This is a genomic window from Deltaproteobacteria bacterium HGW-Deltaproteobacteria-6 (assembly GCA_002840435.1).
In the GTDB taxonomy this organism is placed as follows: Bacteria; Desulfobacterota; Syntrophia; order Syntrophales; family Smithellaceae; genus UBA8904.
In genome coordinates, this window is sequence record PHAT01000001.1 from 695,015 (window position 1) to 809,312 (window position 114,298).

At 47.3% G+C, this 114,298-nt stretch carries 119 protein-coding genes and 2 pseudogenes (1 of these 121 only partly in view); 23 read left to right on the top strand and 98 right to left on the bottom strand.

Annotated features, from left to right (window positions below; genetic code table 11):
* The 3 genes in view from CVU71_03200 to CVU71_03210 are tightly spaced (at most 18 nt apart) and all read right to left on the bottom strand, a layout consistent with a single transcriptional unit that may run on beyond the window.
* Positions 1-728, bottom strand: partial view of a sigma-54-dependent Fis family transcriptional regulator gene (locus CVU71_03200; GenBank protein PKN20800.1) — the 5' portion only. It extends 682 nt beyond the left edge of the window; the window shows 728 of its 1,410 coding nt (coding positions 1-728); its start codon is at positions 726-728; the stop codon falls past the left edge of the window.
* Positions 729-1,964 carry a hypothetical protein gene (locus CVU71_03205; GenBank protein ID PKN20801.1) on the bottom strand — a complete coding sequence of 412 codons (1,236 nt, stop codon included), beginning with the start codon at positions 1,962-1,964 and terminating at the stop codon, positions 729-731.
* 18 nt (positions 1,965-1,982) lie between these two features.
* Positions 1,983-4,733 (bottom strand): hypothetical protein, encoded by a 2,751-nt coding sequence (locus CVU71_03210; GenBank protein ID PKN20802.1) that lies wholly within the window; start codon positions 4,731-4,733, stop codon positions 1,983-1,985.
* Between the two features lie 309 nt (positions 4,734-5,042).
* Here CVU71_03210 and CVU71_03215 point away from each other — a divergent pair, with 309 nt between their 5' ends.
* From CVU71_03215 to CVU71_03225, 3 genes are read left to right on the top strand one after another with little or no spacing between them, the layout of a single operon-like run.
* The gene (locus tag CVU71_03215) at positions 5,043-5,588 is read left to right on the top strand and encodes a hypothetical protein (GenBank protein ID PKN20803.1); all 546 of its coding nucleotides are present in this window, start codon (positions 5,043-5,045) and stop codon (positions 5,586-5,588) included.
* Between the two features lie 12 nt (positions 5,589-5,600).
* Positions 5,601-6,461 (top strand): flagellar motor stator protein MotA, encoded by an 861-nt coding sequence (motA, locus tag CVU71_03220; protein PKN20804.1) that lies wholly within the window; start codon positions 5,601-5,603, stop codon positions 6,459-6,461.
* A 37-nt stretch (positions 6,462-6,498) separates the two neighbouring features.
* Complete coding sequence (locus tag CVU71_03225; GenBank protein ID PKN20805.1) at positions 6,499-7,323, top strand: chemotaxis protein; 825 nt, start codon at positions 6,499-6,501, stop codon at positions 7,321-7,323.
* A 1-nt stretch (position 7,324) separates the two neighbouring features.
* Here the strand turns inward: CVU71_03225 and CVU71_03230 are convergent, their stop codons facing one another.
* The 9 genes from CVU71_03230 to CVU71_03270 are packed head-to-tail and all read right to left on the bottom strand — an operon-like array spanning position 7,325 to position 14,631.
* Entirely contained in the window at positions 7,325-7,786 is a 462-nt protein-coding gene (locus tag CVU71_03230) for a chemotaxis protein CheX (GenBank protein ID PKN21051.1), read from the bottom strand.
* 39 nt (positions 7,787-7,825) lie between these two features.
* Positions 7,826-8,215, bottom strand: coding sequence for a response regulator (locus CVU71_03235; protein PKN20806.1), 390 nt, complete (start codon positions 8,213-8,215; stop codon positions 7,826-7,828).
* A 51-nt stretch (positions 8,216-8,266) separates the two neighbouring features.
* Positions 8,267-10,483 carry a chemotaxis protein CheA gene (locus CVU71_03240; GenBank protein ID PKN20807.1) on the bottom strand — a complete coding sequence of 739 codons (2,217 nt, stop codon included), beginning with the start codon at positions 10,481-10,483 and terminating at the stop codon, positions 8,267-8,269.
* Between the two features lie 2 nt (positions 10,484-10,485).
* Positions 10,486-11,517, bottom strand: a complete 1,032-nt coding sequence (locus tag CVU71_03245) for a chemotaxis response regulator protein-glutamate methylesterase (GenBank protein ID PKN20808.1) — start codon at positions 11,515-11,517, stop codon at positions 10,486-10,488.
* Between the two features lie 59 nt (positions 11,518-11,576).
* Positions 11,577-12,035: a hypothetical protein gene (locus CVU71_03250; GenBank protein PKN20809.1), complete on the bottom strand. Its 459-nt coding sequence runs from the start codon at positions 12,033-12,035 to the stop codon at positions 11,577-11,579.
* Entirely contained in the window at positions 11,986-12,417 is a 432-nt protein-coding gene (locus CVU71_03255; GenBank protein PKN20810.1) for a response regulator, read from the bottom strand. Before CVU71_03255 ends, CVU71_03250 begins: the two co-directional genes overlap by 50 nt.
* Positions 12,418-12,440: 23 nt before the next feature.
* The gene (locus tag CVU71_03260; protein PKN20811.1) at positions 12,441-13,292 is read right to left on the bottom strand and encodes a hypothetical protein; all 852 of its coding nucleotides are present in this window, start codon (positions 13,290-13,292) and stop codon (positions 12,441-12,443) included.
* Positions 13,289-13,771 carry a chemotaxis protein CheD gene (locus CVU71_03265; protein ID PKN20812.1) on the bottom strand — a complete coding sequence of 161 codons (483 nt, stop codon included), beginning with the start codon at positions 13,769-13,771 and terminating at the stop codon, positions 13,289-13,291. The genes CVU71_03260 and CVU71_03265 overlap by 4 nt, the downstream gene beginning before the upstream one ends.
* A gap of 2 nt (positions 13,772-13,773) precedes the next feature.
* A complete protein-coding gene (locus tag CVU71_03270; GenBank protein PKN20813.1) occupies positions 13,774-14,631 on the bottom strand; it encodes a protein-glutamate O-methyltransferase in 858 nt (285 codons plus the stop codon).
* Between the two features lie 429 nt (positions 14,632-15,060).
* Here CVU71_03270 and CVU71_03275 point away from each other — a divergent pair, with 429 nt between their 5' ends.
* On the top strand, positions 15,061-16,452 hold the full coding sequence (locus tag CVU71_03275; GenBank protein ID PKN20814.1) for a DNA-binding response regulator: 1,392 nt from the start codon (positions 15,061-15,063) through the stop codon (positions 16,450-16,452).
* A 99-nt stretch (positions 16,453-16,551) separates the two neighbouring features.
* Here CVU71_03275 and CVU71_03280 read toward each other — a convergent pair whose 3' ends face one another.
* The 12 genes and pseudogenes from CVU71_03280 to CVU71_03335 form a co-directional block, all read right to left on the bottom strand.
* Positions 16,552-17,907 carry a hypothetical protein gene (locus tag CVU71_03280; GenBank protein PKN20815.1) on the bottom strand — a complete coding sequence of 452 codons (1,356 nt, stop codon included), beginning with the start codon at positions 17,905-17,907 and terminating at the stop codon, positions 16,552-16,554.
* Between the two features lie 138 nt (positions 17,908-18,045).
* Positions 18,046-18,891 (bottom strand): alpha/beta hydrolase, encoded by an 846-nt coding sequence (locus CVU71_03285; protein PKN20816.1) that lies wholly within the window; start codon positions 18,889-18,891, stop codon positions 18,046-18,048.
* A gap of 28 nt (positions 18,892-18,919) precedes the next feature.
* The gene (locus CVU71_03290) at positions 18,920-19,690 is read right to left on the bottom strand and encodes a hypothetical protein (protein PKN20817.1); all 771 of its coding nucleotides are present in this window, start codon (positions 19,688-19,690) and stop codon (positions 18,920-18,922) included.
* Entirely contained in the window at positions 19,677-21,710 is a 2,034-nt protein-coding gene (gene fusA / locus CVU71_03295) for an elongation factor G (protein ID PKN20818.1), read from the bottom strand. Before fusA ends, CVU71_03290 begins: the two co-directional genes overlap by 14 nt.
* Positions 21,711-21,717: 7 nt before the next feature.
* Positions 21,718-22,341, bottom strand: coding sequence for a hypothetical protein (locus CVU71_03300; GenBank protein ID PKN20819.1), 624 nt, complete (start codon positions 22,339-22,341; stop codon positions 21,718-21,720).
* A gap of 196 nt (positions 22,342-22,537) precedes the next feature.
* The gene (locus CVU71_03305) at positions 22,538-23,116 is read right to left on the bottom strand and encodes a rubrerythrin family protein (protein ID PKN20820.1); all 579 of its coding nucleotides are present in this window, start codon (positions 23,114-23,116) and stop codon (positions 22,538-22,540) included.
* A 63-nt stretch (positions 23,117-23,179) separates the two neighbouring features.
* Positions 23,180-23,749, bottom strand: a complete 570-nt coding sequence (locus CVU71_03310) for a flavoredoxin (protein PKN20821.1) — start codon at positions 23,747-23,749, stop codon at positions 23,180-23,182.
* A gap of 448 nt (positions 23,750-24,197) precedes the next feature.
* On the bottom strand, positions 24,198-25,250 hold the full coding sequence (locus CVU71_03315) for a hypothetical protein (GenBank protein PKN20822.1): 1,053 nt from the start codon (positions 25,248-25,250) through the stop codon (positions 24,198-24,200).
* Positions 25,251-25,440: 190 nt separating this feature from the next.
* Positions 25,441-25,808 (bottom strand): annotated as a pseudogene (mscL, locus tag CVU71_03320) (large conductance mechanosensitive channel protein MscL).
* A 54-nt stretch (positions 25,809-25,862) separates the two neighbouring features.
* The gene (locus tag CVU71_03325) at positions 25,863-26,357 is read right to left on the bottom strand and encodes a hypothetical protein (GenBank protein ID PKN20823.1); all 495 of its coding nucleotides are present in this window, start codon (positions 26,355-26,357) and stop codon (positions 25,863-25,865) included.
* Complete coding sequence (locus tag CVU71_03330; protein PKN20824.1) at positions 26,330-26,905, bottom strand: phosphohydrolase; 576 nt, start codon at positions 26,903-26,905, stop codon at positions 26,330-26,332. The genes CVU71_03325 and CVU71_03330 overlap by 28 nt, the downstream gene beginning before the upstream one ends.
* A 1-nt stretch (position 26,906) precedes the next feature.
* Positions 26,907-27,128: a hypothetical protein gene (locus CVU71_03335; GenBank protein ID PKN20825.1), complete on the bottom strand. Its 222-nt coding sequence runs from the start codon at positions 27,126-27,128 to the stop codon at positions 26,907-26,909.
* A 146-nt stretch (positions 27,129-27,274) separates the two neighbouring features.
* Between CVU71_03335 and CVU71_03340 the strand changes: the two genes are divergently transcribed.
* From CVU71_03340 to CVU71_03350, 3 genes are all read left to right on the top strand, one after another.
* Positions 27,275-28,144: a DUF1385 domain-containing protein gene (locus tag CVU71_03340; protein PKN20826.1), complete on the top strand. Its 870-nt coding sequence runs from the start codon at positions 27,275-27,277 to the stop codon at positions 28,142-28,144.
* 150 nt (positions 28,145-28,294) lie between these two features.
* On the top strand, positions 28,295-30,013 hold the full coding sequence (locus CVU71_03345) for a hypothetical protein (protein PKN20827.1): 1,719 nt from the start codon (positions 28,295-28,297) through the stop codon (positions 30,011-30,013).
* Between the two features lie 152 nt (positions 30,014-30,165).
* Positions 30,166-31,137, top strand: a complete 972-nt coding sequence (locus CVU71_03350; GenBank protein PKN20828.1) for a tRNA 4-thiouridine(8) synthase ThiI — start codon at positions 30,166-30,168, stop codon at positions 31,135-31,137.
* Here the strand turns inward: CVU71_03350 and CVU71_03355 are convergent.
* Complete coding sequence (locus tag CVU71_03355; GenBank protein ID PKN20829.1) at positions 31,130-32,662, bottom strand: DUF4301 domain-containing protein; 1,533 nt, start codon at positions 32,660-32,662, stop codon at positions 31,130-31,132. The genes CVU71_03350 and CVU71_03355 overlap by 8 nt on opposite strands.
* A gap of 207 nt (positions 32,663-32,869) precedes the next feature.
* Between CVU71_03355 and CVU71_03360 the strand changes: the two genes are divergently transcribed.
* The 5 genes from CVU71_03360 (at position 32,870) to livF (ending at position 37,716) form a co-directional block, all read left to right on the top strand.
* On the top strand, positions 32,870-33,997 hold the full coding sequence (locus tag CVU71_03360) for a branched chain amino acid ABC transporter substrate-binding protein (protein PKN20830.1): 1,128 nt from the start codon (positions 32,870-32,872) through the stop codon (positions 33,995-33,997).
* Positions 33,998-34,086: 89 nt separating this feature from the next.
* Positions 34,087-34,989, top strand: coding sequence for a branched-chain amino acid ABC transporter permease LivH (locus tag CVU71_03365; GenBank protein ID PKN20831.1), 903 nt, complete (start codon positions 34,087-34,089; stop codon positions 34,987-34,989).
* 13 nt (positions 34,990-35,002) lie between these two features.
* Positions 35,003-36,214 (top strand): branched-chain amino acid ABC transporter permease, encoded by a 1,212-nt coding sequence (locus CVU71_03370; protein ID PKN20832.1) that lies wholly within the window; start codon positions 35,003-35,005, stop codon positions 36,212-36,214.
* A gap of 13 nt (positions 36,215-36,227) precedes the next feature.
* Positions 36,228-37,025: an ABC transporter ATP-binding protein gene (locus tag CVU71_03375; protein PKN20833.1), complete on the top strand. Its 798-nt coding sequence runs from the start codon at positions 36,228-36,230 to the stop codon at positions 37,023-37,025.
* Positions 37,009-37,716 (top strand): branched-chain amino acid ABC transporter ATP-binding protein, encoded by a 708-nt coding sequence (gene livF, locus CVU71_03380; GenBank protein ID PKN20834.1) that lies wholly within the window; start codon positions 37,009-37,011, stop codon positions 37,714-37,716. The genes CVU71_03375 and livF overlap by 17 nt, the downstream gene beginning before the upstream one ends.
* Positions 37,717-37,822: 106 nt before the next feature.
* On the opposite strand, the gene CVU71_03385 is transcribed toward livF, so the two are convergent.
* The 4 genes from CVU71_03385 to CVU71_03400 form a co-directional block, all read right to left on the bottom strand.
* Positions 37,823-38,998, bottom strand: a complete 1,176-nt coding sequence (locus CVU71_03385; GenBank protein ID PKN20835.1) for a methionine adenosyltransferase — start codon at positions 38,996-38,998, stop codon at positions 37,823-37,825.
* 218 nt (positions 38,999-39,216) lie between these two features.
* Entirely contained in the window at positions 39,217-40,800 is a 1,584-nt protein-coding gene (locus CVU71_03390; GenBank protein PKN20836.1) for a metal-dependent phosphohydrolase, read from the bottom strand.
* Positions 40,801-40,823: 23 nt separating this feature from the next.
* On the bottom strand, positions 40,824-41,513 hold the full coding sequence (locus CVU71_03395) for an anaerobic ribonucleoside-triphosphate reductase activating protein (protein PKN21052.1): 690 nt from the start codon (positions 41,511-41,513) through the stop codon (positions 40,824-40,826).
* Positions 41,514-41,590: 77 nt separating this feature from the next.
* The gene (locus CVU71_03400; protein ID PKN20837.1) at positions 41,591-43,678 is read right to left on the bottom strand and encodes a ribonucleoside triphosphate reductase; all 2,088 of its coding nucleotides are present in this window, start codon (positions 43,676-43,678) and stop codon (positions 41,591-41,593) included.
* 268 nt (positions 43,679-43,946) lie between these two features.
* Here CVU71_03400 and CVU71_03405 point away from each other — a divergent pair, with 268 nt between their 5' ends.
* Positions 43,947-44,594, top strand: a complete 648-nt coding sequence (locus CVU71_03405) for a hypothetical protein (GenBank protein PKN20838.1) — start codon at positions 43,947-43,949, stop codon at positions 44,592-44,594.
* Between the two features lie 113 nt (positions 44,595-44,707).
* Here CVU71_03405 and CVU71_03410 read toward each other — a convergent pair whose 3' ends face one another.
* From CVU71_03410 to CVU71_03440, 7 genes are all read right to left on the bottom strand, one after another.
* The gene (locus CVU71_03410) at positions 44,708-46,279 is read right to left on the bottom strand and encodes a hypothetical protein (protein ID PKN20839.1); all 1,572 of its coding nucleotides are present in this window, start codon (positions 46,277-46,279) and stop codon (positions 44,708-44,710) included.
* A gap of 2 nt (positions 46,280-46,281) precedes the next feature.
* Positions 46,282-47,004, bottom strand: coding sequence for an acetyltransferase (locus tag CVU71_03415; protein PKN20840.1), 723 nt, complete (start codon positions 47,002-47,004; stop codon positions 46,282-46,284).
* A gap of 94 nt (positions 47,005-47,098) precedes the next feature.
* Positions 47,099-48,124 carry a phenyltransferase domain-containing protein gene (locus CVU71_03420; GenBank protein PKN20841.1) on the bottom strand — a complete coding sequence of 342 codons (1,026 nt, stop codon included), beginning with the start codon at positions 48,122-48,124 and terminating at the stop codon, positions 47,099-47,101.
* A gap of 4 nt (positions 48,125-48,128) precedes the next feature.
* Positions 48,129-48,830, bottom strand: a complete 702-nt coding sequence (locus CVU71_03425) for an SAM-dependent methyltransferase (protein ID PKN20842.1) — start codon at positions 48,828-48,830, stop codon at positions 48,129-48,131.
* The gene (locus CVU71_03430; GenBank protein PKN21053.1) at positions 48,808-50,058 is read right to left on the bottom strand and encodes a glycosyltransferase family 1 protein; all 1,251 of its coding nucleotides are present in this window, start codon (positions 50,056-50,058) and stop codon (positions 48,808-48,810) included. The genes CVU71_03425 and CVU71_03430 overlap by 23 nt, the downstream gene beginning before the upstream one ends.
* An 8-nt stretch (positions 50,059-50,066) precedes the next feature.
* On the bottom strand, positions 50,067-50,717 hold the full coding sequence (locus CVU71_03435) for a PHP domain-containing protein (protein PKN20843.1): 651 nt from the start codon (positions 50,715-50,717) through the stop codon (positions 50,067-50,069).
* A gap of 152 nt (positions 50,718-50,869) precedes the next feature.
* A complete protein-coding gene (locus tag CVU71_03440; GenBank protein PKN20844.1) occupies positions 50,870-51,781 on the bottom strand; it encodes a D-alanyl-D-alanine endopeptidase in 912 nt (303 codons plus the stop codon).
* A 275-nt stretch (positions 51,782-52,056) separates the two neighbouring features.
* On the opposite strand from CVU71_03440, the gene CVU71_03445 reads away from it, so the two are divergent.
* The gene (locus CVU71_03445; protein PKN20845.1) at positions 52,057-52,914 is read left to right on the top strand and encodes a 3-hydroxybutyryl-CoA dehydrogenase; all 858 of its coding nucleotides are present in this window, start codon (positions 52,057-52,059) and stop codon (positions 52,912-52,914) included.
* Positions 52,915-52,969: 55 nt separating this feature from the next.
* Positions 52,970-54,112, top strand: a complete 1,143-nt coding sequence (locus CVU71_03450) for an acyl-CoA dehydrogenase (protein ID PKN20846.1) — start codon at positions 52,970-52,972, stop codon at positions 54,110-54,112.
* Between the two features lie 526 nt (positions 54,113-54,638).
* On the opposite strand, the gene CVU71_03455 is transcribed toward CVU71_03450, so the two are convergent.
* The 10 genes from CVU71_03455 to CVU71_03500 form a co-directional block, all read right to left on the bottom strand.
* Positions 54,639-54,818 carry a hypothetical protein gene (locus CVU71_03455; protein PKN20847.1) on the bottom strand — a complete coding sequence of 60 codons (180 nt, stop codon included), beginning with the start codon at positions 54,816-54,818 and terminating at the stop codon, positions 54,639-54,641.
* Positions 54,819-54,887: 69 nt separating this feature from the next.
* Positions 54,888-55,430, bottom strand: coding sequence for a hypothetical protein (locus CVU71_03460; protein ID PKN20848.1), 543 nt, complete (start codon positions 55,428-55,430; stop codon positions 54,888-54,890).
* Between the two features lie 23 nt (positions 55,431-55,453).
* Positions 55,454-55,633: a hypothetical protein gene (locus tag CVU71_03465; GenBank protein PKN20849.1), complete on the bottom strand. Its 180-nt coding sequence runs from the start codon at positions 55,631-55,633 to the stop codon at positions 55,454-55,456.
* A 167-nt stretch (positions 55,634-55,800) separates the two neighbouring features.
* Positions 55,801-56,727, bottom strand: coding sequence for an exopolyphosphatase (locus CVU71_03470; GenBank protein ID PKN20850.1), 927 nt, complete (start codon positions 56,725-56,727; stop codon positions 55,801-55,803).
* Positions 56,728-56,901: 174 nt separating this feature from the next.
* Positions 56,902-58,041, bottom strand: a complete 1,140-nt coding sequence (locus CVU71_03475; GenBank protein PKN20851.1) for an acyl-CoA dehydrogenase — start codon at positions 58,039-58,041, stop codon at positions 56,902-56,904.
* 11 nt (positions 58,042-58,052) lie between these two features.
* Positions 58,053-58,595: an XRE family transcriptional regulator gene (locus tag CVU71_03480; protein ID PKN20852.1), complete on the bottom strand. Its 543-nt coding sequence runs from the start codon at positions 58,593-58,595 to the stop codon at positions 58,053-58,055.
* 199 nt (positions 58,596-58,794) lie between these two features.
* Entirely contained in the window at positions 58,795-60,183 is a 1,389-nt protein-coding gene (locus CVU71_03485; GenBank protein PKN20853.1) for a hypothetical protein, read from the bottom strand.
* A 50-nt stretch (positions 60,184-60,233) separates the two neighbouring features.
* Entirely contained in the window at positions 60,234-60,941 is a 708-nt protein-coding gene (locus CVU71_03490; protein ID PKN20854.1) for an enoyl-CoA hydratase, read from the bottom strand.
* A 34-nt stretch (positions 60,942-60,975) separates the two neighbouring features.
* A complete protein-coding gene (locus tag CVU71_03495; GenBank protein PKN21054.1) occupies positions 60,976-61,413 on the bottom strand; it encodes a hypothetical protein in 438 nt (145 codons plus the stop codon).
* Between the two features lie 29 nt (positions 61,414-61,442).
* Complete coding sequence (locus tag CVU71_03500; GenBank protein ID PKN20855.1) at positions 61,443-62,066, bottom strand: hypothetical protein; 624 nt, start codon at positions 62,064-62,066, stop codon at positions 61,443-61,445.
* A 261-nt stretch (positions 62,067-62,327) separates the two neighbouring features.
* On the opposite strand from CVU71_03500, the gene CVU71_03505 reads away from it, so the two are divergent.
* A complete protein-coding gene (locus CVU71_03505; GenBank protein ID PKN20856.1) occupies positions 62,328-63,122 on the top strand; it encodes a short-chain dehydrogenase in 795 nt (264 codons plus the stop codon).
* A gap of 103 nt (positions 63,123-63,225) precedes the next feature.
* Here the strand turns inward: CVU71_03505 and CVU71_03510 are convergent, their stop codons facing one another.
* The 4 genes from CVU71_03510 to nifU all read right to left on the bottom strand — a co-directional run bounded on the left by CVU71_03510 (position 63,226) and on the right by nifU (position 66,741).
* Complete coding sequence (locus CVU71_03510; GenBank protein ID PKN20857.1) at positions 63,226-63,495, bottom strand: DNA-binding protein HU; 270 nt, start codon at positions 63,493-63,495, stop codon at positions 63,226-63,228.
* Positions 63,496-63,739: 244 nt separating this feature from the next.
* Positions 63,740-64,726 carry a serine acetyltransferase gene (locus CVU71_03515; protein ID PKN20858.1) on the bottom strand — a complete coding sequence of 329 codons (987 nt, stop codon included), beginning with the start codon at positions 64,724-64,726 and terminating at the stop codon, positions 63,740-63,742.
* A 12-nt stretch (positions 64,727-64,738) separates the two neighbouring features.
* Positions 64,739-65,920, bottom strand: a complete 1,182-nt coding sequence (nifS, locus tag CVU71_03520; GenBank protein PKN20859.1) for a cysteine desulfurase NifS — start codon at positions 65,918-65,920, stop codon at positions 64,739-64,741.
* Positions 65,917-66,741, bottom strand: a complete 825-nt coding sequence (nifU, locus tag CVU71_03525) for a Fe-S cluster assembly protein NifU (GenBank protein ID PKN20860.1) — start codon at positions 66,739-66,741, stop codon at positions 65,917-65,919. Before nifU ends, nifS begins: the two co-directional genes overlap by 4 nt.
* A 267-nt stretch (positions 66,742-67,008) precedes the next feature.
* Between nifU and CVU71_03530 the strand changes: the two genes are divergently transcribed.
* Entirely contained in the window at positions 67,009-67,467 is a 459-nt protein-coding gene (locus CVU71_03530) for a hypothetical protein (protein PKN20861.1), read from the top strand.
* Complete coding sequence (locus CVU71_03535) at positions 67,464-69,317, top strand: long-chain-acyl-CoA synthetase (protein PKN20862.1); 1,854 nt, start codon at positions 67,464-67,466, stop codon at positions 69,315-69,317. The genes CVU71_03530 and CVU71_03535 overlap by 4 nt, the downstream gene beginning before the upstream one ends.
* A gap of 151 nt (positions 69,318-69,468) precedes the next feature.
* Here CVU71_03535 and CVU71_03540 read toward each other — a convergent pair whose 3' ends face one another.
* The 6 genes from CVU71_03540 to CVU71_03565 form a co-directional block, all read right to left on the bottom strand.
* Positions 69,469-70,332, bottom strand: a complete 864-nt coding sequence (locus CVU71_03540; GenBank protein ID PKN20863.1) for a hypothetical protein — start codon at positions 70,330-70,332, stop codon at positions 69,469-69,471.
* 162 nt (positions 70,333-70,494) lie between these two features.
* Entirely contained in the window at positions 70,495-73,500 is a 3,006-nt protein-coding gene (locus tag CVU71_03545) for a hypothetical protein (protein ID PKN20864.1), read from the bottom strand.
* A 63-nt stretch (positions 73,501-73,563) separates the two neighbouring features.
* Positions 73,564-74,067, bottom strand: a complete 504-nt coding sequence (locus tag CVU71_03550) for a hypothetical protein (protein ID PKN20865.1) — start codon at positions 74,065-74,067, stop codon at positions 73,564-73,566.
* Positions 74,068-74,103: 36 nt separating this feature from the next.
* On the bottom strand, positions 74,104-74,925 hold the full coding sequence (locus tag CVU71_03555; GenBank protein PKN20866.1) for a hypothetical protein: 822 nt from the start codon (positions 74,923-74,925) through the stop codon (positions 74,104-74,106).
* 9 nt (positions 74,926-74,934) lie between these two features.
* Positions 74,935-75,483 (bottom strand): hypothetical protein, encoded by a 549-nt coding sequence (locus CVU71_03560; protein PKN20867.1) that lies wholly within the window; start codon positions 75,481-75,483, stop codon positions 74,935-74,937.
* A gap of 137 nt (positions 75,484-75,620) precedes the next feature.
* The gene (locus tag CVU71_03565; GenBank protein ID PKN20868.1) at positions 75,621-78,398 is read right to left on the bottom strand and encodes a hypothetical protein; all 2,778 of its coding nucleotides are present in this window, start codon (positions 78,396-78,398) and stop codon (positions 75,621-75,623) included.
* A gap of 375 nt (positions 78,399-78,773) precedes the next feature.
* Here CVU71_03565 and CVU71_03570 point away from each other — a divergent pair, with 375 nt between their 5' ends.
* Positions 78,774-82,214, top strand: coding sequence for a hypothetical protein (locus CVU71_03570; GenBank protein PKN20869.1), 3,441 nt, complete (start codon positions 78,774-78,776; stop codon positions 82,212-82,214).
* Between the two features lie 143 nt (positions 82,215-82,357).
* Entirely contained in the window at positions 82,358-83,044 is a 687-nt protein-coding gene (locus CVU71_03575) for a hypothetical protein (GenBank protein ID PKN20870.1), read from the top strand.
* Here CVU71_03575 and CVU71_03580 read toward each other — a convergent pair.
* The 41 genes and pseudogenes from CVU71_03580 to CVU71_03780 form a co-directional block, all read right to left on the bottom strand.
* Positions 83,038-83,244 (bottom strand): hypothetical protein, encoded by a 207-nt coding sequence (locus CVU71_03580; GenBank protein PKN20871.1) that lies wholly within the window; start codon positions 83,242-83,244, stop codon positions 83,038-83,040. The genes CVU71_03575 and CVU71_03580 overlap by 7 nt on opposite strands.
* Entirely contained in the window at positions 83,244-83,705 is a 462-nt protein-coding gene (locus tag CVU71_03585; GenBank protein PKN20872.1) for a hypothetical protein, read from the bottom strand. Before CVU71_03585 ends, CVU71_03580 begins: the two co-directional genes overlap by 1 nt.
* Entirely contained in the window at positions 83,702-84,169 is a 468-nt protein-coding gene (locus tag CVU71_03590; protein ID PKN20873.1) for a lysozyme, read from the bottom strand. Before CVU71_03590 ends, CVU71_03585 begins: the two co-directional genes overlap by 4 nt.
* A complete protein-coding gene (locus tag CVU71_03595; GenBank protein PKN20874.1) occupies positions 84,166-84,354 on the bottom strand; it encodes a hypothetical protein in 189 nt (62 codons plus the stop codon). The genes CVU71_03590 and CVU71_03595 overlap by 4 nt, the downstream gene beginning before the upstream one ends.
* Positions 84,351-84,680: a hypothetical protein gene (locus tag CVU71_03600; protein ID PKN20875.1), complete on the bottom strand. Its 330-nt coding sequence runs from the start codon at positions 84,678-84,680 to the stop codon at positions 84,351-84,353. Before CVU71_03600 ends, CVU71_03595 begins: the two co-directional genes overlap by 4 nt.
* A 20-nt stretch (positions 84,681-84,700) precedes the next feature.
* Positions 84,701-85,033: a hypothetical protein gene (locus CVU71_03605; GenBank protein ID PKN20876.1), complete on the bottom strand. Its 333-nt coding sequence runs from the start codon at positions 85,031-85,033 to the stop codon at positions 84,701-84,703.
* 12 nt (positions 85,034-85,045) lie between these two features.
* Positions 85,046-86,065, bottom strand: a complete 1,020-nt coding sequence (locus CVU71_03610; GenBank protein PKN20877.1) for a hypothetical protein — start codon at positions 86,063-86,065, stop codon at positions 85,046-85,048.
* A gap of 4 nt (positions 86,066-86,069) precedes the next feature.
* The gene (locus CVU71_03615; GenBank protein ID PKN20878.1) at positions 86,070-88,025 is read right to left on the bottom strand and encodes a hypothetical protein; all 1,956 of its coding nucleotides are present in this window, start codon (positions 88,023-88,025) and stop codon (positions 86,070-86,072) included.
* Positions 88,026-88,654: 629 nt separating this feature from the next.
* Positions 88,655-89,422 carry a hypothetical protein gene (locus CVU71_03620; protein PKN20879.1) on the bottom strand — a complete coding sequence of 256 codons (768 nt, stop codon included), beginning with the start codon at positions 89,420-89,422 and terminating at the stop codon, positions 88,655-88,657.
* On the bottom strand, positions 89,419-92,856 hold the full coding sequence (locus tag CVU71_03625) for a hypothetical protein (protein ID PKN20880.1): 3,438 nt from the start codon (positions 92,854-92,856) through the stop codon (positions 89,419-89,421). Before CVU71_03625 ends, CVU71_03620 begins: the two co-directional genes overlap by 4 nt.
* A 1-nt stretch (position 92,857) precedes the next feature.
* On the bottom strand, positions 92,858-93,196 hold the full coding sequence (locus tag CVU71_03630; protein ID PKN20881.1) for a hypothetical protein: 339 nt from the start codon (positions 93,194-93,196) through the stop codon (positions 92,858-92,860).
* On the bottom strand, positions 93,186-93,404 hold the full coding sequence (locus CVU71_03635) for a hypothetical protein (GenBank protein PKN20882.1): 219 nt from the start codon (positions 93,402-93,404) through the stop codon (positions 93,186-93,188). The genes CVU71_03630 and CVU71_03635 overlap by 11 nt, the downstream gene beginning before the upstream one ends.
* A gap of 110 nt (positions 93,405-93,514) precedes the next feature.
* Positions 93,515-93,937, bottom strand: coding sequence for a hypothetical protein (locus tag CVU71_03640; protein ID PKN20883.1), 423 nt, complete (start codon positions 93,935-93,937; stop codon positions 93,515-93,517).
* Positions 93,938-93,976: 39 nt separating this feature from the next.
* Complete coding sequence (locus CVU71_03645) at positions 93,977-94,399, bottom strand: hypothetical protein (protein ID PKN20884.1); 423 nt, start codon at positions 94,397-94,399, stop codon at positions 93,977-93,979.
* A gap of 136 nt (positions 94,400-94,535) precedes the next feature.
* Positions 94,536-95,354: a hypothetical protein gene (locus CVU71_03650; GenBank protein ID PKN20885.1), complete on the bottom strand. Its 819-nt coding sequence runs from the start codon at positions 95,352-95,354 to the stop codon at positions 94,536-94,538.
* 5 nt (positions 95,355-95,359) lie between these two features.
* Complete coding sequence (locus CVU71_03655; GenBank protein PKN20886.1) at positions 95,360-95,563, bottom strand: hypothetical protein; 204 nt, start codon at positions 95,561-95,563, stop codon at positions 95,360-95,362.
* Positions 95,564-95,573: 10 nt separating this feature from the next.
* Positions 95,574-95,984, bottom strand: coding sequence for a hypothetical protein (locus CVU71_03660; protein PKN20887.1), 411 nt, complete (start codon positions 95,982-95,984; stop codon positions 95,574-95,576).
* Positions 95,977-96,183, bottom strand: coding sequence for a hypothetical protein (locus CVU71_03665; protein ID PKN20888.1), 207 nt, complete (start codon positions 96,181-96,183; stop codon positions 95,977-95,979). The genes CVU71_03660 and CVU71_03665 overlap by 8 nt, the downstream gene beginning before the upstream one ends.
* Positions 96,184-96,201: 18 nt before the next feature.
* Entirely contained in the window at positions 96,202-96,525 is a 324-nt protein-coding gene (locus tag CVU71_03670) for a head-tail adaptor protein (GenBank protein PKN20889.1), read from the bottom strand.
* A complete protein-coding gene (locus CVU71_03675; GenBank protein PKN20890.1) occupies positions 96,519-96,779 on the bottom strand; it encodes a hypothetical protein in 261 nt (86 codons plus the stop codon). Before CVU71_03675 ends, CVU71_03670 begins: the two co-directional genes overlap by 7 nt.
* Complete coding sequence (locus CVU71_03680; protein ID PKN20891.1) at positions 96,776-97,738, bottom strand: hypothetical protein; 963 nt, start codon at positions 97,736-97,738, stop codon at positions 96,776-96,778. Before CVU71_03680 ends, CVU71_03675 begins: the two co-directional genes overlap by 4 nt.
* The gene (locus CVU71_03685) at positions 97,735-98,103 is read right to left on the bottom strand and encodes a hypothetical protein (GenBank protein ID PKN20892.1); all 369 of its coding nucleotides are present in this window, start codon (positions 98,101-98,103) and stop codon (positions 97,735-97,737) included. Before CVU71_03685 ends, CVU71_03680 begins: the two co-directional genes overlap by 4 nt.
* The gene (locus CVU71_03690) at positions 98,094-99,146 is read right to left on the bottom strand and encodes a hypothetical protein (GenBank protein PKN20893.1); all 1,053 of its coding nucleotides are present in this window, start codon (positions 99,144-99,146) and stop codon (positions 98,094-98,096) included. The genes CVU71_03685 and CVU71_03690 overlap by 10 nt, the downstream gene beginning before the upstream one ends.
* Positions 99,133-99,876, bottom strand: a complete 744-nt coding sequence (locus tag CVU71_03695) for a hypothetical protein (GenBank protein PKN20894.1) — start codon at positions 99,874-99,876, stop codon at positions 99,133-99,135. The genes CVU71_03690 and CVU71_03695 overlap by 14 nt, the downstream gene beginning before the upstream one ends.
* Before the next feature lie 61 nt (positions 99,877-99,937).
* Entirely contained in the window at positions 99,938-100,378 is a 441-nt protein-coding gene (locus CVU71_03700; protein PKN20895.1) for a hypothetical protein, read from the bottom strand.
* 58 nt (positions 100,379-100,436) lie between these two features.
* Complete coding sequence (locus CVU71_03705) at positions 100,437-101,654, bottom strand: phage major capsid protein (GenBank protein ID PKN20896.1); 1,218 nt, start codon at positions 101,652-101,654, stop codon at positions 100,437-100,439.
* Positions 101,655-101,656: 2 nt separating this feature from the next.
* Entirely contained in the window at positions 101,657-102,481 is an 825-nt protein-coding gene (locus tag CVU71_03710; protein PKN20897.1) for a hypothetical protein, read from the bottom strand.
* Positions 102,471-103,709, bottom strand: a complete 1,239-nt coding sequence (locus tag CVU71_03715; protein ID PKN20898.1) for a phage portal protein — start codon at positions 103,707-103,709, stop codon at positions 102,471-102,473. The genes CVU71_03710 and CVU71_03715 overlap by 11 nt, the downstream gene beginning before the upstream one ends.
* A gap of 487 nt (positions 103,710-104,196) precedes the next feature.
* The gene (locus CVU71_03720; protein ID PKN20899.1) at positions 104,197-105,912 is read right to left on the bottom strand and encodes a terminase; all 1,716 of its coding nucleotides are present in this window, start codon (positions 105,910-105,912) and stop codon (positions 104,197-104,199) included.
* A complete protein-coding gene (locus CVU71_03725; GenBank protein PKN20900.1) occupies positions 105,913-106,119 on the bottom strand; it encodes a hypothetical protein in 207 nt (68 codons plus the stop codon).
* A gap of 13 nt (positions 106,120-106,132) precedes the next feature.
* Positions 106,133-106,495 (bottom strand): hypothetical protein, encoded by a 363-nt coding sequence (locus CVU71_03730; GenBank protein PKN20901.1) that lies wholly within the window; start codon positions 106,493-106,495, stop codon positions 106,133-106,135.
* A gap of 209 nt (positions 106,496-106,704) precedes the next feature.
* Entirely contained in the window at positions 106,705-106,998 is a 294-nt protein-coding gene (locus tag CVU71_03735) for an HNH endonuclease (GenBank protein PKN20902.1), read from the bottom strand.
* Positions 106,995-107,318: a hypothetical protein gene (locus CVU71_03740; protein ID PKN21055.1), complete on the bottom strand. Its 324-nt coding sequence runs from the start codon at positions 107,316-107,318 to the stop codon at positions 106,995-106,997. The genes CVU71_03735 and CVU71_03740 overlap by 4 nt, the downstream gene beginning before the upstream one ends.
* 44 nt (positions 107,319-107,362) lie before the next feature.
* On the bottom strand, positions 107,363-108,259 hold the full coding sequence (locus tag CVU71_03745) for a hypothetical protein (GenBank protein PKN20903.1): 897 nt from the start codon (positions 108,257-108,259) through the stop codon (positions 107,363-107,365).
* Positions 108,260-108,838 carry a hypothetical protein gene (locus CVU71_03750; protein ID PKN20904.1) on the bottom strand — a complete coding sequence of 193 codons (579 nt, stop codon included), beginning with the start codon at positions 108,836-108,838 and terminating at the stop codon, positions 108,260-108,262. It lies immediately after the preceding gene.
* Positions 108,835-109,668, bottom strand: a complete 834-nt coding sequence (locus tag CVU71_03755; protein PKN20905.1) for a hypothetical protein — start codon at positions 109,666-109,668, stop codon at positions 108,835-108,837. The genes CVU71_03750 and CVU71_03755 overlap by 4 nt, the downstream gene beginning before the upstream one ends.
* The gene (locus CVU71_03760) at positions 109,665-110,039 is read right to left on the bottom strand and encodes a hypothetical protein (GenBank protein ID PKN20906.1); all 375 of its coding nucleotides are present in this window, start codon (positions 110,037-110,039) and stop codon (positions 109,665-109,667) included. Before CVU71_03760 ends, CVU71_03755 begins: the two co-directional genes overlap by 4 nt.
* Positions 110,036-110,655: pseudogene (locus tag CVU71_03765) on the bottom strand (hypothetical protein). Before CVU71_03765 ends, CVU71_03760 begins: the two are co-directional and overlap by 4 nt.
* Positions 110,652-110,864: a hypothetical protein gene (locus tag CVU71_03770; protein PKN20907.1), complete on the bottom strand. Its 213-nt coding sequence runs from the start codon at positions 110,862-110,864 to the stop codon at positions 110,652-110,654. Before CVU71_03770 ends, CVU71_03765 begins: the two are co-directional and overlap by 4 nt.
* A complete protein-coding gene (locus tag CVU71_03775; GenBank protein ID PKN20908.1) occupies positions 110,861-111,364 on the bottom strand; it encodes an SAM-dependent methyltransferase in 504 nt (167 codons plus the stop codon). Before CVU71_03775 ends, CVU71_03770 begins: the two co-directional genes overlap by 4 nt.
* Before the next feature lie 286 nt (positions 111,365-111,650).
* Positions 111,651-111,911, bottom strand: a complete 261-nt coding sequence (locus tag CVU71_03780; protein PKN20909.1) for a hypothetical protein — start codon at positions 111,909-111,911, stop codon at positions 111,651-111,653.
* A gap of 487 nt (positions 111,912-112,398) precedes the next feature.
* On the opposite strand from CVU71_03780, the gene CVU71_03785 reads away from it, so the two are divergent.
* Complete coding sequence (locus tag CVU71_03785) at positions 112,399-112,632, top strand: hypothetical protein (GenBank protein ID PKN20910.1); 234 nt, start codon at positions 112,399-112,401, stop codon at positions 112,630-112,632.
* A gap of 81 nt (positions 112,633-112,713) precedes the next feature.
* Here CVU71_03785 and CVU71_03790 read toward each other — a convergent pair whose 3' ends face one another.
* The gene (locus tag CVU71_03790) at positions 112,714-112,926 is read right to left on the bottom strand and encodes a hypothetical protein (GenBank protein ID PKN20911.1); all 213 of its coding nucleotides are present in this window, start codon (positions 112,924-112,926) and stop codon (positions 112,714-112,716) included.
* Between the two features lie 55 nt (positions 112,927-112,981).
* On the opposite strand from CVU71_03790, the gene CVU71_03795 reads away from it, so the two are divergent.
* Both CVU71_03795 and CVU71_03800 read left to right on the top strand, forming a co-directional pair.
* Positions 112,982-113,566, top strand: a complete 585-nt coding sequence (locus CVU71_03795) for a hypothetical protein (protein PKN20912.1) — start codon at positions 112,982-112,984, stop codon at positions 113,564-113,566.
* A 129-nt stretch (positions 113,567-113,695) separates the two neighbouring features.
* Positions 113,696-114,130 (top strand): hypothetical protein, encoded by a 435-nt coding sequence (locus CVU71_03800; GenBank protein ID PKN20913.1) that lies wholly within the window; start codon positions 113,696-113,698, stop codon positions 114,128-114,130.
* Positions 114,131-114,298: the final 168 nt, after the last annotated feature.

Below are 114,298 nucleotides of genomic sequence, written 5' to 3' on the forward strand. Positions count from 1 at the left end.
AACAGAAGCGTCCCGCCGTCGGCCAGTTCAAATTTGCCGATTTTTTTTACTGTTGCGCCGGTAAACGCTCCTTTTTCATAACCAAACATCTCGCTTTCCAGAAGCTGGGCGGGGATGGCTGCACAATTTACGGCAACAAAAGGCATCTGCCGGCGATTGCTGTGACGATAGACAAAGCGAGCAAATAGTTCCTTCCCCGTACCGCTTTCCCCCTGGATGAGGACACTGGATTTACTTTTAGCAATACTTTTGAGCATATCCAAAAGTCCCAGAATTTTTGTATCCTGCGTGATAATTTCCTTATGGGGATAAATGTTCCCCTCTGTTTCTTCTTCATTTTTATCCGATTTTAATTGAACATTGGCCGCCAGCACGTTTTTGACGGCAAACTCCAGATCATCAAGTGAAAAAGGCTTCATGATAAACTCGGAAGCGCCCTCTTTCATTGCCTCGACAGCTGTATTGACCGTCCCATATGCCGTAATCAGGATTACGGGTGTCTCCGGTGATATCCTTTTGACTCCTCTCAGCACATCCATACCGCTCATTTTAGGCATGCGCATGTCTGTGACGACACCGGCAAACCGGCCGTTCTTGAATTTGACCAGGGCGTCCGCGCCATTTTCGGCAGTTTCCACTTCATAACCGCAACTGCTCAAAGACTCATAGAGTGCCATTCTCATGGATGAATCATCATCGACAATCAACAATCTTTCCGCATTTGGCATTTAGACATTCTCCATTGCTGTTTCAGCATCCTGCACGGCAGGTAAACTGACATTAACGATCATACCACCTTCGGCCGCATTCTCTACGAATATCGAACCATTGTGCTCACTGATAATGTTGTGAACAATAGCCAGTCCCAGGCCTGAACCGCCTTCTTTTGTGCTGAAGAAAGGATCAAATATTCTGGTAATGTCGCTAGCGGGGATTCCTGGTCCGGCATCTTGAAAAATAATCTCGACAATTTTCTCGCTGGTTTCGAGAAAACTCTTGGGAGCAAGTTTTGTCACAATAATCAATTTCCCGCCATCCGGCATAGCCTGCTGCGCGTTAAGAATGATGTTGAGGAATACTTGTTTGATCATTTCGGCATCGGCAAAAATCAGGATATCGTCCTCCGCCAGATGAACTAAAACCTCAACACCCGCCTGTTCGATGATCTGTTCGGAAAAATCAATAACGTCTTTCAGGATTTGATGCAACCGGATTACTTTCATTTGCGGCGAGGGTCTGCGGGTAAATAAAAGAAGATTGGATATTTTATTATCTACATTCTTCACAGAGGAAATGATCTGCAAAACGCGTTCCCGGTCTTTCGCTTCCGCCAGATTCTTTAAAAGTAAAGAAGCAAATAATTCGATGCTGCCCAGAGGGTTGCGCACTTCATGAGCAATGTTTGCGGCCATTTCACCCATGGCGGCGAATTTTTCGGTTCGTTTCGCCATCTCTTCAAGTTTTTCAATTCGCGTCATATCACGCAGAATAAAGACATTGCCGATTACCGAGCCTGCAGGCGATTTAAAAGGAGAACAGAAGATTTCGAGCGTTCGCCCGTTTATTTTGACTTTATGACCTGATTCTCCCTTGAAATATTCAGACAAATTGATCGTCTGCCAGTCGCTGACAGGCATCGATTCAAATAAAATACTGATATGCCGCCCGCTTACATCCGACTGCCGGACATCCGTAAAAGCTTCGGCACATGAATTAAGCGTCTGAATCCGCCCTTCCAGGTCGGTCACGATTACGCCGTTGATCAGACTTTCCAGAATATTCTGTAAATAATTCTTCGTTTGTTCTTTTTCCTCGATCGTTTTCAAAAGCTCGGCATTCTTATCTTCAAGCTCCTGATTGAGAGACGCGAATCTTTCTTCCAGACGCGCATAAGCTCGTTCCAGTTCAGCGGTTGCTTTATTAAAGCTTTCAAATGTTTTCTGTAGTAAAGATAGATCCTGCATTCTGTTATCCTGTCGCCATCATTTTTTTACGGTATTGCCGTATTTTTCCCACCACTTGGAATCGGCTATATAAAAATCAACCGCCTTTGTCCAGAAACCTTCCGGTCCTGAGGCAACTTTCATTTGTGCGAATATATTTTGCGCCTGATCAGTTTTATTCATTTTTAAGTAGATTTCCCCCATAAGAAATTGTGACCATAACTTTAATTCCTTATCCGTTGTAGAGGCCAGAGCTTTATTGTACATATCAAGCCCGCCTGCCAGATTGTTGCTTTTCAAATACAAATCTCCGATTTCTTTGTAAGTGATCCCCGTGCTGGCCTTTTTCTGTTTTTCCTCGTTCAGATATTTGGCGGCCGTCAGATAATTTTGCAGGGCCTGAGCATTGTCCTTTCGCTCATTAAGCGAACGCGCATAATTGGCATAAATCAGCCCCGGATCGGAAAGTTCATGGCCGGATCGTAAAACGGCAGCATAATTGGCAACAGCCTGATCATATTCCTGTTTGCGATAAGCGATCTCAGCAAGATATTTTTGTATCTCCGTCATCATTTTGCTTTTTTTAACGGATGTTTTTGCAGCCAGTACGTTGAGGTTCTTTTGAGCATCATCATATTTCCCCTGAATGATCAGGCCTTCAGCAATATCCATCGACACCTTATTCCTGATATTTTCATCTCCTGCAACATTCAGATAGCGGGTCAGGATACTCAAATAGTCATCCGTAAAACCGAGTTCTTTCAAGCTGAGCGCTATTTTATTGACTTGAGGGTACTCATCTGCCTGCAAGGCGACAGCGCCGTAAGATTTGAAATAGACATAAGCTACGGCAAGATAATCTTTCCTGGCATAATATTCATCAATAAGCGCGCTCGATGCGGTTTTCAATCCTTGTGCGGCATCGGCAACTTTTTTACTTTGCGGATATTGACGGAGAAAATCGAGATAAACATCAGCCGCCCTTCGCCCCTGTCCTTTTTTAACCAGAGTGGCTGCTTTTTGCAGCATGGCTTCTTCGCCAATATCCCCTGTGGCATTTTTCATGATTAATGTATCATAAGTATCCATCGGATCTCTATAATAATGGATATGATTTAAAAAACGAAATACTTTAATACCCGGCTTCTCAACACCCATGGACGCCATGGCCAGCATACTTTCATTAGCCTCTTTTGTGTCGGGGTATTTTTCAATCACCCGGTCATAAACAGCCAGAGCCGGTGATAATTGGCCGGACTGCCGATAGGCGGAGGCGAGCAGCATCAATACTTCTTTTATTTTTTCATCATTAGGATAAAGATTTGCATAGGCGGAAAATGCATTGATGGCTTCGTCGAAACGTCTTAAGGATATCTTATGAAATCCGTAATCCAGTACGAGTTCTTTAGGCATTGCCGCTATGCTCGGCCATTTTTTCTGTGCTTCGCGAAACCAGACTTCGGCATTTGCGGATTGTTTTGCTTTATAAAAAGAGTGAGCAATTAAATAAAAAGATTTCTTGGCATTCACCCCTCCGCGATATTTCATCAGATAGCGGATCAAAGACTCTGAAGCCTGACTATACTTTCCGTCCGTGTAATAGATTTGACCGATATTAAAATAGGCCTCCGGTGCATAAGGCGAGTCCGGATATTTAGCAATCAGATTTTGATATTGTCTGGTCGCCTCCGGATAGTATTTGATATGCTCATATGTTTTAGCCAACCGGTAATAGGTTAAAGCGTTTTCTTTTCGCGGATCCGGGAAATTTGCAAGCGTGTTCTTATAAAATTCCGCAGCAATCAACATGTTTTCCTTGCTTCCTTCTTTGCCCAGCCAGTAATGGCAATCCGCCATGTGACGCAGGGCCCGTTGCCCCCATTCCTTGCCTGTATCATTGCGTGAAATGAATTCTTTAAACGTGGTCAGGGCCTGATTATATTTCTTTTCTTTCAATTCATCCAGTGCCTTGTTGTACAGAGCCGATTCCGAGCGGGGTTCCATAATATCTTTTTCATCGGGCTCTTTAAAGACCTCATCCTTTGATTTCTCGGCATCCACCAATTTGGGCGGCGGCGGCATTAATTTTTCATTTCCCATGATGAGCGCCTTAAAAGCTTCTTTTTTTTGAGGCGCCGTCTTTTTTGCTTCATCACCAGTCTGTTGACGATTCGAAGCTGCCTTGAAAGTTTCTTTTTTACTGAATTGCTTTTGTTTTGATTCCGGCCGTGCCGTCTCTTGCCCCGTTTCTGCCTTATAATACCCCGCGTCGATGGCTTCCTGTTCAGATCGAAATAATATTCGGTGATATGTTTTGACTTTATTGTAAAAAGGCATGCCCGGCAAATGATAACGTTTGGATGTTTTATTGCCGACAACCACCACAGACGAAGAGGAGGAGCGTGTTCGGTCTGGTTCTTTTAAACGCACCGCTTTTACCGCAGTCTCGGATTTTATCCGGGGGAGGAGATGGATGAAAACCTTGTCTATTTGATTTTTACGTTTCATTTCCTCCGCGGCTGCGGCAGCTTTTTGCCTGGTTTCGTATTTTCCTGAATATACGCGATACCACTTACCACTTCCCGGAACATCGGCTTCACTCACGAATGCAGCAAAGCCTTGTGAACGCAGTTTACTCAGGTCGATTTCTGCCTGGTCAAGTGTTTTGTATGACGCTAAATGAATGGAATATATTGCAGCACTGACCGGACCGGCCCAGATCATGGTCAGGCAACACGATATCATGAATAAAAATATTTCTTTAATAAAAGTGTCTTTCTTACATCCCATTTTCACGTCTCTTCAAAAGAAAAAAACATTTTTTTATTAAGAATAGCAATTTACATACCATAAGATTTCTCCAATGTTTTCTTGCACAAATATTAAAAAAAACAGGAAAGACATCTCCTGATCTGTTATTATTCTGTCAAATAGCCAGCTTTGCAGTCAAGATATTGACACGAGTACCGATATATAACCTGATAGGGCAGAGAATGCCGGCGGAGTTGCTGTATTTACAGGATGTGTAATAATTTTAAATGTGGCACCTGACTTGCATTATTTAACGAAAATTATCACTTTTTTTCCCAGGGAGCAACGATGAGTGACATGAATACGGACCGGGACGGCACTGACGACAAAAGAGAATATTCAAGAGTTGATGCCCATATACCCTTTGAATATAAGCTGATTAAGCTTGAGCAGAGAGACGCGGTCCGTTCTCGATTAGCGGGTGAATCAATTCTTGCGGAGTATAAGTCATTGCCGAATCCTGATGATCAATTAATGGCACAATGGCTTCAATCCATTAATTCCAAGCTTGACGAAATTATCCGCATGATGACTCTTCATCAAGACGGGTTTAACCGTCTGAATATTACGAAAGTAAACATCAGCGGCGGTGGAATGAGCTTTAACACGCATGAATCTTTTGCAACGGGTGATGTTCTGGAAATAAAAGTCCTGCTCGGCATGCAAAAAACGATTGCGCTCTTTTTATATGGTGAAGTTGTGGAAGTTTCCAAACCTCATCCGGACTATAACTTATCCGTCCAATTCATCAATATTGACGATTTCATCCGTGACGAAATTACTCGCTTCGTCTTTGAAACGGAAAGGGAAATCCTGCGGGAAAGAAGGAGGTAAATCCCTTAACTCATGATTCCTATTATCGGTTTTGTCATTGTTACGGTTTGCGTCATTGGCGGCTATCTTCTCGAAGGCGGGAATCTTTCCGTTATTTTTCAGCCTGTTGAACTGATGATTATCGGTGGCGCGGCGCTCGGCGGTTTTTTCGTTGCCTCACCTATGAAAGTGATCAAGGCAACCGGGGCTTCTGTTGCCCGTATTTTCACGAACAAACCTTATGCCAAAAAAGATTATATTGAAGTTCTCCTGATGATCAACGGCATATTTTATAAAATCCGTCAGCAAGGGCTTGTGTCCATCGAATCGGACGTAGATGATCCTGTGCAAAGTCCGCTTTTTTCCCCGTACCCCCAGATTTTAAAAAATCATGCAGTCATCAGTCTGATCACGGACACGCTGCGTACGGTTATGACCACCACTATTGCACCCCATGAACTGGAAGCCCTCATTGATCAGGAATTGGAAGCTTATCACGAAGAAGCCCTGGCTCCCGCTCACAGCGTCGCTACTGTAGCCGACGGTTTGCCGGGACTGGGCATTGTCGCCGCCGTTATGGGGGTTGTTCTCACCATGGGCAAGATCAAGGAGCCGCCCGAAGTCCTGGGGGCCAGCATCGGCGCGGCGCTGGTCGGAACGTTTACCGGCGTTTTGCTGTGTTATGGTTACGTCGGCCCGATGGCGAAAAATATGGAGTTTATCGCCAACGAAGATTTGCAATACCTTAATGTGGTCAAAGTGGCGCTCCTGGCTTTCATCGGCGGCGGCGCTGCGCCGAAAGTAGCTGTGGAATTCGGCCGGCGTGTTATACCGGCTGAGGCAAAACCATCTTTTATTGAAATGGAAGACGCGCTGCGTGCGGCCAAAAAATAAGATTGATATTCATTTTCCAGAGGAAATGATCACCTGAATGGAAGAACGTCATCAGCAAATCATCATTAAGAAGGTAAAGAAGAAACAGGCCGGAGGCGCGCATGGCGGATCCTGGAAAGTCGCCTATGCCGATTTTGTCACAGCCATGATGGCCTTCTTTCTTCTGCTGTGGCTGCTCAGCATGGTTTCCGACGTAAAAAGAGCGGCACTTTCAGAATATTTCCGCCATTACAGTGTATTTCAGGAGAGCGGTTCATCGGCCATAAAAACCAAAGATTCAAACGTAACCGATCCAAGATTTGTAAATGATGTCGGCAACGAATCCCTCAAAGCGCCTTATAGTAACGCCCGCGGAAAAGGTGAAACGGAATTCAGAAAGAAAATCAAAAAAAATGTCACCGTCAATGATGAAGAAATTGTGAAAAAAATTCGCACGTCGATTGATGATAAAATGGCGGGAATCAGAGACCAAATCCTTGTGGACGTGATTGAAGGCGGTATACGAATCCAGGTTATCGATACGGAGGGGTCGATGATGTTTCCGCTGGGATCAGATAAGCCGACCCCGAAAGCCAGAGAAATCCTGAAACTGGTTGCCGATAATATTAATGAAATACCGGGGAAAGTAGTGGTGGAAGGTCATACAGATTCCGCGCCTTTTAAAGGCGGGCAAATTACCAACTGGGAGTTGTCTACTGCCCGTGCTTCCGCCGCCCGGCGTGTTCTGGAAGAAAGCGGTACGCCGTCTAATCGCATTGCCCGTGTTGTCGGTTATGCCGATCAGGAATTGCTGCTGCCGCTGGACTCCCGCGATCAGCGCAACCGCCGGATCAGCGTCATCGTCCTCCAATCGAAAGAGTGAACTATTCCGACAGGCACACATCCACAACAAACGTCCCTTCATCAATTTCAAAGGGAATAATCAAACTCGGCCCGCCCATCACATGAGAAATGGAGTGATTCTTTCCTGAAACAACCGTAGGAATGGCCGCCTGAATGTAAAAACCTTCCGCTTCCAGATTTTTCCGTGCAACACCGGAAATCATATTCGTAATTTCGCCTACGGCGTCCTTGATATCACTATTCATCGTTGTAATATTTTCTCCCAGCATATTGGAGACAATTTTAAAAATCGCCCCTTCACTAAAGCTAAGAGCCAGCGAACCGGTGGCCGATCCGGTCAGTCCGATAATGCCCGAGATGTCTCCTTTGGCCAGATTATCCATTTTCAGATATGGCTTTCCCGCGCGTGGTTCGACAAACGCCATAGTTTTTAATACGTTGGTGGTTCCTTCTAAAAAAGGATTAATAAATTTAACGTTCATATATTCCCCTTCTTGGTTGTTTCCCAGCATAATCGTTGATTACTTATTAATGCTTTCCATGATTTTTTTTATTTTTTCATTGAGCACTTCAGCCGTAAAAGGTTTAACAATATAATTATTGACGCCCGCCTTGACCGCTGCAACCACGTTGTCCTGAAGCGCCTCTGCCGTTACCATAAGAAATGGCGTTTTGGCCAGTTCCTCGTCTGCACGCACGGCTTTGAGTAATTCCAAACCCGTCATGTTCGGCATATTCCAGTCGGAGACAATCACATCAATTTTCTGTGACTTGAGCGCTTTGAGCGCCATAACGCCGTCTTCCGCTTCCACAATATCTTCATATCCGACCTGTTTCAAGAGATTGCGAACCACTTTTCTCATGGTAGCAAAATCATCAACGATCAAAACCTTAATATTCTTTTCATTCATATATTACCTCACTAAATTTATTTATCAATTTCACTGAATCTTAGAATTCAGTTAACGTTCCTGAGCCAGCTCAAACAACCCTTCCGTATCAATAATTAAGCCAATGCGGCCATTACCCAGAATTGCGCCGCCGGCTAATCCCTTGATATTTTTTAACCCTTCCCCGAGGCCCTTGACTACGACTTCCGCCTTGCCGATAATTTTGTCGACCATTAAACACCTTGATCCGCTTTCACTATCGACAACAACAACAATAGCATCCCAGGGTTCCTTATGCTCCGGCTCAATATCAAATAAATCATACATGCGAATCAGAGGCATCAGTTGTCCCATCGCGTTTATCATTTCACCGCGGCCTACCACACTGGTGTAACTTGCACGCGTCGGGCGCAAAGCCTGGCGGATGGATATCGTGGGGAGGATATAGCTTTCGGTACCCACTTTTACAATCATGCCGTCAATAATGGCCAGTGTCAGGGGGAAGCGCGTAATGAAGGTTGTTCCTTCACCGATCGTACTTTCGATTTCTATTTTACCGCGCAGTTTTTCCACGGCACGCTTGACGACATCCATACCGACACCGCGCCCGGATACGTCTGTTACTTTTGCCGCAGTGGATAAACCCGGCATAAAAATAAGCTTGAAGATTTCCTGATCACTGAGGTTTTCATCCGTCTGGATGATGCCTGATTTAATGGCCTTGTTAATAATTTTTTGTTTGTCCAGTCCTTTACCGTCATCGGCAATTTCTATCACGATGTTTCCGCCGCGATGATAAGCCTTCAGGGTAATCATTCCTTTTTCTGATTTCCCCGCTTTGATTCTATCTTCCGTCGTTTCCAGACCATGATCTACTGAATTCCGGATCATGTGCACCAGCGGATTATAGATTTCATCAACCATGTTGCGATCGATTTCCGTATCTTCACCCACCAGTTCCACTGAAACATTTTTCCCCGCATTCTTGGCCAAATCCCGAACCAAACGGGACATGCGCTGAAACGTCTGCTTGATGGGAATCATTCTCAGACTGGTGGATACACGCTGCAAGGCTGAGGTAATCCGGAAAAACTGAGAAATATCCCGGGTCAGTCTTTTGTCGGCATTAACCTGATTTTTCAGATCCTGGGAAATCATCGACTGGGTAATCACCAGTTCGCCGACCATATCAATTAAATCATCCAGTTTATTGGTATCCACGCGGATCGTGGTTAAATCCGTGACCTGATCAACCTGTTTGCGCAATGCCTGTGATACCTGTTTGGGTTTGACGATGCCTTCTTCAATGAGAGTCTGACCGATTTTTTTATCCGGTGATGATGCATTTGCTTTCAGCGTCTGTTCCAGTTTTTCCTTGGAAATAATACCGTCATCCACCAGAATATCGCCGATTTTTTTACTGCCGGCTTCCGTATCAAAACCTTGCTCGATTCTGTGGATTCTGGTTGTCAGCGCGGGAATATCCAAATCAGCCGGCTCCTCTGTTTTCCCCTCCAGAACGTCCCGGAGTTGTCCAATTAATGTTTTCAGGACATCCGCACCATCCAGGACGACATCAATTAAAGGGGGCGTAACGGATATTTCACCATTACGGGTTTTGTCCAAAAGGCTTTCCAGATTGTGCGCCAGAGAACGGATTTTTTCCAGATTTAGAAAACTGGCTACCCCCTTGATGGAATGGAAAGGACGAAAAATGGCGTTAATATAATCTTTGTTTTCCGGTTCATTTTCCAGATTAAGAATATTGATTTCAATCTCTTCGATATATTCCAGGCCTTCAGCAATGAAGTCACGGGTAAGCGATTCATCCTGTATCTCGATTTTATCGCTGCTTTCCGGTTTATTTTCACTGGCCGCCTCCCTGATCTGATCCGGTTGATTTTCCGAATCATTGGAAACACTTGCCACACTGGCCACACCGGCCAGCGCACTGCTTTTGACAAGAAATTCCTGGATATTGCCGTCGTACTTACCCGTATTATTGTAGCTGTCGGCGATCTCCTGCATCAGGTGAATTCCGCTCTCCAACAGGCTTGCAGCCGTGTCTTTGTCGTCAATTCCGCCTAAAATGGTTTTTTCCAGGATCTGGGTCAGGCTGGACGCACAACTTCTTATGGGAGTGATTTTGAGTTTTTTCGCCTCATCCATAATCAGTTCAAGATGATTAAGCAACTTGCCTGCCATTGGAATATCCACATCTTTGGTATCCATAAAAAGATATTCCTGGGCCAATGTGTTTAAAAGTTTAATCAAATTTTCATAATCCATAATCACACCATTTTAACTATTTCTGAAGCGATCTTTTCGATTGAAACCACTTTATCCGCCGCGCCCAGTTTTATGGCTTCTTTGGGCATGCCAAACACAACACAGGATTTCTCGTCCTGCGCAATGGTACTTGCTCCCGCATTTTTCATTTCCAGCAATCCTTCCGCACCATCTGATCCCATCCCGGTCAATATGACGCCGATTGCGTTTGCCCCGGCATATTTTGCTGTTGACTTAAACAGGACATCGACCGCGGGACGCTGATGATGAACCATGGGGCCGGTTTTAACTTCCACATAATATCTTGCCCCGCTTCTTCTGAGAATCATATGAAAATTACCGGGCGCAAGAAGAGCTGTCCCCGGTGTAACTGAATCATTATCCTGGGCTTCTTTAACCGATATTTGAGAAAGGTCGTTGAGTCTGGCCGCAAATGCCGTTGTAAAATTGGCCGGCATATGCTGAACGATAACAATCCCCGGAGAATTAGGGGGCATTTTGGTTAAAACATTTTTCAGAGCTTCCGTTCCTCCCGTAGAAGCGCCGATCGCAATTACCTTGTTGGACGTTTGAGCCAGCGCACGAATGGGCTCCGCCGTTGCGGCGTCTTCTTGAACCGTTTCATCCCTTTTTGTAATTCTGACCCTGGACGCCGCCCGGATCTTATCCGCCAGTTGAGCCGACATATCACCAACGCTATAAGCCGTGCTGGGCTTGGCAATCACATCAACAGCCCCGATATCCATGGCTTCCAAAGTCAATTTTCCCCCCTGGGGAGTCAGAGAACTGACAATGATCGCCGGAATCGGATAGTACTTCATCAGTTTTCTCAGAAATGTCAGACCATCCATGCGCGGCATTTCAATATCCAGGGTAATAACGTCCGGCTTCAGGTTGACGATCTTTTCCCGGGCAATATAGGGATCCGGCGCCACACCAATCACCTGGATATCAGGATATTTCGAAAGCTCTTCCGAAAATACTTTCCTGACGATCGCGGAGTCATCAACAACGAGTACCTTTATTTTGTTCACTTTGCCGTCCTTCTCAGCATGGAGGAACCTGCCCTCTTTCAGTTTTGATGAATCGCGCTTTATTTCTGCTCGGTTTCCAGATTCATGGAAATGCCCAGATACTGGTCATCCGAATCAAATGTCAAATTCAAGATCGCATTACTATCTTTATCTTCATTGAATTTACCTGTTTTCCCCTCATACTCGGGAATCGATAAATCAAAGACCTGTGCTGAATCCAGTTTATTGAGAAAACTTCCGGCGATCATGTTCAATGCTTCTTTGGCGCAATCTTCCAGGGTTTTATCCGTTATATCCTTCGGCGCAAGACCAAGCATGTTTTGCACCATAAGGGACGCCACCCCCCTGGATAAATACGTCTTGATTTCTCCTTTGATTGGCCCGCTGAATTTAATGGATGTCACCATGTCATACTGGATATCTTCATCAAAAGGTTCAAGAAAAACAAAAAACATTTTTTCGAACACTTCAAAAATCGAGTTCATCAGCAGTTCTTGAATCTTCTTCGTATTGGCCATCTTTCCCGACTCCTATGACTTCGTAAAGAACCTTTTTGATTTCTTCCGGCAAAAAGGGTTTCTTGATAAAACCTTTCGCCCCGCGGGCAAAAGCTTCCTTCATTCGCTGATCAGAGCCTTCCGTCGTGATCATGATCACCGGGATTTCTTTCAAGGTCTCGTTTTTTGCCAATAGTTCAAGAAATTCGAGACCATTGACTTCCGGCATGTTTATATCGGAAATGATCACATCCACCCAGTTGTGGGCAAGCAGCTCCATAGCCTCTCTTCCATTTTCCGCTTCCAGGCAGTTATCCATCTGAAACCCGGATATGGTTACAATTTTTTTAATAACCGCCCGAATAGAATTGGAATCATCCACGATTAAAACATTAAATGACATAATGTCACCTTCCCTTAATATGACTATACAATACTAATGAGTTCTTTGGCACTATTTAAATCGTCCGACAACATCACCATACTTTTTTCCAAATCCTTCATTCTCAAATTAAATTTCTTGAGCAATTCTCCTACCGCGCGCTGGGCCAGGCCTTCCACGGCGCTGCCGATCCCCATCATCAAGCACGCTTCATCTGCCATGTAAACAATCCATGGCATGACTTTATCTTCCTTTTCCAGCAGATCCGGCCGGTGATGATAAGAAATTGCGTCTCGAATTTCTATCGGAAAATTCCAGTGTTCGGCAATTTTCCCGCCCAGATCCGCATGATTGATCCCCAGAACCGTTTCCTCCGCTTCCAGAAAGGACATGTGGTGTTCGGATACAAGCATCACGATTTTTTTCATTTCATCACGGACAAACTCGCCCATAATGATTTTACCCACATCATGCAGAAGTGCCGCTGTATAAAGTGTCGTATTCTCATCGCCGGTAATCTTCTTTGACAAGATCTGCGACATTAAAGCCACAGCCACGGAATGCTCCCACAAATCCGTCGCTTTATCGTAATAACCGGATGAACCTTTTTTATAATATTTGGAAATGCCGGCCGTCTGAATCGCCCGCAGAAGATTTTTCTGCCCCAGGTACATGACGGCATCGTTGATTGTGCTGATTTTATGTTGAGAACCGAAATAAGATGAGTTGGCCATCTTCAGAATATTTGCCGTTATGGAAGGATCATATTTAACAACATTGGCAACCTGCAGAACGGAGTAGTCAGGCTTGCTGAGCAATTGAGCAACTTTGTTGCCTGTCGCAGGAAATGCCGGAATGGTATCAATTGATTTCAGGATACGTTTGACTGCATTCATAGTTCTTTCATTTCACCTCCAGAGGTTCGAACAAAAGTTTTCCCCGTAGCCATTTCCAGACGAACGGTACGATTATGATTCGCGCCCGTATCTTCGGCATTAACCATGACATTATTTTTCCAGAATATTTTTCTCATAGCCATGATATTTTTCTGGCCGATACGAAAAAAATTAGTGTCATCCAGAATACTTGCTCCTCCGGCCACTTTAACAATCATTCGTTTCTTTTCCGCCCCCAAAGCATAACAGGCTTTAAACAACGATGGAATGCCCGTATCGGCAAACATCGCAGGATTATCTTTAGCCTTCCTCTCGTCGAGATTAGAATCCGGCAGCATGTAATGCAACAGTCCTCCGACTTTGGCAAACGGATCATACACAGCAATGCCGATGCATGAACCCAACGCATACGTAATAATTACGTCGTTCATACCATTACTGACCTTAATATCAGATATTCCGACAATTAAATCGCTCATAATTATTTTAAATAAACGCTCGGTTCAACATAGTTAAATTGATGCTTTAAACCGGTTAAGCTTTCCGAATGACCGACAAAAAAATATCCACCACTTTTCAGAGAATCGTAGAACTTGTTTACCAGAACATTCTGAGTTTTTTTATCAAAATAAATCATTACATTACGACAGAAAATAATATCGTATGTATCTTGGATATGAAAACTTTCCATCAGATTGAAACGTTTGAATGTGATCATTTTTTTCAGATCACTTTTAATACGGACATATCCTTCAGACTGCCCTGTTCCGACTTGAAAATACTTTTTCAAAATAGGCGGTGCAATTCCTTTTGTCCTATCCTGAGCATAAATACCGGCTTCGGCAACCCGTAGTACCTTTGTGGAAATATCCGTTGCCAGAATGGAGGTTTCCAGGTGTTTTTGCCCAATGGTTTCCGCAACCGTAATCGCCAGCGTATAGGGTTCTTCTCCGGTCGAACATCCCGCGGACCAGATTTTGAAGCTATTTTGAGATCCCCGGTGTCCGGATTTTTCCAGAACGGACATCAAAATGTGGCGAAGTCTTACGAAATGGCTTTCCTCGCGGAAAAAAGACGTTAAGTTTGTTGAGATGGAGTCAATCATCGAGATCAACTCCTCCGTACCCTGCTCGGTTGTAACATAATGGTAATAATCGGTAAAGGATTTATAGCCGCCTGCCCGAAGTCGTTTGCTCAAACGCGCTTTGACCAGCTCCTTCTTACCTTCGTGCAGAAAAATTCCGCATTGTTCATAAACGAGACGACTTATTTTTTCGAAGTCGCTGCTTTTCAATTCAAAGGTATTCATGGACATGGATGAGCACACCCTTTTAATCATTTTCACTGTCATTTTTTAAAATGGCAGTTTAATATTTACTTTATTACATCTTTTGAACTGGAACAATTATTAATCGATAGGAATTTAAATTAAAGAAACTGATTTTTTTCACACCCATCATTAATTAACAATTTTTGCAAGCTTATAACATTGATTTCCGATATGCAATTATTTTACGCAATGAATACAAATATAATGATTATATGATAATTCATTTTTACATTCGGCAAAAAAACAGAATACTTGAAAATTTCAGAGCAATTTGTAAATAAATGTCGGTTTTATGACGGAGATTATCAGCTGCCAACTTAAATGTTTATATTTTGACGCTTTCTCTCACTTTACTGTTGTGTTTTATGTGCTTTTATTTTAATATGCGTCAAATTTATAACGAACAAAGATTGTCTAAATCCAACCACAGGAATTCATATGACAAACGGAAAAATTCTCGTTGCCGATGATAATGAACAAAGCAGGGAAACACTCAAAGAAATACTGACCGAAGAAGGTTATAAAGTCAAAACCGTCAATGATGGACAGGAAGGGATTAAAGCTTTCCTTGAAGATGCATACGACTTAATCATCACAGACCTGCGCATGCCAAAGGTGGACGGCCTGGAATTTCTCAAATACATTAAAAAAGCCAACCCTGACTGTATTGTTATCATGATTACCGGACACGCCACGGTTAATGCCGCCGTTTCCGCCATGCAAATGGGCGCTTTCGATTTTATATCCAAACCCATTAAAGATGACCTGGTCAAGTTATCCGTTAATCGCGCCATAAATTTTGCCAAGCTTCGCGATGAAAATGCTTCGTTGAAAGAAAACCTCAAGGAAAGACAGGATTTTAATAAAATCATCGGTTACAGTGACTGCATGAAAAAAGTTTTTGACACGATTGAGAAGGTGTCTAATTCCGACAGTACCGTGCTGATCACCGGTGAGAGCGGAACCGGCAAGGAACTGGTCGCCCGGGAGATTCATTTCAAGAGCGACCGTAAGAATCAACCGATCATCCCGGTTAACTGCGGCGCCATACCGGAAGACCTGCTCGAAAGTGAACTCTTCGGCCACGAAAAAGGTGCTTTTACCGGCGCGATCCGCAACCGCATAGGTCGATTTGAACTGGCTCAGGGCGGCACGATATTTCTCGATGAAATAGGCGATATGAGCCCCTCCCTTCAGGTGAAAGTTCTGCGTGTCATACAGGAAAAGCAGTTTGAACGGATTGGAGGCGTTAAAACCATCAACGTTGATATCCGCATTATCACCGCCACCAACCAAAATCTGGAAAAGGCAGTAGCTGACAAGCATTTCCGAGAGGATCTTTTCTACCGGATTAACGTTATTCCCATTAACCTGCCGCCTTTACGTGAACGCGGTTCTGATATCCAGATTCTCGCCAATCATTTTTTAGTGCATTTTAATAAGCTCAAAAAGAAAAATATTGAGCGCATCACGCCCGAGGCTATCAATCATTTGATGCGCTATAACTGGCCCGGCAATGTGCGGGAGCTGCAGAATTTGATCGAAATGCTTGTGGTCATGAAGGAGGAAGGCGAAATCTCTGTTGACGATTTGCCCGCGAAAATTCGCAACACTCCCAGTGGAAATGTCGGTTCAGGAACCATCATATTTTCTGAAGATGGCATTGACTTCAATGATCATGTCAGCCGTCTGGAGAAAGAGCTTCTGCTCAAAGCGCTGAAAATGAGCGGTGGCGTCAAAAACCGTGCAGCCAAACTGCTCAACCTCAATCGCACCACCCTGGTGGAAAAACTAAAGCGGTTAAATATCGCCAACGACTGGGTGGATTAACCCACATAAACATTTCTGAGTCATGTTCCGCCTAGAATCAGGTGTCTGTTTTAGAACGGGGCCGAAACCGGTTCAGCCTTGCCCGATTATTTTCCAAGGTCAAGTCCGTCGCATCTCCTGAAAGTGGTGATTGGGCTTCAAACCGGCGGCGTCGGAAGAAAAATCGTTCTTGATTCTGTTCACAAAATACATCTCCACCGATCCTTTATTTTTCGCCATGACTTGTCCGCGTGCTTCAGTTTCAAAATAATCTTTAACCCGGACATATGTCGATGCGGAAATGTTGATCCGGCCCCTCTCGCCCGACGATTCCATACGGCTGGCCACGTTAACCGAATCACCCCAGACATCATAGACAAATTTCTTTTCACCCACAACACCGGCCATCAAAGGTCCGGTATTGATTCCAATTCGAATTTCAAATACCGGACGCCCTTTATCCGCTTTTTCTCTATTGATTTTTTCGATCAATGACTGAAACTCCAGAGCGCCGAGGACCGCATCAATTTCATGGGTCTTATTGGCTGCAGGCACCCCTCCCGCAAACATATAGGCGTCACCGATTGTTTTAAGTTTTTCCAGACCGTATTGGTCCATCACCCGGTCAAAGCGGGAAAACACTTCATCGAGTTCTCTGACCAGTTGATCAGGAGTGAGTTTTTCCGTAATTTTAGTAAAACCAACAATATCTGTAAAAACAATTGTTGCGGATTCGTAAAAGACGGGCTTTACAAACCCATCATCCTTGAGTTCCTTCGCAACGGCAGGAGGCAGAATATTTAAAAGCAGCCTGTCAATTTTTTCTTTGTCGGATCTTAATTCCCCGCTTTGCTGTTCTATTTTTTTTGATTTCAGCCAGCTTGCATAGCGCATATTATCGAGGAGATAAATGAACAAAATGGTGACAAAGCTGGCGCTCAGCAAGTTATGCAGACTGTATCTTGCACTCATCGCTTCAAAAGACATCCCTTTGAGAAAACCGACCATGAAAAATGTGGCCAGAGACGCGGCCAGAATCATCAGAGCCGTTCGCCTTTCAGCCGGTGCGACGGCCAGCAGGGTCAGGACAAAGATGTTCCCCCCCATATAAACCGGATCGGCATTGGTCAAAGCGGTGATCAGACCGCAGGATATCACCAGGTAGGCGCCGATCATATGAACAAACAGCAAGTTGCGCTCGGGAAATTTCCGGGACATATAAAGAATAAAAATTGTCAGACTGACCAGAGACAGCCCGATGCGGATCACAGGAAGAAGCGGTTCCTCCGGATGCAGATGTCCGTCCAGGGGAATATAGGGCAGCCAGGCAAAAGTTGTTGTGAGTGAAACAAAAAAGAGAATCCGGCCGCACTGATAATTTAATTCTTTGGAAAAAGTCTGAGGATACTCCGCGCGTTCGCTTTCAAAAACGGCGGAAGCCCTTAATCGTCGCAGTAAGTATCGTATAACGTCCACATTATCCGCCTTCTTTGTTTTCTCCCAGCTCGCAGAAACATATCCGGGGTATGGAGCCTAATCCTTTTATTGCTTTCCTCCGCCTCTTTGTTACCCTGTTGGAAATGAACGTGATCTGATAAAATCCGGCAAGATCAGTCATGGCTTGCAACTTAGCAATCGAATCCTTTTTTCAAGCCATTGGTGAATATCTTCAAGCACCTTATCCTTTTCCGGTTCGTTCATGATTTCGTGATAAAGGCCGTCGTAAATTTTAAGTTCTTTATCTTTTGATGAGATGTTTTCATAAAAATAAGCAGATAAATCGTGAGGAACAATCTGATCGTCTCCACCATGCAGAATCAGGCAGGCAGAGGTATAGGCGGCGTGGTTGTCCATCAGCCAGCGAGCCCCGCGAATCAATGCTTCGCTCATCAATTTTGTGGTAAATTCTTTGAGATTAAGCGGATCATTCCGGTAATCCCGCACAACAGCGGGATCACGGGAGACCTTATCGTCCAGGCTATTGGGAATGGGCGCGCGGGGTGACGCACTGAAATCAATTCCTTCCAAACCGGCCAACATGGGTTGAATCATGCTTGCCGCCCCGGAAAGCACCTGACCGGACAGACGACCGGGATATTTTATGGAGTACGCCGCAGCGATGAAACCACCCAGACTGTGCCCCAGCATAAAAACGGGAAGTTTCGGATTTTCCCGATTCACCAGCTCAACCACCTTTTCAGTATCATCGATGAATTCATTGAAATCGTCCACGTAACCGCGCTCGCCTCCTGAACGTCCATGTCCGCGATTGTCGAAGCGATAGACTGAATAACCGCAGGCATTGAACCGGGACGCCACGTAATTGTAACGTTCGGAGTGTTCACAGAGTCCATGGACAATAATAACGGCTGCCCTGGAACCCTCCACGATGTTCCTGGAAACATAAAGTTCCACAGCGTCTCCGGCTTTCAGCCGACTCTCTTGAAAGCTTGCTTCCATCAGAGGCTCCCTTCTAAATACGACTTCATCATACGATGGTTTCCGGTCCGCGGACGATAACCCGGCAGGGAGAACCGCTGACACCAACCAGTCTCAGCGGCAAAACAAATATTTCACCGTTGCCGGAAATACCACGTGCCTCCTTCTGCTCCAGATCTTCTACAAGAAATTTTGCCGCTTCGGCTACGAGCCGCTGAAAAGCAAAAGGCTCGTCATTATCAATTTCAATATTTCCGGAAAGCACCAGCAGCGCGGCGTCCAGGAAAAGAATTTTCTGCATCGCTTCAACGGATAGCTTTGCAGACTGATTTTCAGGAGTTCTTAAAAAAATAATCTTCTCATGATGGTAGGTTTTCAGTGATTCAGTTATGTAGGATAGAGATGAAACGGGAGGTAGGTCCAGTAAATAATAATTTCCAATGAGTTGATCAGGCGACAAAGCCTCCAAGAAGTCGCCATTTTCCAGAAAATGCGCCGGAGCATCAATGTGCGTTCCGCTTTGTGTCCCCATCGACAGCCGGCTGACGCAAAAGCCCTCTTTGGCTATGGAACTCCAGCCCCCAAACTCCAGCGGCGGATCGGAATATTTTCCTCTTGAATAGGGAATGAAAGACGCATCCAACGGTTTTGTCAAATCGATGATGGTGTTTCGTTGATTTTCGCGCAAGTACCCCTCCCGCCAAAAATCATAAATGAATATTATTTCAGACTCTTCCTCTTTACATAATGCCCGGTCCTGCACGTCACACCGGGCAAACGCCGGGCTCCGCGCTCCGCGCTTCGCACTATGCTTTATTATATTCTCCGAAAATCATCGTAAAGACAGCGCGTCCCTGTGTGGCGGAACGCAGGTCCGTGGAATAACCAAACATCGCTTTGAGCGGCACCTTGGCTTTGATTTCAGAAACCGGTCCCTTGGGATTAACCGCCTGAATTTCACCCCGGCGGGCATTGATATCGCCGATGACATCGCCCATAAACTCGCTGGGAGTGATAATATCCACCGTCATGATCGGTTCCAGCATAACGGGATCGGCGGCAAGGCAACCGTCACGAAACGCAGTGGCCGCCGCAATTTTGTAACCCTGTGCGGAAGATTCACCGTCGCGGTAAGCGCCGCCGATTAACCTGACGCCAACATCGATCACCGGGTAGCTGTTGAGAACGCCGCTCATCATCGCTTCCCGGATGCCTTCTTCTATCGCTTCATGGTATTCGACGGGGATCATCTCCCCGGGCAGTTGATTAACAATTTCGTTTCCCGTACCTCGTTTCCGGGGAACAATTTCAATGCGTACCTGTCCAAAATGCCTTTTCTCACCCAATTCCTTTTCAAAGATACTCTCAATTTCAAAAGGCTTCTGAATCGTTTCCCGATAAACAACACGCGGCCTGCCGACATTAACACGGGCATTAAATTCGCGAAGCAGACGATCCACAATAATCTCCAGATGCAGTTCGCCCATGCCGGAAATCACAGTCTGTGCTGTCTCGTCATCGTACTTAACGCGCAACGTCGGATCTTCATCGGTCAGTTTGACCAGCGCCTGTGCCAGCTTTTCCTGATCGGCCGGCGTCTTGGCTTCAATAGCCTGGCTGATGACCGGCTCATAAAATTCCATTTGCTCCAGTATGATCGGATGGGCCTCATCGCAAAGAGTATCGCCGGTGGTTGTTTCCTTCAATCCCAGCACAGCGACAAGTTCTCCCGCCGACGCCTTATCAATTCTTTCCCGCTTATTGGAATGCATCTGTAAAAGGCGGGCAATTTTTTCCTTCTTCTTTTTAACGACGTTGTATACCTCGCCATTGGCGAAAATCTGTCCGGAATAAATGCGCAGATAGGTAAGTTTGCGGCCTTCATCAAGCTGAATTTTAAAAGCCAGCGCCGCCAGCGGTTCTTTATCCGAACTATGGCGAATCTCTTCCTGTTTTGTTTTCGGGTTGATGCCTTTGACGGGAGGGACATCTTCCGGTGACGGAAGATAATTTACAACAGCATCCAGTATGGGCTGGATGCCCTTATTGCGAAGCGCTGCGCCGCACATGACCGGAACGATTTTTAAAGCGATTGTTGACCTGCGCAACGCCGTGTTAATTTGCGCAACTGATAATTCCTCGCCGGCCAGATATAGATCCGCCAGATCGTCGTCACAGTCCGCCAGTGTTTCAATCATTTTTTCGCGTTCATCCGCCACGGCTTCCGCAAACTCTTCAGGTATCTCAGTCGTCGTATATTCAGCGCCCTGAGAGCTCTCATCCCAAATCAACATTTTCCGGTTAATCAAATCAATGATCCCGCGAAATGTATCTTCGCTGCCTACCGGAATTTGAACAGGCACGGGAATCGAGTGGAAACGTTCGCGCATCATTTTAACGACATGAAAATAATCGGCACCGATACGGTCCATCTTGTTGACGAAAGCGATTTTGGGAACGCCATATTTATCCGCCTGATGCCAGACGGTTTCCGACTGCGGCTCGACGCCCGCAACGGCGCAAAACACGACAACTGCGCCATCCAGCACGCGCAGGGACCGCTCCACTTCAATCGTAAAATCTACGTGTCCGGGGGTGTCAATAATATGAATTTCGGAATTTTTCCAGGTACAGGTGGTCACCGCGGACGTAATGGTGATGCCTCTTTCCTGTTCCTGAGGCATCCAGTCCATAACGGCTTCCCCGTCGTGCACTTCACCTATTTTATAGGACTTGCCTGTATAAAACAGGATTCTCTCACTGACGGTTGTTTTTCCCGCATCAATATGAGCGACAATACCAATATTGCGAGTACGTGATATTTTGGATTTCGGTGCCATAACAGTATCAGTTTTTCTCTTCTTTAACCGGCGTGTAAAGATCGGAATCCGGTCTGAAAGGATGAAGGGTGGAAATATGTCCTTTAATCGAAGGCAATTCTTTTCCGTCGACCAGTATTTTCACGGCTTTAATGTCGGAAATATTGGAAGTTAATGTATTCGTCAGTGAATAGATGGTGGCCATCTCGGCCGTGGAACCGCCCGGATGAGACTTGATCAGATTATTGCTGAAGTTAACCTGCGCCACGCCCTCTTTATCCATCTTTACATCCTTGAGCGTAACATTGGCCGGAAAGGTATTGACATTGCCCGTTTTGGAGCCAGCCAGCAGAGCTTTGACAACTTCTTTTGCCTGTTCAGCCGCATCGTCTGATTTAAAAATATAGCGTTTCTCGGCTACCAGAAAGCGTTCCTGAGCGTCTGAAAAATAGATTTCAGCAATCTTTTTCTCTTTCTTTTTTAGGGCTTCCATATCCACCGGCGGAAATAGAGCATTAAATAAAATGACAAAGAAAAGAACTAATAATAAGACGACACCGCTGATGATCGCAACCAGATAAATTACTCGAGTGGATTTTTTTTTCTTCCGGTCTTTAAAATCTTCAGACCGGCGCTGCTTTTTTGTGGACATATTTATTGGCTCCTCTTGGGAAAAACTGCGACAATCTAGGGTATTTTTCTTTCACTGTCAAGCACAACAAACTGTGTCTGCTCAAGAACTTTCTCCTTCCGTAAAGCATCCATTATTTTTTCATCCCAGTGAAAAAAACAGCCCGCGGAATAACACACGGGCTGTCGGATAGTCTGTCTTACCGGATAACCGGCTGCTAATAATTCTCGGCTAATGATTCATAATACGCCTGCGGATGTTTGCAGGCCGGACATTCCTTAGGTGCTTCAGGACCTTCATATACATAACCACAATTGATGCAATGCCATTTGGTTGTCTCTTTTTTCTGAAACACTTCGCTGTTGACGATATTTTCGACAAGCTTACGATATCTTTTTTCATGAAACATCTCGACTTTGGAAATCTGTTCGAAGGAACGCGCTACTTCCGGGAATCCTTCCTCAATGGCAACTTTGGCTGCCTGGGCGTAAAGGATTGTCCATTCCATATTTTCACCGGCGGCGGCCGCTTCCAGATTGCTTTTCGTATCGGCAATAACACCTGCCGGAAAAGCCGCCGTAATTTCAACTTCACCACCCTCGAGGTATTTAAAGAAAATTTTGGCGTGTTCTTTTTCATTTTCCGCAGTTTCCAGAAAGAATCGGGAAATCTGTTCATATCCTTCTTTTTTCGCGGCACTCGCAAAAAATGTATAGCGATTTCTTGCCTGTGACTCACCGGCAAAAGCCGCCAGTAGATTTTTTTCTGTTTTCGTTCCTTTAATCGATTTAGCCATCCTTATGTCTCCTTTCCTTGCTGTTTCCTGTTAATTAATATTTCTCCAAAAGATTATCAATGGTTATTTCAGTTTTTTGCCCGCATCAAAAGCTTTTCCCAGATATTTTCCGATGCCGTGGTAATCACGCTTTTCCGGAACGTAAACAACCGGATCGATTTTTAAAATATCCGGCAATCCGCCATCGCCCAACATCGATTCATCGACCTTCACATCCAGTATTTCACCGATAAAATGCGTATGAATGCCGACATCGGTTTGCCCGATCAGTTTACATTCAACAATCATGGGAAATTCTTGAATATACGGAGCATCAACCTTATCGCTTTTTACGGCGTTTATTTTTGCCGCTGCAAATTTATCAACACTCCTACCGGATACGATGCCACAATAATCCGCAATCATCACCTGTGCAGATGAAGGGATATTAACTGTAAAAGCCTGGCGATCGATAATATTTTCATACGTGTACCTTGATTTTCTGAGTGAAATGGCCACAGCGGGAGGCTTTGAGCTGCACACGCCTCCCCAGGCCACAGTTGCCGCATCCGGCTTTCCTTCTTTATCATACGTGCCGATAACCCAGACGGGCGTGGGATAAACAAGCGTTAAAGCGCCGAAAGATTTCTTCATGGCATTTCCCCTTCACTGAAATGAATATTGATACGTTTGATATTTAGCGTTTTTATATTTAACAATAAAAGCTCTAATGTCAAATTTCATTAAAATTTAGTTAATTTTTAAAGCATATTGTAGTATGTAAAAGACGTTGTTGATAGTATATTTCTTTAGAACAACATTATTCATCATGAGGAGGAACCAAAGTTATGACAACAGTAATGCCGGAAGGTGAAAATATTCAGAAAGCAATTAAATGGATTTCTGCCAACAGAGAGGATAATGCCGCTCAGCCGCTGTATGTGTTGGTGGAAAAGGCTGTGTTTAAATTTGATTTATCCCCTAAGGATAGTGAATTCCTGATCGGATTTTTCAGCAAGAAATAGCACAAGCGTTCAAGGGTACTTGACCAGCCAAACTTAAGGCCGAATGCCGATAATTTTCGTATCGGCATTCGGCCCGGTCATGGAATGAATTTATCTTTATCAACCTTGTCAATGCTATCCGGCATCCATTTCGGCTGATCATCCCGGTCAACAAGTCTTGCCCGGACTCCCTCAATATAATCAGGCTGCCGTGTAATAAATTTAGCGGCTTTCAGCTCCGTGGCAAATACATCCGCAATCGATCGCCTTTCATTATACCGCAATAATTGTAATGTCAGCACCAGAGCGGTGGGTGATCGTTCGGCAATGCTTGCAAATACCTCCCTGCAGTGATCCTCCTGTTCGTGACACTGCGATAACGGCTCCAGAATTTCCCGGATATCGGTCTTCCCCGCAAAATATTTTTCCACCCATGCGTCCATATCATGATTGACAGGAATATTAAAATCCAGGAATCCGGAAATCTTCATTAACAGCTTCGCCTGCATCTCCTTCTTATCGTTTTCCGGCTTCAGTTCTTCATTTTCCAGCAGGTCAATCAGCCGGGGAATTTGCTCTGATTTCATGAAATGCGTGGCAAAACCCAGCCGCACGCATTCGCTGCCGATCATGTCATAACCGGTCAATCCCAGATATTCGGGATAACCTCTGGGACAGCGCCTGAACATCCAACCGGTTGAACCGACGTCCGGAAAAAAACCAATCCGGGTTTCAGGCATGGCCATTCTTGTCCGCGGGGTCGCAATACTGATTCCGGCTCCTGCGGCAATGCCTAACCCCCCGCCCATCGTGATGCCGTCGGCTACCACAATGACCGGTTTGGGAAAAAGATGGATTCTCAAATCCAATCCGTATTCCTTGCGGAAGAAGGAATCTACTTTATCAAATTGATTGCTGCTTCCCAGTCTGGCCAGCTCTTTGACATCCCCCCCTGCGCAAAATCCTTTGGGGCTCGTGCTGTAAAACAAGACAAACCGGCATTCCTCATCGGCGGCGGCTTCAGAAAGCAAGCCATCAATCCTGTCGATCATCTCTTCACTGAGACTGTTGATCGCGTCGGGACGATTTAAAATAACAGACAAGCCGGACTTGAACCGGCGTGATAATACATACTGATCATTTGTAATCATATCTTCATCACTCAGATATTTGTTAACAAAAAATATGGGGGCAACGCCACGATCTGATGAGCGGATAGTCAGAATATGTAAGACCGCCGGTGATATCCTTCAGGGTGTTTGTTTCAGCGGGCAGAGTAAATTAAATCCATCCTGTTCCAATTTACCGGGAACGAGAGACAACGGATTACAAAAGATACTTTTATTCTTTCAGCAAATCCCGGATTTTCATAAGCAGTGCCTGATCCTTCGTCGGCGCTGCCGCTTCTTCTTTTTTACTCGTCATCATGATGCCCGGAAAATTGACCATAAAAACTTACAAAGCCGGCGCCACTCCCAGAAAGTTGACAATTTCTCCACTAAACAGCCCATAGGGAACTTCCTTGACGTTAATCACCCACTTCCATACCCGATAGCCCCGCTCGCCCGGCATGATAACACTGATCATCGGCATCAGAATGTGCTTGACGCAGGAATCAATGATTGACCAAATGCCGCGTCGATAATAACACCGATAGCCGGATCAATCACATTGCCTTTCAATGAAAATTTTTTAACTCGCCCAGCCATGATGATGCTTTTCTTATCTTGGCATCCATATATTATCCCTTCGCCACATTGAGACTACTTGATTCTGGACATTTCTTCGTAAATCTTTAAATCAATCACGCTGAAAAAGCTGTCATACTGATCCTTATTCAGCAGGCGGCGCATTTCCCAGCCTTTGTCCGTCTTCTTCTCCGTTGTCACAATAAGACGCACTTCACATTCTTTCCAGTTAAGCTGCTTAACCCGGGCAGTGGTCTTTGTCCGCCAATCATCCGCCACCACATAGTCCGAATCGACGCGGTTATGCTCAAAATCGATGGAGATATTTTCTCCTATACTTTTCTCTTTTAATACGGCGGCAATGGCCTTAAGAGCGACTTTCTCTTTTGCCTCGTAAACATGAGTGTATTCATCCGGTTTGGTTATGACTACTGAACCAAACTCATGAGCGCAGGACATCAGGTGGATCATGAAAATAAAAGCGAGAGACAAATGAACCGTTTTATGAATCATGTAATATTCTCCGTGTTTATGATAAACGGTTACCGGTTGTTTCCGTTTATCCACCAATCGCTTTTATCCTTAAACCACCAGTTCGAGGAATCCGTTTGTATAATGCGGGCAGACAGTTTCTTACCTTCATCGGTGGAAAGCCTCTGCAAAGCGTACTTTATCCATTCATCGGAATACTTGTTGCCCAGATCGCCGTACTCCTTGAGCTGAAGAATCAGCGCGATCTGATCGGCATCACGGGCAATTTGAGATTCTTTTGTCTCTTTCCCGTTAAACTCTTCTATCGCCATCCGGATATCATCGCCGAAAAAAAGGCCTTCGGTTAATTCCTTCACGGCTTTGGCTTCATCAACCTGAACGTATTTTTTATTAACGTAGTTCATGTCACCGGTGCGTGCTTCCGGCAAATCATGCAGGATGCACATTTTCAACACGCGCAGTTCGTCCAGAGAAGCATCCAACTTACACAAAGCGTAACCGATAAATACCGTACGCAAAATGTGCTCCGCAACCGATTCCCTGCCGCTGCCCAGAAACTGGTATCCGCTGCGCGGTGTCTTACAAAGCATTCCTACTTCAAATAAAAAATCAGCGATACTATCCATTTTAAGCCTTTTTCAGCACCTTGATGCGGTTGCCCATCATTTCCGACATTTTTCGGATTTGTAATTGCAAGGAGGCGATGCTATCCGGTCTTGAGCTTTCGATTTTTTCAATTTGCCCTTTCCAGTGTTCCAGAAGTTCGATCTCATTTTCCTTCAATTTCTTTTCAAACCGTTCCTGATACTCCTTGATAAAAGCGGCGGATGATGAATCCAAAGGCGCCATTGTGTATCCTCCTTGAGTTTATTGATCTATTATATCATTCGCACTCAAACATGCAATCAACAATTTATCAAATGATAATTTGACAGCCCCTTTTAAATACTATAAATAAGCGCCACTAATAATATTGGAATGGTATAGAAAATCTTATGAGCTGTAAACCAAATCCTGAAGACATCGCCGGTGGTCAGGCAATTCTCGAAGGCGTTATGATGCGTCATGGCACAAAAATCGCTGCGGCGGTGAGAAGGCCCGACAAGGAAATTGTTTTCCAGGAGCGCGAGTATGTTCCTTTGACCAAGCGATACAAACCACTGGGCTGGATGTTTATCCGGGGCACTATCAGTTTGTTTGAAATGATGATCGTCGGCATCCAGTGCCTGATGTTTTCCGCGGAGGTCGCCCTGTCCGAAGAGGAGGTTAAGCCGAAAGGCTGGGAAATGTATGTTTCTTTCGTCATCAGCTTTGCGATTGCCATTTTTTTCTTTATTATCGTTCCGGCTTTTTTCTTTACCAAGATTAAATTTTATATAGACAGCCTGATCCTTTTAAATATTCTGGAAGGCTGCGTCCGCCTCGGCATGTTTTTATGCTTTCTTTCCGCCACACTGTTGATGCCGGACATGCGTCGCGTCTATATGTATCACGGCGCAGAGCATAAAACCGTTTTTGCCTGGGAAGACGGCCAAGAGTTGACTGTTGAAAATGTTAAAAAATACTCTACCCGCCACCCCCGTTGCGGCACCAGCTTTATTCTTTTTGTAATGATCGTTTCCATTCTCGTCTTTTCTCTGCTGGGGCGTCCGGACTTTCTGCACCGGATCCTTTATAAGATTCTGCTGATGCCGGTCATTGCGGGAATTTCTTACGAGGCGATCCGTTTTACCGGGAAATACGGCCAATTCAAGCTGGTGCAGATTCTAAGCTGGCCGGGGCTTGCCCTGCAGAAGATCACCACCCGTGAACCGAATGATGACCAAATTGAAGTCGCCATTGCCGCCATGAAAAAAGTAATTTAATCTGAATTCATTCTTCATATTCGCTGCCGCATATTGTTCAAATAATATGCGGAAAGCGTTTTTATGCCCGATTCGTATTGACTTTTCAAGACACATAAAGTAATAAATAAACCTGTAAATTTCATTGATTGCAGACAGGAATGACAAGTGATGAAGAAATATTTTTCTGTTCCGATCCTGGCGATTGTTTCAATCATGGCATTTCACTCGCCGGTGATGTCCGCCAAAGAAGATACTGCTCAACTGACTTTCAGCAAGACGGCTATTTCTAAAAAAACGGTTAATCTTTATACGGTTCAGAAAGAGGACGTTCTTTCCGCAATCGTCCGCAAAATACCCGGCGTAACCGAGAAGGATATTCCTAATTATTACCGGATGATCAAAGAACTTAATCCCCATATCGCAGACTTGGATAAATTACAGGTGGGGCAGAAGATCGTGCTACCCGGAAAGAACATTGCTCTTACGGAAGAAAAGACGGCAGCCGTCGATATTCCCGCTAACAAGCAATCGCAGGAATCGGCCGCTCCTCAGGCCTATCGGGTAAAAAAAGGCGATAGTCTGATTCGGATTATTCACCGCGAACTTCACATAAAATCCAATACTCAAAAAACCATGCTCCAAATCAAATCATTAAACCCGTCCATAAAAGATGCCAATAAGATCTACATCGGCCAGGTCATTCGTCTGCCCGAAGGTCAGGCTGTCGCAAGAACCGGAACACAACCGCCGCAACAGGACACCCCTGCCCTCTCATTGCCTGAAGAAGAACAAATGCAAACGGAAAAAACCGTCACGGGAAAAGATTCCATCGTTCTGTCACCCGAGGCACGGATGGCCGTCATCAGGCATATCTTTGCACAAATGAACGGCACGATGATGACCACCGGCAATTACTATCTACCGGTCTCTAAAACCGAACAACTGACTATTGACTGCTCCGTTATTCCTGTTTTGGAACTTGACGACCGGACGACAATATTCCTTGATCTGGAAAACCGTTCCAACAGTCATCTGAAAAAAATATTAAGCGACCATTGGAACAATTATCATTTAGTTAAAATTGATGCTAAAGATGATATTATCACCATCTTGAAGAAAATTTTCAAGAACACCAAAAGCTATGAGATCACCAAAGCGCAAAAGCCGGTTACCGTCGGGTCTTCTCCGCCGCTGGAAATCATCATGGATTGGCTCATTAACAGAAAAATTGCCAAACAATCTCCATCGACCATCCAGGGATTGCGATTTGTTTACGAAAACAACTCTTTGCTGCCCAGAGCTATTGTAAATTACGCGCGGCGGCATTCCTTCATGATTACGGAAATCTCCCCGGAAAAAGGCCTTGTTGCAAAACCGGAAGAAATTTACTCGCTGTCTCCGATGACGGTAATTCCTTCATCCTCCGCCAGAGATTTCTCCTATGATCTGCTTTCTTACCTGAAAATCCCGGCCGAAAAAGACGTCGATGTCCGAGTTTTCAATATCGCCCGGGATGGATTTAACCTATCCATAAAGGCGGATATCATTGTTACGCGCGACGGGAAGAAAACGATCCTTTTCTCGCGTAATCTGCCGCCGCAATTTGTCGGCATCCTTCAAAGAAACGGCAGTGAAATCATCTTTGTATCCGACCAGGACGGACCCGCCAAAAATATTGAAAAGATTCTGCGCGGTTTTAATTTTGTCTTTACGTCCGGTTATTTTACTTTTTCCGGTCTGGATAAAAATCAACCGCCTTATAACTTCGGTTTCAGCGGCACCAAGATCAAGACCGACAAAGATATTTACGTTGTGAATTTTGACTTCAATCAGGAGTTAAGGGGATTGCTGCAGGAAACATGGTCGGCAAACATTATCCGGTATTGAGTTTTACATTGTTCATGCATCATCATTCAGCGTTGCGGGCAACATTTTGCAGTGCTTTTAATTCTAATGCCACTTCGCTTTCTTCGGCTGACTTTGTCGGCTGCGTTATCCTTTGAAATCAAGATGGTAAATAATAAATTGGATTTGTAAACATGGTAAAAGCAATAGCCCTTTTGTCCGGCGGACTGGACAGCATCTTAGCCGTCAAGCTTGTTCAAAGTCAAAACATTCATGTAATCGGGTTTACCTGTACAACCCCTTTCTTTAATGCCGTCAAGGCACAGGCGGCAGCCGATCAGATCCATTTGCCCCTGATGATTGCGGATATCACAGACGAACATCTGCAAATGCTCAAGTCTCCCCGCTATGGATACGGTAAAAACATGAACCCCTGCATTGACTGTCATACACTGATGCTGAATATTGCCGGCAGAAAAATGGAGGAAATCGGCGCTGACTTTCTCGTGACCGGCGAAGTTATGGGCCAACGCCCCATGTCGCAGACCAAACAGTCCCTCGGTGTCGTCGCAAAAAACTCGGGTTACGCCGACTACATTTTGCGGCCTCTTTCCGCGCAACTGCTTGAACCCGTTAAAGCCGAAAGAGAGGGGAAAATTGACCGCTCAAAACTTCTGGCTGTTTCAGGGCGGGGACGCAAAGATCAAATGCGTCTCGCGGAAGAATTCGGCATCCGTCACTACCCGGCGCCTGCCGGCGGCTGCCTGCTGACGGATCCGATTTTTTCCCGCCGTCTGCGCGACCTGATGTCTCATTCCGATGACCGGCAGATTCGCGACTATGAACTGCTTAAACACGGACGGCACTTTCGCATTGAAGACATCGGTAAAATTATTGTCGGCAGAAACAAAGCCGACAATGAAGCCTTACAGAAACTTTCGCTGGCTGAAGACCTGATCTGCAACATGGTCAATACTCCCGGCCCCTGCGTGCTGGCGCCTTACGGCGATGAAGCGGCAATCGCCACAGCCGCCGCGCTCTGCGTCCGTTATTCCGATGCACCGGACAATACCGAAGCCGATGTCGCCTGTCAGCATCAAAACAGATCCGTCACCATTAAGGCAAGGGCTATTCCGAAAGACAAATCCGAACGCTGGATCATTTAATGGCATTGCCGCCTCTGTGCTCTCGGCGCAAAAGATCGTAAACCGTTTTGACTGGATTAAATACCACAAGCGGAAGCTCTACAAAGACCGTGTTCCAGTATGCCATGCCGCCATTCCACAACCCCGGCATCTCCTGTGCCTTGAGGCGTCGTCCCTTTTCCGTTTTGTGACTGATTAAATAAGCATCCTCATTCACGTAACCGGCCAGATCAAATTTTTCTCCGAGATAATTCTTCGCACAACAAACCATATCGACCGGATTAAAATACGAAGCCCGCGACCAGATGCCCGCCTGTGTCGTCGTGCCGTGATCGACATGAGGCAATTCGACAATTTGCAGTGTTTGCGATTTGTCTTTTTCCAGAACCCAGAAGGGCCCCCCGCCGGGTTCTCCGACATTCCTCACCATCCCGCAAACACGCAACGGACGGTTCAAATGCGCAAATATCCTTTTCTTTTTTTCTTGCTGCGACAACTTTGTATATCCCTTTAAAATACCCGCATGAAATTCAAAACGGCAGAATTCCGCCATGGCTTGCAGCTCACGGTCGCTGCATTGACCTTTTTCCAGATGCTTCAACATCGCAAAGACTGACTGCCGCAATTGCAAGGCCAGACCTCCCAGCATTTTCTTATAAGGCAATATTTTCTTTTGCAGCGCATCAGGTGCAATATTATCGATGTTTTTGACAAAGATAAGATCGGCGTTTAAATTCTGGAGGTTTTTAAGCAAAGCGCCATGTCCGCCGGGTCGAAAAACCAGACGACCATTGTCATCCCGAAACGGCAGATTGTTTTCATCGACAGCCACAATACTTGTGGCCGGAGACTGCACGGACAATCCAACCTTGAATCGAACGCGGCAGCGTTTTTCATATACTGGAATAACCCGTCTGAGCAATGCCCTGACTGCTTTGACGTGCTCTGTTGAAATGGTAAAATGCAGATTGCAGATTTTTCCGTTACCGGTCACGATGCTTGCAGCCTCTCCAAGATGTTCTTCCAGCGCCGTCCTTACTTCACCGGATGGATAGGCATGAAAAGGGATAAGCGCTTTGGGCAGCCATCCAAAACGGAGTCCGTCTGCAGAAAGAATATACTCCAGCAATGCCTTAACGTCTTTGTGCTTGAGCATCCGGCGAGTCGCTTCGTCTTTCTGAAGCATTGAGATGAATGGCATTTTTTTCAAATCGGCAAAGAAAGACCGGCGGCCATCGCTGCCTGACGTATCCTGCTTCGCTGCGGAAAACCATTCTGCGAACATCCGGCTGGCCGCACCCGACGCCGGTACAAATTTCAATATTTTGAGCCGAGCAGCCTCTTCATCATACACTTTAAGCAAATGTTTCCGCTCTGCAGATGTAAAAGATCGAATTCCATCATTATGAGCGCAGGGACGAATGAGTTTCAGATAGTTTGAACCACGCCGGTAGACTTCCAGCTGTTGATGAACGTCAGACGGCGTTAAGCCGAGCCCCCTGATCTGCAAGATATCATTTTTGGTGAAAGAATATGTTTTTTTCATCGTCACGCTTTACAATTTTAAGGCGTTCGCCGGATAACCGGCGGAAACCCTTTTTTTTGAATTAACACCATCACATCAAATTGACAAGTCCCAATTCACCATCTATTGGAAAACATTAATCAAGTCGAAAATAACTATCGATTGCGTCTTGACGCGGCGCGCCTTTTCAAGTAGTAGTTTTGCACCATCTTATCAGGGAGTAATACAATGAATAATAATCTTCTTTTCCGATGGATTTTAATCCCCGTCTTTTTATTTGCCTTTGGTTCAACTTCCACGTTGTATGGAGGCGAAACCATTAAAATCGGCATTGCAGGTTCCCACACCGGCGACCTGGCTTCATATGGCCTGCCCACGGTTCACGCAGCCGAACTGGTAGCCAGGAAGATAAACGCACAAGGCGGAATTTCAGGAAAAAAGATCCAGTTATTGATTGAAGACGAAGCCTGCAAACCGGAACTGGCCACCAATGCCGCCACGAAACTGGTTTCCGCAAAAGTGGATGGCGTCATCGGCCATATCTGCAGCGGCGCGACCAAAGCGGCGCTGCGCACTTACAAAGACGCGGGAATTATCGTGATATCCCCCTCGGTAACCAGCCCCGAATTAACCCTCGCCGGTCAGTATCCGAATTTCCATCGCACCATTGGCCCGGACAATGTACAGGCAAGACTGGTAGTGGATTTTGCACTTAAAACGCTGAAGATGAAAAAACTTGCCGTCATTCATGATAAAGGAGATTACGGTAAAGGGTTCGCGGAATACGCAAAAAAATATCTGGAAGAATCCCAGGGAGCCAAAGTCGTTCTTTACGAAGGCATCACACCGGGTGCGGTGGATTATTCGGCAATTGTTCAGAAGATTAAGTATTCCGGTGCGGACGCGGTTGTATATGGCGGTTACCACCCGGAAGCGGCATCAGTTGTACAGTTGATGCGGAAACGAAACATGAAAACAATTTTCATATCCGACGATGGTGTAAAAGATCAGACCTTCATTAAAGTGGCGGCTGCGTCGGCGGAGGGTGTTTACGCGTCAGGCCCCAAAGATACAACAAAAAATCCGCTGGCGATCGCGGCCATTGCAGAGCATAGAAAAGCCTACGGCACGGAACCAGGAGCTTTCTACCTTAATGCCTACAGTGCGATGCTCGCCATGGTCAACGCCATAACCAAGGCTAAGTCCACCGATTACAAAGCGGTGCGCAATGCCCTGCGAACCTATCCCGCGGACACGCCGCTCGGCAAAATAAAATTCAACGACAAAGGCGATGCCATTGGCGTCGGCTTTTCCATCTATCAGGTGCGCCAGGGTGTTTATGTGGAATTGAAGTAGGTTCACCCCTTACGGGGCGCACGGTTCAAAGTTCACGGTTCACGGCTGAACGATACAAAACGTCAGGAGTCAGGTGTAGGCAAAGGGGAATGAATTATTTCTGGGATTTATTTTTGGGGGGACTCACGCGCGGCAGTATATATGCCCTGATTGCCCTGGGCTACACCATGGTTTACGGCATTCTGCAACTCATCAATTTCGCCCACGGTGAGATCTACATGATTGGCGCGTTTACCGCGCTGATAGCGGCTTCCATCCTGACCATGCAGGGGCTCACCGGTCTGCCCGTATTCATTCTTGCCACAATTGTCGCCGTCCTTTATTCTTCCGCCTACGGTTTTACCGTTGAAAAAATAGCTTACAAACCCTTGCGTCAGGCCTCGCGGCTCTCACCGCTCATCAGTGCGATCGGCATGTCCATCTTTTTGCAGAATTATGTCATGCTGGCTCAGACTTCCGATTTCCTTCCCTTCCCCAACCTGTTGCCTCAATCTGAATTTCTCGACAACATCAGCCACTTGATCGGCCCATCGGACTTCATTATTATCCTGACCTCCGCAGCCGTGATGATCTCGCTCACCCTGCTTCTGAAATTCACCAAGATGGGCAAGGCCATGCGGGCAACGGCTCAGGACCAGGAAATGGCCCTGCTCACCGGCGTAAACGTCAATCGCGTGATATCGCGGACATTCATCATCGGTTCGGCGCTCGCGGCCATCGGTGGTATTTTGATCGCCTCCCATGTCGGCCGCATTAACTTCTATATCGGTTTTAACGCGGGCATCAAGGCTTTTACCGCCGCCGTTCTTGGCGGCATCGGCAGCATCCCCGGCGCCATGCTGGGAGGACTGGTGCTGGGGCTGGCGGAAAGCTTCGGCACCGGCTATATATCCAGCGACTATGAATCCGTATTCGCATTTGTTCTCTTGATTCTGATTTTAATTTTTAAACCCGATGGCATTCTGGGACGTTCCTCCCAGCAAAAAGTCTAGGGAGGACCTCCAGATGAAATACGCCTCCGAACTAAAAAGATCGGCCACCATCGCCCTGTGGCTTATTCTGCTGACATTTCCCCTCACGGTGGTCAAAGTCAACACTATTGAAAACCTTGTGATCTGGCGCTGGATCAACATTGTTGGCATCGGCCTCGGCAGTTTTGTGCTTTCTTTTATCTGGCAGATCTATCTGAGCAAAAAAACGTCAGCCCTGCAAATCGTACCGGAAAGGCTATCCCCGCTGAATCGCCTGATTGAAAATCCGAAAATTTACCGTCCCGCGGTCATCATCATCGCCGCTTTTACTCTGATCTTCCCATTTGTCTTTTCCCATTACCAGGTCAACGTCATGACCACCGCACTTATTTATGTCATGCTGGGACTGGGATTGAATATTGAAGTCGGTCTGGCAGGTCTCCTGGATCTGGGCTACGTCGCCTTTTACGCTGTTGGCGCATACAGCTATGCCTTGCTCAATTATCACTTCGGTCTGGGCTTCTGGACACTGCTTCCGGTTGGCGCCCTGATTGCGGCCTTTTTCGGCATTCTGGTGGGGCTGCCGGTGTTGAGGCTGCGCGGTGATTATCTGGCTATTGTCACACTGGCTTTCGCTGAAATCATCCGGCTGGTGCTGGAAAACTGGAACGATTTTTCTTTTGGTCCCAGCGGCATTTCCAACATTCCCCGGCCCGGATTGTTCGGCATGTCCCTGACTCCCGAACAATCCGCGATTTATATGTATTTTATTTTAATTGCCCTGTGCGGGCTGACCATTTTCGTGATCTACCGCCTGCAGAATTCCCGCATTGGCCGCGCCTGGGTGGCCCTGCGTGAAGATGAACTGGCCTGTCAGTCTATGGGCGTCGACAAGACAAAAGCCAAACTTGCGGCTTTCGCACTGGGCGCAACATGGGCGGGAATGGCGGGCGTACTCTTTGCCGCAAAAACAACTTTCATCAATCCGGCAAGTTTCACGTTTCTGGAATCGGCCATGATTTTATCGATTGTGGTGCTGGGTGGCATGGGGTCGATTCTCGGGGTGATTATCGCGGCGCTGGCTATCATCCTGCTTCCTGAATACCTGCGGGTCTTCAGCGATTACCGGATGATCCTGTTCGGCGCGGCCCTGATTCTTATGATGGTTTTTCGCCCCGGCGGACTTCTGGCCGACCGTCGTAAACAATATGAATTTCATCAGCCGAATGGTAATGACACGACTTAAGAAAGAGTGAAGCATGGAAAACATTCTGGAAGTAAAAAATATGACCATGGATTTCGGCGGCCTGCGTGCTCTGGACAATGTCAACCTCCACATTCAAAAAGGAGAAATCGCAGCGCTCATCGGCCCCAACGGCGCGGGCAAAACCACATTATTCAATTGCCTGACAGGCATCTATAAGCCAACAGCGGGCGAGATTATCCTGCACCCCCCTGACGGCAAACCGAAACGGCTCGATGGCTTGAAAATCAACACGATCACCAAACTGGGTATGGCACGCACCTTCCAGAATATCCGGCTTTTCGGCGGCATGACCGTTCTGGAAAATATCATGATCGGACGTCACACCCGGTCGCACACGGGCATTATCGGCGCGATTTTCCGTCCGCGCAGCGCGCGTTATGAAGAAAAAGCCATCGTTGATAAAAGTTATTCCATTCTTGAATACATGGGTCTCACCGCCAGCGTGAACGAACTGGCTAAAAATCTGCCCTACGGCGCTCAGCGCCGTCTGGAAATCGCCCGCGCCCTGGCCACTGATCCCCAAGTCCTTTTGCTGGATGAACCGGCCGCAGGCATGAATCCTCAGGAAACCAGTGAGCTGGATACCCTGATTGCACGATTGCAAAAAGACTTTCAACTATCCATCCTGCTTATTGAACACGATATGAAACTGGTGATGAATCTGGCGCAGAATATTTTCGTACTCGACTACGGCGAAGAAATCGCAAGGGGCGCGCCTCAGGAAATCCGCAGCAACCCTGCTGTAATCAAAGCCTATCTGGGAGATGATACTGATGCTGACGTTAATTGATGTGGAAACCAGCTATGGCAGCATCCGCGCGCTCAAAGGCATTTCTCTATCCGTGGCGGAAGGCGAGATTGTCGCGCTCATTGGCTCCAATGGCGCGGGCAAATCAACTACACTCATGTCCATCTCGGGCATCACGAAGGTTCGCGCCGGTCAAATTCTATTGAACGGAGAATCCATCGAAAAAAACGACCCTGATAAGATCGTCGCCTCAGGGATTTCACAGGTTCCAGAAGGCAGGCGTATCTTCCCCAGGTTAAGCGTCATGGAAAACCTGGAAATGGGCGCTTTTTTACGCGATGATCACACGGAAATCAAAAACGACCTCCTGTATATTTACGAACTGTTCCCCATTCTTTACAAACGTCGGCATCAGCAGGGCGGTACATTAAGCGGCGGAGAACAGCAGATGCTGGCCATCTCCCGCGCGCTCATGGCCAGGCCGAAGCTGTTGCTTCTGGATGAACCGTCTTTGGGATTGTCGCCTTTGATGACCAAATTGATCTATTCAATTCTTCGCAAGATCAATACCGAACACCGCACCACTATTTTTCTGGTAGAACAAAACGCCTTCATGGCGCTCAAGCTTTCCCACCGTGCTTACGTTCTGGAAAACGGCGCCATAACCATGGAAGGCAAAGCCGCAGATCTGCTGCATGATGAGAATGTGAAAAAAGCGTATCTGGGAATTTAAACCGGATCTGAATTCAGGGAATTTCTTGCAGGAAATACGTTCAAGGAAGCCTGTTAATAAAGGCCGAAGTGTTTTGCACTTCGGCCTTTATCTGTTAATCATTGCGCTATTTTACCGCTTTTTGCAGCGTCTTCGTCATATCTGTTTTTTCCCAGCGGTAGTCATCCATAAAGAATGTCCGAGGAATTTTGCGGTAAATTTTACCGTTGAGCAGGTCGAATTTTTCGATCATGCCTTCCGGCGTCAAATCAAAATGATCTTCAATCATTTTTTCCAGTCTGTCGTCTGAGACCTTGCCTGTACCAAACGTATTGACATAAATAGAAAACGGGCAGGCAATACCGATGGCATAAGCCAGCTGAACTGCGCATTTAGAAGCAAGCCCCGCCGCCACAATATTTTTGGCGACATAACGGGCGCCAAAAGCCGCCGAACAATCCACTTTTTCAGGTGTCTTATTGACCACCGCTCCGCCGCCCAGCTGAGCGCCGGGGTATCCGCCGTAAAACTGCACGACCAGCTTGCGTCCGGTCACCCCGGAATCAGCCGCACTGCAGGAATTAATGGCATTCCATTCACCGGTGGGGTTGAACAAAAATTCCGTTTTTTTATCCACGCAATCCTTCAAAGCCTCAAAAGCGATTTTCCTGGCCCGGTCGCGCACCTTCAGACGATCGCCTTTGACAAAACGATAATCAATCGAGTTGGACATCAGCACTTTGGCTACGCGCAGGGGTTTGCCGGTTTTTGTGTCGTAATCAACCGATACCTGACCTTTTCCGTCCGGAGCGAAAATCGGGTCCTGGCAATATTCAAAGGCCCGCATCATTTTGTTGACCAGAACATAAGGCAGAGGAAGGAGTTCCGGCGTTTCGTCGCAGGCAAAACCATACATGATGCCCTGATCCCCGGCGCCGATTTCCTGATCCTTGTTCAGAAGACAGCTTGTTCCCTGATTGATGTCGTCCGACTGGGGAATAATCGCATTGAGCACACCCATTAAATGTCCGTTCAATCCGACTGCGGCATGATTATAACCTAGTTCAATTACGGAATCCCTAGCTATTTTATCAATATCAACATAAACTCTGGTTCTGACTTCACCCCCGACCAGACATATTCCCTTGCCCAGAAAAACCTCAATGCCGCAATGCGGCATATTCGCCAGCGTAAGCTTTTGTTTTTTTTCTTCATCAAGGATAGCCGCAATTACATTGGCCGCAATAATATCCGCAACCAGATCAGGATGCCCCACTTTGACACTTTCCGATGAAATTTGCATAATATTTCTCCTTACAGTTTTTTGTGCGGGCTTTCAGTGACTAAAACTAAAAAAACCCGCGCCAAAGCACGGGTTCAATTGATTCATTGATTTTCAGTGCTTTAGCACATTTATAGAGCGGAGCAATTTACTTTAAATCACCGCTTTCTTGCTTCATACCATATAAATGCATAAAATCAAGCAAAAAATTATCATCAGAAAGCAGGTTATCCTTCGGGTCATTCCACGTCAATCTGATGGGGCGCTAATTCACGCCTGGCATAATCCATATAAATTTTTTCTTTGATAAACAATTCATACACATCCGAGTCAATGTGCTGATCTTTAACCATAAAGTTTAGTATTTGTAAGACCTCCCCCAATGTCTTGCCTTTTTTGTAAGGCCGGTCTTTGGCGGTAAGCGCCTCAAAAACGTCCGCGAGGGCAATGATGCGCGACTGCAGAGAAAGCTGATCTCCTTTTAACCCCATCGGATAACCACTGCCGTCAAGTTTTTCATGATGCGCAGCCGCATATTCGGCAATTTTCTGCAACTTTTTGGGAAACGGCAGCTTGGCCAGCATCTTGTAAGTGAGAGCTGCATGATTTTCGATAATTTTTCGCTCCGCATCATTGAGGGTGCCTCGGCGGATACTTAAATTATAAATCTCATCCTCCGTGAGCAGCGGCAAGGTCTGGGTGCTCGTGCTCCATTTCCTTCCCGCGATCCTTCTGATTCGTTCAATCATTTCATCCTGAGTAAATTCACTGCCGCTATTGACCTGCACCAGGAACTGATATTCTTCATCCAGTGTCTTCAGTTCTCGGCCGGCCTCTTCTATTGAAAGATCTCCCGCATTCTTTAGGGCGTTGTTTATCGACATCTGATATTCACGTTTGAGCATTTCAAATCGTGTTTTGACGTCTTCAATCCGGTCATATATTTTTTCGAGTTTTGTTGCTTTATCGACGACATGATCGGGTGTGGTAATTTTCCCGATATCATGCAGCCATGCGGCCATTCGCAATTCCTGCATTTCATCACCGGAAAAGCTGATCCCCGCAAAATGCCCCTCATGAGTTTCATTGATTTTTTCCGCAATATTCAGGGTCAGCCCGGCCACACGCCGGACGTGCCCGCCGGTATAAGGTGATTTTTCATCAATGGCAATGGCAATGGATTGAATAAAAGCATCCAGTAAATTCTTCAGTTCGGCAATGAGCAGGTTGTTGGTTAGGGCGACCGCCGCTTGGGATGCCAGAGACCTGGCCAGCTCCTGCCCATTTCCCGAAAAAGGAATAACCCGCCCCGTATCCGGGTCTTTAGCGTTAATAAGTTGTACAACACCGATAATGTCATTTTCATGATTGCACATCGGAACAACCAGCATCGACTGCGTGCGATATCCTGCTTTCTGATCGAACGCCCGAGGACCCTCAAAATTGAAAACCGACGAATCGTAAACATCTTCTACGTGGACCACTTCTGCGGTAAGTGCCACGTGCGCGGAAATATTGGAGTGATTGGGCAAGCCATTGGCATCGGCGAGTTTTATGGGCGGCCAGGTTATTTTTCCGCCTGTACCCCCCATGTTCAGCCCCATGGATTCATTTTGAACAAAAGCAAACTGAAGCTCTTTTTCGTTGTCTGACATCAGATAAAGCGTACCGCCATCCGCGGAAGTTATGGTGCGCGCTTCAATTAATATTTTTTCCAGCAGACGGTCGATATCCTTTTCAGCAGACAGCGCCACACCGATTTGAGTTAATCTTCTCAGATGATCCGCGTCAATGGAATTGGCGCTATTCGTTTTTTCCTGCATGTCGTCTTCCTTCGCTTCTCATATCAACGAATAATAATCAGCGGGACGTATTTTTCCATCTGCTTTTTTATCTTTAATAACTCATCGTCCGGGCAGATCTTTTCACTGAGAAATGTCTTATTCAGTGTTCTTGCCGGTTGAAATTTTTGCATAACATAGCGCTTTGCGCCGGCTATCTCCCGTACAATCGCCGCAATATCTTTTTGAGTCAGCAGCGACGTCACCAGCGTCGTGCGGAATTCATGCGGCATATTCGCCTTTAAAACAATCCGGATGCTTTCTCTAATAGCGTCGATATCCACCGGTACTTTAACAACGTTCTGGTATTTTTCGGCCGGCGCTTTGACATCCATCGCAATATAATCAAGGAGTTTTTCACGGATCAGGCGCTCAAGAACATCCGGGCGGGACCCGTTGGAATCAAGCTTTACGGCAAAGCCCAGTTTTCGAATTTTTTGGATGAAAGAAAATAAACCTTCGTGAAGCGTCGGTTCGCCTCCGGTAATAGTCACTGCATCGAGCTTTCCCCGGCGCGTTGTCAGAAATTCCAGAATATCTTTTTCCGGAAGACAGGGCCGATATAATTTCTGTTCCACCAGTTCCGGATTATGACAATAGGGACAGCGGAAATTACAGCCCTGTGTAAATATAACGGCGCCGATTTTCCCCGGATAATCGATCAGAGACACTTTTTGCAAGCCGCCTATTTTCATATATTCTTTTTGGCCTTTTGGGTCGCTCTGCAACATGGAAGCCCCGCCACGCTGTTGTGGCAAATATCATCCTCCATTTACTGAAGCCGGTAAACCTGCCGTGAATCAAATTCTTCCTGTTTACCTTTGTTCCACTGCTTGACAGGCCGCAAATAACCGACCACCCTCGAATAAACTTCACAGGACTCCGCGCACGTCGGACAATTTTTCACTTCGCCTTTGATATAACCGTGAGAAGGACAAACACTGAAAGTGGGCGTAAAAGTCAGATAAGGCAAACGGTAACTGGAGCAGATCTTGCGTACCAGCGATTTGACAGCCAGGGGGTCATCAATGCGTTCGCCCGCAAATGTGTGGAAAACCGTGCCGCCGGTGTAACGCGCTTGAATTTCATCCTGCAAATCCAGCGCCTCAAAAATATCATCGGTATAGTTGACCGGCAACTGACTGGAGTTGGTATAATACGGCTCAGCGGTTTTAGACTTGCCGTCACTGGCGGAAATGATATCCGGATACTTAGCCTTGTCAATACGCGCCAGACGATAGGAAGTCCCTTCCGCCGGTGTGGATTCCAGATTGTAGTTATTGCCGGTTTCTTTCTGATAGGCAATCAACCGGGTTCTCATAAAATCCAGCACCGATTTAGTGAAAGCCTGGCCTTCCGCCGATGCGATATTTGTTCCGAGCAGATTCAGACAGGCTTCATTCATACCGACCAGTCCGATGGTCGAAAAATGATTTTTCCAGTATTCATTAAATCTTTCCTTAACATTGCGCAGATAATATTTCGTATAAGGATAGAGATTGGCATCGGTAAATTTCTCCAGTACCTTGCGCTTGGTTTCCAGACTTTCTTTGGCAACATCCATCAGCCTGGCCAGTTGCTCCAGAAAATCTTTTCTGGATTTGGCCCGATAGCCTATCCGCGGCATGTTGATCGTAATAACACCGATGGAACCGGTCAGCGGATGAGAGCCGAAAAGTCCGCCGCCTCTCATCTCCAACTCCCGATTGTCGATGCGCAGACGGCAGCACATACTGCGGGCATCTTCGGGGTTCATGTCGGAATTGATGAAATTGGAAAAATACGGCACCCCATATTTTGCGGTCATTTCCCAAAGGTCGGCCATATTGGGATTGTCCCAGTCAAAATCCTTGGTAACGCTGTAAGTGGGAATGGGAAACGTAAACACCCTGCCCCGGGCATCGCCTTCAGCCATCACCTGCAAAAATGCCTTGTTGAATAAATCAAGTTCTTCCTGAAAATCTCCGTAGGTTTCTTTCTGTGGTTTGCCGCCGATGATGACATGCTGATCCTTGTAGTATTTCGGAACCGTCAAATCCAGCGTAACATTGGTAAACGGCGTCTGGAAACCGACGCGCGTGGGCACATTAATGTTAAAGATGAATTCCTGAAGCGCCTGCTTGATTTCCTTGATGGTCAAACCGTCGTAACGGATAAAGGGGGCAAGCAGTGTATCGAAGTTGGAAAACGCCTGAGCGCCCGCCGCTTCGCCCTGGAGCGTGTAAAAGAAATTCACAACCTGGCCGAGGGCGCTCCGGAGATGCTTGGCGGGCTTGCTTTCCACCTTGCCGGATACGCCGCGAAACCCCTGCATGAGAAGATCAAATAAGTCCCACCCCACGCAATAGACAGACAACAGACTTAAATCGTGAATATGAAAATCGCCTTCCGTGTGCGCCTTGCGGATTTCCGGCGTATAAATTTCGTTGAGCCAGTAGACCTTGCTGACTTCGGAAGAAATGTAATTGTTCAAACCCTGCAGGGAATAATCCATATTGCTATTCTCGTTAATCTTCCAGTCGGCCTTGCTTAAGTACTGATCGACCAGATCGACCTCCATGCGATTGGCGATATCTCTGAGGCGCGAATGCTGATCGCGATAAATGATGTAGGCTTTGGCGGTCATGCGATAGGGGGACTGCAGGAGAACTTCTTCGACGATGTCCTGTATTTCTTCAACCGATAAAATTTTGCCGTTGAAGAGTTGCTCCGCAAGATTGAGCACCTTCAGGGTCAGTTTGCGCGCCTCCTTCATTTCAAATTCACCCGTGGCAGCGCAGGCTTTGGCGATGGCGCTGGTGATCTTGTCCGCGTTGAACTTGACTAAACGGCCGTCTCTCTTCTTAATCTTTGTGTTCATGGACCCCCCCCCCGACATGATTAAAAGAAAATAATTACCCCGTAACAGGCTATATATTGTGGTTCGATGCGGATCATAACACTACATATAGGCCATATCAAGAAAAAACATGCAGCAACAAATAATAACCGACAGTCATTTTAATGATCTGTTAAAAAGTCCGCTGGATTGTCATTGCAGCTGATGCGGGCATAATTAATTGTTTCATAATTGACTTTTACGAGACCGGCATCTTTGGGTTGCAATTAATTCCTGCGAGGGTTATGACATGGTAACTAAGAAAGAAGGATGGCTGATTTTGAAGATTGATTCTTTAAAAGTAATGAATGTTAAAGGTTTTTTGGATGAAGCGGAGGCACATCGCCTCTACAACCTGGCTTCAGAGGCATCAAAGTCCGGGCCCTGTCTGGAAATCGGCAGTTATTGCGGTAAATCTGCCATCTATCTGGGCACGGCCTGCAGGGAAAACAGCGCCGTTTTATTTTCCGTTGATCACCACACGGGCTCGGAAGAGCAGCAGCCCGGACAGGAATATTTCGATTCTGACTTACTGGATAAAGAAACAGGGAAAATCGACACATTTCGCTTATTTCGTAAAACGATTGATGATTTTGATCTGGATAATACTGTGATCCCGGTCATTGGCCGCTCGGAAATAGTGGGTCAAGCCTGGCAAACGCCTTTGAGCCTGCTCTTTATCGATGGCAGCCATGCCTATGAATCCGTATTGAACGATTATAAAATCTGGGCAAAACACGTTATGAACGGCGGCTATCTGATTTTTCATGATATTTTCCCGAATCCATCAGATGGTGGTCAGGCGCCCTATCAGGTTTATTCTTTAGCTGTCGATTCTGAATTATATGATGTCCTGCCACTGTTCAAATCATTGGGAGTGTTGAAAAGAAAAGGCTAAACGCCTGAAAGAACGAGAGGCTGAGAAGTGTGATGCACTTAAACCTGTGTGCCTCTGTCACTCTTTATCTTCGCAAATAACGAGTAACTCGCCACGCACAAAGCACTCACACCTCATGCCCAGTGCCAGGTACAGCCTTTATCGTTTTCTCTCGCCGTAATATAACCGCGGGATAAAAAATCTTTGACTGTGTTTTCAATCAGCCGTGGATCGCCGGAAATGTTTCTTTTCATTCTTTCAGACAATATTTTCCCGGCAGCATCACCGCCTCCGTTCAGCTCTGAGGCATTAATGAAACCCAGTTTTTCAACCAGATCTTCCTTGAGAATGGCAAAGGTGATATTCATCCGGTGCTGGCCTTCAACCCGCATATCATCATAAGGCGTGTTTTTGCCGGTTTTATAGTTTTCGAGCACTTTTTGCCATTCGCCGCTCATTTCAGCGTCGTAGAGAGCGACAAAATCACGGATATCCTGAGGAGTCAGCTCCGCCGTTTTCACGATCGCGTCATTCGCATCGTACTTTGACCAGTCTCTGGTTAATATTTCCAGATCATAGTCTTTTACTTTTTCACACAAGGTGGTACCCGGAAAGGGCGCAAGATAATGGTAGCCGTAAAGAATTTCCAGGCTTCGGGCAAACGCATCGGTGCGCTTCAGTGTATCCTTTGTTTCGCCCGGCAGCCCGACCATGAAAGAAGCGTGAGCCAGCATTCCAGACTGCTTGCACATCCTGACCGCGTCTTTTACCTGCTCAAGTTTAATTCCCTTTCTGACCCGTTTGAGCATTTCCGGGCAGCCCGATTCCACGCCGAAGCTGATACTGTCGCAACCGGCGGCAGCCATGGCGTCAAACATTTCCTGATTGACGGTATCCACGCGGGCAAAAGCGCTCCAGGCGAATTTTAAGTTGCGTTCTTTGATGCCGCCGCAGATTTCCTTGACCCGGTTGGTATCGGAGGCAAAAAGATCGTCGGCAATGTTCATGCGATCAAATCCCAAACCTATGATCTGCTCAATTTCATCAAGCACCAGTTGCGGACTGCGGCGTCGCACTTTCGATCCGACCATTTTCCGCCCCAGACAAAAAATGCAGCCATGAGGACAGCCGCGTCCCGTAATCATACTGACCGGAAAACCAAACGCGCGATAACGCGAGATGGGCAGCATATGCCTCGCCGGAAGGGGAATGCGGTCAACATCAATGATGAAATCTCTCCTGCCGTTGCTGACGATTTCGCCGTTCTCACGAAATGCGATACCCTGAATACTTCGCCATTTACTTTTCTGTTTCATGAGCGGAGCGAATTCCCTGATGGTGTCATCAGCCTCGCCGATAAAGATTAAATCGATTTCCGGATAGGCCCTGAGCGTCTCATCTACGGTGAAGGATACATGCGGCCCGCCCATCATGGTGAGGATGTCCGGATTGATGCTTTTCACGTCTCGCAGGATCCGCTGCGCTTCATAAAAATTCATTGTGACTGAACCCGCGCCAACGGCATCCGGCTGAAAGTCGGCCAGCTGCATAGCCAGTTTTTCCCTGGAATAACAGGAAATGATATAGTCGAAAACACGCACGTCACAGCCCGCGGCTTCGAAGGCTGCGGCGACATACGAGATGCCCAGCGGCGGCGAGGGAAATTCTTCCAGAGGATAGGGAGCGGCAATAATGGCAATACGCATATTCAATCTCCTTTGCGCGGGAAAAGCATGGACCGAAACCACCCGAAAAGCGAATTTTTTTCCCGCATAATCCGTTCGACGGCGTCAAAATATTCATTCATTTTTTTAGGATCGGACATCCATTGGGATCGTGATTTGACAGGTCTATCCGTATCCAGATACTTGATGACCGCAGCAGGATTTCCCCCGGCAATGGCGTTGGCCGGAATATCCTTGAGCACAATAGCCCCCGCGCCGATAATGGCATTCTCGCCGATGTGAACGCCCTTGCAAATCATGGCGCTGTCGCCGATCCATACATTGTTGCCAATAGTAATCTCTTTTGTGTTCCCGATAGAGACGCTGCGGTCATAGATATCATGCCAATCGGCATCGGTAATACAGACATTCTGCGCCATCATGCAGTCGTCGCCGATGGAAATGGCGGTGGCCGACTGGATTCTGGTGCCCGGGCAAACCAGGCAATGCCTGCCGATTTCAACTTTCCCCGACTTTCCATCCGCCATCCAGGCCGTAATGCGAATGCGTTTTTCCATCGTGGCAATCAAAGTGGTGTAATCTCCGATCGAGACAGGCCATCCGTTTATTTCCACGCCCCATGGTTTCATGAAAACCAGATTGCGGCCGAAATGTTCGCACTGCGGCGCCAGAAAATGGTTGGCATACCATCTTTCAAATTTCCAGCTCAACTTTTTGATGTAATAGGGTCGATGATCCTTCTGCAAGTCGTTACTCTTTTCACAATATTCTATCGGACAAAGTAATCGTAAAAATTAACCTTCGGGGTAATGCGGTAAGCTTTTCGGAAGATTATGATTATCATTCCTGCCAATAGAGATGATTAAATATTTTCGCAGCCGGCGTTATACCGTTTAAGGCATCCCACGCCAGGAGAACCGCCGCAGACGTCCAGCCGGTTTTTTCTTCCGGCCAGATCACGGTGTCCGGAAACGTAACACCCATCCAGTAAGAACCATCTGGGTAACGTTTGTCGCTAAGCCAGCTGAAAATTGTTTTGGCACGCGTATCATCTTCGATGGCTGCAAGCGTCAGGATAAACTCGGATGTTTCAGCCATGGTAACCCAGGGACGGTCGCTGACGCAACGAACGCCCCAGTCAGGCACCACAAATTTATCCCAGAGATGATCGATCCGTTTTTTCGCCTCGTCACCGCTGATGGCTCCGCACAAAATCGGGTAATACCAGTCCATCGAAAAACGTGACTTGATCATATTAAAAAGATCGGGCCGGTTGCAAATGGTTGCTCCCAGCAGCTCTTTGGCCTTCTGCCAGCTGGGTCTTTTGATCCCCAGCACCTCGGCAATAGCCAACGCACATTTGATACTCATATAAATCGAACTGCATCCGGTTAAAAGCGCCATCTTGTCAATAACGCCTTCGCGGTTTCTTGCCCAATAAATTTCGCCATCCGGCGCCTGCATATTGATTGCATATTGAATGCCGTGCATTACCGACGGCCACATGGTTTTCAGAAAATCAACATTGCCCGTGATCAGATAGTGATGATAAACACCCACGGCAATGTAAGCCGCATAATTTGTCTCTTTGCTGGCATTGATGATTTCTCCGTCTTTTGTTTCCGACCACCAGCTGCCGTCAGCCAACTGCGTTGAAACCAGCCATTGATAAGCGCGTTCGGCCTGGTGAAAATATCCGGCGATGCTCAAGCCCATTGCGCTTTCGATATGATCCCAGGGATCCGTTTTGCCGCCTGCAGACCAGGGAATCTCACCGTTATCTTTTTGCAGGGAGGCGATAAACTCTGCAACTTTTTCTATTTCAATGGGTTTGATCGCTTCGCTTAAAGATATATTCAATTCCATACGCTCAACCTTTTTTCAGATAAAACACAATGCTTTTACCGATCAGCGGATTCAACGCTTCCTCCAGAAACCGCACTCCCCTGGGCTTGCAAAACATATCCCAGACCAGAAACTTATGGTAAAGTTTTACGAAAATATTGTCTTCATTTTTAATACCAACCAGACATTTCAGCCACCAGTAGGGCGCATGCAGTGCATGTTTGTAATTAATCTTCCAGCATTGCATGCCATGACCTGTAAGCATTTTCTGAAGTTTTTTCTTTTTATAAATGCGGATGTGGCCACCCTCATCGCTGGAATAAGCCGTGGAAATCATCCAGCAGATGCGCTCTGAAAAATATCGCGGCACACTGACCACCAGAGTTCCTCTGGACTTTAAGACGCGGACCAGTTCTTTCAAGGCGGCTTCATGCTCCGGAATGTGTTCCAACACTTCCGAACAAATAACACAGTCAAACGACTCGTCGGCAAAAGGCATTTTCGTAATATCGGCACACGCCACGTAAAAATCACCGGAGAGCGCGTCAGGCATATCTTTTAAGGCCTTCACAGCCGCATCTACGTCAGATGGATTCCGGTCGATTCCGACGATCTTCAGCCCCGGCAGCTTCGCCAGTGCGCGCAAATGCCTGCCGCTGCCGCATCCGGCGTCCAGCACGTGAGAACCGGGTTTTAACTTCAATTCATGAAAATCTACGGTGATCATTTATTGCCTCGCGATATACCTCGGCCACTTCCTGGGCTGCTTTTTTCCAACTGAATACCGAACTGACGCGGTCAAGCCCCGCCTGAGCATATTTTTTTCTTTCTTCGGGAGATTTCAATAAATGTGTAATGGCATCAGCCAGCGCTTTGGCGTCGGCAGGCGGAACAATCACACCCGCATCTCCCACCACTTCCGGCAGAGCGCCTCCGGATGTAGAAATCAGCGGTACACCGCAGGCCATCGCCTCGGCGGCGGGAATGCCAAAACCTTCATAAAGAGACGGCACAACTGCGATGGTTGATTTGGCGTAGTAATCGGCAAATTCCTCATTGGCAATGCGTCCGGTAAAGTGGACAATATCACCCACACCCAGTTTGGCCACCAGATTTTCAATGATACCATCTTTTTTGGGCTGACCGATAACAGTCAAATTGATCGGCTGTTTTTTACGAATCTCCGCTACCGCCTCCAGAAGGAAATTCAGACCCTTTAACGGCGTGTCCGCGCTGTTGGTTACAATCAGCGAATTTTCAGGTCTCGGCCCGTTTTGTTTAGGATAAAAATATTCGTTGATGATGCCGTTATGTACAACACGGAATTTATTTTCATCCAGTGAAAACTCTTTGGCGATGTCTTTCTTGGTGAATTCCGACACCGTGATAATATGAGAAAACTTTTGCGCCACCTTCAATTGCATGTTGATAAATGAGTACCAACGGCGAACGCGGAATCTTTGACGGAGCGTTTTAGCCACCTTGTAATCCTCCTGCCTGTCCACCGTGATCGGATGGTGGATGGTGACCAGAGTCGGCATGACCTTTTGCGCAAGTCTTCCGATGCCGTAGGCAAGACACTGATTGTCATGCACAATGTCATAATCATTTTTGTGCCTTTTCAGATAATCGTAAACCCGCTCGCCAAAAGTAAAAGGTTCCGGGAAACTGCCCGTACATACATTTAAGAACTCATAGAGATTAAGCGGGTTGGTCAGGTCGCTGATTTTCTCCGGACGAAAAAGATGATCCGGATGATAGAGATCGAGACTGGGCATTTTTATCAGGCCGACATTTTTATTCAGATGGGGATAAGGCGGACCGGATATGACATCCACCCGATGTCCTTCGTCGGCTAATGCCTCGGCTAAATGCTTGATGTAAACACCCTGCCCACCGCAAGTGGGATTACCACGGTAAGTCAGCAGGCAGATCTTCAACGTCTTTGAACCCAAACGACTCTTCACACACCAATCCTCTGAACCAGCTTTTGAGAATTTTCAAACATTACAGAAATTTCTTCGTCGGATAATCCTGCTCCTTTTGCGATATTCGCTGCCATTTTAAGGCCGACATAATCACTCGGCGCATGAGCGTCGTTGTTGAGCACCAGTTGCGCGTTACATTTTCTGGCCATTTGGGCAACATGGCCATTACTGAAGCTATGGCCTCTGCGGGTGGTAATTTCCAGGAAAACACCTTTTTTTGCAGCAAGACATCCTTCTTCTTCTGTTATCAGGCCCGGATGGGCAAGAATATCGACGGCCGCATTGATGGCGGCCAGATTAGTGCCCGCCGGCACAGGTTCCGTTATGGTTTCCCCGTGGACCACAACAATTTTTGCCCCCAATTTTCTGGCTTCAGCGGCAAGCGAGGCGATATCGGTGGGGTCAACATGCGTGAGTTCTACACCGGGCAGAACCTGAATTCTGCCCTTCTGAGTAATTTTTGTGCACGCCTTGATAACCCTTGGAATAATAAAGTCAATATTGGAATAATCGGCATGATCAGTAATGGCTATCGTCTTGTATCCGGCGGCAAAGGCCCGCTGGACCGATTCTGACGGAATAAGTTGACCGTCGCTGAAAATAGAATGTGTATGTAAATCAATCATTTCAAACATTCATCACTGAAATTTAGAAAACTCTAAAACTGGTAGTCACTTAGCAAATTTAGAACCGGGAGTCAATAAAGATCACGAAATAACTGGAATATAAAAAGAACGAGCGTTCTGTTGTGACTGTGATTGAAATTTGTTGTTGACGATTATCCTTTTCTTGACCTGGTGTCCGGGGCCGGTCCTTCCAGCCATTTTTTTATGCGGTTGGCATCGCCGACCCGGGTCAGTTTGCCTTGAGAATCAAGGAGGATAATAAGCAGGGGGCGCTGGGCTACCTGGGCTTGCATAACCAGACAACGTCCGGCTTCACCGGTAAAACCCGTTTTGGAAAGACCTATTTCCCAGCGAGGATTCTGAATCAATCGATTGGTATTGCGAAACTCCAGTACTCGCCGACCCGAATGGATTGTGGCCTGTTTACAGGTCGTATATTCCCGGATAAGAGGATATTGGTAGGCGGCATCCACCAACCTCACCAGGTCTCTGGCAGATGAGACGTTGCCGCTGGAAAGTCCGGTGGTATCGTCGAAATGCGTTTCGAAAAGTTTCAGTGACCGGGCTTTGGCATTCATGGCATTAATACAGGCAGCAAGACCGCCCGGGTAAGTACGCCCCACTGCATGAGCAGAACGATTATCGGACGCCATCAGAGCAATCAGCAGAGCCTCTTTGCGTGTAAGCTCTGTCCCGACCGGCAGGCGGGAGTGGCTATGACGAAGGAAATCCACGTCGCTGGTTTCAATCGTGAGCGATTCCTGAAGCTTCTCGTCCGCATCCAGCACAACCATGGCCGTCATCAGTTTGGTGATGGAAGCGATGGGTACCACCGCTGTTGCCTGCTTTTGAACCAGGAGTTCACCGGTTTTCTGGTCCTCTACCAGGGCAGCGGCAGAGCGTAAAACAAGTCCCCGGGGCATCCGGACGGCGTGAGCGGTTAAAGAGCTCCGATAAGAGACTGCCGTTACCGGCGATTTTGAAAATCCCGTAGTGACCGGAACTGCCAGCATGATCCCGCACAGAATAATCACAAAAGTTACTACGCCATGTTTATTGGCCATGTTCTCTCCAAAAGAGTCGGTGAAATATATAATCCTATTTTCATCGATGCTGTCAAGACAACTTTTTGTGTAATTGATTTACCAGGTAAAGCAATAATTGCCATAAAGCTAATTATCATAAACATCAAAATCCAAGCAGGTGACAATCGCTCCTTATCCGCCGGTTTTCCCTTGACTTCGGCAGGCCGATGCTGCTATTTTTCTCAACCAGTCTGGCCGGAATAGTTTATTGTATCAGTCATTTTTTCATTCAACATCGACAAGGAGAGTTCGTTATGGAAATTAAAAAGGTATGTGTTTTAGGAGCCGGTTTAATGGGTAACGGCATTGCGCAAATTTGCGCTCATGCAGGTTACGAAGTTGCGTTGCGCGATATCGAACAGAAATTTGTGGATGGCGGAATGAACACGATCAAAAAAAATCTTGGCCGTGACGTTGAAAAAGGAAAGATGACGCAGGCGCATATGGACACTATTCTTGGTCGAATCAAGCCAACACTGAGTTTAAAGGACGCCGCTGCCGGAGCGGACATCGTCGTTGAAGTAGTGATCGAAGTGATGGACATCAAGAAAAAAGTTTATGCCGAACTTGAAGACATAGTCCCCAAGCATTGTTTGTTTTTTACGAATACATCGGGACTGAGCATCACGGAGATGGCCGCCGTGACAGGCAGACCGGACCGCTTTATTGGCACGCATTTTTTCAATCCCGTTCCGGTGATGCGCCTCCTGGAAATCATCCGTGGCCATCAGACATCAGATGAAACGCTGGCGACCGCCATCGAATGGGGTAAAAGGATCGGCAAAGACGTTATCACAGTGAAAGAAGCGCCGGCTTTTGTCGTCAACAGAATTCTCTGCACAATGCTCAATGAGGCTTTTTTTGTTCTGGATGAGGGACTGGCCTCGGCTGAGGATATTGACAAGGGCATGGTCCTGGGATGCAATCATCCGATCGGACCGCTGGCGCTGGCCGACCTTGTCGGCAATGAAACCCTGCTGCGCGTCATCGAAGGATTGCATCGGGAACTGGGCGATAAATACCGGCCCGCGCCTATTTTAAGAAAACTGGTTCGCGCCGGAAATTTCGGACGCAAAGCAGGTAAAGGAGTTTATGATTACAGCAAACAATAATTATTTTTCAAAGACGCCACGGCAGTCTGAATACTGATAAGAAGGAGAAATAGATATGGATTTCGAACTTACCGAAGAAATGAAGATGTTGAAGGAAATGGCCTATAAATTTGCTGTGGCGCAGGTAAAACCGGTATCACAGGAATGTGATGAACACGAAAAATACCTGCCGGAAATCAGAATCAAGGCGGCCCAGAATGGTTTGGTCGGCGCGTGGATTCCGGAAGAATATGGCGGACCGGGCGCCGGAATCCTGGGCCATGCGATCATCACGGAAGAAATATCAAAGATCGATATGGGCATCGGCCTGAATATTGTTGCCTCGGGCTTCGGTTGCGAATCTATTCTCAACTACGGGACAGAAAAGCAGAAAAAAACGTATCTGCCACCGATCTGCGAAGGTGTGAAAGTCAGCGCCGGCGCTTATACAGAACCTAACGCCGGGACGGATGTTTCCGGCTATAAAACCCGGGCGGTAAAAGACGGCAATGACTACATCATCAACGGCAACAAAATGTTCATTACCAACGGCATGGTTTGCGACTTTATGGTGGCTCAGTGCATTACCAACCCGGAAGAAAAAAAACATAACAGCTTCAGCCTCATTATCATTCCGGCGGATGCCAAAGGCGTGACGCGCAATAAACTTCACGGGAAAATGGGCATCCGCGCCAGCGATACGGCGGAAATCGCCCTGGAAGACGTACGGGTTCCCCAATCCAATCTGGTGGGAAAAGAAGGGCATGGCTTTCGCCAGCTCATGCACTTTTTCGATGTCACCCGCGTCATGGTTTCCGGTCAGGCTCTGGGACTTTCGGAAGCCTGCCTGGAAACAAGTATTAAATACGTCAAGGAAAGAACAGCCTTTGGCGCTCCACTGGGTTCTTATCAAATGACCCAGATGAAGCTGACTGAAATGGCGATCCGTATTGAAGCGCTGCGCGGTCTTGTTTATAAAGCGGCCTGGCTGATCGATCAGGGGAAACCGGATTATACGCTGGCCGCGATGGCTAAATTTTACGGCGGACAGACCGCCGTCTTTTGCGCCAATTACGCCGTGGAATTGCACGGGGGCTATGGTTACATCGACGAATATCCCGTGCAGAAATGGTATCGGGACGCAAAAATTCTGGAACTTTATGAAGGCACCAAAGAAGCCGAAATCATGACGATCGGCAGGGCTCTGCAGGCACGTTAACAATAAACGGCAGTGAACGGTCCACAGACACCGAACCCAAGAACCGTTCACTGCCAACGGCTCATATCAAGAGTTGACATATTCTCAACGATACTCCATCCTGCCGCTAATATCCAATTTAGCATCAATTCATGTTGGACTTATTGGCAGAGCATCTGCGGTAAAGCGTTTATAATAAAATAGAATTAATGATTTAAAACAGCATGGATGGCGAACTTGGTTATGTCTTTATATTAACAAATAAGCCCTTGGCTTCATCCCCCTGAATCGGTTCTTTCCTGGCATATGTAGTTGTCGTCGTTCCCCCGGAAACGTAAATTCGCCCTCACTCCGGACAGACGTCGCTATGGATCTGGACAAATGATGTAGCCTTCATCCCCTCCCTGTTTGCCTTTTCCGCATTATGCTGCACATGCTGCTGTTCATGGGCAATAACAGCGCCTCCTGCTTCATTGGGAGACAGGTGAGTGGGGCTTTGCATGGATACGGAAGAATCACCAGACTGGTCCTTGTATTTTCTGGCCTTTCAGGTCTTACATTCTTTTGGACCGAGTTCCTGGCTTCTCCTGTTGGATTCAATTTCGGAAATTGCGGGAATAGATACTCCCATTTGCGGTTGAGATGAGGCGGAATTACTGGAAGGCAGGTTACCCTGTCCGACGGAATATTGATAGTAATAATTTTGATTGGATAATGGATTGATCATCAATTAATCCTTCTGATACAATTTTAATAAAGATTAACATCTGTGCCTGCAGCCGGAATCCTTTGCCTCTTAATTAGAGGCTGCATTCCGCGCAGCGTTGGTCGCCTGGGCAACCGCAATAGCCAGGGCGGCATTGGCATTTTGAGCCGCAGCGACAGCCTGGGCGGCTTCGGCTGCTTTGGCGATACTTTCCTTATGATCTGCAGCATCGGCCTTGGCTTCGGCGGCAGCCTGCGTTGCTTTTGCCGCTTTGGCTGCGGCGCTGTCTCTGGTTGCAGCGGCGGCTTTAACGGCAGCCTGCAATGCAGTTTCCTGAACTTGTTGAAAAATAGTTAACGCATCAGGACTTCGCTTGCTGCTGGATTCCAGAACATTGCTGTTAACTTCTGCTTCAACGTTCTTTTGATCCGTTTGCAATGAAGATGCTGCATTATCAGCTTCTACTGCAGCCCTCTGAGCTTGCCGGGAAATAGTCACTGTGTCAGTTATCTTATTACTGCCGGTCCCGGCCGATTGGACAGTGCTACTAACCTTTGTTTCAGAAGTCTTTTTAACAGTTTGCGCATGGAACACTGCATTGGCTTGACCTGCTGTAATTGATGAAATAGCCAATCTGGATCACCCCTTTTCTCATTCTAGGCAAACGTATTGATAAGACCTGGCCCTTTAGGCTTTTCCTGCTGCTTAACAGCGGGTTCTTCTTTTGGTCTTTCGGCCACTTGCTGCGGTTGCTGCTGCGGTTGCTGCTGCTGAACTTTTTGATTCTGTTCGGCTTTCGGATATTGTGTATTACTCTGGATAGCATTGACGTCCATTTTAGATCTCCTTTTGTTGGCATCCGTTAACTGTCAAATAAACTTTTACATAATTGTATCGGCACAGACTTAAAAAAACTTTAATTTAATTAATATGCCGTTTTTATGACGTTTATTACCAACAAACAATTTACCCGTGGACGCCGTATCTTGCCATCCGGCATTTGTCAGCCGCGCGACTTGAGATAATCAACTATAGTTTTGAGTGTGTTCTCGGCCTCTTCAAAAGGAACCTGGCAGGTACCGACAGAACGGTGACCGCCCCCGCCGCGGCTCAGCATTAACGATCCGATGTCGGCTTTGCAAGTACGGTTAATTATACTGTACCCTGCCGTGAAGACTACATTCTGTTTCATCTTGCCCCAGATAGCCCGCACGGACACATTCTGCTCCGGATACAAAACGTATTCAACAAAACGGTTGCCGCTTAAAATCTCTTCCAGATCGCGCAAATCGATAATCATGACGTTTCCGTCTATCCTGGCATGGGTTTTCAGCATGGTTTCGTAATGGTCTTCCTGTTCGAAATAACGCACGACACGTTCTTTAACATCAGGGTTTTCCAGGATGTCCTCAATTGTCATGGTTCGGCAATATTTGATCATATCCGTCATTAACTGGATATTACTGATCCGGTAGTCATGATAGCGTCCAAGTCCTGTACGTGCGTCCATGATGAAAGAAAGCAGCACCCAGTCTGACGGTTTAAGAATTTCATCTTTGGTGAGATCCGCCGAATCGCTTTTATCCACGGCCCACATCAAGCCGCTTTCGTCAAACTTCTTAAATCGTCTGATACCATCGTAATAATCATAGATAACTCTGGCGCAACTCGGAGCCTGCCGTGAAAAGCCCTTAAATTGTATTGTACGCCTCATTTTGAGGCGTTCCTGTTCGCTGGAATGATGATCGAACCACAAACCGCAACCGGGAACATAGGGTACGTTGGCCAAAACGTCATTCTGGGTTACTTCTACTTTCCCATCCTGAACATCCTTGGGATGAACAAATATATAACTATCGATGATCCCTGCTTCTTCCAGGAGGACAGCGCAGGCAAGACCGTCAAAATCGGACCTTGTAATCAGATTCATGTTAAGCATCCCCTTCGGCGCTGCCGCTCAATGGCAATATCAGGATTAGATATTATGGGATAAAAAACTGTCTACGGAAAATAGTATAAAAATTTCGGACTTATCTGTCAAGTTAATCATGACCGACATTTCTTTGCCTGATGCCGGAACATACTTCCATGCCACTGAAGCTCGTTATTCCTTGATGACTTCTCTGGCAATGACGATACGCTGAATTTCCGATGTGCCTTCGTAGATGGTCGTGGCGCGGGCGTCCCGGTATAGGCGTTCAACCTTGTAGTCCTTCGTATAGCCATAGCCGCCATGAACCTGAAGCGCCATGTAGGCACTTGAATTGGCTGTTTCCGAGGCGAACAATTTGGCCATTGAGGCTTCTCGCGTAAACTTCAACCCCCTGTCCTTGCGGTCTGCCGCAGCCAGGGTCAGCCATGAGGCGGCTTCTATTTTCGTTGCGGCATCCGCGATCATAAACTGGACGGCCTCAAACGAGCTGATGGTTTTTCCAAACTGGCGTCTTTGTTTGGTGTAGGAAACAGCCTCATCCAGGCAAGCTCGCGCAATACCGGTAGCCTGTGAGGCAATGCCGATTCTTCCGCTGTCGAGCGCACGCATGGCCACCTTGAACCCTTCACCGGGAGCACCCAGCAGGTTAACCGCGGGAACTTCACAATCTTCAAAGACCAGTTCGACCGTATTGGATGCCCTCAGCCCGAGTTTTTCTTCTTTTGTTCCGATTTTAAAACCGGGTGTGCCTTTTTCTATGATAAAAGCGGAAAGCCCTTTCGTCCCCTTCTCCTGGCCGGTTCTGGCAATCAAGTTGATGATATCGGCATACTGCCCGTGCGTAATGAATACCTTTGTTCCGTTGATGATATATTTGTCTTTTTTAAGAACGGCTGTAGTCGTCATCGAGCCGGGATCAGAGCCGGCATTCGGTTCCGTCAGCGCAAAAGCGCCCAGCAGCGAACCTTCGGCAAGCCCGCCCAACCATTTATCTTTCTGTTGACTGTTGCCGAATTTCAAAAGAGGTTCGGTGGACAAATTGGCAACCGACATGGTGACCGCGCTTGAAGCACACGAATAGGCTATCTCCTGCAGCGCCAGTGAATACGCCACCGCGCCGGCGCCTGAACCGCCCAGTGCAGGCGGCACCATCATACCAAGCAGGCCAAGGCCGCTCATCTTTTTTATCGCATCCATCGGGAACAGGCCCTGCCGGTCCCAGTCAGCCGCCTTCGGTTCCAGCTCCTTTTTGGCAAAGTCTCTTGCCATAAGCCTGATCATTTCCTGTTCGCTTGTGAGTTCAAATGTCATAGTCGCTACTCTCAGGGTATGTACAGAACTACCAGCAGTTCTGCTTTTTCTTCGGAAGGATTGCTCAATGCGTGATGCAGAGCCGAATTAAAATGGATGCATTCGCCCCGTTCCAGAAGGCTGGTATTTTTGCCAACTGAAATCGAAAGACGCCCTTTTAAGACATAAATGAATTCTTCGCCTTCGTGATGATATTCAACGCCTTCATGAACCGTATTAGGTTCGATGGTAACAAGGTATCCGCCCAGATGCTTATCGGCGCCTGATTTGGTCAGTTGTTTATAGGCATAGGATCCCGCGCGCCTCTTCTGGCTTTTCACCCGGGATGATGCTTTTTTGCTTTCGTTTTGATCAAGTGTTTCCACATCAACCTTCAGTGTCCGGCTCAATTGCAATACAAGCGCCACCGGAGGTGTGGTTTCATCATTTTCAACTTTTTCCAGAAGGTCGGCGGGATATCCCGTTTCATGGGCCAGTTCTTTGATGCTCAGTTTTTTACCTTCACGATACGCTTTGACGCTTTGTCCGAATGATTTCTTTTTATCTTTTGCCATAAATTATTTTCCTGAAATAAATTTCTCTCTTTTTTTAAGCCACCTTCACCGTTTTGGCAAGATCATCTGAATACCCCATGCAAACGCCGTCAAACTTTTAATACATCATCGCAATTCTAGCCGTTTATCTTGCTGATAGCGAATACTTTTTTGATAGCGGATCGCTTTTTCCCCGGATAATAACAAAAATCCAGCTTTTTCAGGACCTTCTTTCCATAATCCTTGCGTATTGCCGCATTCGGGCAAAAACGTGGACGGCGTATTCGGGAAAATCGTAACAGGGCAGACCATTCGTATCCAGAAAACGCTCGCAGGCTTCTTTGTCTTTGCTGTCCCCCAACAGGCAAACAAATACCGGTTTGCGGCGGTCATTCTTGAGAAGATCAATCATGGGTTGATAGACTTCCGGATTCTGATCGGCAAAAGAAATAAAAATGACACCGTCAACACCATCATCGTCCAGCAATGCGCCAACAACCTCAGTGGTTGTCTTTTCGTAACCATGGGCCTGCCAGTCCGGGAAAATATCAATCGGGTTTTTCATCTTCGATGCCGTGGCAATCACTTTGCCAATCCTGGCCTGTGCGGCTTCTCCCAATCGGGCAACTTCCAACCCCAGCTCCATCGTCACATCGATACTCATAATCGCCTGCGCGCCGCTGTATGTCACATAAGCCAACCGGTTTCCCCGGGGCAGAGGCATGTTCAAGAACCCTTTCAATGTGCGGACAAATTCATCAATAGCGTTAATGCGGATTGCGCCCGACTGACGGACGACACCGTCGAATACGGCATCAGCAACCGCCATGCTGGCCGTATGAGAGGCCGATGCTTTTGCTCCGGCCTGCGTGCGTCCGCTCTTGATAAGGAGCACAGGTTTTTTAGCCACGGCGGCTTTGAGATTTTCCAGAAACTGATTGCCGTCTTTGACGTCTTCCAGATAAAGGCCGATAATTTTTGTTTGCTCGTCATCCGCGAAATAAGAAAGAGCATTCGATTCGTTGACATCCACTTTATTTCCCAGGCCGATGCCCTTTGAGAGATTCAATCCATTCAGCGAGCTTAAATACCGAAGCAGCGCCCCGACAAAAATTCCGGACTGCGCGGCAAAACCTATCTCGCCTTGCGCCAGCATTCGGGGATTGGCAAAATAAGACGTGGTCAGCTTTGTTTTGGTATTGACCAGACCCAGGGTATTGGGGCCGAAACCTCTCATGCCGGATGATTGTAGAATCGCGCGGACATCTTCCTGATATTGCGCCCCCTGGGTTCCGGTTTCCGCGAATCCCTCGGCGGAGATCACCACGCCCTTTACACCTTTGCGGGCACAGTCCCGCAAAGCATCCGGAACAAATTTAGGAGGGATAAGCATAACCGCCAGATCAACATTGAATGGGACATCCCGCATATTCTGATACAGAGGCATCCCGAAGACCTCCCCGCCCTGCGGGTTGACGCCTGCCGTCCGCCCCTGATAGCCCACCTCTTTGAGAACTTTCAGCAGCTGCGCCCCCGGTTTTTCCTGATCCCTCGACGCCCCGATAACTACCACACTTTGTGCATCCAGAATTTCGCGAATAGGCCGCATGGATTATTCCTCACCGAGTTGTTGGCTACCGCTAGTTGAACGGTAAAATGTTACTTTATAACCAGTCCCAGAAGTTCCTTCTCAAACACATTCATGACCTCATCCGCTTCCTTCTGACGCATGAATTTTTTGGATACCGCGTACATGGGAACATTCAGTCGGAAAAGATCTTTGGCGTAAACTTTTGCGGCTTCCAGAACATCGCCGTTTTCGGGTACCAGATCATCAATGATGCCTTTTTCAAAAGCCTCGCGGGGAGAATAAATATGGGCATGCAGCAGAGCTTCTTTCCAGAAACCGGGGGGAATCGAAGAGCGGCAAATGAGCAGTATCCAACTGGGCAGAGCCATATTGTTGGCGATTTCATTGATCTGGATCTTATACGGCCCGTCAACCATCATGAAGCGGTCGCAGGCATAAGAAAGAATCGCGCCTCCGGCAATGGAATGGCCCGAGTAGGCGGCAATCGTCGGAATGGGGAATAAGTAAATCCTCAGCATGGTTGTGGCAAACGTTTTCTGAAACTTGAACTGCTCAGGAAACGACAAGGTCGGCAGAAGCTTCAAATCGAGACCTGCGGAAAAAACACCCGGCTTTGATGTAAAGATGAGAACCTGGGCGCAGTCGGCTTCAGCCTGATCCAGGCAATCGTTCAGTTCACTGAAAAATTCCCAGTTCATTACATTCATTTTTCCGTCATCCAGAGTGATCCTGGCCATACGGTCCTCGATCGAATACTGCATTTTTTTCATAATCATGTGTCTCCTGTTTTCGTCATATGACCGGTTTTGTTTATTTCAGTTGCTTGGCAATTACATCACTGAGTACTTTTTGCGCTTCGGCAAGTTTTTCATACTTCGCCCTGATCTTGGCCGCATTGCCTTCCAGAATCGCTTTGAGCAGATCGCCTTCCAGCTCCGCCACATCGATCCTTCTGTAGTAGTCCATGGTTTCCTTAAGATGGGCCAGAACGATTTTTCCGGTCAGGATGGGATGGTTATTGGTAACATTGGCGTCTTTAAATCTTGTGCCGTGCTCCAGTTCGACCTCCAGTCCCATACGGAAATCCTCGAGGGGAATGATCATGCTTTCGGTATTAACAATTTCAAGAATCGCATACGCCTCCTCTTTTGAGACAACCGCTTCAGTCCTTTTGGACCAGTCGTCCATCCCGATCTCAGCGCAAACTCTCGCTACTTCTTTCGCTGTCACATATTCCGGCAGTATCATTTTTTTCTCCTTATCAGAAAACTGATTATTTATATCCATTTCAAAATGCCCGCAAACACGATCATCATGAGGGCATCCACAACAAAAAGGGCACCGATCACGGCGCATTGCACTTTTGGCTTCCAATCGTAGCACAAAAACGAAACCACAAAGAAGGGAATATAAACGGTGAGAAAAACCGGGAACGCTCCCCACCAGTTGTAAACCCAGTGAAAGGCCGGTGTTTTCGCCAGAAAGATTTCGATGATTGAAAACAGGCCTGCATTGACCACTGCAAAGAAGATGCGGTTATTGACGCCGAATATTTTCATTTTGGGATCTTCGGGAAGGATTTTGGAGAGCACCAGACCGGCAACAGAAAACATCAGGCTCAGTTCAATTCCGACGCCGACCAAAAGCAAAAATGAAGTGCCGGTGGGGACCGTCCAGAGGGCGTGTCCGCTTCCATACTGAATCAGGGCATTACCGATCTCGTAAAACCAGTGCACCAGATAAAGCGAAAGGCCGGCGGCAATCCCCTTCCAGTTTTTTTTACTGATCTCATTGGTGTAAACATAGACGACCAGAGCCAGAAGCGTGATGACAGACCACTGAAAATTGTCGGGACATCGCAAGATGCTTAAAGCTTGCTGGGTCAATTCGGGGTGATTCATAAAGACTCCTTTCTTTGATGGTGAGTCCGGTAGAACTTTTCCTCCCGATCAGGCGGGTTAATGGATATTTTTGCTGTAGCCATCCGGTTGCTGAACATTGAACGGGTTTTTTAATACCATAAACATTCAATAAATAAAACCAGGGAATAACCTGCCTGCAAATTTGGTTTGACAATGTCGTCAGAGAATATTATCAACCTCAAGCGCTTGAATGTTTATCCATTAGACAAACATCAAATCCATTTTCAGGAGAATTAAGATATGAGCAAAAGATTGGAAAACAAAGTAGCCGTTATAACCGGCGGGACCAGTGGAATCGGCGAGGCAACGGCCGAAGTCTTTGCCGCCGAAGGCGCCAAAGTGATTATTGCCGGACGCTCGGAAGAAAAAGGCGCCGCCATCGCCAAACGACTGGGCGCCAATGTCGTCTATCAGCGCACCGACGTAACGGTTGAGGCGGACATCAAGGCACTCCTCGATTCAGCCGTATCGCGTTTCGGCAGGCTCGACTGCCTGTTCAATAACGCCGGCGGACCCGATCGCGGCACACTGGAAACCGTTACTCCAGAAGATTTCAATTACAGCATGAATCTTCTTCTGGGCGCCGTCGTTTTCGGCATGAAGCATGCGGCTCCCATCATGAAAGCCCAGAGCGCGGGCTGCATCATCAATAACTCCAGTGTCGCGGCCATCCGCATGAATCAGGGCGGCTACCTTTACACGGCAGCCAAAGCAGCGGTGACCCACATTACGCGTCTGGCCGGCACGCAGCTTGGCCCTTCGGGCATCCGCGTGAACAGCATCTCACCCGGCGCAATCGCCACACCTATTTTCTGGGGCGGCTCCCAGGTTGCCAACACGCTTTCCGACGAGAAAAACGCGCAGAAAATGGAAAAGCTGAAAGCAAGCCTGGCCAAGGCCACACCGCTGCCACGCGCCGGACTGGATAAGGATATCGCCTATGCCGCCCTGTTCCTGGCTTCCGACGAAGGAAGTTTTGTGAATTGTCATGATCTGGTGGTGGATGGCGGAAGAACATCCCTGTTCCGCGAATAAACATCATAGAACAAGCAAGATATTCCCTGTATAAAAGCCAAAAAAAAGCCGCTTCATCAGAAATGAGGCGGCTCTTTTTTATTGAATGATAACAAATATAAACTTATTTAACTGCGTCTTTCAAACCCTTGCCGGCTTTGAATACCGGAACCTTCTTGGCAGCAATCTTAATGGCTTCGCCCGTCTGGGGGTTTCTGCCCTTGCGAGCCTTTCTCTTGCTCACGGAGAAGGTGCCGAATCCCACCAACGTTACGCTGTCACCTTTTTTGAGTGCTTTCTGGATTGCCGCCAATGTCGCACTAACCGCCGCATCAGCCTCTTTCTTTGTGCATGTCGCTTTTGCCACTTCTTCGATTAACTCTGCTCTGTTCATTGGACACCCCTTTAAAAAGTTTTATTTTGGAAAACGGTTAAGCGAAAATATATCTTATTTAAAAAAAAATCCACCTTTTTTATAAATATTCCATCTTATTTTTTCATTTTTTTTTGTGGCGAACCCTGCCCGGAGCGTTGTTTCCGGCGGGTTACATCCATAAATTACATCGCCGCAAACTTTTGATCCCCGGAACAAAACAACCCGCAGCTGTCCATTCCCTTATCCGGCATGCTCCGTTCTTTCAGCGCAACTTTTGTTTAGATGCCTGTTTTTTATACTGCTTTTCGCCAAATATTAAATCCTGCTTTTTAATAAACACTTCCGTGTCGGGCGCCACAGAATGCGTCAGCCAGACGTTGCCGCCGATCACGGAACGCTTGCCGACAACCGTATCACCGCCCAGGATGGTGGCATTGGCATAAATGATGACGTCATCTTCAATCGACGGGTGGCGTTTTTTGGATCTCAAACGCTTGCAGTCCGCTTTCGATAAGGACAATGCCCCCAGCGTAACCCCCTGATAGATACGCACGCGGTTACCGATCGTGCATGTTTCTCCAATGACAACACCCGTGCCATGATCAATAAAGAAGCTCTCACCGATATGGGCGCCCGGATGGATATCAATGCCTGTCCGGCTATGAGCATATTCGGTCATAATCCTCGGGATGAGCGGAATATTTTGATGATAGAGTTCATGGGCGATCCGGTAAACCATGATCGCCCAGATCCCCGGATAGCTGAAGATAATTTCATCATACCCTTTGGCCGCTGGATCCCCGTCAAAAGCGGCGCGGATATCTTTGGCCAGCATTGAACGTAATTGGGGCAGCTGCCGGAGAAATTCAACAGTCAGTTGATGTCCGAGCGGTTCGCAATGCACACAGGGCTGGTTCAGACGAATACAATCATGACGAATAGCCAGTACAACCTGTTCGGAAAGGATTTCATAAAGAGCGGTCGCCTGCTGGCCGAGATAATATTCCAAATTGGTGGAATCCAGCCGGGTGCGCACAAAATATCCCGGATATAGAATCAGTGCCAGGCGGCGCAGAATATCGATAATCGCTTCCCGATAAGGAATCGGTTCCGCGCTGACATGATCAAAACATCCTCCCTTGCTGCATGAAGAGACAAGCTCATCAACAATCGCGGGGACTTCATCGCGATAATTTTTTGCCGATTTTATTTCATTTTTACATTTATCACCGTTGCTTAAGCGCTTCATCAGTACAAACTCCTATTGTTTGGCGCAGGCCTGCTCAGCGGTATTCCAGAAGGGGGACATGCCGCGCAACCTGTCGATAATCGCCGGCATTTTCTCAATAACAAAGTCAACTTCCTCTTCGGTGTTATTAACGCTCAGGCTGAAACGAATTGAACCGTGCGCCATTGTAAACGGAACACCCATGGCCCGCAGCACATGTGATGGCTGCAAAGATCCGGATGTGCAGGCGGATCCTGACGAAGCACAAATACCCAACTCATTCATCAGAAGCAGAATCGCCTCTCCTTCCACATATTCAAAGCTGATGTTCGTGGTATTGGGCAGACGATTAACAATATCGCCATTGACACGGCTCTTGGGAATCTTCTTTAATAGTTCATTTTCCAGTTTATCCCTCAGACGGCGGACATAGGTATTTTCCTTTTCCAGATTTTTAGCCGCCAGTTCACAGGCCATCCCCAGCCCGATGATACTCGGTGTGTTTTCCGTACCGCCTCGCCGCCCCTTTTCCTGATGTCCGCCGATCAGAAAAGGTGAATATTTGGTGCCGCGCCGGATATAGAGAACACCGATTCCCTTTGGCGCATGCAGCTTGTGGCCGGAGACGGACAGCATATCAATAACATTATTTTTCATATGGATGGGAATTTTACCGGTGCTCTGAACCGCGTCGGTATGGAAGAGAATACCCTTTTCGTGCGCCAGCATTGCCGCTTCTTCCACCGGGAAAATGACACCGGTTTCATTGTTACCCCACATCAGGCTGACAATAGCCGTATCGGGTGTCAGACTTTTCTCCAGATTTTCCAGATCAAGAATGCCGTTTTTATCAACCGGCAGTTCTGTAATCCGATAGCCCTCGGTATTTAAATGCGAACAAAGGGTGCGGACGGCCGGATGCTCCACGCGGCTGATCACAATATGCTTTTTGTCAGGTCTGGTCATCAAAGCCGATCGAATTGCGGAGTTGTCGCTTTCCGTCCCGCAGCTGGTGAAAACAATTTCTTCCGGCAAAGCGCCCAGAAGCGCCGCCACCTGCTCGCGCGCGACGCGTATTTTCTGGCCAACCTGCCCCCCGAACGTGTGCATGCTGGAAGGATTGCCGTAAAGATCGCGGAAATAAGGCATCATGGCATCCAGCACTTCCGGGGCTACCTGTGTTGTGGCATTGTTGTCGAGATAAATGATTTTCATTTGGCTGCCTCCTCAACGATGATGTCCGGCGAGACAATTTCTTTGAGCCTGTGTTCGACAAAATCTTTCAGCGTGATATTCGATGCCTTGCAGCTGGCACATGCTCCGCGCATGGCAACAATTACCCGATTGCCGATAATGTCGATGATCTCTATATCCCCGCCATCCTGTTTCAGAGAGGGTCTGATTTCCCGTTCGATCGTTTCTTCAATCAGCCTGATTTTCTGAATATTGGTAAGTTTCGGCCTGGTGTCCGTTTTCGGCTCAGCCTTCACCCGATCGAGGATCTGGGCAATGGCGTCCTGACAACCCCCGCAGCCTCCGCCGGCCTTGGTATAATTGGTGACATCTTCCACGGTTGCCAGATTATTTTCACGAATAGCCCGTTCGATTTCCTTATCCGTTACACCGAAGCATTCACAAATAATTTTTTCACCCGCCGCAAGCGCCGGTGCGCCCCGATAATTTTCCACCGCTTTTTCCAGCGCCTGCTTACCCATAACGGAGCAATGCATCTTTTCATCCGGCAAACCGCCCAGATACCGGGCAATATCCTGATTACTGACTTTAAGCGCTTCATCAACTGTCATCCCTTTGATGATTTCGGTCAGAGCCGAAGATGATGCAATGGCACTGGCGCAACCGAATGTTTTGAATTTGGCGTCGGAAATGCGCTTGTTTTCATCGAGTTTAAAGGTGAGTTTCAGCGCATCACCGCAGGCCAGCGACCCGACTTCGGCCACGCCATCCGGATTTTCAATCTCACCCACATTGTGCGGGTTGAGAAAATGCTCTTTAACCTTATCTGTGTATTCCCACATAAGTACTCCTTAAAAATCTGATTTAAATACGGCTTTTTATTATGACTATCCTTCGGCGATTTCAGAATATAATTAAAATTAATCCATTTCAATTGCAAGTATTTTTATAGTATTTTGTAACCAAACGATTTAACGCCGTTTTAATATAGGTTCGGATTGCCTCCTGTCAATGAAGCAAAATATGTGTCCCGTTTCAATATCCGCTATTTTATTTCCTCTCATTTTACTGTAGAGTGCGCAGAGATGCAACCCGGAGAAGGACATTCAATGATGATGAAATGGAAATCCGTATTATTTCTTGTTTGCCTGTTGATGCTCCTGCCTTCAATCCTGTTTGCCGAAAGAATGACCGCCAATTGGCGTCTGACCGGCTATACAAAATATCGGGATGCTGTTTTTGCCGATACAGCCCGTTTGAGTTCACCCGCTCCGGACACGCAAGCGATATGGGTTAAGATTGCCCCGTCAATCCGAAGCAAATATTTGCGCTTTATCAACGACTATCTGGAATCCGTCAGAAAACCCCATCAAGAATTCAAGTCCATCGAAATCCTCTGTGAAATTAATTGTTCCAGTCATTTGATCCGGTTTACAAGATTTGTTTACCTGGATAAGAATAGAAACGTCATTCACGAAGCTTATGAAGACAAACCCGAGCGGTTTCTGATCAATGAGGGCAGTATCTGGCACCCGGTTGAAAAAGAAGCCTGCGCAAAACGAAAATGAAACGAGGAGCAGAAAACATGAGCACACAACCAGCCAAAATTCACACCACCATCAGTTTATCCGAATTCATCACTAAAATATCTCAGATTCTCTGGCGCCTGCCGTCGATGATCGTGAGCACCGTCAAAGGCCTCCGGAGCATCGGCAGCAACAAAAACAATTCATGGGGTCTGGAACTGGAAAAAATCGCGAAACAATTTCCACAAAACGCTGCGGTCAAGTCACCGGATGGATCGCTCACCTATCGTGAACTGAACGAGCGCGCGAACCGTTTCGCCCATTACCTCATCTCCAAAGGGGTGGGCAAGGGCGATGTGGTGGCCCTCTGTTTTGAAAACCGGCCGGAACTGCTTGCCGCTTATTGCGGCTGTTCCAAAGTCGGCGCTATCGCTTCACTCATCAATACGAACCAACGGGGAGATTCCCTGGTGCATAGTTTCAATTTGAATCCCGGAAAGGTCGTCATCATCGGGGAGGAGTGTTATGACTTTTTCAGCGAATCCCGCGCATCAATCAACCTGGAGAAGTCGGTGCTGGTCATGGTCCGGGATACGGGTAAAATCTCACCTAAAGACATCAAAGACATCACACCTGAACTCGAACTGATGAGTACCTTAAATCCGACCACAACCCCGAGCGTCACGCTCAAGGACGCGGTGTCCTATGTTTACACATCAGGCACGACCGGCGGCCTCCCCAAGGCGGCCGTCATTATCAATAAACGGGCGGTCTCCGCCATGTTCTGGTTTGGACGAGTCGTCATGCGCGTGAAGCCCTCCGATACCATCTACATTCCGCTGCCCTTTTTTCATACCAACGCCATTACCGTGGGGTGGCCCCCGGCGCTGTATAACGGAGCGGCAGTGGCCCTGCGCAGAAAATTCAGCGCCAGTAAATTCCTCGATGATGTCCGGCAATTTCAGGCAACCCATTTTGTATACGTGGGAGAAGTCTGTCGCTATCTGATGGCGCTGCCCGCCAAGCCCGACGATCATCAGACCACGCTGAAATATATTGTCGGCAATGGCCTGAGGCCCGACATCTGGATGCCTTTTAAAAAGCGTTTCGGCATCAAGAAGATTTATGAATTTTACGGCGCCGCCGAAGGTGTGGGTGTTTTCACCAACATTTTTAACTTTGATTACAGCGTAGGAACAAGTGTCACGCCGTTTGCCCTGGTCGCCTATGATACGGAAAACGATGTGCCGGTGAGAGACGCTAAAGGATACCTGAAAAAAGTCGGCAAAGGTGAAACCGGGCTTTTGATCATGGAAATTACCGAAAAGACGCCCTTCCCCGGCTATTCCGACAAGAAGAAAACAGAGGAAAAAATCATCCGCAATGCCTTCAAAAAAGGAGACATGTGGTTTAATACAGGCGACCTGCTCAGGAATATGGGATTTCGACACGCGCAATTTGCCGACCGGCTGGGCGATACGTTCCGCTGGAAAGGCGAAAATGTCGCCACGCAGGAAGTCGAAAAGGCTATTGATACTTTTCCGGGCGTTTCATCCTCCGCGGTGTACGGTATTTCCATTCACGGCTGCGACGGCAAGGCGGGAATGGCCGCTGTCGTGAAAGATGAAAAAGAATCCCTCGACATATCCAGACTCGCCTCGCATCTGAAAGCAAGCCTGCCGAAATACGCCGTGCCGCTGTTTGTCCGTTTCGTAACCGATTTTGAGTGGACCGCCACCCACAAGATAAAGAAAACGAACCTCAAAACTCAAGCGTACGACCTGTCACAGGTGAAGGAAGACATCTATGTGCTTTTGCCGGACAATGATGGCTATGTGGCCTTGACTGATGAAATATACCGCAACATAGAGGCCGGTAAATATAAATTCTAGCATTCATGACTTAAGGAGCATTTTACAAACAGGCAGAGCAAACGTGTGGTTTGCTCTGCCTGTTTCAACACAACAAGATCATCGATGATAACCCGGCATGTTTCCGGATATAATGACCGGATTGATGTCTGCTTCAGCGATGATTTCTAAACTACTTATTTGTTTTTAAAACCACTTTCCCCTCGGAAAATTCCGCGGCCTGCACGGCGCTGCTCTGCCCGCCGGCTTTGATTTTAACGCCTCTTGTCTTGATGCCGATGTCCTTTGATTTTGTTTTTACCGAATAAACACTGCCTTCTTCTTTTAAATTCAAATCACCCAGTTCGGTGACACTGGCATAAACGATAATATTTTCCTCGCCGAAAGGCGGGTTCACTTCCAGTTCAAATTTATCATTACCGGAAGGGATTTCATAAATGACGCCGCCCTGAAAGTAATTGTCCTGACGGTAGGGATTGGGCAGCAACTGCAAACTGTTTTTAGCCGCGTCCCGGTAAATCACCCGGGCAAAGAAAGGCTTGTTGCCTTTGAGATAAATTTTTATTTTCTCGCCGGTGTGATAAGACGCTTTATCCGTCCATACTTTCACGGCCAGAGGCAGTGACGGATCATCAAGGATGGCATCACTGGCTTTCTCCGACGCTTTCTTCATGGCCTTTTCGTCCGGAATTACTTCGGCCTTCAGCTTGATCTTGTAGCAGTCGCCCTGCGCCGGATCTTTATACCAGGCCTTTTCCAGTGTCTCAATCACCGAAACCGTGGCATTGGTATAAGCGGAAATTAAATCTTTCTGAAGTTCAAAGTTTTTCACTTCGGTTGCCGACGACACATAGGTCAGGACCGATTCGACGGCGTTTCTTTTGGCTTCGGCCAGCGCCGACGTCTCAGCCTGTTTGCGCGACTTGTCATCCCCCATACAGGCCGAACCTTCCGCAATCTTAATCGTGGATTGCGCGGCGTAAAGCGGTGCGGCCAGCATAATACATATCGCAACAAAAAATAAAATCTTACGCATATAAAACCTCCATTGAAGTTTGTTTTTCTTTCATCAACTGAAAACCATTTCCATAGTCCATCATGGAAATTTTGAGTTTCCTGTTTATACTTTTTTGTGATTTCCGGCAACTTCTCTTCCACAAAATCTGTCAGCTTCCGGAAAATCACATCATGGTCTTTTTTAACGCACATCAAATAATTTGCTGTCTTTGCCGAAATTGATGATCACCGGCGTCTGGGGATGACCGAGCTTAGTGGAAATCTCCATGGTCATTTCCTTTGAGTAGATTCCCAGGCTTTTAACCGTCACCGCGCCACTGCCTTCTTTATCCACCGCTTTATCGTTTTTCAATCCCGCTAAAAGGGTATGGGTGTAAAGGCCGTTGCCCTGATAACCGTCCAGAGCCGTTTGAACCGATCCTGCCGAGGCATAGATGTGCAGTCCCATTTTCTTGGCCAGCACCGACATGCGGGCATCATAAAGTCCGCTGACAATGTTATCCACCCCGCCGGCATGACAGGTGTCAAAAATATAAAGCTGGGACAGGGCTTTAATTTTTTTGGACATTTCTACAATCTCATTGGAGCTGATCAGGCTGACGTTTTTATCCAGCCGCCCGTCAAAGCTGCTGGTGACGATGTAGTACTGGTTTTGCAAAAGCAGACCGTGGGAGGCGTCGAAGAAAATAAAGCCGTCGCCGTGTTTCACCTGCCCCGCCAGTTTTTCAATGGCGGCCATGATATTTCGTTTGCCGGCCTGATCATTAAGCAGCGTGGTCAAATGGATGTTGGAGGGCGGATAGATGGTCTTTGCCTTGTCCGCTAATCGGGCAATGAAGTCCCGGGCGTCCTTGGCCGCATATTTTAAATTAATGGAAGCGTCGCGATACCGGTCAATGCCCACAGCCAGGATATACAGATGCGGTGCAGCGGGCATACGGGTGGATATGAAACGGGTCGTACCCATCACGCTTTGCACGGTATTGGGAGCATTGAAAGCGGTCAGGCTGATTTCGTTCTCACCGGCAATGGTCTCCAACTCCACACATTCATCAAACGAATCACTCTTGGCCCGGAGCACGTGTGCGCCGGGACTCTGCTTTTCCTTAATGGTGAGAGACCGCATATCCTGATAAACAGCCTTGCTGTCTACTTGAGCCAGTTTCATGGTTGCTATCGTGCTCTGCGCCGCAACGTCACGATAAAATCCATCCGACTTGATCAGCTTGCCGTTTTGGAACAGGCGGACCTCTCCGATGCCGCCGCCTGTGCTCTGGATCTGATAACAGACCTTCACTTGCGGATCGCCGGTCTCAGAGGGGACCGGCAAGAATTTTACGGCGGGTGGTGGATTCATGATCGCTTCTTCCACCGTCAACGTAACCAGACCGGTAATATTCTCTCCTTTGAGTTTTGCCAATACGATATCAGGACGGTAAAACACATCATAGAACTGGTCAATCCCATAAACCTTGTTGCCCCTGCGGATTTTGAGGTATTCATGCCCCCGGGCAGAGGAGTTGTAATACCCTTCCTTCGTAATCACGATCCATTCACCGTTGCCGAAGTCAACAAACTGCGCAATCTCTCTGCCTGTTGCCTGATCCCACAGCCTGACGGTCCCGTCCGAGCTGCCGCTGGCCAGCCACGGAACCTCATCGCTTGCCGCCCCCGCATTGATTGGAGCCCGATGACCGGCAAATCGAAGTCCTTTCCCATCGGAGGCGTTGCTCATCAGACGAAACGAGTTATCGCCATTATCCGCAATGGCCAGACGATCATCCGGCCTGCCCACGACCACGCGGCCGTCAGATCCACGCTGTTTGTTGCCCTGCAGGTCGATAAGTCCTTCATCTTTCCCCGGGATCGAGACGGTCTTGCTGTCTGATGTAAACTGCAACACCGCCGCCGTACCTTTCATTGCAACAACCGTTTCCCGCGTCCAGCTCTTCGTGGAGAAAAATTCAAGTTTGTTCAAAGTGGAAAGCGCGAAATGAGCGCCGTCCGGTGAAAAAACAAACATCACCGACTGCGGACTGGTTGCCGGGTCAACCGGAATGGATTTGATAAGCCGGTTGTCCGGATTCCGGATATCGACGCTGAACCGGCCATTGTGGTCTGCTCCGAAACCGGCCACCGCAGTGCCCAGCGGTGATATCGCTAATTTTTCGACAAACTGTTGTGTCCGGATGGATTTCTGCCGCTGTTTTGCGATATCTACAATGTGGACGATGGTCCGGCTCTGGTCGGCCAGGGCAGCATAGGACCCGTTGGGGGACAAACCGGATACCGCCGCACGATAGGTTTTCGACAGAGCTCCCCGCTGGTAATCCCAGACATGAACCGTCCCGGTTGCATCTCTGGCGGCAATCAGCTGAGTGTTTTTGATAAAAGCAACCTGCAAGATCCAGTTCCCCCTGCCGATTGCGGCAAATACTTCAATTTCGTTATTGTCGCTTCGTGTCTTGGCCAGCAGTTCATTGATCTGCTCTATGCGCGACGGCCGTGAAATCTTGTCAACTTCCCGGCCGCCGTTGAACAGGATGACCGTCGGCAGAATTCCTGAAACCCCGTAGCGCCTGACGATATCACCGCTTTTATCGATATCAATACCGACGATTTTAACGTCGGGATACTGCTTACCGGCCTCACGCACGATCGGCAGGTACATTTTGCAGGGTGCACACCAGTTCGCATAAAAATAGGCCAACACCGGCTGGTCGGACTTCAATACCTCCTGTTCAAAGCGTGAACTTTCAATGGTAGATAAAGATCCTGCCATGGCCGAAGCCCGGGAGGGCTGGCCCGGACGAACCATACCCGGTGAAACGGCAACTCTCTTCAGGATGTAGCTTATTTGAAGCCGCTCTTTACCCCGCGCAATCTGCAACTGCACCTGATCACCCGGCTGATGCAGTCTTGCAACTTCCTGCAGATCAGCAGGCGCCTTAATAATCCGGTCATCAACCTTCAAAACGACATCACCGGGCCGCAGGTCGCCCGTGGCCGGCGTCGACACAACGTAGGCGCCCACAGGAGTTTCCAGACCGATAAATTGAGCATATTCGGCCGTTACAGCCTTGATCATCACACCGAATGAAGCCCGCTCAGCGGCAAAAGCAAATGCTGTAATCAGAATACAAATAATAGTAACGACACCGATGCTGCCTGACCTTTTTCTGATCATGTTTTGTTTTCCTTCTTTAATTTTCTGCGCTGCTTTTATTTTTCTATCGTTTTTCCGGTGCCGCTATTCCATACTTTTCTCTTTAACCCTGCGATAGGGCATCACGATCTTGCCGTCGTCCGTAATGATGAAGACCTCTCGGGCAAATTTATCCCCCATGTTGATGCCAACCCGATATTCCACATTTCTTTTTAACGGCGCCGGTCCGATGACGTGGGAAAACTCATCCAGTATCTGCCCGTATTTTATCCGCCGCAGATTGGGATATTTTCTTTTTTTCACGGGAGTGGCCAGGTCGTGGTGAAGCGCCCACATCGTTTCCCCGTCACGCTTCCCCTGGTCGGGGGTGAAAACCTGCACCTGGATCGCGGCGATTTCCCGTTCTTCTTCCAGCACAAAATACAATTCGTTGCCGATCATCACCACATCGACCGGAACCGGTCCGATGCAGGAGTAAAAACATATGCCCAAGGCAAGCAGCAACAACATCCCTGCAAAACGTTTTACGGCTTTCATTTTAAGTTTCACTTTGACGCAACATTTTTTTGCATGCAAACATATGCCCACTGCTTTTTCATTTCCTCCGTCATTCCCGGCCGTTTATTAATCGATAAAACCTGTTTTTGCGCCTGTCATGTTCCGGCCGTCATGGGTGAGCGTGCAGTTATTCCTGCCCAACCCTCTTTTCGGCACAATTGTGATCGTTTCAGATCCCCGGATAATTTTATAATCTTCACCGGATAATTTTGACAAGTATTCCTCCACCGGCATTCCCGCCCGCGCCATACCGCAGGCATCCGCAGCCATACGCTTCGCCTGACTCATCTCATAAACAAAATACCCGGCTGATAAACTGATCAGCAGGGCCATCGCATAAGCTGTTTTACGAACAAGCGGACGGATTTTTCTATTATCGGACTTTACCCCGGCCTGCGGCCAGAAGATTTTCCGGGCTGTCTTGCGCAGGAAATAATAAAGACCCGCCATTCCCAGGATAAACAGCAGCGGCGCGCCTTTTTCGCTTTCAAAGAGCGGCATGAACGGCAGAATAAAAAAGGACAGAAATATTAAAATGGCCGGGTAGCGGGCCCAGAGCGCATACCGGATCACGCCGGAGCCGGTAACTGTCGCGGCGAACGCGTAAAGGACGGCCACAACAACAGTGGTAATGCCGTCTGCTGCAATCAGTCGGATATTGATCAGAACAAGAACGCAAATGAAAAGCAGGGCAAAACCGATGACCCGGATGGCAGCATAGGCATTTCGTTCGTCTTTGAGCTGCTTTTTTTCTTCGTTGGTTACCCAACGGTTGTGAAAAAGCCGCATTTTCTTACTCCGGGCTTCCTCTTCCGTCATTCCATCACGGGGAATGCCCCAATCCGTATTGATCAATAAATCCGTTCGTTCCGGCTGATATTTTTTCATCAAGATGCTTCACCTATCCCGTCGGCTGAATATTTTTACCGTCTGGACGCAATCCCTGTGATGATCCGCCGCTGCAACAGACTTCGGCAAATTTCTATGGGGATCGTTCCGATGGCTTCTTTTGAAGTAGGGATCATCCTGGCTGCCTGTGAAAACAAACAAGATAAACAGAAAGACCAGCAGCAAAAAAAGAACCAGCCCATTCGCTCTTAACCTGAAGAACGCCGGAAGCAGACCGGACAGGCCATTGTTTTGTGTCTCCCCGCTTTTCGGGATGCTGTATAACAGCCCCATAATCACTAAAGGCCCAAGAAAAGGAAAAACAGTTACTGCTACAATCACGTAGAATCGCCAGTCGATCAAAGGCCGGCAGCCTCTGTTCTTCAATTCCGCAAAGGCGCCGATGATAAAAAGAAAACAGGAGAAAAAAAAGACAATGCCGAAAAAATATTCTCTACCGGAAGCCGCCATCATCGCTGCAAGGAAGGCGGCAGCATGGCTGATCAGTCCCGTAAAAAGAGTATTTCTTCCGATGCCGGTATAGGCTATTTCCTTCATGATATCATCTTCTCATCCAGGATATTGTTCCGTTTATGCAAAACGGGATAAATTTCCAACAGCTAAAATGCCGCCAACATTGAATTATAAGGTTTTTTAACGATTATCCCCATATGGCATATCCTGTTTCATGATCTTTACTCGAGTGTTTCTCTGACCTTCGCGGCAAGATCTCTTAAAGAAAACGGTTTGGAAATGAATTTTATGCCCTCATCAAGAATCCCCTGGCGCGCAATCACATCTGCCGTGTACCCCGACATATAAAGACATTTCATACCCGGTTTAATGGGGATAATCCGTTCCGACAGTTCCTTTCCGTTCATATCCGGCATCACGATATCGGTAAGCAGCAGGTCAATGTTTCCGTCATATTCTCCGACCAGTCGAACGGCCTGATCTGTTTTACTGGCCGTCAGCACCCTGTAGCCCAGTATTTCCAGCATGTCGCGGCTGAGTTTCAGCACCGATTCCTCATCCTCCACAATTAATATCGTCTCGGTGCCGCTCTGCGCTTCCACCCCTTCCTGATGATCAGAAGATTCCATGATCGCCGCGCTGTACCGGGGAAGATAGATCCTGAATGTTGTTCCCTGTCCCGGTTCGCTGTAGGCATTGATGAATCCGCCGTTTTGTTTCACGATTCCATAAATAGTGGCCAGCCCCAGACCTGTCCCTTGTCCGATATTCTTGGTCGTAAAGAATGGTTCAAAGATATTGGCCAAGACTTCTTTTTCCATTCCACAACCGTCGTCGCTCATCGTCAATAAAACATATTCACCGGGAACGCATTCCGGCATGCCTGAACAGTAGGTTTCATCGCATATCTTATTGGACGTTTCGATAATGATTTTTCCCGCCATATTCATTGCGTCACGGGCATTCACCACGAGATTAACCAGAATTTGATCAACCTGGGAAGGATCAATCCTGACATTCCAGAGTTTCCGGCCCGGCATCCAGACCAGATTGATGTTCTCGCCGATAAGTCTGTTGAGCATCTTGAGCATGCCGGTCACCATGTCGTTCATGTCCAGAACCTCGGGGCTGATCGTCTGCTTGCGGGCAAACGCCAGCAACTGACGGGTCAGATCCGCCGACCGTTTCGCCGCGTTCATGGTGTCTTCCAGGGCATTACGGAGGAATTCAGGGGAGTCAACTTTGCGCATCGCCATTTCCGTATTGCCGATAATCACGCTGAGCATGTTGTTAAAATCATGGGCGACGCCACCGGCCAGTTGTCCGATGGCATCCATTTTCTGAGCATGGAACAGCTGCTGCTCCAGATTCTGACGATCTTCCTCCAGTCGCTTCAGATCAGTAATGTCCTGCATGCTGAAAATAGCACACGTATCTTCAGCGATTTGAATGGATCGGACGGAATAGAGGGCGCTGCGCACCACGCCGTCCTTTCGCCGGAATTGAAACTCACGAGATAATACGTCCCGGCCAGCCTTCAATTCCTCAATCATAAAATCCCGATCAAAAGGATTGCTCCAGAAATTAATTTCATGGGAAGTTTTTCCTATAGCCTCGCTTCCCAGCCATCCGGTAACCTCTTCAAATCCTTTATTTGCATCAATAATGAGTCCATCCTTTATTCGTGTAATGGCCATGCAGTCCGGTGTCGATATGAAGACTTTTCGGAATTTCTCTTCGGACTGGCGCAGCAGCTCTTCCGCATGATGACGTTCCGTACTGTCCCTGCCGATTAACAATACACCTGAAGGTTTTCCATCATCCGTTAATAAAGATGCCCGGATGTCAAACGTCAACGTTTTACCCGAGGGGGGGATCAGTTCCCATTCAAAAGCCAGTGTTTCGCTGAATCCTTCGCGTCTTTTTTGCATCATTTCCTTTTGAACTGAATGCAGATGCGGCGGTGTAAAAGCCAGTAGACTCATCCCAATCAGATCAATGCCGTCCGCATAAATGAGGCTGGCTTTATTCACATACGTTATCCTGAAATCAAGATCCACGGTCACAATTAAATCATGCGCGGTCTCGGCAAGCTGACGATACTTTTCTTCGCTCTTCTTAAGGCGTTCTTCCGCCCGCTTGCGTTCGCTGATATCCCGACACTCACTGACAAAGCCGAACGGCGATCCGTCTTCATTACGCAAAACACCGCCGGTCACCTCAAAAGGAACTTTCCTTCCGCCTTTCATGATCATTTGATATTCACTTGGCCCCTGCTTACGCCCCTCCATGACCAGGGATATATTTTGAATCAGCCTTTCCTGGTCTTCGGAAGCTATGAACATGAGCAGGTTCTGCCCTTCAAGTTGCTCGCGGCTGTACCCACTGAACTGAAGGGTGTAGTCGTTTACATAAAGAATCTTGCCGTCAAGGTCGGTGCGGGCAATCATATCGGGAATCGTGTTAACCAGTCTGGTATAAACCTCCTCACTTTTCCGCAGGGCTTCTTCCGCAAGCTTTCGCTCAGTGACATCCCGCGACACACCATGAAGTCCGGTCAAAACGCCCTGGTCATTGCGAAGGCCGCCAATGGTTGTCTCGAACCAGCGGGTTGACCCGTTTTTATGATAATATTCCAGGATCAGGGTTACTTTTCTGTCGGGATCCGCATGACCCTGTTGTTCGAGGGCAAGCTCCCCGGCCAGAGTCTCGATCGCAAGCGTCCATGACTCCGGTGTCATTTGCTCCTCGACAGTCAGAGGGATTTGATCTTCCTGGTTGAACCCGAGCACTGTTCGCGCGGAGGGGGTAATATAGAGCGTCTGCAAATTCATGTCGGTGATCCATACGACATCGGTCATTTTCTCCGTTAGAAGCCTGTATTTTTTTTCGCTTTCCCGCAACTCCGCGTGGAGTCTTCCGGCCTCCGCAGCTTCTTTTTCAAGCACTTTTATTCTTTGTTCCAGATCATGATAGGCGGGTTTTTTATTCATGGACATGGCGTCTCCAGTTGTTCGGGGAAGAGGCTGTAAGCAATCTGGAAAGACTGCTTTTTGTCATGGGTCTTAATGAAAACACCTCAGCAACAATGAATATTTGCAGTGAAAAGTATAGACAGGTTGGTAGGGTAAGTCAATTCAATAATACCTGCGCTTCGCATTGTGTCTGTTACGTTCATAATTCCTGATTCTCCATTCTATCTTTTTATGTTACATTAAAATCAACAGCCGTTCATACTTTTTGAACGCTGCAGAACCACGCTGAAAATGAGGATAAAACCGCAACCTACGGCGGCAGGAGAAACGGGGTTGGTCGATTCATAATTACATGATACGAATCCTGCACGGCTGTATAAACAAATCAGGAAATTAATCATGAATAACCAGAGCGTGATGAATCTGCATTTGCTTACACTCAAATTCTCCGGAGACTCGGCGGATCTCGAGAAACCATTTCAGCGCGAATACTTCCGGGCTTCACTGCCCCACAATCGTGCGGCTCTGATTATCGGACTATTATTCTACTCGGCTTTCGGCATTCTCGATCTGCTGCTCATGCCGGAACATAAATCCACGATATGGCTGATCCGCTTTGCTGTTGTCGGCCCCGCACTGATCGGGACATTTCTGTTGTCGTTTTCGAGATCGTTTCAATGGTACATAAATCCTTTGATGACCTTCGTCTCCCTTGTGGCCGGCGGGGGAATCATCTGGATGGTCTTTATTGCTCCGCAACCGGTCAATTATTACTATTATGCGGGGGTGATGCTCGTTTTCATATGGACCTATACCTTTGTCCGTATCCCGTTTCTCTGGGCTTCTTTCGCCGGTTGGGTGCTGGTGGTTCTCTACGAAATCTCGGCCATCTGGATCAGCCCCACACCCTTCTCCGTTTTGATCAACAACAATTTCTTTTTTATCAGTGCGAATGTGATGGGAATGATTGCCTGTTATTCCCTGGAATACTATGCCCGGCGTAATTTTTTTCTGATGCAGCAGACGGAAACAGACCGGGAAAGAATCAATTGCATCAATCGGGAGCTGGAAAGCCGCACGGTCGCGTATCAAATCGTCAATCGAACGCTTGAAGAGGAAATTGACGAGCGTAAAAAGATGGAGAAGAAACTGAGGGACAGCGAGGAATTTTTCCGGGAGATCACCATTAATTCATCCGATGTCCTTTTTATTATCAATGGAAAGGGAAGCATTACTTATGTAAGTCCGTCAGTGGAGAGGATCGTCGGCTACAGACCCGACGAACTGATCGGCAAAAACAGTTTTGATTTGATTATACCTGAAGATCATTCCAGAGCCGGTAAAGATTTCGGCATGGCCCTTCTGACAAAGGAAGTTTCCATCCCCAACAACTTCCGCATCCGGCATAAAAACGGCGCCGAACTCATCATGGAGGGTATCGGTAAGAACCTTCTCGATAATCCGGTCATTGCGGGTTTCGTGATGAATGTCCGCGATGTCACCGATCGCAAGCGGACGGAAGAATCACTTAAGGAAACCGAACAACGCTTCCGGTTGATCACAGACAATGTTCGAGACAGCGTCTGGCTTATGGATATGAACCTGAGAACCAACTGGATTTCTCCATCCGCCGAACACAAGCGCGGTTTTACACTGGAAGAGCTTCAGAATCTTTCCCTGGAACAGCATCTTTCACCGCAATCACTTCAAACAGCTCTTGCATTGATCGAGAAAAATCTCACTCCGGACAGATTAGCAAATCATCAGGAAGATATTTCGATAAAAGCAGAACTCGAATTCTACCGCAAGGATGGTTCCACGATGTGGGCCGATACGGTCATTACACTGCTCAGGGACGGACAAGGAATACCTGCCGGCTTTGTCGGTCTTTCCCGGGATACGACCGAACGCCGTGAAATGGAAGAAGCGCTCAGGGAAAACGAAAAAAAATACAGACTGCTGACCGAAAAAATGACCGACATCGTATGGATTGCGGATATGAATTTGCGGACGCTCTATGTTACCCCCTCCGTCCAGACCGTACTGGGATTCACGCAGGAAGAGCGAATGCGTCAGACCATTGACCAGCAATTTACGCCCGATTCATTGTTTTTCGGATTAGAGGCCATGGCCAGAGAGTTGACCCTTGAAGCACAGGGGCAAGGGGATCCCGAAAGAAAAGCGGTTCTTGTCCTGGAATACTATCACAAGGACGGTTCAACCCGCTGGATGGAAACGGTCATCACCGGACTTCGCAATGATCAGGGCGTTTTGACCGGTCTCCATGGTGTTTCCAGAGATGTTACCGCGCGGAAAAAGGCGGAGGATGCTCTTCAGAAAAGCGAAAAGCGATATAGAACAATCTTTGAGAGTACGGCTACGGCTAATATCATCATCGCCGAAGACACAACCATCCTCATGGCCAATGACAATTTCGCCAACTTATGCGGGTATCCGAAGAACGAACTGGAAGGTAAGATGAGTTGGACGGTTTTCATCCATCCTGATGATCTGCAAAAAATGAAAACCTATCATAAAATACGCCGGGTCGATTCCGCACTGGCGCCCTCTTCCTATGAATTCCGATTTTTAAACCGGAAAGGCGAGATGCTGTATCTCTTTATCAGCATCGCCGTCATTCCCGAAACGAAAGAAAGCATCGCTTCTCTGGTCGACTTAACCGGAAGGAAGCAACTTGAAGTACAGCTCACTCAGGCGCAAAAGATGGAATCCGTGGGGCGCCTCGCCGGTGGCGTTGCCCATGACTTCAACAACATGCTCAGCGTAATCATCGGCAATACGGAGATGGCCATGAACAAGATTCAATCCTCTGAACCTCTCTATAGATCGCTGCAGGAAATTATGAATGCCGGAATGCGGTCTGCCGATCTGACCCGTCAGCTGCTGGCGTTTGCCCGAAAGCAGACGATCAGTCCCAAAGTGCTGGACCTGAATGATACAGTAACCGGCATGCTCAAGATGCTCCAGAGGCTCATCGGCGAGAACATTGACCTGGTCTGGCATCCCGGTCACAACCTGTGGAAGGTGAGAATAGACCCGTCTCAACTGGACCAACTCCTGGCTAACCTGGCCGTGAATGCCCGTGATGCCATAGATAAAACAGGAAGGATCACGATCGAAACCGCCAACACCACCTGCGATGCAGCATACTGCATGGACCAGCCGGAATGCATTCCCGGCGCGTACATTTTATTGGTCATCAGCGACAACGGCTGCGGCATGGATAAGGAAACACTTGCCAATATTTTTGAACCCTTCTTCACCACCAAGAAAGAAGGTCAGGGAACAGGTCTTGGCCTGGCTACTGTATATGGCATTGTCAAGCAGAATAACGGATTCATCAATGTGTATAGCGAGCCGGGACAGGGTACAACATTCAGGATCTACCTTCCCCGCTGTATGGATAAAGACATGGAAGCAAATGATGATCAGCAGGAACCTGAAATACAGGGGGGTCATGAGACCATTCTTATTGTAGAAGATGAAGAAACCGTCTTGAAGCTCAGCAAGAATATGCTTGAACTACTAGGCTATAAAGTGCTGGCGGCCGGCAGCAAAGATCAGGCGCTGCAGTTGGCCCGCGAACACAGCCATGACATTGACTTGCTGCTCACCGATGTGGTGATGCCGAATATCAACGGAAAGGAACTGTCGGAGTTGATCATTGCCATTAAGCCGGGTCTGAAGCGTTTGTTCATGTCCGGGTACACGGCGGATGTCATCGCGCTCCAGGGCGTACTGGACGAAGGTGTAAAATTTATTTCCAAACCATTTACTTTAAAAGATCTCGCGACCAGGGTCAGGGAAGTGCTTGGGTAGACACTTTTTTTCTGCATCTTGCCTGTCATGAAACAGCCGGGCAGGTAAACGGCCCTCATTTATCGAACATCTGAAAATACGGATCCATCCAATTTTGATCAAGACAGCCGTCATTCAGCTCATCCGGAAACTTGCGTTCAAAAATGATAACCCGCAGCCTGAAACCGCAACACAAAACAAAAAAAGAGGTTACAGGTAATAGCGTAACCTCTCGATTTTATCTGGTCGGGGCGGCAGGATTTGAACCTGCGACATCTTGCTCCCAAAGCAAAAGACCTGCTTTTTTACTATCTATTATCATTGATTTTTTTACGTTTATTTTGCGGCGACCCCCCTTAAATCCGCTACAAAAACAGCAAATCCACTACAAGACCCACTACACGGAACCCCGCTTTTACTTCGGAGTATTCCATGGCCTTTTCTACTCAGCGATTATCATCCTTCTGATCTTCATCCTCGCCCTCTCGTTGTCCGGCTGCACGTCCCTTGTAACCGATCTACGAAAAGAAGGCTTTGCCCTGACGCATGGGAGCTTTGAGAGGATTCCTGCAGGGCGTGAATTTTCCAGAGAATACGAGCTTAAAATAAAGGTGCATGTCGTGGATAGCCGGGTAAAGTTTAAACATCAGCCTTACCGTGGCGCGGCTATGGGTGTGATCGGGTACGCTTCCACGGGAGAACCACCTGAAATATGGGTGATCGGCAAGCAACTGCCGGACGGAACTATCATCATCAACCAGCACGTTTTAGGCCATGAACTGAACCACGTTTTAAGCTGGCAAGGCGGGGAAGTGGTTAATCCGGATAATTTGGATCAGATGGGTTACTGATTACCGCCTATTTTTTCCCCTGGCTTCGCGCAAATTTTCCTGAACAGCTCCATGATCGTATCAGTGGGAACTTCCGGATGCCTTATGGCTATTAGTTTTAAAATCGTAGCTGCGATGCTTGGAATCAGGAGCATGACAAAAGAAAAGTTATGCCATACCCACATCCACCATTTATCATCGAAAATATATTGAAAGTCCATTATGCTGCCTCCGTATCATAAATTTTCGGTTCACTTTTAGCCAGCGCAGCGCTTTCGGCAAATTCAATCACCGCGTTGTACCAACCCAAGGCCCGGCGCTCGACAATCTTCTTTTCTGCCCACTGGATAGGCTTTAAATGCCCCCATCGTTCGATCATTTTATACCCGTCATCGACTATTAACAGATACAGAAGACCGTCAAAATACTCCCTGCAGGACATCGGAAGAAGCCCTTGCCGTATAGCCTCATAACCTCCATCATGGAAAAAAGCGCCACGCATGCAATAACGACTATCCATCGTTGGACCACTAGGCCCATCTGACGGATATCCATCTTTCAGGGTGAAAATACCATCGGGCGACATTTTCAAGTGTTTTGTCTCGAAAGCGTACCCTTTAAGGGCGGTATATACGGACCAATCGCCCTCGACTGTGTATTTTACCCCGGAACGGTATTTCATTGTCCTGCCTTGTTTTTAATCATCTTTAAAAAGCCGTGGACCCGGTCAACATAAACCTGATTAACAAGTTTTCCCCCTTTATATTTTGGGGTGCCGCAGTTATAAGCCGAAATGCCCTCATCAAGGCTTGGTGCATATTTTTTATAGCACTTCGATAATTTCAGACATCCCCATTCAAGATTTGTTTCCGGATCCATTAATCCAGACCATGGCCCCTTATATCCAAGCTCTCTCGCTACCTGACCCATGATCTGCAGGAGCCCGAAAGATGTTGCCCGTCCTCTGGCTTCATTTTGATCTTTTAGATTCAGCGGGAAAATGTAATGCTCATAAAATGATGGTTCAAAACGTGTCGCGTCCGGTTTTCCGCTGCTTTCAGTGAGAATATGTGCTTCGACTAAGTCTGGGTCAAGCTGGTACGCCGCGGCTTTTAATTCAATAAGTTTTCGTAATTCCTGCTTCATGCTTTCGTATCTATCCTCTGCCCATGCATTAAGATTGATGCCCCCGCTTCAAGCCCGTTTTCGATCAGGCGTTCCCGTAAGATTGACCGTTCCTGAACCCATTCCGCTTTTTCCTGTTTTAACTGGGCGGTTTCATCATTGGAGCAACGATCATTGAATGGGCAAAAAGCACATAGGGCGTTCATTTTTTTATCCTTCGATCAAGACTCTCAATCTTTTCTGCCGTTGTTTTTGTGTTGGATTCAATTTTGTCCAGGCTTTGTTTTATATAAAAGAGGGCCGTCTCCACTTGAACAAGCCGGACTTCCTGCGCATCGTTTTTTAATTGCTGTTCTTTAATTATTGAGATTTGGTCTTTCATTTGGCTGTAAACAACTGAGGCAAAGCCAACCAGAAGGACGCCGACAATGGATAAAAGTATCGCAACGAATAGGCTGTTTCTTACAGGTGGATCTACCTGTTTAGTTTCCACTAACATATTACAATCGCCGTCATGTCGTTTTGGTGTCATGATACCAATCCCCCTTATTTTTATTCAAACCTCGCTTTAATTTCCGCCCTTTTTGCAATCCATTCCTGATGCCTTGCTTCTGCATCCGCATCCTCTGCCGCAAGTAATGCTTTCCACTCGATGTAAAGCGGATCGGCTTCGGTTTTATAAGCCTGCCGCTTCCTAATGACCACCTGAGCCGCTTCATAATCAGCCGCCAGAGAGTCATAGTTCGCTATGATGCCGGCAACTATGGCGTTGTTGGCTTCCGTGTTGTAATCCTCGCTTTTCCAACAGAATTCGATTCCGGATAGAAAAAAATATTCCGGATTGATTCGCTGGGCTATTAATTGGCATAAAATATCTTTATCCATTTTTGCTCTCCTTTAATCAACCCGGGCAAAAGACAGCGACGTGGCGCCGACGTAAGCATCGTCACCTTGAATCACCCGATTGCCGCTATCACCCGAAAGCGACAGCCCAAGATGGATTGTGTCGCCAGAATTTAGATAGACCTGTTTTTCTCCAGCAATGGCAAAATTGTTAAAACTACCAAAGCCCGACGGGGCATTAAACAGACCTAACGCCTTTCGAACGGCGCTGCCATACGTCGCGCTGCCGGTTTTTATATACGCCCAAAGGCTCCAGGGCGCACCGGCGGCCATGCCCATTGCCGCACCCGACATTTTATATTTTCCGGGCTGTTTAACCACAACGCTGATTGCGGAATAAACAGCTATGTCGCTGCCGCTGGTGACTGTTGCTGCCAGATTTTTACTGTAGCCATAATCTGATTTCGGATTCCAGATCACCCGCGGGGCATCGAGGGCCGTTGCCTGAATGGTATGGTCCGGAGTGTCGGCGGTATCATATTGATACCTGATTTTAGCGACTGCCACGCAATAATGGGAGGCGCTGCGGGTGTACGTTGAGCCGTCTTCCAGCAGGAAATAATCATCATCCGTGGCTGTCGTAGTTGTCGGGACTATGGTAAATCCGGAATACCCAGCCAGAGCCCAGACAATGCCGGTCCCGTCCCATATCGCATAGAGCCAGGCTGTCTTGATTTCAGCGTCCAGGGTGCCTTTGCTCCAATAATTAGCAGCATCGGCCATAATGATCTGGGATGTTCCGGAAAGATACGCGGCCGCCCTTGTCCGGAATGTGTGACCATTTCCATCAGGGATAGCCACGCCGATGATGTGCGCCGCGGCAGGAGCGGCCCCGCCGGACTTTGTGAAGATATCCAGCTTATTGACTGCGGCGTTCACGACGGGCTTAAGGTTTCTCGCTAAGCCTAACGCCTGATAATCCCTTAAATAAAGAGTATTGTTAAAGGCCGCGTCTATCTCTGATTTTTTCGACGCGTTTCCAGTCGTAATTGATAATGCTTCTGTCCATGACATATTATCACCACCATAAAGATTTATTTAAGCTTTCCGGATCTGTCGGGTCTGCGTAACCGTTATCATCGCACCAGAACCCGGAATCATCCCTCTGTTGTGCCGTTGCCGTTGCCCAGCTTGGAGCGTCATCAGCCATCCAAAAACCAACATTGCGGCCGTAATCCATCAGATCGCGGCCTTTCAAAGTTACCATCAGCGGAAAGCAGGAAATTTCTTTTGAAATAATTTCAAAAACCCGTTCGTCATATCCCCCGGCGGTTGACTGCGGAGCGCGGGCCAGCGTCACTTTTATTTTATCGCCCAAGTTTTTATTGATCTGGCCTGCCTTTAATTTCAGTGTGATCACCGGCGACGGGTTTCTGCTTACCCAGTTTATTCGGCCGGCCATGGTGTCCGCCCCGGCTTTTGTCCGGTGATAGGTCTTGATCGTCAGATAATCGTCACGGCCATATTTGTATTTTGATTCATCGTTGCACGCTTCTGTATAGAGATAAGTTCCAATGGCGCACTGGTACGAATACCCGGCCTTTACTTTCCAGTAAAGCTGTGAACTGTCTTCGATAATTTCCGGCTCTTCCAGGATGTCTTCTTTTGCCAACACCGGCAGCGTCCCGATGGTTGATGGCTCCCACGTCCGATATCTTAGCAATCCTGCACCATCTTCATCGAAAAAGGCCAAATCAGACTGACAGATGGTTTCAAGGATCGTCAGCGCCGACGTCACGGACTCATTTGCCACATTTAAAACGCAATCGCTGATCGCTTTGGATGCCGTGAAGCTGGCCGCGTTCAGGTCCGCTGCTACATATCCGCACTGATTCAGAAGGATGTCTTCCGCGATTTCCGGAGCGCCTTCAATCAGGACTCCGCCAACGTGATAACCTTCAAAGGCAACTTTGACGCGGGAAGTTCCAACCACAAAAGAGGCTGAATTGATCGTAAAGGTGCCGTTCGTCAGATCTTCATTGCCGTGGGCGATTGCCTGCCAGCCCGCGCCGTCATTATAATCAACATAAACCTGAGCAATGGATTTAATCGCATGGTACGTGCAGTCGCAGATTTTAAACTGATAAGTCGATGCGGCGTATGCCGTATTGATGCAGGTGCAAAGCGGGGCTTGCGTTATGTCATAGCTTCCCCAAAAATAAGGAATGGCTTTGCCTTCCGCCGACGGTTCAAGATTCGGCCATGTGCTTTTCCAGTAGTTATTAATTGGCAACGATCTGAGAAGGGCGAAGGCGCGGCTTTCGATATCCAGCATGAAATTTGTTTTTGTAAACGTCGCCTGCATGATGCGCCCGGCGAAAATCGCCGTATATTCGGAATACGGCAGAGCGTCCCCGCCCAGAAGCAGCTTTATTTCTTTGTTGTTCCAGATCCAGCGTTTTGTGATCTGATCGAAAAAGCCCCGGCTGTTGATAAGATTTACTGATCCGGATGATATCTGTGAAGCGCCCCAGTGGATCTGCTGCGTTTCCTGCGTAATCGCCGGGATGCCGTCGGATGCGATATAGGGTTCATAATATCGTTCTGGAGTGTCCAGTTTTATGCCGCGAGTGGCGAAAAACACCCAAAAATAGACGATGACGGTGTGATGGTTCGGTGATCCGCCGTCAGGGGCATGGACGTAAAAGAGGCCGTTCGTCGTGTCGTGCCAGTAAGAACCTGCGTTCGCGTCCACATTTGCAATGCTTGTCTGTGCTGTCAATGCTACGCCGTCAAGCTCACAGGCAACAATGGCCTTTCTAATGGTTTCCGTGCTGGCATCGGCCATGGTGATGGTTTCGTTGAGATAGGATAGCTGATAGGTTTCTGCCGGTTCAAGAGTTACGTTGTAAGTTGCCCCGGAAGCAGTGCTAATTCCATCATTGCTCGCCCAATTATAAGTACTTCCGTCTTTTTCCGTTACAATGGTGCAGCCAGTTAATAGGGATGGTGTAAGTATTTGTTTACTCGACATAAGAGCGGAAAAATTAACTCCTGTTGGCTCCGTTTTTAGATACACGAAATTCGTCGCCCAATTTAGTGTATTGTAATATGTCGCCGATCGGCTTAATGAGGATGATGTAAACCATGCCGCTACTCCAGGTAAGCCAGCCTGGTTAATGGTTCCAGAAACCATAGTTATGTCTAAAACTGTCTTAACAAGCGCACCAGATGCACCAAGGGAACTTGAATCTATTTCTGGGTATCCCGCCCCTGCATAAGTGGCAGAATCAATGTCATGGCCGTTTGCATTAACCGTCAGTGAAGAGTATCCAGCATTTGTCCATCCTGTGATTAGTTCAGAACTTAGCGTTTCTCCCGTGCCAATCGCCTTAATATATCCGACAAGAGTTTTCCCTCCTGCTGTAAAAGTTATCTTCCAACCGACATAATTGGTTAGATCAAAATCAACGCCATTAACTTTCATCCGAGTAACAAAAGCCGTGCCATTGACTAAAGAAAAATAACAGGTAACATTTGTCAGAGATACCGCAGTCGCAGCCGTAAAATTCGTGATCTGCTCTCCCGGCTTAGTTTCACACAGGAAAACCTTTTCACTCTGCGGTGCGGCGATCAGGTCGGCAAATGTCGTAGTGTTTCCCATCAGCGGGCCTCGGTGAATTCAAAGTCGTAGTTAAAATTAAACGGTCTGGTAACTGCCGGAAGCTTTGAAAACTTTCCGTAAATCGTCCTCTCTATCGGGTCGTTGGTGTAATCCAGAGCCGCGAATATTTCCTTATGAAGCCCAACTGAATTAAGCATGGCCTGATACAGTACCCACTGGGCTTGTGTTGCTATGACGCCGGAACATGAGAAGATGCGATACTTTTCTATTTCATCGGCATGATCCTGGCCGCCGATGGTTTGAGCAATTAAAGATGGATCGATGACTGATTCCTGATACCCCCAGCCATAAGTTCGCGCCGGTTCAAAATACTGACCGACAAACAGCCGGCCAAGGTTCCAGTCTCCGGGAGCGTTGACCACCGAAAGCCGGTTGTATCGATATGTGCGATCCGCCGCCAGCTTCTTGATGATCGTGCCTTTATTCCCGCCGGGAGTCGTTCCGGACACCCATGTCAGCGTTTCCGTGACCGAAGGTGAGCCCCAGGAATCCGTGGCGTTGAATTCGACTTGAAGCGTTCCGGGTGCGGCCGCCCAATCATAACCGGTCAAAGCAATAGCGTTGACTGCTTTTGCCGTTCCATGATCGATGACCAGCTGTGCAGTCCCTGCCGTTGCGCCTGCTGTTTTCCATGTCTTTGTACGGTGCGGATTCTTGAGGTTATTCGCAGGAAATCCCGTTGCCGCACTGCTGGCGGTCAAGGTCGCACTGTCCAGAAGATTATTGTATAGAAAGAGTAAGCTCATATGCTTGTTATCCCATTTACATGAACCACTTTGTTATTGTGTTTTGTCTCGTCGTAAATAACTTTAGCGATTTCTCGCCCATTAAGAACGACAGGAATATTAATAATCAATGGTTGCGACGCACCATCGCCACCGCCCCTCGCATATTTTCCGGCCCGATATGCTGCCGCTTCATCTTCTTTTAATACCGCTTCGGCTTTATGAGTTCTGACCATGAAATTATCTCTGGGAACATAATCAAGGCCGTTCTTTGCGCTGAAAGCAAACGTGTCAGTTCGTGGAGCAATCTTAGCAAGGTTTCCTTTCATTGATGCGCCAAGATTGCCGGAATCCATGCCATCAAAAGACACTCCAAGATTTCCGTTTTCGGCGGGGAATGATGCCCCAAGAGCTTCGTTAATCGCCCATTTTGTTACAAAACTTTTTAACGTTCCCGTGAAAGTCTGTCCGGCAGCATTTGATAAAGCGGCATTCATGGCCTCATTCCAGGCTATTGTGTACGCTGCATCATAAGCCTCTTGTGCTGCTATCTCCGCCGCTGATTCTGACATCCCTTGCGCCATTCCTTGTTCCATAGCTGCATTATATGCCGCCTGTGCCTGCATATCGGACGTAATCACGGCCGCCTCTGATGCATTACCGACGCCGGTATAAACGCCAGCAACATAAGCGACCGCAGCAGATACGCCCGCCTTAATCATGGCTTGTTCACTACTGTATTTATTGAATTTACTTGAGAAGCCTGACCCGGCAGCAGCACCGCCTGCCGCCCCCCATGGCCCGCCGTAAACACCACCAACCACGGCACCAACCACTGGGGCAACCATATCGACCAGGGTTCCGAACCACGGGGCAACGCCATTGATTTTATCTCCTGCGTATCCAGTTAATCTTGTTAATCCGGGACCGGTAATAGGGTCAAATGCTGCGTCAATAGCATCGGCCCACTTGCCGTTTTGGATAGCCTTAGAAATACTTTCGGCACTTTGGATTCCGGGATTTATAAAATCAAAAACATCCTCCATCGAACTTGAATTAGTGAGTCCTATCGCATTAGACAATCCGCCACTGATGACATTAACAAAATCATCAAATCCCCAAAATTGAGGCAAGCCCGTGCGTGGGTTTACTGTGCCGGAACCGCCCAAGGCTTTTAATAAAGAAGCTTCTGCCGTGTTGATATGAGCCAGCATAGTATCACCGTTCTGGCCCTTTGATGCGATCGCAGCCGTCGTTTCGCGGTCAACGACATATTCATTAGGAGATAATAAATATTTTATTTTATCGTTAGCATATGAATTTCCGGCAACACTTGCGTTGCCCGGAACCCATCCACCATAAGCCGCCCTGCTTGCCCCCGTCCAATTTAGTGAATCCCAAGTTTCACCGCTTCCGGCGATTCCGCTGAATAGCCAATCCGTTGCATACCCCAGAACCTTACCAACGACCCCCAAAACAGTTTTTGCACCTTCATTCCACACGGCCCCGAAAGTCATTTTAATTGGATTCATTGCCGCCTCAACAACCATTTGAGCAGCCGTATCCGTAAACTTCCGCAGCATCGAATCAGTAAAGTTTTCAAAAATCTTTTCGGCGTCGATTGAACCTTTTTTAATGGATTGGAAAAGTCCTTCCGATAAGGCTTTGGATGATTCCTTAGAGAAGGTTTTGAAAATGTCCGCACCAACCTTGCCCATCGTCAGGGCTTCTGCTTTCATCTGAAGAAAACCGGCATGGACGCCATCAAAAAAGTTGTCTGAAAATTCCAGCTTTTTTATTTCTGCTTTACGGGTTTCCTCTGTCACCCAGGCGGCAACGGCGACCTCAGCAACTCCCAGATCTTTATATTTTTTCGCTTGTTCATCAATGAGAACCATCGATGCGGCGTAAGCTTCTGTTTCATAACCTCTCAAATCTTTGTAAAGTTCACGTTCTGCCTTGTGGCGTTCTTCGGTTCGTTTGATAGATTCGGCGGTTTGATAGATGCCGACCTCAACCTCTTTTTTTATCCCTTCTTCAGCTTCAAGGCCTGATTTCTGCCATAGCTTTGTCGTCTCTTCGGACTGCTTTGCCTCAGCAAGTGCTATCTGTGCCGTTTTCCACCGAACAACTGCAACGTCATTCTGTGTTTTTCTTCTGAGTTCCTGCTCCTCTGATGCTATCCGAGCAATGTCTTTTTCGTATTGAGATTTACCCATGCCCTCAATTTCGTAATAGGCCTTACGGGTTTCCTCAGACATTTGTTTTAGCGCCGTCTCGTATTCAGACGCGCTTTTTTTCATGCCATCAGCGATATCCGTTCGCGTTTGCACTTTTTTAAAAATGGCATCAAGCTGATCGTTGTATTGTTGCAATGGGTCTGCTGTCTGCTTTGCGCCGATTTCAGGCACTTCATAAACACCTTCGCCGTATGTTCCTTTTTTCTCAAAAAAGGATGCAAGGAAATTTGCGCCCATCGTGATGGGGTCTATTGATCCTTTCCCGTATCGTGTAATAAAGCTATCAACGCCGACTATCGCCGTCTTAAAGGCAACCGCCATACTTGTGGTAAGATTTTTATATTGTGATTCCAGCCGCTCAATTTCGTCCCTTGTGCTATCAACGGCGCTGGTTTGCTGCTGTTGGAGTTTAGTGACGTGGATCATCAACAGGGAATACATAGCTTGTGTTTTTTCCGCAGCCGTGAGTTTGCTTTCCAGATCCCCGAAAGCGTCTTTAAGATCGATGGTTGAGCCAGTAAAAGCTTTTAATCCTTTAACACGGCCACTTTCAAGTGCCTGCGTCAAATCGTTAAGGGCGCTTGTCGCTGTCCCGCCAACGGTATCGGCAAGGATGTCGGCAGCGGACGAAAGCTTTATTAATTGATCCGGGTTTAAGCCTTTAGCCAATCCGCCCAAAGCAATTTGCATAAGGTCTGAATTTGCGATCAATCCGTCGCTTGCGCGTCGCATGTCGGCAACGATTGAGTCGGCAGATGTGGAATATTTTCTCGTAAGATTATCTAAAATACCGCGCTGTTCTTCGTATTCAGCACCGGCTTTCAGCATGGCCCAGCCCTTACTTGCGGCGGCAGCAGCCGCGGCCATTGCAACAGTCGCGCCTATCCAATGATCTTTGAAGCCGTCAATCATTGACTTTTGCTTGCCGTACTGCTGCTCATTTAATTTGGTGAGTTGGTCGTGTTTAGCCTTTTCAGCGCGGACAATATCATCTGCTGTAGCCTTGGAGCTGTTTTTAATCATGTCGAACGAATTATTTATTTTCGCCCGCATCAGATCCATTTCAGCAGCAGACTTGACGCCAAGGTTTTTGAAATTTTGCTCAATATTTAAAGTGGTAGTTGTGGCATCCTGCAGGAGCTTCTGCTGCCCTTTCGTATAACGGGAAGCATCAAGGTCAAGTTCCGCAAATATAGTGCCTACAGATCCGGGCATGCTATCCACCATTCCTTAAAATGTTCTGAATCTTGTCCTTACTCGCATTTAATGCAGGGCGGAGGAAAGGCTTTGCTCTCATCTTTACCGTCCCGCGTTCGACCATGTGGGCATAATAAGCCCCGCCTTTTGTCCGGTTCCCTGCATACACGCGGATATTTCGGCGCGTATCACCTTTGAGCCGAACAACACGGATTGAGCTTCTGAGTTTTCCGCTGGCGACGGGAACGCGCCGACGTGCATCATTGGCAATGACCTCAGCGGCTTTTTCAAGCCGGTCCATTCCGGCCGTAATGATTTCGCCATCAAATTTATGTGGATTCCAGTTGCTAACTCTCATTCTGATCCTCTAAAAAATGATGAAACAATTTCCGCACCCTTGTCAGGCATGACCATTGATCCTTAACGCCCTTTGCTCTCATAGCGCTTTCAATCGCCGGAATGGAAACGTCAACGATATAGTCAAATTTCCCGTTGTGCCGTGTGACATACTGCCTACGCACCAGCATGTATATTTCGGCCACTTCCTGATTTTCGTCCCTCAGCACAACCCGGCAAGATTCGCATGGAGGCGCACCGGGAGGCGTTCTTTCTGCGTAGATTGTCTGACACGCTGGGCAAGTGTGTGCGTACTCATTACACCACTCCACCCAGTCAATCAGTTTTTTTCAGTTGCTTCTGACCTCGCTTTATCCTGATCCTTCAGTGTTTTAAGGCCATTATTCACGGCATCGACAAACTCTTTCGCCTTGCCGCAGGTCATCAACAAAACCTTGTTTTCTTTCGTGCAGGGAATGGGCTTTTTGTCCTTATCGAAAAGGTCATCCCATCCGGTGATGACGCGATCCCACATCATTTCATCCCACAAATCGCCGTCAAATTTAGGGGCATCAAAGCGCCGGTATTCGTCTTTGCCGGTTTCGGGATTCTTTAACAGCGGGTACTCGGGAACGCTCGTCATGCAAGCCTTTTGAAGCTCCCTTATATCTTCGCTGTCCATCAGGCGGAGGTGTACCTTTCCCCCGCCTTTGAGTTCAAACGAGCCGCTTTCAGTCGGTTTTCTTTCCAGATCAACAATCATTTTAATACTTCGCTTTCTGGCCATCAGGCCGGTTAAGGTTTAGGTCAGAACCATTTTGCCGCCGCTGATCTTGCCTTCAAAGCTGATCTGCCCGATGCCGGATTTATCCATCGAAAACGCGCGGCCTTTGGTCATCAGAATATTCCCGCCCGACAAGCCCCAGTAGTTTGTTTGGTTGATATAGAAAACCAAACCAGCGGTACCCTCGTTGACAAGGGTGCCATTAACACACAGTGCATCAACGGCCCCCTGTCCGGTCGTGTCTGCGTTATCGTAATTTCCGTTGAAGCTGATTCCGCCGCCGTCGCCCGTTCCAAAGACATAGGTTTTGATGTCGTCGTCAAATTCTGTGTCTTCCAGCGTGTCGCGGGTAAACCCGGATAAATTCATTGTCCCCATCTGCGCGACTTTGGTACCGTTGTAGTAAACGCCCTTGCTATCTTTTCCGACTGAAATACCCATTTTAAATTTCCTCCTTTGAATTTCGGGCAAAGAAAAAGGGGCGAACTACGATGATTACGGCACCGTAATTGCCCCTTTGATTCTTTCTTGCGTCCCTGTCAGTCTGGCCGGACTTTCAGGAAACCCGAATTTTTTGTTAAGCTACTTTAATTTTCCTATCATTCTCACACTGTCGCTTTCTTACCGCTTTATACCACCGATAAGTTTCATCGGTCACAACCATAGTCGTTAAATGCCCCGCCGGGATTGTCGTATCGACAAATATTTTATATCCGGCATTTCGCAGGTCGGAACAAAAGCCGATATCTTCACCAATCGGTGATCCGTCGTCATGCTGCCTGAATTTGAAATATTTTCTAGGTACGTTTTCGTGCCTACATTTCTTTTCAAGTTTAGTAATGTATCGCTGAACAGTGTCGGGAAGGCTTTCTAAAATACCTACCCCCGGCCTTAGCGCATTAAAAGCATCAATCTCAGCTTTGTAAATTTTATCAATTTCATCAAATATTTTCATTTCAAACATAAGGCATCCGGTGCCGGTCGCGTCCACTTCGACAAGCTCCTTGTCCCACTCGTCAATGCTTTTATATCCACCCAGTTTGCCTTTAAACATGAGTGGATCAAAGGGAATTTTCCGGCGATAACAGAGAGCGCCGATAATAGGTAGTTTGTGAGATAAAAGCCTATAAATTGTGTCTTCATGATAAAGCATGTCCGTGTCCATCATTAACAAATGGGTGCATTCGGAGGCCCTTGCTATATCAACGATCTGGTTTCTCATTGTGCAAAGATCGCCTTCCTCAACGAGAATTAATTCATAATCCGGTTTTTTCATCATCAAAACGGATTTCAAAAAGGCTGATGGAACGACGCCATAATTACACGGAAAGCCTATTCCGAGTTTAACCCGGTTTGCTTTTAATTGTGCGTCTCGTATTAGGTCTTCAATGCTCATGCATCTTATCCTTTCTCAGCAATAACAACGCTGTTCACTTCATCGTTTGCCTGTTGAAATACTTCCCATTCTTCGGCCGCGTTCATGGCTTCGTCCGGCGTCCTTCTGCCATTGGCCATAAACAGTCTTTCGCCGTCTTCCTCACCGCATTCAAGCCAGATGATTGCAACCCATTCAGCGCGGGTGATTTCTGATAGTTTCTTTTGCATGACTTCCTTTCTAGTCCGTTTGGACTTTGGCCTCGTAATCAACAGCGTAATGTTTTACGGCCTGCGCTCCTGCCGTTGTCGTAATGTCTTCAACCATCGTCGCAATATTCTGGCGGCGAAACCATACGAGAGTGTCACTGGTGATCGTCAAAGAACAGTCGTCAAATAAAGATTTCAGATCCTTCAGCATGGTTGTGATTTCAACCGCGCTTTCGGAGTTTGAGAACAAAGAAAACTGAATCATTGTGTCTTCAAAGCGTTCCGTGAACATCCAATCAGGGACGGATGAAACGACAAAAAAGACAATATATGGAAACTCGCAGCTGTCCGGGGCGCGGTCAAGATAAACCCTGCCGTTTACGTCCGTGGATAATGCGGAGCCGGATAACTTTGAGACTATGGCCTTTATGAGTTCATCCATTTTGTATTTCTTCCAGCCTGTATTTTTTAATCGTTGTAAGTAACTGTCTAACTCCGTCAATTTCAGGGTATATTTCCGCTGTTATCGTCACTATCCCGTCGCGGGGAATATTGATTTGTAAATTTCGGACGTGCTTTAATCCAAAATTATCGGCCAACTCCTTTAATGTTTCCCGGCTTAATGCATAATTTGAGGCCATTTTCTTTTCCTTTCTGGCTTACGCCGCCTCTTTGCAAAACAGATCCAAATACTCGTTTTTCTCTCCCGGATTAACCACGCTTACGATGGAAAAATACCGGTTCCCAAACTTTAGCCGCCATGCACTTCTAAAAATGCTTCTGTATCTGATCCGCACCCGATGCGTAATAATCAGGGTTGTCGCGTTCGCCTGGTTCCGCTCGTTGCTTGTTGCGTCCCAGATCGCCGCCGCTACGTTGGCCGCAAGCGTTGTCCAGGTCGTCGTAAAACCGCCCATCGAATCAGATGCTTTTGTCTGCGCCTGGATATCGATAAGCTTATTAAGGTCGCCGGATCTTAACATTCTCGCCACACTCCCTTTTCGAGAAAGCCATGCCAATTATATTCTGGGTTATGACAAGTAACCTGAATGGACGGGCTGACGGTGATTGTTCCATCTTCGTGTTCAATGATTTTCCACGTCTTATCGTTTATCGCCCCGTGAATACCAGTTGGCACGCACAGGCTCCATTTCCCGTCAGGCATCTTCATGTATTCGCCAGGGTTGACAGGGAAATCAAGCTCGTCTGTGGGATATACGCGTTTGCCTTGCATCATCCAAAGCTCCACAATTTCTTTCCGTAAAGCAGGTTATGAATCGCTTTATTTTCCCATATCTGCCGGTCTGTTTTCGTCTCCCGGCAATTATAGAGGTCTGCGGCTCCTAAGAGGATTGCGCTTTTTATCTTCGATGGAACAAGTGCCGCCGCCGTCCAGCCACAAATAAATTCAATGCAGATGGGATTTGACGGGTAGAGGGTTACTGACGGCCATGAAACACCATAGGGAAGCACGATCCGCCCCCGTTCGTCGCCGTTCGTTTCCACAAGGTAATCAGTTCCGACGGTCATTGTGGTAGTCGTTCCGTCACAGTCCTTATATGTTACGATGGGGGCCGTGCCTGTGCCGTTCTGCAGGTTCCCGAAAGGCAATTCGATATAATTCTTGTCGGCAGGGAATTGATCAAGATAGGCTTTCCATGTCGCCGTAAGCAGCTGCCGGCCGGTGAAATCTTCCGCGTCGTCAATCGCGCTTTGAAGTTTTTCGGTCAAAAGGGAATCTTCTGCCGTGGTCGCCGCGTTCACAAGAATGGACGTTCCAAACTCACAGGCAGCCAGAAGAACTTTGGAGGCCGTCCGGATATACTGTTTCGTACCGGTATAAGCCTTTTTATAATCAGTGTTGTCGCTCGCGGTCGTAACCTGAGCGAAAGCTCCGCCAGTCCAGTCGCCCCACGTCGCGTTATCGTCCGATTCCTGGATCTTCGTATCATTCGTGCCAGTCGCAGTGTTTGTTCCGCAATGCAAAAGGACTTCCGCCTGCTTCCCCAGAACGTCAATACCGGTCCCAAGATGGGTGTAAGCACCGCCTGCGCTCACTCCCTTTGAACCATAAGCAAGGGATTGCGTCAGAGTCAGATTGCCGTCAAAGGTGCCGGAATCAAGGCGCAAATGAGCCTTTAATTCACTGAGGCTGACGGGCAATAATGTCGGAGCTACTGTTTGGACGGTTTTCATTCAACATATCCCTCTGCAAAAACGCAAACGGCACCGGCGCCGGATGAATCAATAGTCAACGCGGTCGCCGCGGTTAATTTCATCGGCGGGTAAAAATCCCATTGCATAGACGTGTTGGCAGCCATTGCGATAGGACCGATCAAGGCCGTGGTGACAGCGCCGGTCGTTTCGCCTTCTCCGACGGTATGGGAAATGGCGTTCGCACCGTTATTGATGGTCAGATGTTTAATATAAATTGACTTCCCTGCTGCCGGGGCCGCTTTCAGTTCTTCGCAGCCAGAAGCATCGGCACTTGTGGCGTTGATAATAAAAGCTCCGCCTTGTGATCCCGGTCCTACATCCGGATTGGTGACTGCTATAGCCATTGTTCAACCCTCCCTATATTTTCGCGGTCCATTAAAGCTATGATAATGATTGCGGGCATTGCCGTTGCCGCCGTGTGCATTAAATGATTACCGATGCTGTCAATCAGGATTACGACAAATACCGAAAGAAGCATCCTGTCTTTAATAGTTAAGAATGTCCGGACAATATAAGCCACGACAATTAGAAGCCCGATTATCCCGAAATTCCACAACAAATAAGCGTATTCAGAGTGGAGCATGTTCCCCGGCTGCCAGTAAACGCCCGGGCCGACTCCAAAAACAAAAGTGTACCAATGGGCGGAAACCTTATTGAATGCGTCCGTCCAGTATTCTATCCGGGCAATAAGCGAATCGGGTGTTTTGAACAGCATGAAATAAACCATCCCGAAATTGATTGAAACCGCCGCCCCTATCCAGCCCCAGACATAGAATCCCACTCCGACACAAATGGCGGCAATGGCCGTGCTGGTATGAGTTAAAAACAATACTCCGATAATCAGAGGTAGGAACATCCACCATTTTTTTCTGAAAAACAGAATCGTGGAAACGGCCAGAAAAGCAGCAAGGAAATTTTGATTCCCCAGCGTTGCCCGCGCCATCTGATGCCCATAAAAATATTGAATAAGTCCCATGATCGAAAGAATAATAGAAATTGTGCAAATGGCGTTATAATAAGATTTATTCTCAGTGCGCCCGAATTTAACAACGATATAAACGACAAGCCCCACCATAAAGAAAATCAGCGAATCAATGGCCTGTATAATGGTTTCGTCAAAAACGATTTTTCCTACAGAAAATGCTGAATAAAAATACGCGAACCACGCCGCAAGGAAAGCCCCAAAAGCAAAAATAGCCTTATCCATTGCCATTATTGATAAAGCGAGAACGCCGAAAACAATCAGCATGTGAGCATGGCCGTAGAAAACATTTGGACCCCATACCCAAAGTGCGACAGCAAACAGGCCTGCCAGAATAAGCCGATCATCGAATTTAATTGACGGGGGAGCGCAAGCCCCCCCTATAGCATTATTAATGAGTTGCATCCGCCGTGACCCTGATATAATCAGTTCCGTTATGGATCACTACCGCAGTTTTACCACTGGCGATAGCAACACCGGTTCGACCGCTTTCTTTAATCGTTACCGTGCCACTTCCGCCGTTTCTGACAATCCGGATGCGCCCGGCCACGCCGCCGCTTTCGATAATGTTTGCATCGCCGGACCCTGAAGACGTGACCAACAACGAGCAAAGCATTTCAGCGGCTGACAGTACCCAATCCTCAGCCAATGCGAAAGCGTGAGTGGCCGCTATCGTAAAGATAGGGCCGGAAAGTGTCTTATTTGTGAGCGTTTTCGTGTTCGTGGTGGTCAAAACATCGCCCGCACCGATGGAAGCCAGTTTATTGATTTCCGCTGCCGTGGAAGTAACCGCCGTTCCGTTCAGCGTTAATGCAGTAATGTCGATTGCATTAATTTTACTGTCAGAACCAAGCACAACCGCTTTTGAAGCCGCAGAAGTCCCAGCGGTCACTCCCGACAAGAAATTAAACTGCGCTGCCGTAGGCGTAATCTGCGTCCCGGCAATTTTTAAATAACCTCCGGATTCAATATCCACGATACCGCCGGATAAAACGGTTATTTTACCGCCTGATTCAACTGTCTGTTCGTCAGGGCCGCTCATGTGAACCAAAGCCTGATAGGTGGTATCAGAAGCGGCAAAGGCGATTGCAGCAAAAAGCAAAATCAGGATTGCTGTAATTGAAAATTTTTTCATGTCTTTTCTCCTTTGCTTATCCGGGCGAGTTCCCCCGCCCGGAATGGTTATTAAGGGCAGGTTACAGGGGCGGAATATCGCCGGGATGACCCTTCTGCATGCTCACGGAAATTTGCGTTCCGGTTGCGTTGCTGTCGTTTTCAGCCAGTGTGAATTTCAGCCACTTTTTCCCACCGACATATCCGATGTTCTTGATGGCCGCCGGTTGCGCTGCCGTTGCCAGCGTAAAAATAACGCCGGATGAAGGCGTGGCGCCCAAAATATCGGCGGCGGCAACTTCTGAATAAGAGCCAGCCACATCAAAAGTCGTGTCGTCGGCGTGTTCCAGTTTAAGGGTAATGGTTCCGGTGTCGCCGACGGGTTTTGCAGCATGGTCAATAGTAATAACCACGGAATTGAATCCGGCAATGGATTTCTCCACTGCGGCGGGGGAGGCTGCATCAAGGAGCAGCATCGGGGGGACAATCTGAATCGGCTTCAGATGATTGTAAAGGTCTTTCATAATATTTCCTCCAAATTATTTTTGAAAATGGGGCGGTATTTCACGCCCCGGTTGTTGGTTAGCTCGTGTGGATCTTCATTCCCTTAATTGCTTCATACATAACAATCCCACCGCCGACGCGCTTCGTCGTATAGAACTCGACATAAGGCTTAGAGCTATACGGGTCACGGAGTACGCGGATTCCGAACCGATCAACGATTAAATACCCCTCTTTGAAGTTTCCAAAATAGATGGGGTACTTACCAGCTCCGATATCATCAACGTTGTCATCAACCGCAATGGGTTTCCCCAGAAGCAGATCGGGAGCGTTCTCCTGGAGACCAGGCCGCCAGATGTAATCGCCATTTCCGTTCTTGAAATAACGAATTGCTTCCACGGTGCTGTCATTCATCAGCCACTTCGCGCCGTTCCTGTAATAAGGTTTCAACGCATGTTGAAGGGCGATGAGCTTATCAGCATTGTTTAAAAGAGTGGCGTGACCGCTGAATACATAGCCGATCTTTCCCCATGTATAAGAGGCGTTGGCAATCTTCGGGTAGGAATTGAGTCCCATCGCCTGCTTAACGCCGTCACCGGAAATAAACCATGCGCCTTCTTTACGGTTGATGGCGCGACCAGCCGATCGACCAATGAACGCCTCAATATCAAAGTTTGCATCGTCCAGCATGGTCTGGGTGACCTTCGGCTTTGCGGATATCTCCTTGGGGACAATCGAAACTTCCTTGAATCCCGGCGTATCCGTTTCGTTGCGGGTACTCGTTTCGGTCGCATCCTCTGCTGTATCCCCGAGCATATCGACAAGTTCTTTCCACTCGTTACTACCGATAGAGACAACAGTTGCCAAACCACGCATCGCGGACACAGTATCCTGAATTTCCCGCATTGCGCCCTTTACGGGGTCAGTCGTCAGAAATCCGCCTTCGGTATCATCCTGTGTGGTCATTGCCGCATTTACCGCCAATCCCTTGAGGTCGTTGGCCCGATCACCGCTCCGCGCATAGGCAAGAAACGCTTTTCTATAGTCCGCTTTTGCCTTATCCATATCGCCTCCCCCGCCGCCAGGAAACTGCCCACGGGCAACAGCTGTTTCGATGGCCTCAAGCTGTCTTTTCATTTCGCTCAGCGCCGTTAAATCAGCATTGATCTTTTCAACTTTCTGAGCCAGCAGCGGATCAGCGTTGCCCTTCTTTTCGATTTCCTTCAGCCGCGCATCATTTTCAGCCTTGAACTGCTCAAATGCCCTGCCGATACTTTCAATGGTTTCTTTGAGTTCCATCTTTATTTTCCTCCGATTATTTTTAATAAATTTTCTGCTGCCAAAACTTCTTCTTCCAGATTTCCGGACTTCAAGCCTCGCGCCAGAATAGCCCGCGCCTCATTTTTGGAAGCCCCTACATCGCGCAGGGCCTTCTCGTATTTTCTTGCAATGGGTTCATCGTGATCGTTAGTTGTAAAACCATCCGGCACATGGGCGAACATGCTCAAATCAAACTGAGCTTTAGCCGCCTTGCCGTCGAGGATGGTATCAATAAAGCCTTTTTCTTTTGCTTCTTTCGCGGTGAACCACGTTTCCGCTTTCAACATGTCGCGGATTTCTTTTTTGCCGATGTTTGAATTCTGGGAATAAATATCAACCATGTTGCCGCTGATCTTTTCCAGAATGTCGGCTATTTCGCGCAGGTCATATTGATTCCCTGCGGCGAGCACCCACGGATCATGAATCATCCACATGGCGTTTGGGTAGGCCTGGACTTCTTTGCCGGCCAGAGCAAGAAACGACGCTGCGGACGCTGCGAGAGATTCGACACGGGTGATTATTTTCGATTTGTGAGACTGAAGGGCGTTAAAAATAGCCATGGCGTCAAAAACATCGCCGCCCGGGGAATTTATTCGGACGGTCACGGTCTTTGTATTGATTCCGGACAAGGCCCGGATGATTTCACCAGCATCATTGAACGGCCAGCCAATGACGTCATAAATCATAATTTCAGTATTATCGTCGGAAAGCGCTTCGATCTTGTACCAATCGGATTTATCAATCGGCTTATTCCAGTACCGGGCCGTTGCTTCGGCGTTCCTTTGATTGCGATATTTAAGATTCATCGTCCTGGCCTCCCTTATTATCACCGCCTTTCTTATCTTTACTTATCGTGCTGGTTCGCGTTCTGTACTCATTGCCGCCTTCATATGGGTTCATGTCTTCCAGCTCGCGAACTTCGTTTGGGTTCATGGCTTCAATATTGACCATGCCTTCATAGTATGCAGTCCGCGCCGCCGTATCGCCGCGCAAAAGGCCACCCGTGGAAAACTTTGCAAAATAATTTTCTTTTTGATCTTCATCCAGCAGGTCGCGGAAAATCGCCATTTCGATATTAACGAGACGCGGAGTCAGTGCGTATTTGACATATTCAAGGTCAAAGGCGTCGGCGCTGGCATACGTCGCCACTTTTTCGCCGGATTGCAGCATGGAAAGCGGAAGACCGAAAAACAAATCCACAATTTCTTTTTTCTGGAAGTTGCGGGATTCCAGGAACTGAGAATCAACGGAAGACATGCCCAGTTTTTCCCATTTCATCCCGTCTTCCATCATTGCCGTTTTATGTGCATTCTCAACGGATGAATGAACGTCATTGAATGAATCAAGGATTGCCTTGCGGGTTCCTGAGTCTTTAATATTTCCGGGAAACGTCAACACGCCGCCAAGCATTGTTCCCTGCTTGAATAATTTTGCCCCGTGCTTTTCGGTAGCCAGGGCAAGGCCGATGCTTTCCCGGGCGTACTCAATAGGATTAAGTCCCATGAAGCCATTAAGAACGAGGCCGCGAATATGCATAATGCGTTCACCCGGGATCGGGTCGATAGTTGATCCATCAGGGCGGGCCACTTTATAAGTAAGGCTATAATCAGGATTTTGGACTACTTCACGAACGCGCCCCATCGGTATGGGAATAAGCTCCCGAACTTCACGCCCCGGCAGGCCGCTTTTCAGTGCAAAGAAATTCCCACGAAGATCCAGACAAGCCGAAACCATTCCCCAAAATTCCGGTGCGGTCATCCAGCTATTCGGCTGCCGGTGCAAAAGCCGGTAAAGTCGAAGATCTTTTGCTTTCTCTTTCGTTTTTTCGACTTCTTTGTATAAATGGCATGGCAACTGCGCGATTGAATCAGCTTTAATTTTTACACATGAATGAACAGCCATTGCTCTCATGGCCGTGTTGGAGTTTACCGATTGACCGGAAGACGTTTCGCCGCCGCCAAAGGTTGACAGGATCAGCCTTGACAGTTCGTCGCTACTCATTGCTTTCGGTCTTATGGCGTCAAAGAGTCCCATTAATCAGCCTTCATAAAAAAACCGCCCGCGAAGATAAGCCCTCCGCAGACGGTAAACGATACCCACGGCGCAAACAGGTAAAGCCCGACGCCGATTAACGCCAGGCCAGAGACAAGAAGCACGTCCCGGAAAGAAACTTTTTTGAGCAACTGAATTGCTTTCACTATTTCATCACAATCTCACCGCAAAAGAATTACTGACAAAAAAATTCAATTCAAATTTACGGCTCAATTATGACGGATGTTTTATTGATTTGATACGGACAGAATAGGTATAAACATGGACAAAATAGGGACAAAAGCGGACAACTAAGCGGCGAGCTCGTTAAGTTTCCAATTTTCGGCAACTGCTTTCGTTATCACAGGATGACCGGCACGATTCTTTTTTACCGGCAAACCTTTTTTTTTCCAATACCGTATCGCTGTTTTATCACTGACTTTTAAATACTTTGATATTTCATTCCAGCCTTCAAGAATTTCGTCCATATTCACCCCACCGTCATACGTTGTTTAATTTCTTCCGCGGTCATGCCGTCATAAACGGACTTCTGCCGCTTTGCCTCCGGATTCATAGCCATCAGTGCCACGGCTGACAATCCGGCCATGAGTGGGTCTATCTTCCCGGTCCCGCTGGCTGACTTCGTGATCAGGATTGCATTTCCTTTCGGTTCCACTCTGGCGTTACCGACACACCAGGCCATCATCCGGCTGCCGTCCTGGATTATCTCTTTTGCCGCCACTTTGCGTTCTGTAGTCTTAATGGCGCTATTTAAACGCCATCCCTGAGATATGCCGACGATCCGCTCATGCTCAATTTTCCCCTCGCCCTTTTCGTCGCCGTTCTCCAGCTCGTCGACAATCGCACCGATCCCCGATGGGTCGACGCCGATCCGGTCAAGTAATCCGGATGCGTCACACTTTCTCACGATATCACCGAACTGCTTCACATCCTGGCCAATCTCATCGATAATGATCAAATCTCCGTCTTTAGCAAAGTCGTGATAACGAGGGGCTTCTGATTTCCGACGTTCAAGGGCGATTGCATGGCACCAGGCGCGGGACCACCAAAGCCATACACCGGTTTCGGCATCCCTGCCAATTACGGTCATACCCAAAAGGTCATCGAGGCCGCCGCCGTCGCCTCCTATTTCGATTACTTCGCAGCGTTCAAGAATGGTCTCAAGGGTAACTTTGCCCGCGGCCGCTTCCCAGAAGTCCGCACCTGCCCAGCGCTGGGCCTTCATTGACGTTGCAATCTGAATATTTAGGTGCTTAGCAAGAAAGCTCTGCTTGGACTGTGCGCCTTCAATTTCAGCCTTTTTGAATTCCCGCTTTAAGAACTCTTCATCAACGGACGCGCCCAGGTTTGGATTCGGGATATAAAAGTTTTTTGGAACAAGGTGCAATTTCTTTTCAATCATCTGCTTTGGAAACTCATAAATAATAGGCAGAAACGCCGGATCGTCAATCTTGCCATCCCGGACGCCGCGGGCATATTCCAGTTTATCAGCAAAGACACCTGCCGGCGCTTCATCCGATTGTGTTGTCAGCCAGATAACAAAACCCTCTGGACGTGCCGCGAGCCCGCCCGTTACCTCTGTGAAGATATTTGTCGCCGCCGGCCGTTTGCCGAAAAGCCAAAGTTCTTCAACAAGGATCCCGACGCCCTTCAACCCGCCAACCGTATCGCTTTCGGCGGCAACGATCTTGAGTGTGGCTCCTGCGTTCCGGTGGGTGATCTGCCGGTAGTGCTCTTGAGGATACATAAGATCAGTTAGGTCTTCATCTGAGCTGATCATGCCACAAGATGGTTTAAATGAATTCCCGGCAACTTCCACGGTCGGCGCAATAATAAAAAATTCTGCTGATTCTCTCCAATTCAGGATAAGGGCGGTCAGCATTATCCCCGCCGCCATTCCCGATTTGTCGTTCTTCTTCGCCACCATGACAAAGAATTCACGGATAAGGCGCCGGCCTGTTTCAGGATCACATGATCCGAAAATATGGGAAACAAGATCAAACTGCCACTGGCTACCAACCTGGCCATAAGTCGGACACCCGGGAACGTCCTTCAGCCGCAGTTCTTTAAAAACAGACAGACCGCGTTCTGCAGCATCGGGAAATAAAGGCGGGAAGGTAATTAGTGACTTCTTAGCCACTATTCGTTTTTCCCAGTCCTTACATGCGGTTGACCATTTCATCAGCTAATCCTCTATGGATCTCAAGTCTTCATAGGCCCGAAGCATAGCAACTGGATCACCACTCATAACTGCCTGGTCTGCGGCCCGCAGTGATGCTTCAATCATCACAACACCAAAGGCACCAGCTGGCCCGATGTTCTTATAAATTCCCAATACATCGCGGACTCTTTCCTGTTCTTTTGGTAATGCCTCACCTAACGTCTCAACCATAACAAACCTCCTTTCATTTCACCAATTTCAACGGCGGTGCGCCGGGTGAAAACTTTCCCGCGCCCGCCTGCCTTGCCTTATTTTCTTTTTCGCCTTTTTTACCCTTGCCCTCAGCTATCCGCGGATGAACAAATGGCGCCGCAGCCTGGGCCATACGATCACGGCGGGTTGTATCGGCATTCGTATCGCGCATCACCTTAAGCATATAATCAAGAGGGGTCATATTTTGAAGAGCAGCTTCGTCCTGAATATCCTGCGGGACCTCCGGCTTTTTTGTCTTTGGCTCGACTGCCGGCTTTCCCTTCCCCTTAGAAGCCCGAGGTTTATATTTTGTCCCTTTTTTCGGTCCTGATCCCGGTCTTGCTCCGCCTCTCATAAAATCACCTTTGAACTTTTGCGAATTGAACTTTTTATCTAAAATGTTCAAAAACTAGAATTAATTCTGCGCGTGGGGAACCATGCGGTTACGACGGCTTAAGAGCCGCAGAGATTTAACCCACCCCTACCCCTTACGGTTTCTTTTACGTGATTCCTCCGCGATCTTATTACGTTTTCTCCACTTCAATACTTTTTTACTTTTCTTATTCATCTTACCCTCCCATTCTCTTCCTCCGCGCTCTTTTCAGCGTGACACGGAATACAAAGCCATTGTAAATTCTCATCGTTATCAGCTCCGCCCATATGCAACGGTGTGATGTGATCAAGCTCGCCGTCTTTCAGACCTGTCACGCGCCTGCACTTCTGGCAGATGTATTCAGCCCTCAGCGCTATTCTCTCCCTGATCTGCTGTAGCTTCCATCCCCTGATGCGTTCAGTGGCTACAGGTGCAGCTCTGCGCGTATCCAGTGTGGTTATACTTGGCTTTAAACACTTCATCATGGCTCCACAATCCTCACTGGATAAAGCGCCTCAACCTGTTTCTTTTTCATGATATACATCGGCGTCTTTTTACCTTTTGAATCTTCGAATGTCTGCCGGCCGTCTTTCCAGAAGACGAGAAAATCCAGAACGTATTTCGTATTACCTGGAAGATAAAAAGGTACCTGACGTAAAAACCAGCATTCACCTGCGTTCTGCAGGGCCATTAATTCGAGATATCGGCGCCGCTCTTTCTTGGATCTGAATTTAATTCCATCAGCTTCACACATTACAGCGTGAAACTTATTTGGCTTTTGGGTTTTTACGTCGCATGCCGGCATGTTTTTATTTCTCAAAAACTCTGCATATTGTTCTTCTGTCCAACTCATGAGCTCACCGCCGGCATTGATTTAAACATCCCCGCCATTATGGAGCCCATTGCTTCCATCGGGTGTTTATCTTTTTTGAATTCCTGAGATTTTCTATCTTCTGCCGCTGCGTTGTAATTTTTATTTTCTTCTTCCAAGGCCTTCTCAAGATAAAACCTGATTATTTTCACGTTGGCATGATTTTTAATCAGAGAATTTAGAGAGTGAATAATTGCGTCTCTGTTTTTCCGGTTGGTGTTTTGTGTGATAAATTCCTCAATGATGTGATATTCGCCATATCCAGGATAAATTATTTTTAGCTTATCAAGGCAGTTTCTGATGTCAATAACATACTGGCTGGGTTTTTCTTCTTCCGGTTCTTTTGGTTGTTCTGTTTTTAAAGAGGCGTCTTTTTTTGAGTTATCCACAGTTTGATTTTCATGCTCGGGAGCTGGATTAGGAGAAGGATTAGGAGAAGGAGAAGGAGAAGGGGCATTGCTTAATTGACTATCAGGCATGCTAGTAGCATGCTGCTTGCATGCTTTTGGTATTCTAGTTGTTTGCCCCCACCTTGCGGCAGCAGCAACCTTAGCACGTTCTTTTCTTTCGGGAGCATGCACGGCGTATGGGTTGTTGTCTTCCCAATCATGAATAATATACGAACCTTCTGAGCCTTCAATAAATCCAATTTCAAGAAAGGTTGAAATAAGTTTGTCTGGGTTGCCTTTCCAGTTTACAGCGAGGCCAATATCCTCGTTTGTCATGCCGTTTAACGATCCGTCTGGGTGATTTTCTCCGGCATAAAGCCAGAGATCGATCAACGCTAAAACTCCCTCGGCTTTTAACCGGCTTTGAAGTTTTTTTCGCTTCACATGCCCAGCGAATGAGATTTGAATTCTTATATCTGTGTTCATTTACGCCGCCTGTAAATTCTCGATAATTTGAATTGCTATTGTGGTTTTCTCTACTTCCTGCATTAGTTCATGGCGCCGGTCTTTTAACAAAGTTAAGACGTCGGCTTTTGATTTCGGTTTTATTTGAGGAATATTCTCATGAATATTTTTCGACGGTTTTGCAGATTTTTTAGTCTTCCGGGATTTCCGGATAACTGCTTTGTTTTCTTCGTGTTTGATTTTGGTCTGATTTTTGTAGTTCGGATCTGTTAATCTCTTCTTTGCTTCGGCCAGGGCTTCGTTATATTCCGCCGATCCTCTTTCGAAAGGCTTAGAAGCTTGATAGCATCCACCACAAAGACCGTAACTTATGATTGTCATCGTACGCCCACAGTTACGACATTCTGTGTATTTAGCCATTGGTTTCACCTCCTCTTTTGTTTCACATGAAATAATTTTTGGAATATTTTTCGGCCTTATTAACGTCTCTTTTTCGACGACGCCATCCCTCATAAATCTCGTTCTGCAGGTGATACAGATATAATCAATTCCATCGAAAAATATATCAGATGATTTGCAGTTTGGGTTTGGACAGTTCATGCCGCCGCCTCTTGATTATTTTTTGAATGAATAATTGCCGGACGCGCCCATAGTTTTTGAAACTTTCCACCGATAAAATCCGGGTTCCTCCACCCATCATCACTTCGCCAAAGCATAGCCATCGGAGTAAACCCGGCGGATATTGTTTCCATCATGCGTTTTGCGGCCGATGTGATCGTATCGCCTTTATATCCGCAAAGGACATAAGCCCGGAGCGTGTGACTTGCCGTTGTGAATCCAGCATCTATTAACATTTTCCCGGCTTCTTGAAGTGGTACCAGGTCATCAGGAGTGTCGTATGCAAAAAATAATTGCTTTGGTTTTAATCCCCGCAAGGCAATACAGTGCGCGTATGTTAATTTTTTTGCTTCTAATCCGCCGGAAAAATCAGCATATTGATCTTGGTTGGAAAGCATTTTAAAAACTTCCCATATGTGCTTACTTGAACAGGCTAAAAGGTTATCATCTAAAATATTAAAACCATCTGTAACCGGCAATTCACGGATAATTCGACCTTCTCTTTTCCATGCTGAACAAAACCAACATTTATTCGGGCATCCGCGCGACGTGATGACGTAACCTTTTTTCAGGTACATTCCCGGCGTGAAATCACCGCCCGGTTCTCCAGTAGCGGGACCGCCGATCCGGACGGGAGCGACCGAACGCCATTGATTTGCGAGCCATTCAGCGCGTGGCAAATCCCAAGTAAAAGCAACGCTGATATGGATTTCATCAGCTTCATCAAAAAAACCAGGCGGAACATTAATCCTGACGTCTTTATCATCAGGAGTTGCTTTTGTTTTTCTCGGAAATACACGGATGATCTTCACGCCGCTAACCTCTCAGCTATTAATATTTCTTTTGAATCTTCCCGGAAATCATCAATATGGCACACGATAATCTTGTTTTTCTTTATCAAAATACTGTCTGCCCATTCCTGGGACCGGACGCCACTTGAAATGATTTTATTTTTAAATAGCTCAGGTGATCTATGAGCCGAATAGGTGCCACCTGTATGATGCTCAGCGCACAAATATAAACATGCGTCCGGATCGTACCGGATGGACAGATTCTTTTTACTGTACCAATGATGGGGATCACAGGAAGTTTCACAACACCCGGGATATTCACAGCGCCCTCCGGCACGAATTGAAACGACCTCGCGAAGAAGATCCAGAAGGTATTTATCAGAAACTTTCACGCTGCATTAACCTCGCTTAAATTGCCCCACTGTTCAGCCATTGCCCGGGCGATCCCTGGAAACGTCCGACTCCTGTTCTTGTTTGAATCTTTTCTTGAATCTTCGTACCACTGGGGAAGTTTTTTTCCGCCGGAGGTAATATGGAATTCACCCTTGTTTATATGTTCTCCGAACAGCGGGGCGTCCATTGTTGTAGGTTTTAACGTCGGAAGATTCTTTAACCAGAGGCACGTTGTTTTCTGGTAAGGTTCGCCAAAATCATAAGGCTGTATTATTTGATCGGGCGGTTTAATCCGTGAAGATATAATCCCCACCGGATTTTCAATGCAGATTTTCGGGATACGGGCAAACATGAGCTGGGCAACAAACCAAATGCCTTCATCCTGCTGCTTTGCTTTGCGATAAAAATGCTTTGCCCCGCTACATGCTAAATCTGTGCATGGTGGATGTCCTATCATCATGTCCCACCCCCCCCTAAGAATTCCAGCACGTCGCCTTGAATGTGTTGCCCGGGAATTTCAGTAGGAAGCAAATCGCAAGACCATGCGTCATGGCCCTTAGCCTTGAAAGCCTCTCTGACGATTCCCGAAAATTCACACGCGACCAATACTTTCATTTTATCCCCGTAACCTCTCGCCAGACTTCCATAATCAGCGCCTTTTCTTTTGGGTATTCGTCAATCAATGCTTTCAAGGCTTCTTTGTAATCGTAATTCCACGGGCCGGATTTCATTTCGGCTTGGATATCTTCACATTTGCGCCGGAAGAACTGGCTTCTCTGGGCGCGGTATTCCATTTCGTAGGCTTTTTTTGATTCGTTGGTCATGGTGTAACCTTCATGAAACAAATCCAATGCGTCTGACTCTTACGACCTGATATATGCCCGAATAGCGGCCGCACTGGCGTCAATTCCAAAACCTCGTTTACTTTCACCTGGGTTTCGTTCCATTTAAAAACCAAAACCCCATCGGTGGCCAAGACGCGGAAACATTCTGAAAACCCCTTACGAAGATCATCTTGCCAGTTTTCAGAAAGCTTTCCATATTTCGCCGCCATCCAACTTTTTGCACCAGCACGGACAAGGTGAGGCGGGTCAAAAGCTACCAGCTTAAAAAATCCGTCCGGAAATGGCAGCGCACGAAAGTCGATCACGGCATCAGGTTCAATCTTCAGGGTTCGCGTTCCGCTTTTATTTCCATGCGAGCGGTCTGTTACGGTCAGCGTTTCCGCTCGGCAGTCGCCAAACATTACGGCAGGATGTTGTCGATCAAACCACATCATCTTGGAACCACAGCACGGATCAAGAATCTTCTTTGATTCGCTCATCCCTTCTCCCGATTCACGATCTTCCCGCAGCCTGAGCACACGCCGATTTCTCCAAATCCAAAAGGCACGATCACGATTAAAGTTCCGCATACCGGGCATGGTTCTGTCATATTTTTATCCCCCAAAATTCCAGAATCCCGGCAACCAGAACGTAAACGGCTGCTGCCATCGTCAGGATGATTATTGATTTTTCGTATATCTTTTTCATGGAATTTCCCCTATAAAATCAATGTACTCAACTGTAGTACAAACGTCAGACTGACAAACTTTTAAAAATTTTTTATAATCACCTCAACAGATCACGAAGGGTTTTGTCCCCGGATTGTTGAAGCAGTAAGTAATTTTTGTAATCTTCGGTGTAGGAGTTTATGAGATATTCACAGCACAGATCAGAAAGAGAAACGCCCTTTATCCTGGCCATGTCGTGCAGATCGGTCTTGAATTTATCTGTGACGCGAAACGATAAAGGAAGATCGCCTTTTTTGTCGTCCGGCTCCACAATCCTTATCTGTTTCACAAAATCTATTTTTAATTGCTGTGATTGCATTTCCGGTACCTCCAAAAAAACTGTTGAAATTCTTGCTAAATCGTTTATAAAACAGGCAGGGTTTGCAAACTTTGGGGAAAGCTGGCACCTTTTACGGTATCAATGCGCCCCCTGCCCTATTTTTTTACCGAAAGGATGAAGCAATGTTCCTCGCATCGGCAAAATTTTTTGAACTGACTCAGAAGCCTGAAATAAGCGCTGATCAGTACGAGTATTACGAAGCTATGCGAATGTTGGCGGTCAACATCGAAGCCATCCATAGAGAGGTTGAGGAAATTAAGCAGCGGGTTTATCAGCTTCCTCAGAACTGATAAGCTCAACCATCTTTTCGTAGAGGGATTCGACGGCTCCCTGCTGCTCATCTGCTTTTCGGCATGAAGCCAGAGTTACAGCACGGTCAAGAATATGTAACTTTTGATCGATGGATAATTTTTCCATGTGCTCTTTCTCCTTTTATGCGGCTTTGTCCGCTTTGGTGGTTTAAGATATGGCAATAGTTCCTCATAAATTTAAAGACATGTCGGGATATCCCGACGAAAATCTGTTAACGGTAATTCTGGCCGATAATTCCAGCCTTGTAGACAAAGCAGCAAGCAAGGCCGAAATGGACAGACGTAACCGGCGGCGCGATTTTTGGTCAAAAGGTATTGTTGCCTGGATTGCTTTGGCCATTGCCTTAACGTCCCTCATTTGGCAGATAGTGAAAGAATTATGGAAATAATACTAAATGCTACCGCAAGGATTGACGCATGAAGCTGATACTTATCAAGAAAGTCATAAATTTTAATTTCTGTTTCTGCCTTCATGTGTTTATTGCTCCTTTGGTTGTCGGGAACAGAAGTTCCATAACGGTTACGGCCCCGCCGGTGGCCTCGGAAATGCGGAGGGCAAGAGGCGGGGATGGTGTGCGTCGTCCCCGAACAATGGCGTTCAGATAAATATGCCCCGTTTTTACTGTTTTACTGAACGCGACCTGTGAAATATTATTGTTTTTTAAATATTCATTTATCTGCATGGTTAAGATTATATAATACACTATGGATTATTGTCAACAGGAATTATAATACATTATGGCTGATAAAGTGATTTGGGCAAAAAAAGACGAGATTATCTGGGCAAATGTGCTTCGGATGCAGGCCGAAAAAAAGTGGAGCGATGCCGAATTAGCACGGAGGGCAAAAACTACGCCACAGGCAATAGTAAAATATAATAAACACCATAGGGGCATCGGCCCAGGAATGCAAAAACGGTTTGCCGAAGCATTTGGTTTCCCAGAGGAAGCATTATTAAAAGAAGCAACTATTACCACCGAAACAACCGACGCCCCTCGCGCACCCCTTGACATGAATTCGCTTATTAAAATAATTGAAGAGCAAAATAAGCGGATTGAAGAACAGGGGAAAAGAATTGATGAACAAAGCAATCTTATATTGACACAGAAAGATTTAATCCACGCGCAGGGAGAGAGAATATCTGACCAAGGAAAGAGAATTGATCTTGTTGCGGCAATGGCCAGTAAATCACAAAGCGATACAGACTTTCTGCGGGATCGCGTTGCATCAATCCAAGACGCTATTAATCAGAATCATGCGGAGTTAAAAAGTAAGATGAAAAAGGCATCTGAAACTGGCGATCTTAAAGCACTGGGAGAATAACACGATCCAGCAAACAGGGATTTTCTGCCGGTCTGGATCGTGTAGAGAAATACGGCATTGTTTTAGAGTTCAAAAAAAGAAACACCCTTCGAAAAGAATTAAATATTTAAAATTAAATAGGAGGATTCAATGAAAAAGATTTTAACAATTTTTGCCATCTTTTTATTCATTGCTGGCTGTGCCGCTCAATCAAGACAATTAACCCAGGAAGAAATGAACCCCGGCCCCGTCCCGACAAATTATGAACAGGCAATTAAAAATATTGTCAATCCGCATCTTGTTGACCCCTATAGTGCGGTTTATACATTTAACAAACCAAGCTCAGGGAGAAATACCATGAGTGGCGTGATATACGGCTGGCATGTCTGCGGAACCGTAAACGCAAAAAACAGAATGGGCGGTTATTCCGGCGCGAATCCTTTCTATGCGATGATAAAGAACGATACAGTTGTAAGGTTTATTTATAAAAGCATATTAATACCAGATACTTTTAGCATGGGTATCCTGTCGGGCGCCATAAGCGAAGGTGGTAATTCGATGGGAAAGTTTTGCTATCAACAGTAATTAAACTTCTTACATTACCCACAAACCCGCTTCCCGGCGGGTTTTTTATTTTCTAAAATCATCCATTTATAATTATTTTTAAAATAATCCACATTGTATTATGTTTTTTTCTTGACATAATACATCTTGTATTATATTCTATCCCCGAAACAAAGAACCACACCCGAA

What these genes read in the sequence shown, in the direction of transcription:
- CVU71_03475 (PKN20851.1), bottom strand. Translation starts at nt 58,041, where the DNA reads ATGACATTTGAACTCACAAGCGAACAGGAAATGATCAGGCTTATGGCA.
- CVU71_03250 (PKN20809.1), bottom strand. Translation starts at nt 12,035, where the DNA reads ATGGCCAATACGAAGAAGATTCAAGAACTGCTGATGAACTCGATTTTT.
- livF (PKN20834.1), top strand. Translation starts at nt 37,009, where the DNA reads ATGCTGACGTTAATTGATGTGGAAACCAGCTATGGCAGCATCCGCGCG.
- CVU71_03640 (PKN20883.1), bottom strand. Translation starts at nt 93,937, where the DNA reads ATGATTGTTGATCTGGAAAGAAAACCGACTGAAAGCGGCTCGTTTGAA.
- CVU71_03370 (PKN20832.1), top strand. Translation starts at nt 35,003, where the DNA reads ATGAAATACGCCTCCGAACTAAAAAGATCGGCCACCATCGCCCTGTGG.
- CVU71_03215 (PKN20803.1), top strand. Translation starts at nt 5,043, where the DNA reads ATGAGTGACATGAATACGGACCGGGACGGCACTGACGACAAAAGAGAA.
- CVU71_03680 (PKN20891.1), bottom strand. Translation starts at nt 97,738, where the DNA reads ATGAAAACCGTCCAAACAGTAGCTCCGACATTATTGCCCGTCAGCCTC.
- CVU71_03300 (PKN20819.1), bottom strand. Translation starts at nt 22,341, where the DNA reads ATGTCCACAAAAAAGCAGCGCCGGTCTGAAGATTTTAAAGACCGGAAG.
- CVU71_03780 (PKN20909.1), bottom strand. Translation starts at nt 111,911, where the DNA reads ATGCAATCACAGCAATTAAAAATAGATTTTGTGAAACAGATAAGGATT.
- CVU71_03800 (PKN20913.1), top strand. Translation starts at nt 113,696, where the DNA reads ATGAAAAAGATTTTAACAATTTTTGCCATCTTTTTATTCATTGCTGGC.
- CVU71_03365 (PKN20831.1), top strand. Translation starts at nt 34,087, where the DNA reads ATGAATTATTTCTGGGATTTATTTTTGGGGGGACTCACGCGCGGCAGT.
- CVU71_03385 (PKN20835.1), bottom strand. Translation starts at nt 38,998, where the DNA reads ATGCAAATTTCATCGGAAAGTGTCAAAGTGGGGCATCCTGATCTGGTT.
- CVU71_03395 (PKN21052.1), bottom strand. Translation starts at nt 41,513, where the DNA reads ATGAAAATAGGCGGCTTGCAAAAAGTGTCTCTGATCGATTATCCGGGG.
- CVU71_03305 (PKN20820.1), bottom strand. Translation starts at nt 23,116, where the DNA reads ATGGCTAAATCGATTAAAGGAACGAAAACAGAAAAAAATCTACTGGCG.
- CVU71_03600 (PKN20875.1), bottom strand. Translation starts at nt 84,680, where the DNA reads ATGACACCAAAACGACATGACGGCGATTGTAATATGTTAGTGGAAACT.
- CVU71_03575 (PKN20870.1), top strand. Translation starts at nt 82,358, where the DNA reads ATGATAACCCGCAGCCTGAAACCGCAACACAAAACAAAAAAAGAGGTT.
- CVU71_03265 (PKN20812.1), bottom strand. Translation starts at nt 13,771, where the DNA reads ATGAGCGATTTAATTGTCGGAATATCTGATATTAAGGTCAGTAATGGT.
- CVU71_03440 (PKN20844.1), bottom strand. Translation starts at nt 51,781, where the DNA reads ATGGCCAATAAACATGGCGTAGTAACTTTTGTGATTATTCTGTGCGGG.
- CVU71_03785 (PKN20910.1), top strand. Translation starts at nt 112,399, where the DNA reads ATGGCAATAGTTCCTCATAAATTTAAAGACATGTCGGGATATCCCGAC.
- CVU71_03745 (PKN20903.1), bottom strand. Translation starts at nt 108,259, where the DNA reads ATGAACACAGATATAAGAATTCAAATCTCATTCGCTGGGCATGTGAAG.
- motA (PKN20804.1), top strand. Translation starts at nt 5,601, where the DNA reads ATGATTCCTATTATCGGTTTTGTCATTGTTACGGTTTGCGTCATTGGC.
- CVU71_03710 (PKN20897.1), bottom strand. Translation starts at nt 102,481, where the DNA reads ATGAATCTTAAATATCGCAATCAAAGGAACGCCGAAGCAACGGCCCGG.
- CVU71_03345 (PKN20827.1), top strand. Translation starts at nt 28,295, where the DNA reads ATGAAGAAATATTTTTCTGTTCCGATCCTGGCGATTGTTTCAATCATG.
- CVU71_03375 (PKN20833.1), top strand. Translation starts at nt 36,228, where the DNA reads ATGGAAAACATTCTGGAAGTAAAAAATATGACCATGGATTTCGGCGGC.
- CVU71_03405 (PKN20838.1), top strand. Translation starts at nt 43,947, where the DNA reads ATGGTAACTAAGAAAGAAGGATGGCTGATTTTGAAGATTGATTCTTTA.
- CVU71_03435 (PKN20843.1), bottom strand. Translation starts at nt 50,717, where the DNA reads ATGATTGATTTACATACACATTCTATTTTCAGCGACGGTCAACTTATT.
- CVU71_03570 (PKN20869.1), top strand. Translation starts at nt 78,774, where the DNA reads ATGAATAACCAGAGCGTGATGAATCTGCATTTGCTTACACTCAAATTC.
- CVU71_03630 (PKN20881.1), bottom strand. Translation starts at nt 93,196, where the DNA reads ATGAGAGTTAGCAACTGGAATCCACATAAATTTGATGGCGAAATCATT.
- CVU71_03555 (PKN20866.1), bottom strand. Translation starts at nt 74,925, where the DNA reads ATGAAAAAATATCAGCCGGAACGAACGGATTTATTGATCAATACGGAT.
- CVU71_03285 (PKN20816.1), bottom strand. Translation starts at nt 18,891, where the DNA reads ATGGAAGCAAGCTTTCAAGAGAGTCGGCTGAAAGCCGGAGACGCTGTG.
- CVU71_03455 (PKN20847.1), bottom strand. Translation starts at nt 54,818, where the DNA reads ATGATCAATCCATTATCCAATCAAAATTATTACTATCAATATTCCGTC.
- CVU71_03330 (PKN20824.1), bottom strand. Translation starts at nt 26,905, where the DNA reads ATGGATAGTATCGCTGATTTTTTATTTGAAGTAGGAATGCTTTGTAAG.
- nifU (PKN20860.1), bottom strand. Translation starts at nt 66,741, where the DNA reads ATGTGGGAATACACAGATAAGGTTAAAGAGCATTTTCTCAACCCGCAC.
- CVU71_03470 (PKN20850.1), bottom strand. Translation starts at nt 56,727, where the DNA reads ATGAATCTGATTACAAGGTCCGATTTTGACGGTCTTGCCTGCGCTGTC.
- CVU71_03480 (PKN20852.1), bottom strand. Translation starts at nt 58,595, where the DNA reads ATGGCAAAAGATAAAAAGAAATCATTCGGACAAAGCGTCAAAGCGTAT.
- CVU71_03740 (PKN21055.1), bottom strand. Translation starts at nt 107,318, where the DNA reads ATGCCGGCATGCGACGTAAAAACCCAAAAGCCAAATAAGTTTCACGCT.
- CVU71_03610 (PKN20877.1), bottom strand. Translation starts at nt 86,065, where the DNA reads ATGTCATGGACAGAAGCATTATCAATTACGACTGGAAACGCGTCGAAA.
- CVU71_03660 (PKN20887.1), bottom strand. Translation starts at nt 95,984, where the DNA reads ATGGATGAACTCATAAAGGCCATAGTCTCAAAGTTATCCGGCTCCGCA.
- CVU71_03505 (PKN20856.1), top strand. Translation starts at nt 62,328, where the DNA reads ATGAGCAAAAGATTGGAAAACAAAGTAGCCGTTATAACCGGCGGGACC.
- CVU71_03695 (PKN20894.1), bottom strand. Translation starts at nt 99,876, where the DNA reads ATGAAAAAATTTTCAATTACAGCAATCCTGATTTTGCTTTTTGCTGCA.
- CVU71_03210 (PKN20802.1), bottom strand. Translation starts at nt 4,733, where the DNA reads ATGGGATGTAAGAAAGACACTTTTATTAAAGAAATATTTTTATTCATG.
- CVU71_03645 (PKN20884.1), bottom strand. Translation starts at nt 94,399, where the DNA reads ATGGGTATTTCAGTCGGAAAAGATAGCAAGGGCGTTTACTACAACGGT.
- CVU71_03515 (PKN20858.1), bottom strand. Translation starts at nt 64,726, where the DNA reads ATGAAGCGCTTAAGCAACGGTGATAAATGTAAAAATGAAATAAAATCG.
- CVU71_03355 (PKN20829.1), bottom strand. Translation starts at nt 32,662, where the DNA reads ATGAAAAAAACATATTCTTTCACCAAAAATGATATCTTGCAGATCAGG.
- CVU71_03230 (PKN21051.1), bottom strand. Translation starts at nt 7,786, where the DNA reads ATGAACGTTAAATTTATTAATCCTTTTTTAGAAGGAACCACCAACGTA.
- CVU71_03500 (PKN20855.1), bottom strand. Translation starts at nt 62,066, where the DNA reads ATGAATCACCCCGAATTGACCCAGCAAGCTTTAAGCATCTTGCGATGT.
- CVU71_03730 (PKN20901.1), bottom strand. Translation starts at nt 106,495, where the DNA reads ATGAGAGGCGGAGCAAGACCGGGATCAGGACCGAAAAAAGGGACAAAA.
- CVU71_03315 (PKN20822.1), bottom strand. Translation starts at nt 25,250, where the DNA reads ATGATTACAAATGATCAGTATGTATTATCACGCCGGTTCAAGTCCGGC.
- CVU71_03655 (PKN20886.1), bottom strand. Translation starts at nt 95,563, where the DNA reads ATGCAAAAGAAACTATCAGAAATCACCCGCGCTGAATGGGTTGCAATC.
- CVU71_03260 (PKN20811.1), bottom strand. Translation starts at nt 13,292, where the DNA reads ATGAATGCAGTCAAACGTATCCTGAAATCAATTGATACCATTCCGGCA.
- nifS (PKN20859.1), bottom strand. Translation starts at nt 65,920, where the DNA reads ATGAAAATCATTTATCTCGACAACAATGCCACAACACAGGTAGCCCCG.
- CVU71_03275 (PKN20814.1), top strand. Translation starts at nt 15,061, where the DNA reads ATGACAAACGGAAAAATTCTCGTTGCCGATGATAATGAACAAAGCAGG.
- CVU71_03670 (PKN20889.1), bottom strand. Translation starts at nt 96,525, where the DNA reads ATGTTAAGATCCGGCGACCTTAATAAGCTTATCGATATCCAGGCGCAG.
- CVU71_03255 (PKN20810.1), bottom strand. Translation starts at nt 12,417, where the DNA reads ATGTCATTTAATGTTTTAATCGTGGATGATTCCAATTCTATTCGGGCG.
- CVU71_03425 (PKN20842.1), bottom strand. Translation starts at nt 48,830, where the DNA reads ATGATCACCGTAGATTTTCATGAATTGAAGTTAAAACCCGGTTCTCAC.
- CVU71_03240 (PKN20807.1), bottom strand. Translation starts at nt 10,483, where the DNA reads ATGGATTATGAAAATTTGATTAAACTTTTAAACACATTGGCCCAGGAA.
- CVU71_03620 (PKN20879.1), bottom strand. Translation starts at nt 89,422, where the DNA reads ATGAGCTTACTCTTTCTATACAATAATCTTCTGGACAGTGCGACCTTG.
- CVU71_03490 (PKN20854.1), bottom strand. Translation starts at nt 60,941, where the DNA reads ATGATTATGAAAAAAATGCAGTATTCGATCGAGGACCGTATGGCCAGG.
- CVU71_03270 (PKN20813.1), bottom strand. Translation starts at nt 14,631, where the DNA reads ATGATTAAAAGGGTGTGCTCATCCATGTCCATGAATACCTTTGAATTG.
- CVU71_03560 (PKN20867.1), bottom strand. Translation starts at nt 75,483, where the DNA reads ATGAAGGAAATAGCCTATACCGGCATCGGAAGAAATACTCTTTTTACG.
- CVU71_03465 (PKN20849.1), bottom strand. Translation starts at nt 55,633, where the DNA reads ATGGACGTCAATGCTATCCAGAGTAATACACAATATCCGAAAGCCGAA.
- CVU71_03770 (PKN20907.1), bottom strand. Translation starts at nt 110,864, where the DNA reads ATGACCAACGAATCAAAAAAAGCCTACGAAATGGAATACCGCGCCCAG.
- CVU71_03390 (PKN20836.1), bottom strand. Translation starts at nt 40,800, where the DNA reads ATGCAGGAAAAAACGAATAGCGCCAATTCCATTGACGCGGATCATCTG.
- CVU71_03595 (PKN20874.1), bottom strand. Translation starts at nt 84,354, where the DNA reads ATGAACGCCCTATGTGCTTTTTGCCCATTCAATGATCGTTGCTCCAAT.
- CVU71_03590 (PKN20873.1), bottom strand. Translation starts at nt 84,169, where the DNA reads ATGAAGCAGGAATTACGAAAACTTATTGAATTAAAAGCCGCGGCGTAC.
- CVU71_03715 (PKN20898.1), bottom strand. Translation starts at nt 103,709, where the DNA reads ATGGGACTCTTTGACGCCATAAGACCGAAAGCAATGAGTAGCGACGAA.
- CVU71_03565 (PKN20868.1), bottom strand. Translation starts at nt 78,398, where the DNA reads ATGTCCATGAATAAAAAACCCGCCTATCATGATCTGGAACAAAGAATA.
- CVU71_03450 (PKN20846.1), top strand. Translation starts at nt 52,970, where the DNA reads ATGGATTTCGAACTTACCGAAGAAATGAAGATGTTGAAGGAAATGGCC.
- CVU71_03795 (PKN20912.1), top strand. Translation starts at nt 112,982, where the DNA reads ATGGCTGATAAAGTGATTTGGGCAAAAAAAGACGAGATTATCTGGGCA.
- CVU71_03495 (PKN21054.1), bottom strand. Translation starts at nt 61,413, where the DNA reads ATGATACTGCCGGAATATGTGACAGCGAAAGAAGTAGCGAGAGTTTGC.
- CVU71_03750 (PKN20904.1), bottom strand. Translation starts at nt 108,838, where the DNA reads ATGAACTGTCCAAACCCAAACTGCAAATCATCTGATATATTTTTCGAT.
- CVU71_03650 (PKN20885.1), bottom strand. Translation starts at nt 95,354, where the DNA reads ATGAGCATTGAAGACCTAATACGAGACGCACAATTAAAAGCAAACCGG.
- CVU71_03350 (PKN20828.1), top strand. Translation starts at nt 30,166, where the DNA reads ATGGTAAAAGCAATAGCCCTTTTGTCCGGCGGACTGGACAGCATCTTA.
- CVU71_03410 (PKN20839.1), bottom strand. Translation starts at nt 46,279, where the DNA reads ATGCGTATTGCCATTATTGCCGCTCCCTATCCTCTGGAAGAATTTCCC.
- CVU71_03225 (PKN20805.1), top strand. Translation starts at nt 6,499, where the DNA reads ATGGAAGAACGTCATCAGCAAATCATCATTAAGAAGGTAAAGAAGAAA.
- CVU71_03585 (PKN20872.1), bottom strand. Translation starts at nt 83,705, where the DNA reads ATGAAATACCGTTCCGGGGTAAAATACACAGTCGAGGGCGATTGGTCC.
- CVU71_03690 (PKN20893.1), bottom strand. Translation starts at nt 99,146, where the DNA reads ATGCAACTCATTAATAATGCTATAGGGGGGGCTTGCGCTCCCCCGTCA.
- CVU71_03700 (PKN20895.1), bottom strand. Translation starts at nt 100,378, where the DNA reads ATGAAAGACCTTTACAATCATCTGAAGCCGATTCAGATTGTCCCCCCG.
- CVU71_03445 (PKN20845.1), top strand. Translation starts at nt 52,057, where the DNA reads ATGGAAATTAAAAAGGTATGTGTTTTAGGAGCCGGTTTAATGGGTAAC.
- CVU71_03665 (PKN20888.1), bottom strand. Translation starts at nt 96,183, where the DNA reads ATGGCCTCAAATTATGCATTAAGCCGGGAAACATTAAAGGAGTTGGCC.
- CVU71_03335 (PKN20825.1), bottom strand. Translation starts at nt 27,128, where the DNA reads ATGGCGCCTTTGGATTCATCATCCGCCGCTTTTATCAAGGAGTATCAG.
- CVU71_03735 (PKN20902.1), bottom strand. Translation starts at nt 106,998, where the DNA reads ATGATGAAGTGTTTAAAGCCAAGTATAACCACACTGGATACGCGCAGA.
- CVU71_03615 (PKN20878.1), bottom strand. Translation starts at nt 88,025, where the DNA reads ATGTCGAGTAAACAAATACTTACACCATCCCTATTAACTGGCTGCACC.
- CVU71_03400 (PKN20837.1), bottom strand. Translation starts at nt 43,678, where the DNA reads ATGAACACAAAGATTAAGAAGAGAGACGGCCGTTTAGTCAAGTTCAAC.
- CVU71_03545 (PKN20864.1), bottom strand. Translation starts at nt 73,500, where the DNA reads ATGATCAGAAAAAGGTCAGGCAGCATCGGTGTCGTTACTATTATTTGT.
- CVU71_03310 (PKN20821.1), bottom strand. Translation starts at nt 23,749, where the DNA reads ATGAAGAAATCTTTCGGCGCTTTAACGCTTGTTTATCCCACGCCCGTC.
- CVU71_03535 (PKN20862.1), top strand. Translation starts at nt 67,464, where the DNA reads ATGAAACGAGGAGCAGAAAACATGAGCACACAACCAGCCAAAATTCAC.
- CVU71_03580 (PKN20871.1), bottom strand. Translation starts at nt 83,244, where the DNA reads ATGGACTTTCAATATATTTTCGATGATAAATGGTGGATGTGGGTATGG.
- CVU71_03685 (PKN20892.1), bottom strand. Translation starts at nt 98,103, where the DNA reads ATGGCTATAGCAGTCACCAATCCGGATGTAGGACCGGGATCACAAGGC.
- fusA (PKN20818.1), bottom strand. Translation starts at nt 21,710, where the DNA reads ATGGCACCGAAATCCAAAATATCACGTACTCGCAATATTGGTATTGTC.
- CVU71_03205 (PKN20801.1), bottom strand. Translation starts at nt 1,964, where the DNA reads ATGCAGGATCTATCTTTACTACAGAAAACATTTGAAAGCTTTAATAAA.
- CVU71_03360 (PKN20830.1), top strand. Translation starts at nt 32,870, where the DNA reads ATGAATAATAATCTTCTTTTCCGATGGATTTTAATCCCCGTCTTTTTA.
- CVU71_03540 (PKN20863.1), bottom strand. Translation starts at nt 70,332, where the DNA reads ATGCGTAAGATTTTATTTTTTGTTGCGATATGTATTATGCTGGCCGCA.
- CVU71_03625 (PKN20880.1), bottom strand. Translation starts at nt 92,856, where the DNA reads ATGCCCGGATCTGTAGGCACTATATTTGCGGAACTTGACCTTGATGCT.
- CVU71_03790 (PKN20911.1), bottom strand. Translation starts at nt 112,926, where the DNA reads ATGCAGATAAATGAATATTTAAAAAACAATAATATTTCACAGGTCGCG.
- CVU71_03420 (PKN20841.1), bottom strand. Translation starts at nt 48,124, where the DNA reads ATGGAATTGAATATATCTTTAAGCGAAGCGATCAAACCCATTGAAATA.
- CVU71_03605 (PKN20876.1), bottom strand. Translation starts at nt 85,033, where the DNA reads ATGGATAAAGATATTTTATGCCAATTAATAGCCCAGCGAATCAATCCG.
- CVU71_03235 (PKN20806.1), bottom strand. Translation starts at nt 8,215, where the DNA reads ATGAATGAAAAGAATATTAAGGTTTTGATCGTTGATGATTTTGCTACC.
- CVU71_03775 (PKN20908.1), bottom strand. Translation starts at nt 111,364, where the DNA reads ATGAGCGAATCAAAGAAGATTCTTGATCCGTGCTGTGGTTCCAAGATG.
- CVU71_03510 (PKN20857.1), bottom strand. Translation starts at nt 63,495, where the DNA reads ATGAACAGAGCAGAGTTAATCGAAGAAGTGGCAAAAGCGACATGCACA.
- CVU71_03725 (PKN20900.1), bottom strand. Translation starts at nt 106,119, where the DNA reads ATGGTTGAGACGTTAGGTGAGGCATTACCAAAAGAACAGGAAAGAGTC.
- CVU71_03705 (PKN20896.1), bottom strand. Translation starts at nt 101,654, where the DNA reads ATGGAACTCAAAGAAACCATTGAAAGTATCGGCAGGGCATTTGAGCAG.
- CVU71_03485 (PKN20853.1), bottom strand. Translation starts at nt 60,183, where the DNA reads ATGCGGCCTATTCGCGAAATTCTGGATGCACAAAGTGTGGTAGTTATC.
- CVU71_03675 (PKN20890.1), bottom strand. Translation starts at nt 96,779, where the DNA reads ATGATGCAAGGCAAACGCGTATATCCCACAGACGAGCTTGATTTCCCT.
- CVU71_03340 (PKN20826.1), top strand. Translation starts at nt 27,275, where the DNA reads ATGAGCTGTAAACCAAATCCTGAAGACATCGCCGGTGGTCAGGCAATT.
- CVU71_03530 (PKN20861.1), top strand. Translation starts at nt 67,009, where the DNA reads ATGATGATGAAATGGAAATCCGTATTATTTCTTGTTTGCCTGTTGATG.